Origin of the sequence: Pseudomonas sp. MWU349, assembly GCF_017947325.1 — a bacterium.
GTDB lineage: Bacteria > Pseudomonadota > Gammaproteobacteria > Pseudomonadales > Pseudomonadaceae > Aquipseudomonas > Aquipseudomonas protegens.
The window spans coordinates 620681-735171 of the sequence record NZ_JAFEVP010000004.1 but is presented as its reverse complement, the minus strand read 5'-3'; the positions used below and the strand labels follow the sequence as shown (position 1 = coordinate 735171).

The window sequence follows — 114491 nt, the reverse complement described above, 5'->3', positions numbered from 1 at the left end:
ACCGCCCCCACCGGGATGTTTTTTAGGACATTCGCGGCGTATTGGCTATCCCAAAGATCATCGGTGCTTGCCCAACCGTCTTCCTCGTCCTCATCAAAAACCGACGAACTCTCGGCATCCGAGGCAATCTGCCGCCAAGAAGGCAAGGGGCGTACCCAAACAGGCAATGGCCCTTGCTCGCTGTACTCATTGAGCGCAGCTGCTAGTGCAGTGACTCGGCGATCTATTTCCATTTGCCGCCTCGCATCGGTGTCGAGCTGGTACATGTCTCGCCTCCTTACGAGTTGTGCCAACCGCAGCCCGAGGTTTAGACCGCACCAGGCAAAGCGTGCATCGCTCCCCCAACAGCTGGCAACTTCTTCGAGCGCAACTAAGGAAATCGAGTCGAGGGGATGGGTGATTAGAAGATAGAGCTCCTCGCGGTCATCAGGATGTTCGCTGCCCGACTTAATACGCGCGGCCAATGCACGCGCCACAAAGATCTTCGGGTGCCAAGGAATCACGGATCTGGCAAATATGTCGTCGACCTCCTCACGCATGAGGCAAAAACTCTCTACCGTGGAGTCAGCCCAGGCCCTATGCTCGCCCGCATCGGAAAAGCAAATTACGGCCGCAGCGGTTCCTGCAATTGCTCCTTCGGTGAGCCCGCTGCCGGGCATCAGCGAAATTGATCGTCCTGCCGCAGCCGCTTCAATCAGTTCCACTGCACGCTCGACCACTTCATCCGCCGAAAATCCAGGCTCCCATTGACGCGAGCTGAAGCACTTCTCCACCCACAGCCACAACTCCATCTCGCGCCCCACCTGCGCATGACGCTGTAGAGCCGCTTGCACTTCAGGAGCTGCATGCCGGGGACTACTCATAGAAATCTGGACCGCATCACTGCGGCCGGGAATCGGCTCAGCTTTGTAGTTTTCGCTATGGCCAAGTTCAGACCAAAGCTCCGCCGTACGCTGAAGCTCAGCCACATGCTCGGGGTCCTGCGCTTCTTCCTGAGAGGCGAACTCCAACTTCTTCGGAAAATCGTCTAGTGCCTCACGACATGCATCTCGCAGTGTCACATCACCACCAAGAACGAAGAGCGGCACTAAGTCGCGCAGCTCCAAAGAGCGCGATGGCATCTGCATGTTGTCAGCAACAGCTTGTCGATGCGTTGCATCAACGCTTCCCTTCTCAAAGCCGATCAGTCCGGCACTCTGCAATTGGTGCTCTTGAACCTTGCGCTGCAAGTCGAGCCGACACAGCCGGAGGCTCCTTATCAGCGCCAGCGTAGTAGGCGAAGCTTCCTTGGCTCGCAGAGCGAGGTGCACTGCAATGCCCAGAACGCCAATACTGTTGTGCCCATACAGGATCTGTCGCACCACATCTTCCAGCGGGCGACCGGCATCGAGCTGAGCAATGGCCCAACGCTCCAGCGCCATAAGCGCACACTCCACCACCTGCGGTCCACCATGGCCACGGAACCAAGCGTAATGCTGGTCACTGCCCCAAAACTCGTGCCTTCCCCAAGGAAACTCCAGTACGAGCGGTAAAGGTGTATTACTGCGATGCCAGTGCCTATGCAACTGACTCCATGCCGTGGTGGCGTGGTTAACCAGATCGCGGATCAGCGCGAGCGACACTTCTGGATCGCGCATCAGCAACGAATGAAACGGTTCGCGCAGAGGCGACGCAGGGAAGTAGCCCTGATGATCAGCGCCGATCGATAACCGATCCCAGTCGTGATGGGAGAAAGAGTGCCCTAGGAAGGGACTCGAGATCTCTAGCTCGTCGAATCGAGTCCGTTTCTCTGGTGGAATCGCTTCGACTTCTTTGCGCCGGCGGCTCTGCTGGATCGCTTCGCGGCGCCACCTCTCCAACGTGGCATCGGGCAGCTCCTCCAAAAACCATTGGCAGGCAACTCTCGCTAGCTGTGCCGGGTGTGTTTCTGCCAACACCGGCGCGTAGGTCATGAGCTCGCGGAAAGCACTGTCGGACCAGCGTTCAACTGTCTCAACCCTAGCAAGATAATCGGCCACTACATCCGGGTAGGCCCGTGCAGCGCGCAAGATCAACACCCGCAGCTCAGTCTGTAATTCTCGGGGGGCGCGCGGCGCAGAATTGCTCGTCGGCTTGCTGTACCTGCCCCGGCGCTCCACCTCGTCATCCTCAATCGCATTCAACCAGGCTGCACACTGCGTGACGATGCGCTGCGACACTGCGTTTGGGTAGTCCGCGCAAGCAGTCTGCCAAGTTTCGAACAGTGTGACGAGATCGCTTAAGTATGCATCCGGGATCGAATCGATCTCTTGGATAACCCATATCAACAAGCGACGCCATGCCCCGAAGTCCGATGGCCACCCTAGCGAATCTGCAATACGAATGCGTGCTGCAGCATCAAGATCGCTCCCAAGGACTCCGGACAACACCATTGGATTAGGCGTCGTCTTCTCGGCCTGCATCCACACCAAAAGTTTCCCGAAGAGCTGATGGGTGTTGGCTGCCAATGCCGCAGCAAACATGTCGACGTGCTCGGCGAAGCGTGGACTGAACACAGGCGATACGAGCCAAGCACGCAACCACTGCGGCCTCACCTGAGCCTGCTCGAGCGCGCGGAGTTCGCGCGACCATTGGTCAGGTATCAGATAAGTGGCCTGCGACAGCAGTTCTACCACCCGCGCCAATGCAGGCGGTTCACCAGCCGCGGTCAGGGCATCGATCCAGTCATCTCCCTGATCCAACAACAGGTGGAGAAACGACCATTCGAAGAATATGTCGTGACTGAATTGCGCTGTATGCCCCTTACGCACCTGCTGCACCAAGCCGTCCTCCTCTAACGCCGGAAGTACCTCCTGTGTCGCGGGCGAAAGGTCACGTATGCGGATATTGCGCCCCAAATCCGGCGCGCTGCGCTGTGCTAGCTCAATCAGACCCCGCTGCCTCGCTAGCGCCTGGGGCACATGCGCGTCGTAGCCACCGCGAGTCCACCAAGCATCTACGAGATCCACCTCCGACTGAGGCGCGAATCCTGATGGATAGGCCGCCTGGGAAAACCCTCGTGCCAGAACAGCTGCAAAGAACGGGCGTCGTGCCAGTATGCGTACACGCTCATTTCCACCGATGAGGAGGGGCTGCAACGCCGGTAGCGAATGCGCGAGAGAGCTAGCCTCTTCGTCCGTCAGGTTCTCCACATCCACATAACCTACACCACTTGCCAGCAGCGCAGGAGGAACCCAGTTGCGCAGAGGCTCGATACCAGCATCGCGCGCGGTAGCGACAACGCGCCAATTAGAAAGCGTCGGATTCGTCAGAAGCTGGCCAAACAAGTCGGTCACAATAGACCTCTGCTCCGGCGCAATACGGTCTAGACCATCGATGAGCAGCAAGGCATGACCGGTGGCCGCAACCTCTATGAGCAACGGCTCAATCGAGGTTGTCGTTAAGCCTATCGCGCGAGCATGCTCCGACCAACTGCGGCTAGAAATCCGGTTAGCCGTGAGGAACAAGGTGGTTCCCTCGGCGGCCAGCTCATGCACAAGATCGCGTAACAGAACTGTCTTTCCGGTACCGGGAAGCCCTTTGATCAGCGTCAGGCGGTGGGCCGCAATTTGATTACTGAGCTGGTCGCGTAGCACCTGACGAGTTAGGTGCGTCCCTCCGATGTCATTGGCCTGTTGATCAAGCCAGTGGCGGGTACTCTCTCGCAAAATTTGCATGTCGCCGACAAAAGCGGGAGCTCCTGCGAAACGCCAGCCTGCCAACGCGCGCACCAGCGATGCGCGTGTATGCACGGAGCTGCTACCTGCGCCATCGCGAGCAATCTGGCGCAGCAGATCCCACAAATCATTAGCACGTGCCACTTGCCCAGGGGCAAGCGCACGCTGCAGGCTGGCAATTGCCTCGGCTTCGTGCGTCGATCCGACGTGAAGGAAGTCAAATCGGATCAGTACTAAGTGCGAAAAAAGGCGGTGCAACTGATCGCCAGACAGAGGTTTGCCTGTGCTCACAGCAATCATTCGAACCGCCGCGACTACAGCACGGTGAGCGGCCGAGGCACTCCCGCCCTCTTCAAACCGAGGCATGAAGGACGCAGTTGTATCAGAACCACGTGCCCACTCACAGACGGTCGCGAAAGCCCGGGATGTCTCTTCCGCCACAGCACCCGTTATCACCCCAACGCGATCTATGTGCTCGCGAAAGTCGGGCTTTTGTAACGTTTGCCAACTGTGTTGAATAACATCTCGGAAGTCGGTGTTGGTTTCCGCCCCCGAAATAGTGAGCGAACGCTTAACCTGGAGCGACAAGCGCATGACTGTTCCATCCGCCAAGGACGCCGCATCGACGATCACGTCATCGAGTGGCTCGCCAAAGTCAGCCTGCTGCTGTGCAACGCGCTTCACAACCCTACCATCAAGGGCGGCTGCAGTCGTATCACCGACCATGGCCGCCAGGTACTGCGCCGTAACAGCGTCCTCGTAGGTGAATCCAGCACCACCAGTAAGTTCAGGCGAAGTCATGCTTGTCCGTGCCTCTTATAGTCTCGTCCTAAAAGCGCTCTCAAGCATGACCGCCTTTGGAAGCTCTCAACTTGCTAGGGCCAAAGGAGTAAATTTGAATGAGCAGCGAACAATCTTATACGATCAATGTGAGCTAGATCGAAGCCTTAGCCTTCCCTCTTAATGATCGGTACAATCACGGTACAGTACTCAGCTTGAGCAACCTTCTCAAAATTACGCTCAACATCAGTAACGACGGGGCCTCCAGCTATGCCAACCTACGTTCACTTTCGAATGATTTCTCTAGGTACAGCAGCTCGCCCAGCAACTCATAATCCTTTGGTCCACGGTTCAAGTCCGTGTGGGCCCACCAAACAAGAAAGCCGCGCAATGCGCGGCTTTTATGTGTCTGTTGCTTGAAAAGCAAACCTCATCAAGTCCTGGTCCGATAGCGCTCTTTCAACATGGGGCGAATCTTCAGGCGATCTTCCGGCGCCCACTCCCACACGGTTTCCAGTTCTTCGTTAACGGTTTGCACACTGATTCCCGGGAGCAGGACGACGAAGGTATTCCTTTACAGGCAGTGCAACTCTGCACGGCCAGCGCCTGGTGTATCCCCCGCCCTCTCCTGAAGGCTTTCATAGAAGGCCAGCGCCTCGACCACCGTTTGAAAATGCTCGACCGCATCCTGAAAGCCTGAAAGAGACAGCCTGTAGGTCATGCCGACATCCTTATTCATTCCCACTGTTTCGGAGTCTGGAAAAGGCGGCTTTTTAGCAAAATACCCACAAACAGTATCTAAGACAGTTCTTATTTACAGTCCCCTGCAGTCAACCACAAACGCCCTCCCGGAACATGCCCCGCCCCAAATCGCAGGGGGCTGAAGCCCGTTGCCTGCGCCCATGAAAAAGCCGCGCAATGCGCGGCTTTTTCATGGTGCTGCCAGGCTGCACTTATTTCTTGGGCAGCGCGTAGGCAATCACGTAGTCGCCACGGTCCGTGGACTGACGCGCACCGCCGGCGGTGAGCAGGATGTACTGGCGGCCGGTCTTGGGCGACACGTAGGTCATGGGGCCCGACTGGCTGCCCACGGGCAGGCGCGCCTTCCAGATCTCATTGCCATTGCCGGTATCGAAGGCCCGCAGGTAGAAATCCTGGGTACCGGCGAAGAACAGCAGGCCGGATTGGGTAGCCAGGGACGCGCCCAGGGTCGGCATGCCAATCGGGATCGGCAGGTGCATGCGGATCCCCAGCGGGCCGGTGTCCTGCACGGTACCCACCGGCACTTGCCACACTAGCTTGCGGGTCTTGAGGTCGATGGCCGACATGGTGCCGAACGGCGGCTTCTGGCAGGGAATGCCCGCCGCCGATAGGAAGCGCTGGCGCATGGCGCCGAATGGCGTGCCTTCCTGGGGCACCACACCCATCTCGATGCCGCTGGCACCGGCGGCGATCTGGTCCCGGGGAATCATGTAGTTGGCCAGGCCCAGGCGCATGTCGTTGACGAACATGTAGTTGCTGGTGGGGTCCACCGACACGCTGCCCCAGTTCATGCCGCCCAGGGAGCCCGGAAACTGCAACGCATGATCCAGGCCCGGCGGGGTGTACACACCCTCATGGCGCATGCCCTTGAACTGGATACGGCACATCAGCTGGTCGAAGGGGGTCGCGCCCCACATGTCGGACTCGGTCAGGGTCTGGTTGCCGATCGACGGCATTTCCACCGAGAACGGCTGGGTCGGCGAATACCGCTCGCCCGGCACATTGCCCTGGGGCACGGGGCGCTCTTCCACCCGGGCAATCGGCTTGCCGGTCTCACGGTTGAGCAGGAATATCTCGCCCTGCTTGGTGACCTGGGCCAGCGCCGGCTGCACACCGCCCTTGTCGTCCGGAATGTCGTACAGCAGCGGCTGTGCCGGCAGGTCGAAGTCCCAGAGGTCGTGATGGGTGGTCTGGAAGTGCCAGCGAACCTGGCCCGTCTTCACGTCGATGGCGACGATGGAGGAGTTCCACTTGTCGTCGAACTCGGTGCGCTGGCCGCCGAAGAAATCCGGGGTGGCGTTGCCAGTGGGTAGGTACACCAGGCCCAGCTTGGCGTCATAGGACATTGCCGACCAGACGTTGGGCGTGCCGCGGGTGTAGGTTTCACCCGCCGGCGGGCGCTTGGTGGTGGCCGGGTTGCCCGGGTCCCAGGCCCACATCAGATCGCCGCTGCGCACATCGAAAGCCCGAACCACGCCCGGCGGTTCGCCGGTGGAGAAGTTGTCCGCCACCCGGCCGCCGACGATCACCACGGTGCCCGCCACCAAGGGTGTCGAAGTCTGCTGGTAGTAGCCCGGCTTGATCTCGCCCATGTCGGTTTTCAGATCGACCGTGCCCTGGTTGCCAAAGTCTTCACAGGGCTTGCCGGTTTCAGCGTTGATCGCGATCAGGCGCGCATCACCGGTCGGCAGGAACAGGCGCTTGGCGCAGGCCGCCGGAGCAGCAGGCGCCGAAGCATCGGCTACCGGGGTGGCAGAGGCGTCGAAATAACCCAGGCCGCGGCAGCGCTGCCAGTTTGGCGCGTAGCCCTGAGGATCGAACTTCCAGCGCTCGGCGCCGGTGTCGGCGTCCAGGGCGAACACCTTGCCGTAGGCGGTGCAGGTGTAGACGGTATCGCCGATCTGCAGGGGGGTGTTCTGGTCTTCGGCACCAGCGCCGTTGCTTTCGGGCAGGTCACCGGTGCGGAAGGTCCAGGCCACCTGCAACTGGTCGATGTTGCCCTTGTTGATCTGGTCCAGTGCGGCGAAGCGGTTGCCCGCAGTGGTATTGCCCCAGTGGGCCCAGTCTTTCTGTTCCGTCCCGGGAGCCACCGGCTGGATCGCTGGCACCTTGTCCGCCTTGACCATATGGGTCGGCACGAACATGTAGGCCAGGGTCGCGAGCACACCAATCCCCAACAGCCCAGCCAGGCCATAGGCACCGCGCCCGGCATGGGCTCCGGAGGCACGTACCAGGGTCGGGTAGATCAGCGCCACCACCAGGCCGATCACGGCGAAGGTCAGTACCCGCGAGACCAGCGGCCAGTATTCCAGGCCCGCATCCCAGACCGCCCAGATCGCCGTCAGCACCAGGGCCACCCCATACAGCCAGGCACCACGCGGATTGCGCCGCGCGATCAGCAGCCCGGACACCAGCATCGCCAGGCCCATCAACAGGAAATAGGCACTACCGCCCAGGCTCAGGAGGTAACCCCCGCCTGCGGCCAGGCCCAGCCCGATCAGGGCAATCAGAAGACCCAGCCCCCCGAGCAACCATTTGCTGCCGGCGGCAGCCCCCGTGTTTTTCATCTTAAAAACTCTCCCCTCTTCAAAACCTGACGGCGAGAATGTACTAACCAGTTACTTATGACAATCTGTCGCAGGTCATTTGTTTCAAAAAAATTCCCGACTCGCAGAGCGTAGCTGTCGCTTGCGCCACGTTCTCCGGGAGCAGCAGCGGGTGTCCACGGGAGCCTGTAACATGTGCGCTCCCCCGATAGCCGTGCTGGAGCCCACCTTGTCCGATAGCCGCCCTCCCGTTCTTGACGAAGTCGACCGTCAATTGATCGCAGCCTTGCAGATCAACGCCCGCGAAAGCGTGGCGATGCTGGCCCGGCAGTTGGGTATCGCTCGCACCACCGTGACCTCGCGCCTGGCCCGCCTGGAAAAGACCCGGGTCATTACCGGATATGGCGTGCGCCTGGGGCAGCGGGTGGTCGATGGCGGCTTGCAGGCGTATGTCGGCATCAAGGTCCAGCCGCGCTCTGGCAAGGAAGTGCTGCGACGCCTGAGCGGCATGGCCCAGGTCCAGCAACTGTGTGCGGTCAGCGGCGAATTCGACTATGTGGCCTGGCTGCGCACCGACTCACCGGAACAGCTGGACCAGTTGCTGGACCAGATCGGCAGCGTCGACGGCGTGGAGAAAACCACCACCTCGATCATCCTCAGCAGCAAGATCGATCGCGGGCACGCGCTGTAAGGCGCACCCTGCCAACCAGTCAATCTGACGCACAAATTCGTCATATCGATAAATAACCAAGCATAACGACGACAGTTTGCGTCTTATTTACGTGTTTCACCCTCTCTAGAATGGCTGCCATCTTTTCCTATACTCAGCACTCTGCTGAGCCGCCCGCCAAGGTCAGCCATGAACAAGAACAATCGCCATCCTGCAGACGGTAAAAAGCCGATCACCATTTTCGGCCCGGACTTCCCTTTCGCCTTCGACGACTGGATCGAGCATCCTGCCGGCCTGGGCAGCATTCCCCAGGCACGGCACGGCACCGAAGTGGCGATTGTCGGCGCCGGTATCGCCGGGCTGGTGGCGGCCTACGAGCTGATGAAGCTGGGGCTCAAGCCAGTGGTCTATGAAGCCTCGAAAATGGGCGGCCGCCTGCGCTCCCAGGCCTTTGAGGGAGCCGAAGGGATCATCGCCGAGCTGGGTGGCATGCGCTTTCCGGTGTCGTCCACCGCCTTCTACCATTACGTCGACAAGCTCGGCCTTGAAACCAAGCCCTTTCCCAACCCGCTGACCCCGGCTTCGGGCAGTACCGTCATCGACCTCGAAGGCCAGACTCACTACGCCCAGAAGCTCGCCGACCTGCCGGCGCTGTTCCAGGAAGTCGCCGATGCCTGGGCCGATGCCCTGGAGGACGGTTCGCGCTTCAGCGAAATCCAGCAGGCCATCCGTGACCGCGACGTACCGCGCCTCAAGGAACTGTGGAACACCCTGGTGCCGCTGTGGGACGACCGCACCTTCTACGACTTCGTCGCCACCTCCAAGGCCTTCGCCAAGCTGTCGTTCCATCACCGTGAGGTGTTCGGCCAGGTGGGCTTCGGCACCGGCGGCTGGGATTCGGACTTCCCCAACTCGATGCTGGAAATCTTCCGCGTGGTCATGACCAACTGCGACGACCACCAGCACCTGGTCGTGGGCGGCGTCGAGCAGGTGCCCCTGGGCATCTGGCGCCACGTCCCCGAGGGCTGTGCCCACTGGCCGGCCGGTACCAGCCTCAGCTCGCTGCACCACGGCGCGCCGCGTACCGGGGTCAAGCGCATTGCCCGGGCCGCCGATGGCCGTTTCAGCGTCACCGACAACTGGGGCGATACCCGCGAATACGCCGCGGTACTGACCACCTGCCAGAGCTGGCTGCTGACCACCCAGATCGAATGCGAGGAATCGCTGTTCTCGCAAAAGATGTGGATGGCCCTGGACCGCACCCGCTACATGCAGTCGTCGAAGACCTTCGTCATGGTCGATCGGCCATTCTGGAAGGACAAGGACCCGGAAACCGGTCGCGACCTGATGAGCATGACCCTCACCGACCGCCTGACCCGCGGTACCTACCTGTTCGACAACGGCGACGACAAGCCGGGGGTGATCTGCCTGTCCTACTCGTGGATGAGCGATGCCTTGAAGATGCTCCCGCAGCCGGTGGAAAAGCGCGTGAAGCTGGCCCTGGATGCGCTGAAGAAGATCTACCCCAAGGTGGACATCGCCAGTCGTATCATCGGCGACCCGATCACCGTCTCCTGGGAGGCCGACCCGCATTTCCTCGGCGCCTTCAAGGGCGCGCTGCCGGGCCACTACCGCTACAACCAGCGGATGTACGCGCACTTCATGCAGGACGACATGCCCGCCGAGCAGCGCGGTATCTTCATCGCGGGTGACGATGTCTCCTGGACTCCGGCCTGGGTCGAGGGTGCGGTGCAGACCTCGCTGAACGCGGTGTGGGGGATCATGAAGCACTTCGGTGGCGCTACCCACCCCGAGAACCCGGGCCCGGGGGATGTGTTCCACGAGATCGGGCCGATTGCCCTGGCCGACTGAAACCGGCGGCCGGGCAAGCGCTCGTCCCCGCAGGCTCGCCCTGCGGGGATGTCGTACGAACCTGCGACAGCGGCTACAGTGGCCGGCCTGTCAGTGAGTGGAGTGAAGACCATGCGCGTCGCCCTGTATCAGTGCCCGCCGAGGCCGCTGGATGTGGCCGGCAACCTGCAACGCCTGCATCAGGTGGCCATGGAAGCCACCGACGCCGATCTGTTGGTGCTGCCGGAGATGTTTCTCAGCGGCTACAACATCGGCCTGGAAGCGGTGGGCGCTCTGGCCGAGGCCCAGGACGGCCCTTCGGCCCAACGCATCGCCGCCATCGCCCAGGCCGCCGGCACGGCGATTCTCTATGGCTACCCGGAGCGCAGCGCCGATGGCCAGATCTACAACGCCGTGCAGTTGATCGACGCCCAGGGTCAGCGCCTGTGCAACTACCGCAAGACCCACCTGTTCGGCGACCTCGACCACTCGATGTTCAGCGCCGGCGAAGATGACTTTCCCCTGGTGGAACTGGACGGCTGGAAACTCGGCTTTCTGATCTGCTACGACATCGAGTTCCCGGAGAATGCACGACGCCTGGCCCTGGCAGGCGCGGAGCTGATTCTGGTGCCGACTGCCAACATGATCCCCTACGACTTCGTCGCCGATGTGACGATCCGTGCCCGGGCCTTCGAGAACCAGTGCTACGTGGCCTATGCCAACTACTGTGGCCATGAAGAGCAGATCCGCTATTGCGGCCAGAGTAGCATCGCCGCCCCCGACGGCAGCCGGATTGCCCTGGCCGGGCTCGACGAGGCCCTGATCATCGGCACCCTGGACCGCCAACTGATGGGCGAATCCCGGGCACTCAACCGCTACCTGTCCGATCGCCGCCCCGAGCTTTACGACGACCTGAGCAAGCGCTGATCCGGGGATATCCGCTAGCATGAGCGCTTCTCTGTTCTGGAAGTGCTCATGCCCGCGCCGAATCACCCTCTGCCCCCACGGGAGACCCTGGCCAACGGCCTGCGGGTTTCCCTGCGTCATGCTCCCCATTTGAAACGCTGCGCCGCGACATTGCGGGTCGCCGCCGGCAGCCACGATGTGCCGCTGGCCTGGCCGGGCCTGGCGCACTTCCTGGAACACCTGCTGTTTCTCGGGACCGAGCGCTTTCCTGCCGAACAGGGGCTGATGGCCTATGTACGAGCCCAGGGCGGGCAACTGAACGCGCGAACCTGCGAACGTGCCACCGAGTTCTTTTTCGAGCTGCCGCCCAGCGCCTTTGCCGGTGGCCTGGAGCGTCTGTGCGAGATGCTCGCTCAACCGCGCATGAGCCTGGAGGACCAACACCGGGAGCGGGAAGTCCTGCACGCGGAATTCATCGCCTGGTCCCGGGATACGACAGCGCAGCGCCAGTTCGCGCTGTATGACGGCCTTCATGCCGCGCACCCGCTAAGGGCCTTCCATGCCGGCAACCGCTACAGCCTGAACCTGGCCAATAACGCCTTCCAGCAGGCCTTGCGGCAGTTCCATCGCGAGTATTACCAGGCCGGGCAAATGGTCCTGAGCCTCGCCGGCCCGCAGCCACTGGAGGAGCTCCAAGCCCTGGCGGAATGCTACGGCCGTTGCCTGCCACATGGTCAACACCTTGAGCAGGCAGCGCCTCCCGCCCTAATGGCCACGGGCAACCAGACCTACCAACAACTCAGCGGCCAGCGGCTGGACCTGCTGTTTGCTCTAGAGCGGCTGCCCGCGGGCGCCGCTGCCGCTGTGGATTTTCTCTGCACCTGGCTGCAATCGGCCAAGCCCGGCGGGTTGCTGGCGGAACTCCAGCAGCGTCAACTGGCTCACAGCCTGAAGGCGACGCTTCTGTATGAGTTCGCCGGCCAGGCCCTGCTACACCTGGAGTTCGATCTGACCAGCGAGGCAGCATCGGCCTCGGCTCAGGTACGCGAGCTGCTGACAGAGTGGCTGGGGTTCTTCAGTGCCCAGGCCGACTGGGCACCGTTGCGCGAAGAATATGCCTTGCTGCAACAGCGCCAGATCGAGGTTGCCAGCGCCCTGGAACTGTCCCGGCGCGACAGCCGCCAAGCTGCCGATGGGCTGGATGAGTCGGGGCTGGCCGCCCTCAAGCAGGTGCTCAAACAGCTGCAACCGCAGGCGGTGGAGCACTTCAGCCACGATTGGCGCCTGCCTCCTGCCAACCCCTTTCTGCGCAGCACGATCGAAGCACCACGGGCCGGGTTAATTCGTGGGCAGACCAGCGCTCATCGCGGGCTGCGCACCTTTGCCCAGGATCGCTCCCGGGGCCGCAAGGAGAGCTCGGCCATGAGCTTCAGCCAGGCGCTGCCAGCAGACCCTGCTGGTAGCGCCCTGATTCTGCGCTGGCAACTGGCCTCGCCTGCCCCGATGGGCTTGCATGCCCGGTTGCTGCGCAGCTTGGCGCCCTTGCGCAGCGATTCCCGCCAGGCCGGCGTAGACCTGAACTTCACGTCCTGTGGCACAGACTGGCTGCTGAAACTGCAGGGCTTGCCATCACCCATGCCCGCAGTGCTACTGCAGGCATTGAAAACCCTGGGGCAACCTGCCGAGTCGTTCTGGCAGGAGCAGGCCAGCGTCAAAGCTGAAGCGCCACTGCTGCCGATCCGACAATTGCTCAAGGCATTCAGCGAACAGCCACAGCCCGACAACCCGGCCCGGCCCGACCCAGAGGCCTTGCAAGCACTCTGGGCCAACGCTCGCTGGGACGGACTGGGCCTGGCGCTGCCAGCCGCCATCCAGCAAGCCCTGAGCCGAACCCTGCAACAGATGCCCGGCACAGCGGACGCCGCCCTCTGCCGGCCGGTGCCAGCAGGCGCCGGCCAGCAGTGGCAGAGCCTGCCCGGGAGTGCCGGTGAGCATGCCCTGCTGCTGTTCTATCCCGTGCCCAGCGCCAGCCTTGCCGATGAAGCCGCATGGCGCCTGCTCGGCCAGCTCTGCCAGACTCCTTTCTATCAGCGCCTGCGGGTGGAGCTGCAACTGGGCTATGGCGTCTTCAGCGCCGTTCGCCAGCGTAACGGCCGGACGGGCCTGTTGTTCGGCGTGCAATCCCCCGGCGCGACAGCCACCGAGATACTCCAGCACATCGCACAATTCCTTGAGCACCTGCCCGAACACCTCCAGGCACTCGACGAGCCCAGCTGGAATGATCAGCGACAGGCCCTGGCTCAACAGTTGCAGCCCGCGACCCTGCCTCAGGAACAGGCCATGGAGCTGTTGTGGCAGGCAAAACTGGCCGGCCATTCGTCGGATTACCTGCCGCAGTTGCAAGGCTGCATAGAGGCCCTGACGCCCGCCATCGTGATCCAGGCCGCCCGCCAACTCAGAGAAGCTGCCGGCGGCTGCAGCGCGCTGGCCAACAGGCCGTGCCCGGGTGCGCCCTGGCAAGTGGCAGAATGATCATTACCGGCGCTGCAATGAGCTTTCTTCAGAATTGCGGGCAACCTTCTGCGGGAATTTAGTAAGATAGCCTCCTAAGCATCTGAACATCTCCCGCCGGAGGTGGACTATATGTATAGGCAACACCCGTCCCACCCACCTCAAAGGAGCAATTTTATGACCTGGTCCAAACCTGCTTACACCGACCTGCGTATCGGCTTCGAAGTCACCATGTACTTCGCCAGCCGCTAATTTCTGCCTCTGGCCAGAAACGCAGCGCAACGCCTCGGCCCGTCCGGGGCGTTTTTATTTTCAGTTCTCCGTCCTTTTTTCAGTCTTGAGCCCAGGGAGCGTCCATGTTTGTCCAGATTCTAGGTTCCGCCGCCGGCGGTGGTTTTCCGCAGTGGAACTGCAACTGTGTGAACTGCGCAGGGTTTCGCGACGGCAGCCTGCGGGCCCAGGCGCGCACTCAATCCTCCATCGCGATTTCCGATGACGGGGTGAACTGGGTGCTGTGCAACGCCTCCCCGGATATCCGCGCGCAGTTGCAAAGCTTCGCCCCCATGCAACCGGGCCGCGCACTGCGGGACACCGGCATCGGCGCCATCATCCTCATGGACAGCCAGATCGACCACACCACCGGCCTGCTCAGCCTGCGTGAAGGCTGCCCGCACCAGGTCTGGTGCACCGACATGGTCCATGAAGACCTGAGCACCGGTTTCCCGCTGTTCAAGATGCTCAGCCACTGGAACGGCGGCCTGAGCTGGAACCGCATCGAGCTGGACCAGAGCTTCAGCATCCCCGCCTGCCCCAACCTGCGCTTCACGCCGCTGCCCTTGCGCAGCGCCGCACCGCCCTATTCGCCACACCGTTTCGACCCGCACCCGGGGGACAACATCGGCCTGATCGTCGAAGACCTGCGCAGCGGCGGCAAACTCTTCTACGCGCCGGGCCTGGGCAAGGTCGACGCGCCACTCCTGGAGATCATGGCCGCCAGCGATGTGCTACTGGTGGACGGCACCCTGTGGGAAGACGATGAAATGCAGCGTCGTGGCGTGGGCACCCGTACCGGCCGGGAAATGGGCCACCTGGCGCAGAACGGCCCCGGCGGCATGCTCGAAGTGCTGGAACAGTTGCCCCGCCAGCGCAAGGTGCTGATACATATCAACAACACCAACCCGATCCTCGATGAAGACTCCGCCGAACGTGCCGAACTGGTACGCCGAAAGGTGGAAGTGGCTTACGACGGAATGAGTATTGAGCTCTAGGGCGAATCGCCCACAAGCTCGCCCCACGAGCCTTGGCCCCTTTGCGCAGGAGCGGGCTTGCCCGCGAAAGGGCTGCCCCCCGGAGAACACACATGACCGACACCCCACTGTCCGCCGCCGAATTCGAGCAGGCACTGCGCGCCAAAGGCGCCTACTACCACATCCATCACCCTTATCACGTGGCGATGTATGAAGGCCGGGCAACCCGCGAGCAGATCCAGGGCTGGGTCGCCAACCGCTTCTATTACCAGGTGAACATCCCCATGAAGGACGCGGCGATCCTCGCCAACTGTCCGGACCGGGAGATTCGCCGCGAATGGATCCAGCGCCTGCTGGACCATGACGGCGCCCCGGGCGAGGACGGCGGTATCGAGGCCTGGCTGCGCCTGGGCCAGGCCGTGGGCCTGGACCCGGACCAGTTGCGCTCCCAGGAGCTGGTGCTGCCCGGTGTGCGCTTTGCCGTGGATGCCTATGTCAATTTTGCTCGCCGGGCCAGTTGGCAGGAGGCGGCCAGCAGCTCGCTGACCGAACTGTTCGCGCCGCAAATCCACCAGTCGCGCCTGGACAGCTGGCCCCAGCATTACCCATGGATCGACCCCACTGGCTACGAGTACTTCCGCACCCGCCTGGGCCAGGCCCGCCGCGATGTCGAGCACGGTCTGGCGATCACCCTGCAGCACTACACCACCCGTGCCGGCCAGGAACGCATGCTGGAAATTCTCCAGTTCAAACTGGACATCCTTTGGAGCATGCTCGATGCCATGAGCATGGCCTATGAACTGAACCGCCCGCCCTATCACAGCGTCACCGATCAGCGGGTCTGGCATAAGGGGATCACCCTATGAGTTTCGACCGCAGTAAAACCCCACGCTGGCGCCCCGGCTACCGCTTCCAGTATGAGCCGGCGCAAAAGGGTCACGTCCTGCTGTACCCCGAGGGCATGATCAAGCTCAACGACAGTGCCGCCCTGATTGGCAGCCTGATCGATGGCGAACGTGACGTGGCGGCGATCATCAGCGAGCTGGAAATCCAGTTCCCGGGGGTGGCCGAGCTCGGTGAAGATATCGAGCAGTTCATGGAGGTCGCCCGTGCTCAGCACTGGATCGAACTCGGCTGAACCGGCGGTTCTGCCCGGCAAACCGGAAGTTGGCCTGCCGCTGTGGTTGCTGGCCGAGCTGACCTACCGCTGCCCGCTGCAGTGCCCCTACTGCTCAAACCCCCTGGACTTCGCCGAGCAGGGCAAGGAGCTGAGCACCGAGCAGTGGATCAAGGTATTTCGCGAAGCACGGGAAATGGGCGCGGCGCAGCTGGGTTTCTCCGGCGGCGAGCCGCTGGTGCGCCAGGACCTGGCCGAACTGATCGGCGAGGCGCGCAAGCTGGGCTTCTATACCAACCTGATCACCTCCGGCATCGGCCTCACCGAGCAGAAGATCAGCGACTTCAAGAAGGCCGGCCTGGACCATATCCAGATCAGCTTCCAGGCCAGCGACGAACAGGTGAACAACCTGCTGGCCGGTTCGAAAAAAGCCTTCGCGCAGAAGCTGGAAATGGCCCGTGCGGTCAAGGCCCACGGCTATCCGATGGTGCTGAACTTCGTCACCCACCGGCACAACATCGACAAGATCGACCGCATCATCGAGCTGTGCATCGCCCTGGAAGCCGATTTCGTCGAGCTCGCCACCTGCCAGTTCTACGGCTGGGCCCAGCTCAACCGCGTGGGCCTGCTGCCGACCAAAGAGCAACTGGTGCGTGCCGAGCGCATCACCAACGAATACCGCGCCAAGCTGGAAGCCCAAGGGCATCCCTGCAAGCTGATCTTCGTCACTCCGGACTACTACGAGGAGCGCCCCAAGGCCTGCATGAACGGCTGGGGCAGCATCTTCCTCACCGTGACTCCAGACGGCACCGCACTGCCTTGCCACGGCGCACGACAGATGCCGGTGCAGTTCCCCAATGTGCGCGACCACAGCATGCAGCACATCTGGTACGACTCATTCGGTTTCAACCGCTATCGCGGTTACGACTGGATGCCCGAACCCTGCCGCTCCTGCGACGAGAAGGAAAAGGACTTCGGCGGCTGCCGCTGCCAGGCCTTCATGCTCACCGGGGATGCCAGCAATGCCGATCCGGTGTGCAGCAAATCGCCACACCATGGGATGATCCTCCAGGCCCGTGAAGAATCTGAAACGGCCACCCACACCATCGAGCAACTGGCTTTTCGCAATGAACGAAACTCCCGCCTCATCGCCAAGGGTTGAGCCCTTCAGCGCCAGCCAGGCCACTACGGCCGGGGTCGATTTTGCCGAGCTGCAACTGACGCCCCACGGCCTGTTCTGGAATGAATATCGTCCCGAGGACGGCCGCTGCCAGATCTGGCAATGGCATCAGGGCCAGGCCCACTGCCTGACGCCAACCGGCTTCAGCGTACGCAGCCGGGTCTATGAATACGGTGGTGGCGCCTTCTGCCTCAGCAATGACGCCCTGCTGTTCGTCAACGAGGCGGACCAGCAGCTGTATCGCCAGCCCCTGGCCGGTGGAGCGCCCAGCGCCTTGACTCAAGGCACGTGCCGCTACGGTGACCTGCGATGCCACGCCGACCAGGTACTGGCCGTCGAGGAGTGCGCCAAGCAACACCAACTGGTGAGCATTGACAGCATCACCGGTCAACGTCGGCTGCTGGCTGCCGGGGCCGACTTCTACGCCGCTCCTACCCTCAGCCCCAATGGCCTGCGCCTGGCCTGGATCGAGTGGGACCGCCCCCATCAACCTTGGACCAGCACCCGCCTGATGCTCGCTGAGCGCCAGGGCAATGGGGCCTGGGGGGCTCCCCGTTGCGTGGCCGGCGATGGCGGGCCAGAGTCACTGCAACAGCCGCGCTTCGACCAGCACGATCAGCTGTATTGCCTCAGCGATCGCGGCGGTTTCTGGCAACCCTGGGCCGAATCGGGCGATGGTTTGCGGCCGTTGCCCAGCACCGCCGCGGACCATGCCCCGGCGCCTTGGCAGTTGGGAAGTTGCACCTGGCTGCCCCTGGGCGGCGATGCCTGGTTTGGCAGCTGGACCGAGCAGGGTTTTGGCCGCCTCGGGCTGCGTCAGGACGACGGTTTCCAGCAGGACTTTGGCAGCGACTACAGCCGCTTCCGCAGCCTGGCGCTGGACCAGCACTACCTGTACTGCATCGCGGCGTCGCCTGTCAGCCCCTCGGCCGTTATCGCCATAGACCGCCACACCCGGCAGGTCCAAGTCCTGGCGGGAGGGGTTGCCCCTCTGCCGGCGGAACGCATCAGCCGCCCGCAGACCCTGTGCTACCCCAGCGGCGACGGCCAGGCCCATGGTTTCTTCTACCCGGCCATGAACGGTGTCAACCGGCCGCCCCTGGTGGTGTTCATCCACGGCGGCCCGACTTCGGCCTGTTACCCGATACTCGACCCGCGTATCCAGTTCTGGACCCAGCGCGGCTTTGCCGTGGCCGACCTGAACTACCGCGGCAGCACCGGATATGGCCGAGCCTATCGCCAGGCCCTGCACCTGCGCTGGGGCGAGGTGGACGTGGAAGATGCCTGCGCCGTGGTGGCCCACTTGGATGAACAGGGGCTGATCGATCCGCAACAGGCATTCATCCGCGGCGGCAGCTCGGGGGGCTACACCACCCTCTGCGCCCTGGCCTTCGCCAAGGTCTTCTGCGCCGGGGCCAGCCTCTACGGAGTCAGCGATCCGATCAGCCTGGCCCGCGCCACCCACAAGTTCGAAGGCGACTACCTGGACTGGCTGATCGGCGATCCTGAACGCGACAGCGAACGTTATCTGGCCCGTACTCCCCTGGCCCACGCCAGCAGCATCGGCGTGCCGGTGGTGTTTTTCCAGGGCGAGCAGGATGCGGTGGTGGTGCCCAAGCAGACCCGCGACATGCTCAAGGCGCTACAGGATCAGGGCATCGCCGCCGAGGCCCACTACTATCCCGATGAACGCCACGGCTTTCGCAAGGCCAGCAACCAGGCCCACGCCCTGGAGCAGGAGTGGCGGTTTTACCGCCGAGTGCTGCAGGCACAGCCCTGAGCAGGTACTGCCCGCTCCCATGGAGCGGGTAGCCCATCAGCGTTTGGCGATGATGTACACCGCGTGCACGATCCCTGGAATGTAGCCGCACAGGGTCAGCAGGATGTTCAGCCAGAAAGCGCCGCCAAACCCCACTTGCAGGAAGACCCCCAGGGGCGGCAAGAGAATGGCGAAGATGATGCGGATCAAGTCCATGAGCAGCTCCTGATAACAATCGGCTCGAATGAGCCTTACCTGCAATCGACCTTGCTCGTACGCCAGGGTTCAGAGCGATTCGAGGCCGCGCTGCCGCTCGGGCGCGGATCTGAAAGCCATGTTCCTGCACAACCTTCGACAGCTTGATGGTCATGCCGCCCCCGACCACGAGCCGGTACTTGAAGGAGGTTGCAAAGACAAAGAAGGGGTTTGAAAAAGCTGGAGATAAAAAAACGCCCCGTGCGAAAAATCGAACACGGGGCGATGCGTTATACCGCGAGACGGTTCAGGAAGTCAGTCAACGTAAAGTCGCATGCGGCCCGGAAAGGTAATCCAGCACCCGGAACAGGGTGGGGGCCAGGCCACTGCAATGCGGGATTCCGGCGAGAATCGCCTGTTGATCCTCGACGCTATCGGGCTCGGCGCTGTGTTCAGCGCTCAGCCAACCGTTGGCGCGCGCCTGCAAAAGTGCCTCGATGCTGTGCAAGTCGCTCTGGAGCAGGCATTGCAAGCCGATGGCCCGCTCCTGCCAGATAAAGCCCTGGTGATCGCAGGCCGCCGAGCGATAGAGCGGCAACGCGCCCTTGGGCAGATCGAAGCTTTCGCCATGCCAATGAAAGGCCATCAGGCGTTCCGGCAAGGCCAACCCCAAAGGCGAGTCCTGGGCATTGGGGTACTTTTCCACAGGCCACCAGCCAATCTCCCGCGCTGCACTGGGGCGTACCTGCGCACCCAGCGCCTGCGCCAGGAGCTGGCCACCCAGGCCGATGCCCAGCACGCGCTTGCCAGCAGACAGGGCCTTGCGCAACAGACGCTTTTCCGCGGCCAGCCAAGGAGTCTGGGCCTCGTCGTGCACACTCATGGGCCCACCCAGAGCGATCAGCAGATCGAAACTGTCGAGCCGCGGCAAACGTGCCTGGGCGTACAGATGGCAGATGTGCACGGCGCTCGCCCGCTCCAGCAGCCACTGGTTGATCCGCCCCGGCCCGGAGGCAGGCGAATGTTGCAGGATCAGTACACGCATCAGACGGCCACTCCCTTGCGACAGTGCAATTGCGCCGTGCGCACCCGGGAAAAAGCCCGAGCCAGGCGCAGGAGCATCTCGTCGATATTGCCTTTGCTGACACTCAATGCCGGGGTGAAACGCAGGCAGTCCGGTTGCGGCGCGCTGAGCAGCAAGCCTTCATGCAAGGCGGCCTTGACCACCGCGTCGGCGGACTCATCCGCCAGGCTCATGCCCCAGAACAAACCCTGCCCCCGCACTTGACCCTGGGCATACCGGCTCGCCAGGCGGGTCAGTTCCTGCCCCAGGTACTGGCCGTTGCGGCGCGCCTGCTGGAGAAAGCCATGCTCCTGCAGGCTGTCCAGGACCGCGAGGCCAGCCGAGGTCATCAGCGCATTGCCATGGTGGGTGCCATCCAGCTCGCCCGCCTCGAAACAGCAGGCCTTGCCCCGTGCCAGCAACGCCGCCAGTGGCACGCCACCGCCGAGCCCCTTGCCCAGAGCGATGATGTCGGCACGCACGCCATACAGTTGTTCGGCCAAAAGGGTGCCGCAGCGGCCGATGCCCGTCTGGACCTCATCGAGAATCAGCAGGATGCCCAGTTCACGACACAGGCGCTCGACGCCCTTGAGGTAATGCTCGGTCGCCGGAATGACACCCGCCTCACTCTGGATCGGCTCCAGCATGATCGCCACGGTTTGCGCATCCACCGCCGCGTGCAAGGCCGGCAGATCGTTGAACGGCACCTGGCTGAACCCCGGCAGCCCGGGACCGAAACGATTGCCCGGAACGCCGCTGCCAGCCGCCGACAACGCAGCAAAGCCCCGACCATGGCAGCTCTGGCTGGCAGTGATGATGCCAGCGGCGCCGCCACGATTCAGTTGCCCCCATTTACGCGCCAGCTTGATTGCGGCCTCGCAAGCTTCAGTGCCGCTGCTCAGCAGGTAGGCCTGGTCGCTGCCGGTGCTGCGGCACAGGCGATCGGCCAGCTTGAGCATGCCGCGGTTGTAGAACCCGGAGCCCGGGTTGATCAGCGATTGGGCCTGCTCGGCAAGCGCGGCGACCAGGACCGACGGGCTGTGGCCAAGACTGTTGGCGGCCCCGGCCTGGGTGAAGTCCAGGTAAGTACGGTCTTCACTGTCCCACAGCCAAGAGCCCTGGCCGCGCACGAAGACCGGCTGGGGACGCTGCACACTGGGCATCAGGCAGTTGCTGGAAAGATCTGGGGGCGAAGCGTTTGCATAGGGCTCGGCAACCAGATCTTCCAGGCTCGGCACGGTGCGGCGCAGGTTGAACAGATTCATGCTCGCAGGCCCTCCAGCGGCAGCCCCAGCAAACGCGCGGACCAGTCTTCAACCCGGCCAGTGCGCAGGCGCTTGATGGCGATATCACGCCAGCGCGAGGAAAGTGCCGGGCAATCAATAAGGGTTTTCAAGCCAGCATGCTCCAGAGGCTCCTGGAAAAAACAGCGCAGGGCCCAGGCCACGGTGAGGCCGGGGTAACTGCGCTGAATCAGTTCAAAAGGTTCATCCGCTTGTACGAAACTTGGCTTGAGAACCCGGTAAAACCAGCCGCAACGACCATTGTCCTGGGCCTGTTGCGGCAGATTGGCCAGGCCCCAGCGATGGCTCAGGCGGTAGCAGGGCGAACGCGGCTGGCTGACCTGCAAGAGCGCACCGCCCCAGCGAAACAGATCGCCCAGGCACACCTGTTCTTCGGTGAGGCCATGGGTGGACAGGTTTTCACCGAAGGCCGGCGCGCACCAGGCGAACTGTGGGTAACGTTTACGCCAGTGGTCATAGTGTTCAGCGGGGTAATGATGCAACGCGCGCTCGGGACCGGTGTGAAAGCGCGGATCGCCGTGCTCATCGCTGCCCAGGCCTTGTGGCCACAACCAGAGTCGGTTGGCAACCGGGTGCTTGTCAGTGTCGCTGACCAGTCCCTGGCCGAGATTTTTTGCCTTGCCTATGTAAACACCATCAACGTAAACGGTATTCATCGCCCTTCGTGGCCCTGTAAGCCTTGTGAATAGGCGCTAGACTAGGCCCCTACGGGGCTTCGGGCCATTTCGTTTTTTAAGCTTTTTCGATAAGCATTACTTATGGATTTTAAGCAACTGCGTTATTTCGTCGCGGTGTATGAAGAAGGCCATGTGGGACGTGCCGCCGAACGGCTGTCGATCTCGCAACCGGCACTATCCCAGCAGATCCGCCAGCTGGAACAGAACCTCGACGTCAGCCTGTTCGAGCGCAGCAGTAAACGCCTGTTGCCGACACTGGCGGCGCATACGCTGTACAACCACGCCCTGCCCTTGCTCGATGGCTTGCAACAGGCCCGCGAAGCCTTGCGCAACTTCAAGGGCCAGGCACTGCGTACCTTGGCGATCGGCGTACTGCAAACCGTGCATACCAGCCTGGTGCCGCAGATGCTTGAGCGGGTACGCAAGGCCCAGCCCCATCTTGTGGTGCAGATCTATGAGTTGACCGGCCTGGAGATCGAACGGCGCCTGCTCAACGGCTCGCTGGATATCGGCATCAGCTACTTGCCGCCACGCCAGCCAGGCCTGCATGGAGTACCGCTGTACGAAGATGAACTGACTCTGGTCATCCCGGAGCAGCATCCGCTGCGCGAATTCAAGAAAGTCTCCATGCGCCAGGCAGCAGAGTTGCCGATGCTGTTGTTGGGAGAGGAGTTTCAGATCCGCCAGATCTGGCAGGCTCAACTGGCCAATCTGGGGCGGCGCCCGCAGGTGCAGGCGGAGTTGAACAACATGGCCGGGATTCTCGACAGCCTGCCCCATACGCGGCTGGCCACCGTGCTTCCAGGACGCTCCCAACAGCAGCACGGCAACAAGGAACTGCTGTGGAAACCGCTGAGCGAGCCCAGGGTGCCGCTAAAGGTGGGATTGGTCTGCCGGGATCTGCAGCGTCAGCAGGGGACGCTGGAGCTGCTGCGCAGCTTGTTGGAAGACTCGATGAATGCGCAGGAGCCGCGCCTGGGGGGAACTTCCACCGTGGAGATGCCGGGATAAGCCCGCCAAAATAAAAAACCCGGACAAAAGAAAACCCCGCCGAAGCGGGGCTTTGCAGACTGTTTCCCTGACATCCTTTTCACTCCACCATCCTGGCGGAATCCTACGTGTCCGTGTTGTTGCTTTGCGCTTCCTGCGCTACGTCCATGTGAAGTAGATTAGCTTCAGCTGTCATCTACCGATATGGACGATCAGCATCACGTTATGTAAGAGATGGCTTACAAACGCCCTTGCCAGTTAAAACTGCTCAGCCTGCAACAGAAACAGCGATTCGCTACCGGCCTTGACCGAGGCGCTAAGCGAGTGGATACGCGGCAGCAGGCGGGCGAAGTAGAACCGCGCCGTCCCCAGCTTGCTGGCATAGAAGTCATCTTCCTGCTCCTTGCCCAGCGCAGACTTGGCCATCAGTGCCCACATGTAGGCGTAGGCGGTGTAGCCAAATACCTGCAGGTATTCCACCGACGCTGCCCCGATTTCATTGGGGTTGCTGGCGGCCCGGTCCAATACCCAGGCGGTCAGCTCATCCAGATTGTCCAGCGCCGCGTTCAGCGGGCGGGTGAACTCCCCCCATTGCTTGTCCGCCGTAGCAGTGAAATGGCGGATCTCGTCGGCAAACAGCTTATAGAACGCACCGCCGCTCCCGACGATCTTGCGCCCCACCAGATCCAGAGCCTGGATACCGTTGGTGCCCTCGTAGATCTGGGTAATCCGCACATCTCGCACCAGTTGTTCCTGGCCCCACTCACGGATATAGCCGTGGCCGCCGAAGATCTGCTGGCCATGAACCGTGGTTTCCAGGCCCAGATCGGTCAGGAAAGCCTTGGCCACCGGGGTCAGCAATGCCACCAGGCTTTCCGCGCGCTTGCGGGTATCCGGATCTTCGCTGAACTTGGCGGTATCCAATTGCATCGCCACGTAGGTGGAAAATGCCCGGCCGCCTTCGTTTGCAGCCTTCATGGTCAGCAGCATGCGCCGCACATCCGGGTGCACAATGATCGGGTCGGCTACCTTGTCCTTGGCTTGCGGGCCGGTAGGCGAGCGGCTCTGCAGGCGATCACGGGCATATTCAATAGCGTTCTGGTAGGAACGCTCGCCCGTGGCCAGCCCCTGGATACCTACCCCCAAACGCTCGTAGTTCATCATGGTGAACATGGCCGCCAGGCCCTTGTTCGGTTCACCCACCAGGTAACCGATGGCCTGATCGAAGTTCATTACGCACGTGGCCGAAGCCTGGATGCCCATCTTGTGCTCGATCGAACCACAGGTCACCGGGTTGCGCTCGCCCAGGCTGCCATCGGCATTGACCATGAACTTGGGCACCAGGAACAGGGAAATACCCTTGGGACCGGCCGGCGCATCCGGCAGCTTGGCCAGCACCAGGTGAATGATGTTTTCCGTCAGGTCGTGCTCACCACCGGTAATGAATATCTTGGTTCCGCTGATGGCATAGGAACCGTCGGCCCGAGGCTCGGCCTTGGTGCGGATAATCCCCAGATCGGTACCGGCATGGGGCTCGGTCAGGCACATGGAGCCTGCCCAGACACCGGCATACATGTTTGGCAAGTAGGTGGCTTTCAACTCTTCGCTGGCATGGGCGTTGATCGACAGGCAGGCCCCGGCGGTCAACATCGGGTACAGGCCGAAGGCCAGGCTCGCGGAGTTGACCATTTCCTCGACCTGGGCCGATACCGCCTTGGGCATGCCCATGCCGCCGAACTCGGGATCACCACCCACACCAACCCAGCCACCTTCGGCGTAGGTCTGATAGGCCTGTGGAAAGCCTTCAGGGGTGGTCACCACGGTGTTGTCCCAGTGGCAACCTTCCTCGTCGGCACTGCGACTCAGCGGAGCAATGCTTCTAGCGGTGACTTTGCCCGCCTCCTCCAGAATCGCCTCGACCGTCTCGACATCCACAGTCTCAGCCAGAGCCGGCAACTGGGCCCAGAGTTTGGCGACCTCGAAAACTTCATTGAGGACGAAGCGCATATCGCGCAAGGGCGCTTTGTAGTCAGCCATGGCAAACCTCGCAAGAACTAAAAAGGCGGGCCGAAACGGACCCATTTAGAAAACCAGAGTGTACCCGAACAACTTTTGAGACACATAGGGTCAACTAGTGACCTTTATGTAATTTTTAGTCACAGAAATTCCGAAGCACGAAAAAACCCGCAGCAGCGGGCTTTGTTCGTGTCGCCCTAGCCGTTACAAGGCGAACAACTGCGCGGGAAGCTTCATCAGGCAATCACTGCCGGCCTCGATGGCCGCCCGATGAGCCCCCGTACGTGGCAGCAGGCGCTTGAAATAGAACTCGCAGGTGATCAGCTTGGCGGTGGCGAAGTCCTGGTCGCCCTGCCCGGCGTCCAGTTGCTGCTGTGCGACCAGAGCCATGCGCAACCAGAAATAGGCCAGGACGATGTAGCCGCTGTACATCAGGTAATCCAAGGCCGCGGCCCCCACTTCGTCGGGGTTGTTCATGGCTGCCATGCCGACCTTGGTGGTCAACTCGCCCCACTGACGGTTCAAGACATCGAGTTGCGCGACATAAGCCTTGAGCTGCGGATGCTCGGCATTCGCGCTGCAGAACTTGTGCACAATCCGGGTAAAGCCCAGCAGCAGCTTGCCCTGGCTGCCCAGCACCTTGCGGCCCAGCAGGTCCAGGGCCTGGATGCCATTGGTACCTTCGTAGATCGGAGCAATGCGGCAATCACGTACCAACTGCTCCATGCCCCATTCGCGAATAAACCCATGACCGCCGAACACCTGCATGCCGTGGTTGGTCACTTCCAGCCCGGTCTCGGTCATGAAGGCCTTGCAGATCGGGGTGAGGAACGCCAGGAGGTTCTCGGCGTCCTGGCGCTGGGCTTCATCGCGACTCAGATGCGCCACATCCAGCAACTGAGCCGTGAAGTAGGCCAGGGCCCGGTTGCCCTCGTTGAACGCCTTCATGGTCAGCAGCATGCGCCGCACATCAGGGTGGACGATGATCGGGTCCGCCGCCTTGTCCGGAGACTTGGGGCCGGTCAGCGAACGCATCTGCAAACGATCGTTGGCGTATCTGATCGCCCCCTGGAAGCTGGTTTCACCCAGACACAGGCCCTGCATTCCGGTCCCCAGGCGGGCGTGGTTCATCATGGTGAACATGCAGTTCAGGCCTTTGTTGGCCTGACCAATCAGAAAGCCCCTGGCACCGTCGAAGTTCAGTACACAGGTCGCGGACGCCTTGATCCCCATCTTGTGCTCGATGGAGCCGCAGCTCACGCCATTGCGCTCGCCGGCCTCACCTGCTGCATCCGGCAGGAACTTGGGCACGATGAACAGCGAAATGCCCTTGGTTCCGGCCGGCGCGTCCGGCAGCTTGGCCAACACCAGGTGAACGATGTTCTCGCTCATGTCGTGCTCGCCGGCGGAGATGAAGATCTTGCTCCCCGTCACCGCATAGCTGCCGTCGGCCTGGGGCACTGCACGAGTCTTGATGATGCCAAGATCAGTGCCGCAATGGGCTTCGGTCAGGCACATGGTGCCGGTCCATTGCCCGGCGGTGAGCTTGCCCAGGTACAACTGCTTCTGTTCCGCGCTGCCATGGGCATGAATAGCCGACATGGCACCGTGGGTCAGGCCCGGGTACATGCCCCAGGAGGTGTTGCTGGAGCCCACCATCTCGCTGATCACCAGCCCCAGGGAGTGGGGCAGCCCCTGGCCACCATAGGCCGGATCGGCGGCCAGCCCATGCCAGCCGCCTTCAACGTACTGGGCGAAGGCCTGCTTGAAGCCCTTGGGCGTGGTGACCACGCCGTTATCAAAGTGGCAACCTTCCTCGTCACCGGAGCGGTTCAACGGGGCCAGGACGTTTTCGCAGAATTTCGCGCCTTCCTCGAGGATGGCACTGACCATGTCCGGGCTGGCGTCAGTGGCCCCCAACGCCGCGTAGCTGGCATGAAAGTCGAAGACGTGATCAATCAGAAAGCGCATGTCGCGCAAGGGGGCTTGATACTCGGGCATGGTGGTTTCTCCGGCAGCAGATCAGACCAACCTACTGCCGCCGCCCTCAGCCTGCCAATGACTGTGCAGGCGCTGAATGCGCCATCATCACTCAACCCGCAGCTGTATCCATGCGCACCGCGCCGCGGCGGTTCTGCCCGAATGCAATGACACAGTTACGCCCCGCTCCCTTGGCGCTGTAGAGCGCCTGGTCGGCAGCCTTGAGCACTTCTTCCGGAGTCCGATGCTCTGCCAGCCGCTCGGCGACGCCGATACTGATGGTCACCGAGACACTGGACGCGGCAGCGACACCGCGACGCTGGCGACCCTGCTGGTCGTCCTGAGGGCGGTTGTCCTGGTTACGCAGTTGAATGTTGTAGGTGGCGATGATCTCGCGAATCATCTCCAGATGCGGCATGCATTCATCCATGGTCTTGCCGGCGAACACCACGGCAAACTCCTCGCCTCCGTAACGGTAGGCCCGGCCGCCCCCGGTGACTTTCGAGAGCTTGCTGGCCACCAGGCGCAACACCTGGTCGCCCACATCGTGCCCGTGGGTGTCATTGAATTTCTTGAAGTGATCGACGTCGGTCATCGCCAGCACATAGTTGCGCCCCAGGCGCTGCATGCGCTCGTTAAGCGCGCGGCGCCCCGGCAGGCCGGTCAGCTCGTCGCGGAACGCCATCTGGTACGCCTCGTGGGCGACAGCAGCAGCGATCATCAGCATCACCTGGCTGCACATGATGTTCAGGGTGAACGGCAGGATGAAGGTCTTGGGCAGCATCCAGAACAGCCCCAGGAGCCCCACCAGTTGCGCCGCGTGCAGCGGACGCGGGCTGCGCCAGTACTGGATCGCCAGCAGCAGGAAGGCCGCGAAGAACACGGGATACGACAACTGGATCAAACTCATCCAACTGCCATGCAGGGCCGGCCAGCGGATCTCCGCCAACCAGTTCAGCAGAGCCTGTGGGTAACTCTGCTCGAGCCCCAGAGCCACACTGCCGAAGGCCAGCAACACGGCAAAACGCGCCACCATGTCCTGGAACAAGTGCGTGCGCTCCTGCCAGGCAGCGAACAGGCCGAACAACAGGGGCAGCAACAGGCAGCAGAGATGGAACACCACCGCCGCGTCTTCCCGGACCCTGCCGTTGTCCCGGTAGTAGTCGGTCTGGGTGTCCAGCAGGAAATAGGCGATGTACACGGTGACCATCAAGAACAGTTCGCGCTGGCGCCGATACACCGCGCAATACGCCCCGCCCAGCAACAGCACCAAGGTTGGCAGCACGTTGAACAGCGAGGTGAAGAAGACGTTGAGGTCCTTGACGTAGGCGGCCGCCAGCCCCGCAAGCAGAAGCAGTAAAGACGGTACAAAGTGACTGAAACGTACAGCGAAAGAACGCGGCAAGGGTAAAACTCCGACCCGGCTGATCAATGAATGGCATTGTGCCTTCATTTGTTGAAGTTAAGCACACGCGGTGTGATGGACATCACATTGCCATCTCTTTAACGGCAGGAAATCGCTTCTGCTTAGCGATTTAGTCGGGAATTTTCATGAAGATTCTGCGGGCATAAAAAAACCGCTCGCCCCAAGGGGCGAACGGCTTTTCGAACCACTGCGGTCGGGCTTAGTAAGCCAGGCCGAAGTCTTCTTCCTTCATGTCCATCAGGTTGTTGGCACCCGAAAGCATGGCTGCAACATGAGTGCGGGTACGCGGCAGGATGCGCTGGAAGTAGAAACGCGCGGTCTGCAGCTTGGCGGTGTAGAACGCCTCTTCGGTGGTGCCGGCTGCCAGCTTTTCAGCCGCCAGGCGTGCCATGTCGGCCCAGAAGTAGGCCAGGCAGGCATAACCGGAGTACATCAGGTAGTCCACGGAGGCCGCGCCGACTTCTTCGCGATCTTTCATGGCAGCCATACCGACCTTCATGGTCAGCTCGCCCCATTCTTTGTTCAGTGCAGCCAGGGGTGCGACGAATTCCTTGACGGCTTCGTTGCCTTCGTTGTTCTGGCAGAACTTGTGGACGATCTTGGTAAAGCCTTTCAGAGCCTCGCCTTGAGTCATCAGCACTTTGCGGCCCAGCAGGTCGAGTGCCTGGATACCGGTAGTGCCTTCGTACAGCATCGAGATACGGCTGTCGCGAACGTTCTGCTCCATGCCCCACTCGGCGATGAAGCCGTGGCCGCCATAGATCTGCACACCGTGGTTGGCGGATTCAAAACCAACTTCAGTCATGAACGCCTTGGCGATCGGAGTCATGAACGCCAGCAGTGCGTCGGCTTTCTTCTTCTCTTCTTCATCCACACCGTACTTGACGATATCGACCTGCTTGGCAGTGAAGTAGACCATTGCCCGGTTGCCTTCGGCGAAGGCCTTCATGGTCAGCAGCATGCGGCGCACGTCAGGGTGCACGATGATCGGGTCGGCAGCCTTGTCCGGCGCTTTCGGGCCAGTCAGGGAGCGCATTTGCAGGCGATCGCGAGCGTACTTCAGGCCGCCCTGGAAGCCGATTTCGGCATGGGCCAGGCCTTGCAGAGCGGTACCCAAGCGCGCGGTGTTCATGAAGGTGAACATGCAGTTCAGGCCTTTGTTCGCCGGGCCGATGAGGAAACCGGTGGCCGCGTCGAAGTTCATCACGCAGGTGGCGTTACCGTGGATCCCCATCTTGTGTTCCAGGGAACCACAGCTCACGGCGTTGCGCTGGCCTACGCTGCCATCAGCGTTAGGCAGGAACTTGGGCACGATGAACAGCGAAATACCCTTGGTGCCGGCCGGTGCGTCAGGCAGGCGGGCCAGAACGATGTGGACGATGTTGTCGGCCATATCGTGTTCACCGGCAGAGATGAAGATCTTGGTGCCAGTGACTTTGTAGGATCCATCGGCCTGAGGTTCGGCCTTGGTGCGCAGCATGCCCAGGTCGGTGCCGCAGTGCGGCTCGGTCAGGCACATGGTGCCAGTCCACTCGCCGGACACCAGCTTGGTCAGGTAGGCCTCTTGCTGCTCGGCAGTACCGTGTTCGGAAATGGTGTTCATCGCGCCATGGGACAGGCCAGGGTACATGCCCCACGACCAGTTGGCTTCGCCAACCATTTCGCTGACCGCCAGACCCAGGGATTCAGGCAGGCCCTGACCACCGTGCTCAACGTCGTGAGCCAGGCTTGGCCAGCCGCCTTCGACGAATTGCTTGTAGGCTTCCTTGAAGCCGGTGGGGGTCTTAACGCCGGATTCACTCCAGGTGCAACCTTCCAGGTCGCCCACACGGTTCAGCGGAGCCAGCACTTGCTCACAAAACTTGGCACCTTCCTCGAGAATGGCGTCAACCATGTCCGGAGTGGCGTCCTGGCAAGCCGGGAGGCTCTGATAATGCGCCTCATAGCCGAGCAGCTCGTCACGAACGAAGCGAATATCACGCAAGGGGGCCTTGTAGTCAGGCATAGCGATAAACCTCTGCTGATGTAACCGGGAATGAACAACCGCGTTGAGTTTTTATAGCGGTCAAACAGTTGTTTGAAACATACGTTTACGCCCAAATCTTGTCAAGCGTCGCGCCAGTGCCTTTCGTCATCGAAACAAAATGCATACGCAGGCGAACACCCACGGCACTGCCATGAAGTGTAGGAGCCAGCGCACCGGTAATCAGTCAGGGAAAGGAATCAGCGAGAGCCGCTATAAACAGAAAAGGCATGAAAAAGCCCGGCCTCTGTGGGAGGCCGGGCTTTTTTAGAGGGTAATCAGGCGTAGGTATCGATCAGGGTGCCGAGGACTTGGTCCGAGGCCTTGGCGACATTGACGCCCAGTTCAGCCTGGATCTTGCCCATGGACATCTCCACCATGCTGCTGGCCACATCCGATTCCTGGCTGCGATCTACAGCGCGCAGGCGGTCAAGCTGGACATCCGACGACTGGCTGCCGGCAGAGCGTTCAACTGCAGTGCTGGCAATCTGGCCCGCGGCTTGATCGACGCGATTCTGCCCGGTCTGGATAGCGTTCAGCCCGGCATAGAAAGCGATGTTCCCGGAGATTTGCATGGGAGAACTCGACCTTGAGAATGAGTGACAGGTGTTATTGAAGCAGACCCGTCAAGAAAACACCCGTCAAAAACACTAATGGCAATATGCCTTGCAATAGGCAAAATCTAGTCCAGCAGATCCAGTTGCAGATGCTCGGCCACCGCCTCGGCGCTGGCCGGCTTGAGTTTCGGCACCCTGCCCAGGCATGGGGCCGGCAAGCGTTCGGCCAGGGTTGCGAGGTTTTCCTCCAGACGAGAGGTCTTTGGATCGATGATATTGGCCACCCACCCCGCCAGTTGCAGGCCGTCCTGAGCGATGGCTTCGGCCGTCAGCAATGCATGATTGATGCAGCCCAGACGCACGCCCACCACCAGGATCACCGGCAGCCCCAACGCCATGGCCAGATCCGACAGATTGTCCTGGTCTGCCAGGGGTACCCGCCAACCACCCGCGCCTTCGATCAACGTGAAGTCCGCGCCCTTGGCCAGCAGATGGCGCATGGGCGTCAACAGCGACTGCACGGTCAGCGCCACCCCGGCCTCTCGCGCTGCCAGATGAGGGGCGATGGCCGGCTCGAAGGCAACCGGATTCACTTCTACGTAGGCCAACGGCAACGAAGACTGCGCCTGCAATGCCAGGGCATCGGCGTTGCGCAGGCCCTTGGCCGTCAGCTCGCAACCCGAAGCCACCGGCTTGCCCGCCGCAGTACTCAGGCCAGCCAGACGCGCCGCATGCAGCAAGCCGGCAGCAATGGTGGTTTTCCCCACATCGGTATCGGTACCCGTAATGAAGTAGGCAGGGCTCATAACGGTTTCTCCAGCACGGCATAGACCACTTGATAAGTCGCCGGCAGGCCCTTGGCCTGTCGGAAACCCTCGTAGGCATCGATCAACCCGGCGATCCGTGCCCGTCCGGTCAAGCCGCCCGGGCGTCCGGGATTGAGGTTGTGCGCGCCCAGGGCTTTCAACTCATGGGTCAGGCTGCGCACATCCGGGTAATACAGGACATGGGGCGCCTTTTCCAGACTGCGCACTTGCAAGCCACTGGCTTCACACAACTGTCGATAACGTTCGAACTCACGGAAGCGATTGACGTGAACCTGGCCATCGACCTGCGCCCAACTATCGCGCAGCTCCTGCAAAGTACCCACGCACAGGCTGGCAAAAGCCAGCACGCCGCCCGGCTTGAGCACCCGCATCGCTTCACTGAGCACGGCAGAGAAATCGTCGCACCACTGCACCGCCAGGCTGGAGAAGATCAAGTGGCAACTGTTGCCTTGCAATGGCAGGCGTTCAGCGTCCCCGGCGATGAAATGCTCCGCGCCGCCCAAAGGCCGGGCGTGACTGAGCATGCCCTCGGCAATATCCAGGGCCAGCCCCTGGGCGGCACTGAAACGCTGCCTCAGCACCCGGCTGAAATGCCCGGTGCCGCAGCCCAGGTCCAGCCAGCACCGTGGCTCAAGGCCCGGGGGCAGACGGCTGAGCAATTGTTGCCCGACCGCACGCTGCAGCTCCGCGACACTGTCGTAGCTGGCCGCCGCGCGGGAGAACGAAGCCGCGACCTGGCGCTTGTCAGGCAGGCGGCTGGGAAAGGCAGTCAGAGAAAGATCAGTCATCACCGGACTCATGCAAGAAAGCCTGGATCGCTCCCGCCACTCCATGGGGGTCCTCCAGGAGAAATCCGTGGCTGGCGTGTTCAATCAGGCCAACTTCAATATCCGGCAGCAAGGCCAGCAACTCACCGGCCGCCTCGGCGGGCACCAGAGCATCGAGCCCGGCAAACAAGTGCAACTGCGGCCCGCGAAAGCCTTGCAAGGCTTCGCGGGTATCCAGCTGCGCCAGCAACTCCAGCCCGGCCATCAGCACCGCTGGCGCCGTGGTCGGCGCGCCGCTCAGAAGCAACCGCGACAGGCCTCGCGTGTCCGCGGCGCCCTGGGCACAGAGCAAGGCAAAACGCTTGAGGGTGGTTCGCGGGTCGGCCGCGCAGCCGGCCAGGAAGCCGTCGAAGGTTTCCCCGGCCATGGCACTGGCCCAGTGTTCATGGGCGACAAAACTGGGATTGCTGGCCAGGGTCAGCAGGCCGCAGCAGCGCTCACCACGGCGCGCCGCCAGTTCCGAAGCCAGCATGCCGCCGAGGGACCAGCCACCCAGCCAGGCATTGTCCGGCACGGCGTCATCGAGTTCGTCCAGCCAGTCCTGCGGGTCGCTGGAGGTCAACTCCGGCAAGGGCTCGATTTCTACCCGCAAGTGTTCATCGAGCCCCTGCAAGGCCGCCGCCAGAGGTTCCAGCGGCGACACGCCCAAGCCCCAGCCCGGCAACAGAATCAGTCGATCACGCATGGCTCGGCTCCGCTTGCAGTTCACTGAAACAATCTGCCAACGCGCTTAACAATAGCTGCACCTGGGCCTCGCTGTGGGCCGCGGACAAGGTCACCCGCAGCCGCGCGCTACCGGCCGGCACGGTAGGCGGGCGAATGGCGCTGACCATGATTCCCCGCTCACGCAGCATCTGCGACAGGCGCACGGCCCGAGCACTGTCGCCCACCAGGATCGGCTGGATCGGGGTGAAACTGTCCATCAGCTGCAGGCCGATCTGCTCGGCGCCCTGGCGGAATTGACGGATCAAGGCCGCCAGATGCTCGCGCCGCCAATGCTCGCTGCGCAGCAGCTCCAGGCTTTTCAAGGTGGCGCAGGCCAGGGCTGGCGGCTGGCTGGTGGTGTAGATATAAGGACGGGCAAACTGGATCAGGCTTTCGATCAGATCCTCGCTGCCGGCGACAAAGGCCCCGGCGGTGCCGAAAGCCTTGCCCAGGGTGCCCACCAGTACCGGCACCTCATCCAGCCCCAGGCCGAAATGCTCCACCAGCCCGCCGCCATTGGCCCCCAGCGGCCCGAAACCATGGGCATCATCCACCATCAGCCAGGCGCCACGGGCCTTGGTTTCCCGAGCCAGGGCCGGCAGGTCGGCGACATCGCCGTCCATGCTGAACACCCCATCGGTGACCACCAGGGTATTGCCGGTGGCCTTTTCCAGGCGCTTGGCCAAGCTGTGCGCATCGTTGTGCAGATAGCGGTTGAAGCGCGCGCCGCAAAGCAGCCCGGCATCGAGCAGCGAAGCGTGGTTGAGACGATCCTCCAGCACCGTATCGCCCTGCCCCACCAGCGCCGTGACCGCCCCCAGGTTGGCCATGTAGCCGGTGCTAAACAACAGCGCCCGAGGGCGACCAGTGAGTTCGGCCAACGCCTCTTCCAGGGCGTGATGGGGCGTGCTGTGGCCGATAACCAGATGGGAGGCACCACCACCCACGCCCCAGCGGCTGGCACCGGAACGCCAGGCTTCGATCACTTGCGGATGGTTGGCCAGGCCCAGGTAATCGTTGTTACAAAAGGCCAGCAATGGCTGGCCGTCGACCACCACTTGCGGCCCCTGGGGGCTCTGCAGCAGCGGGCGCTGGCGATAGAGGTGTTCGGCACGGCGGGCAGCAAGGCGCGCGGCGAGATCAAAAGACATGCAGGCCTCGATGTTGGCTTACGGACAGTTCATCGGTAGGAGCCGGCTTGCCGGCGAAGCAGGCGACGCGAAATCCATGAGGCTCGCGAGATTCGCCGGCAAACCGGCTCCTACGGCAGAAGGTCAGACGGCGGCGTTGTAGAACTGCTCGCTGCTTTTCTGCTCCACCAGGGCCTGTTCGATGGCGGCCTGGTGCACCTCGTCGGCGTGTTCTTCGCGGGCTTCGGGCTGGATGCCCAGGCGCGCGAACAACTGCATGTCCTTGTCGGCCTGCGGGTTGGCGGTGGTCAGCAACTTGTCGCCGTAGAAAATCGAGTTGGCGCCGGCGAAGAACGCCAGGGCCTGCATCTGCTCGTTCATCGCCTCACGGCCGGCCGATAACCGCACATGGGATTGCGGCATGAGAATCCGCGCCACCGCGAGCATGCGGATAAAGTCGAAGGGGTCCACTTCCTCGGCATTTTCCAACGGCGTGCCGGCGACTTTCACCAGCATGTTGATCGGCACCGATTCGGGATGCTCCGGCAGGTTGGCCAGCTGGATCAGCAGCCCGGCGCGGTCATCCAGGGATTCGCCCATGCCGAGAATGCCGCCGGAGCAGATCTTCATGCCCGCGTCGCGCACATAGGCCAGGGTCTGCAGGCGCTCACTGTAGGTGCGCGTGGTGATGATGTTGCCGTAGAACTCCGGCGAGGTATCGAGGTTGTGGTTGTAGTAGTCCAGGCCGGCCTTGGCCAGCGCCTCGGTCTGGTCCTGATCGAGACGGCCCAGGGTCATGCAGGTTTCCAGGCCCATGGCCTTCACGCCTTTGACCATTTCCAGCACATAGGGCATGTCCTTGGCCGAAGGGTGCTTCCAGGCCGCGCCCATGCAGAATCGGGTAGAACCGATGGCCTTGGCCCGGGCGGCCTCTTCCAGGACCTTCTGCACTTCAAGGAGCTTTTCCTTTTCCAAGCCGGTGTTGTAGTGACCGGACTGCGGACAATATTTGCAATCTTCCGGGCAGGCGCCGGTCTTGATCGACAGCAGCGTGGAAACCTGGACCCGATTGGCGTCGAAATGCGCGCGGTGCACCGTCTGCGCCTGGAACAGCAAGTCATTGAAGGGCTGGACGAACAAGGCTTTGACTTCAGCCAAAGTCCAGTCATGACGCAGGGTGGCGGTGGTGCTGGCGCTCATGGGCAATTCCTTGATTATGCTTGGCAAGCGGCGCAGGACAGGAAAGCCCACAGCCGCGACACGGATGTTCGGCATATTTAAGGAAGAGCCATGCACTGTCAACCCAGATACAAAGTACCGGTTTACATCTGGTTAAAAAACAATCAGACATGTTTATTGTGTGACGAACCCAGCGATTCGGCCCTGGCCCTGTGTGCTCCCTGCCTGGACGAATTGCCCTGGCTCGGCGCCCAGTGCTCAGTCTGCGCCCTGCCCCTGCCTGCGCCTGGCCTCACCTGTGGCCAGTGCCTGCAAGAACCGCCGGCGTTTCAGCGGGTGATCGCACCCTGGCGCTACGATTTCCCGGTGGACAGCCTGATCAGCCGTTTCAAGCACCATGAAAAATGGCCTTTTGGCCGGCTGATGGCCGAACTTCTCGGCCAGTTCCTCCACTATCGCTTCGATGAAGGCCTGCCACGGCCTGATTGCCTGCTGCCGGTGCCACTGTCCCGCAGGCGGCTGCGCCAGCGCGGCTTCAATCAGGCAGGCATGCTGGCCCAGTGGCTGGGCGCTTCGTTGCAATTGATGGTGCAACCCAAGCTCCTCCTGCGCACCCAAGACACCCCCGCCCAACAGGGCCTGGATGCCCGGGCCCGCCAGCGCAACCTGCGCCAGGCCTTCGCCCTTACAGATCAGGCCCAGGTTGCAGGACGACACCTGGCCCTGGTGGACGATGTCCTGACCACCGGCGCCACCGCCCAGGCCCTGGCCCGTTTGCTGATCAACGCCGGTGCCCGTCGGGTGGATATCTACTGCCTGGCCAGGACCCCAAGCCCCGGCACCGGCGACTGACTTGACTCTTGTCGCCCAAGCCGCAAACTCCCAGCCCACCTCCAGTGTTCAAAGCCCCCCGCCATGTCCTTGCCCACTCTGTTGACCCAGCACATCGCCCGCCGCCCGCAACGCATTGCCTTGCTGCAACACATCGCCGAACAAGGTTCCATCACCCGCGCGGCAAAAAGCGCCGGCCTGAGCTACAAGGCCGCCTGGGATGCCATCGACGAACTGAACAACCTGGCCCAGAGCCCGCTGGTGGAGCGCAGCGTCGGCGGCAAGGGCGGCGGCGGCGCCAAGCTGTCCGCCGAGGGCGAACGGGTGCTGCGTCTTTACCAGCGCCTGCAAGCTCTGCAGGCCCAGGTACTGGAAGCGGCGGAAGACACCAGCGACCTCGACTTGCTCAGCCGCCTGATGCTGCGCACCAGCGCGCGCAATCAGTTGCATGGCAAGGTCCGGGCTATCGAAACCCAGGGCTGCAATGACCTGATCGTTCTGGAGCTGCCCGAAGGCCTGCAACTTCAGGCGCAGATCACCCACGACAGCACCCTGCGTCTGGAACTGCTGCCGGGGACCGAAGTGGTGGCACTGATCAAGGCTGGCTGGCTGGACGTACAAGCCGCTGGCGCCCAAGTAACAACTGGACACAATTGCCTGAGGGGCACCATCGAGCAGATTCTCGACGCCGAGGACGGCCCCTGCGAGGTGCGAATCGCCCTGCCCAATGGTCAGACGTTGTGCGCCCTGGCCGAGCCGTTGCTGCTCAAGACCCTGGAGTTGAAGGAATCCTCGACCATCCAGGTGCAGTTCTCACCGTCCCACGTGCTGATCGGAACCCCGCTCTGACCAAGGCTCCACCGCCATTTCACTGCAACATATTCGTCATGGGGGCTCATTAAGGTGGCTGCAAAAACCTGCAGGGAGCCTGATATGAGCCTGTTACTAGAAGACGACCAACCCACCGACCTGGAACAGATGGTCGGCCTCAGCCGCCGCGGTTTCATCGGTGCCGGCGCCCTGTGCGGTGCAGCGCTGTTCCTGGGCGGCAACCTGTTGAGCCGCAGCGCCCTGGCCGCCAGCGTCAGCGCCGGCACCAGCCAGTTGCTGGGCTTTACCGGCATCCCTGCCGCCACCAGCGACAGCATCACCTTGCCACCTGGCTACAAGTCCTCGGTACTGATCAGTTGGGGCCAGCCCCTGGCCAAGAACGGCCCGGCCTTCGACCCCAGCGGCAATGGCACCGCCCGGGCCCAGGAAGTGCAGTTTGGCGACAACAACGACGGCATGAGCCTGTTCGCCTTCCCGGACGACCGCCACCGCGCGCTGATGGCCATCAACAACGAATACACCAACTACCGCTACCTCTACCCCCATGGCGGCTTGCCGCAATCTGCCGAAGACGTGCGCAAGGCCCAGGCCAGCGAAGGCGTGTCGGTCATTGAAGTGCAACGCAAGAATGGCCAGTGGCAGTTCGTCCAGGGCTCGCGCTACAACCGGCGGATCCACGGCAACACGCCGATCCGCCTGAGTGGCCCCGCCGCCGGTCACGATCTGCTCAAGACCAGCGCAGACCCCAAGGGCAAGAAAGTCCTGGGCACTTTCCAGAACTGTGCCAACGGCAAGACCCCATGGGGCACCTACCTGACCTGCGAAGAGAACTTCACCGACTGCTTCGGCAGCAGCAACGCCGAGCAGAAATTCGACGCCGCGCAGAAGCGCTACGGCGCCGTGGTGGCCAGCAAGGAGATCAACTGGCACCTGCACGATCCGCGGTTCGACCTGGCGAAGAACCCCAACGAACTCAACCGTCACGGCTGGGTGGTGGAGATCGATCCGTTCGACCCGCAATCGACCCCAGTCAAGCGCACCGCCCTGGGTCGCTTCAAGCACGAGAACGCCGCCCTGGCCGAAACCCGCGACGGCCGCGCCGTGGTCTACATGGGCGACGACGAGCGTGGCGAATTCATCTACAAGTTCATCAGCCGCGACAAGATCAACCACCGCAACCCCAAGGCCAACCGCGACCTGCTGGACCACGGCACCCTGTACGTGGCGCGCTTCGATGCCGGCGATGGCAACCCCGACCACCCCAAGGGCCAGGGCCAGTGGATCGAGCTGACCCACGGCAAGAATGGCATCGACGCCAGCAGCGGCTTCGCCGACCAGGCCCAGGTGCTGATCCAGGCTCGCCTGGCCGCCAGCGTGGTCCAGGCCACGCGCATGGACCGCCCGGAATGGATAGTGGTCAGCCCCAAGGACGGTCAGGTCTATTGCACCCTGACCAACAACTCCAAGCGTGGCGAGGACGGCCAGCCGGTGGGCGGCCCCAACCCACGGGAGAAGAACGTCTACGGGCAGATCCTGCGCTGGCGCACCGGTGGCGACGATCATGGCGCCATGAGTTTTTCCTGGGACCTGTTCGTAGTGGCCGGCAACCCGGGCGTGCACGCCGGCCAACCCAAGGGTGGGTCGTCCAACGTCACCCCGCAGAACATGTTCAACAGCCCCGACGGGCTGGGTTTCGACAAGGCCGGGCGCCTGTGGATCCTCACCGACGGCGACTACAGCAACAGCGGCGACTTCGCCGGCATGGGCAACAACCAGATGCTCTGCGCCGACCCGGACAGCGGTGAGATCCGCCGTTTCATGGTCGGGCCGGTGGGTTGTGAAGTCACCGGCATCGCCTTCGCCCCGGACCAGAAGACCCTGTTCGTGGGTATCCAGCACCCTGGGGAAAACGGCGGTTCGACCTTCCCCGAACACCTGCCCAACGGCAAGCCACGCTCCTCGGTCATGGCCATCACCCGGGAAGACGGCGGCGTCATCGGCGCCTGACCCTCGCGCCGTGCCCACCGGCTCCTCCTTGCGTAGGAGCCGGCTCGCCGGCGAGCCCGGCCCGCGGCGAACCACCGGCAAACCCTCCCCCGCTGGCTCCCCGTCTGCGTTACCATGCTTGGCCGGACGCGGCAGCCTGCTGCGCGCAGGAGTAAGCATGTCGCACCCGTTTGAAACACTGACCCCCGATCTGGTCCTGGACGCCGTTGAAAGCATCGGCTTTCTCAGCGACGCCCGCGTGCTGGCGCTCAACAGCTACGAAAATCGCGTCTATCAAGTCGGCATCGACGAAAGTGAGCCACTGATCGCCAAGTTCTACCGGCCCCAGCGCTGGACCAACGAAGCGATCCTGGAAGAACACCGCTTCACCTTCGAACTGGCCGAATGCGACGTGCCGGTGGTGGCGCCGATCATTCACGATGGTGCCAGCCTGTTCGAACACGCGGGCTTTCGATTCGCCCTGTTCCCGCGCCGCGGCGGCCGCGCCCCGGAGCCAGGCAACCTGGACCAGCTCTACCGTCTCGGCCAGTTGCTGGGCCGCCTCCACGCGGTGGGTGCCACCCGCCCGTTCGAACACCGCGAAGCCCTGGGGGTGAAGAACTTCGGTCACGATTCCCTGGCCACCCTGCTGCAGGGCAACTTCATCCCCAAGAGCCTGCTGCCGGCCTACGAGTCGGTGGCCCGAGACCTGCTCAAGCGGGTGGAAGAGGTGTACCAGGCCACGCCACACCAGAACATCCGGATGCACGGCGACTGCCACCCCGGCAACATGATGTGCCGCGACGAGATGTTCCATATCGTCGACCTGGATGACTGTCGCATGGGCCCAGCGGTGCAGGACCTGTGGATGATGCTCGCCGGCGACCGCCAGGAATGCCTGGGCCAGTTGTCCGAGTTGATGGATGGCTACAGCGAGTTCCATGATTTCGACCCGCGGGAGCTGGCCCTGATCGAACCACTGCGAGCCTTGCGCCTGATGCACTACAGCGCCTGGCTGGCACGGCGCTGGGACGACCCGGCGTTCCCCCACAGTTTCCCCTGGTTCGGCAGCGAACGTTATTGGGGCGATCAGGTGCTGGCCTTGCGCGAACAGCTGGCGGCCCTCAACGAAGAACCCCTCAAGCTGTTCTGACCCAACCGTAGAAGCCGGCTTGCCAGCGAAGGGGACCCGAGAAATCGCCTTCGCCGACAAGCCGGTACCCACACAAGGGCGCCAGCCGTAGGAGCTGGCTTGCCAGCGAAAGGGCCCGAGAAACCGCCTTCGCCGGCAGGCCGGTACCCACACAAGGGCGCCAGCCGTAGGAGCTGGCTTGCCAGCGAAAGGGCCCGAGAAACCACCTTCGCCGGCAGGCCGGTACCCACACAAGGGCGCCAGCCGTAGGAGCTGGCTTGCCAGCGAAAGGGCCCGAGAGATTGCCCTCGTCGGCAAGCCGGTGCCCACAGTGGGCGGCGGGGTAAAAGTCAGGACAGGTCTAGACAATTGTCCTTACAATTGCGGCTTTGTTAGCTGCCTAAGCAAGGATTCTGCATGCAAGCCGCCAACCCGCGCCGCGGGTACATCCTGGGTCTGACCGCCTACATCATCTGGGGTCTGTTCCCGCTCTATTTCAAAGCTATCGCCAGCGTTCCCGCGGTCGAGATCATCATCCACCGGGTGCTCTGGTCGGCACTGTTCGGCGCCCTGCTGCTGATGGTGTGGAAGCACCCCGGCTGGTGGCGCGAACTGCGGGACAACCCCAGGCGCCTGGCGATCCTGGCCCTGAGCGGCACCCTGATCGCCGCCAACTGGCTGACCTACGTCTGGTCGGTAAACAACGGGCGCATGCTCGAAGCCAGCCTGGGCTACTACATCAACCCTCTGGTCAACGTGCTGCTGGGCATGCTGATTCTTGGCGAACGCCTGCGGCGCATGCAGTGGCTGGCGGTGATCCTGGCGGCGGTGGGCGTGGCCCAGCAAGTGTGGCAGGTAGGCAGCCTGCCCTGGGTCTCGCTGATGCTGGCGCTGAGCTTCGGCTTCTACGGGCTGATCCGCAAGCAGGCGCCGGTCAAGGCCCTGCCCGGCCTGGTGGTGGAAACCTGGATGCTGGTGCCCATCGCTCTGGGTTGGCTGCTGCTGCACCCCGATGCCAGCAGTGCCCATGCCGAGTTCTGGAGCAGTTCCCAGGCCTGGTGGCTGGTGGCCGCCGGCCCGGTGACCCTGGTGCCTCTGGTGTGCTTCAACGCTGCCGCGCGGGACCTGCCCTACACCACCCTGGGTTTCCTCCAGTACCTGGCTCCCACCCTGGTGCTGCTGCAGGCCGTGCTGCTGTTCGACGAGCACCTGTCCTCCAGCACTCTGCTGGCCTTCATGTTTATCTGGGCCGGCCTGGCGGTATACAGCGTGGATGCCTGGCTCAGCCTGCGCGGGCGTCGCTGATCAATAAACGTACAAAGCCCTGCAGGCCACGTTTTTCGTGGCTTGCAGCGGTTCTTCCCAAGGTTATCCACAACCTGATCCCCGCCCTTTGTGCACAAGCCCTTGAAACTGCTGGTTTTTTGATCAACTGGCGCAACGCCACGCTGGCTCTGGGCCAGGGCCGGGTCTCTACAGGTTATCCACAGGCACATGCACGGTTTACTGGGATAACCCTCACAAGGCTCAGGGCTCGCTGCGCAGGACCAACTCCACCATCAAGTCGTCCGCCAGGGTTTCCAGGCGCGCCTGCAGCACTTCCAGGGACAGGGTCAGGGGCACCGCAAGGATCGCCTCGGCGTGGAACAGCGGTTCGCTGCTCATGGGCGCTGGGCGCACCTCGGTCACCAAGCGCTCCAGGTTGACCCCCTGCTCGGCCAGCAGCCGGGTGATGTCGCGCACGATTCCCGGGCGGTCGTTACCCACCAGTTCCATGGCGATGGGTTTCCAGGTGCAGGACTGCTCTACGCCGCTTTCGGCGATCAACACGCGAATGCCCTGGGCCGACAAGCCTTGCAGGGCATCCACCAGTTCATCGTAGGCTTCGGCGGGCACAGCCACCCGCAGGATCCCGGCGAACTGCCCGGCCATGCGTGACAGGCGGCTTTCCAGCCAGTTGCCGCCATGCTCGGCGATGCACTGGGCAATGCGCTCGACCTGGCCGGCCTTGTCCGGGGCGAATACCGTGAGAACGAGATGGTCCATGGCGCAGCCCTCTTTGAGCAATGAAAGATCCAGTATAGGCAGCCTCATTCCCCGCGCTTTCCAGCCCATGTAGCAGCAGCTTGTGCAGGAGCTGGCTTGCCAGCGAATGCGCCCGCAAGGCCGGCGCAAACCCCGAAGGCCCATTCACCGGCAAGCCGGCTCCTAGGCGGGTGAGCAAGGCAAAACACAAATCGTGTACAACTTTTTGTATTTATATGGAACAATCCACCGGTTTTTTGAGAACATCGCATTCCCCTGCGTGACCGCACTGCACTTTAAAGTCGCGGAACGACGCTTTTAGTCTAATTTTCACAACCGCAGTTCATCATGTAGTATGCCGCAGCGCGCACTACATAACGTTGGAACGATGTCCGCCAAGGCCTGATCGCAACCCCCGCAACAGCCCGTCAGCAAGGCTCCGCCGTTGATTGGAAGGACCCAGCCGCCAGCGATGGCATGTACTGGAGAACAGGGTTGTGCTTTAAATGGCCGCCGGCTTCATTGTTAATTTGAAGAGCTGAAAAGCGAAATAGCTGAGCAGAGTGAGGCAAGCAATGACTGAGCACGTTCAAGTCGGTGGCCTGCAGGTCGCCAGAGTCCTGTTCGACTTCGTGAACAACGAAGCCATTCCCGGTACCGGCCTCACCGCCGACTCGTTCTGGGCCGGTGCAGACAAGGTCATTCACGACCTGGCGCCGAAGAACAAAGCCCTACTCGCCAAACGCGATGACTTCCAGGCACGTATCGATGCCTGGCACCAGTCCCGTGCCGGCCAGGCGCACGACGCTGTGGCTTATAAAGCCTTCTTGCAAGACATCGGTTACCTGCTGCCAGAAGCGGCGGATTTCCAGGCCACGACGCAAAACGTCGATGAAGAGATCGCCCACATGGCCGGCCCGCAGCTGGTGGTGCCGGTAATGAATGCGCGCTTCGCCCTCAACGCTTCCAACGCTCGCTGGGGCTCGCTGTACGACGCCCTGTACGGCACCGATGCCATCAGCGAAGCCGATGGTGCGGAAAAAGGCAAAGGCTACAACAAGGTCCGCGGCGACAAGGTCATCGCCTTCGCCCGCGCCTTCCTCGATGAGTCCGCGCCGCTGACTGCCGGCTCCCACGTGGACTCGGTGAGCTACAAGATCGTCGGCGGCAAGCTGGTAGTCGGCCTCAAGGGCGGCAGCAACAGCGGCCTGCGCGATGACGCGCAACTGATCGGCTACCAGGGCGACGCTGCGGCCCCTACCGCGATCCTGCTCAAGCACAACGGCCTGCACTTCGAGATCCAGATCGACGCCGCCAGCCCGGTCGGCCAGACCGACGCCGCCGGGGTCAAGGACCTGCTGATGGAAGCGGCCCTGACCACCATCATGGACTGCGAAGACTCGGTCGCCGCAGTGGATGCCGACGACAAGGTGGTGATCTACCGCAACTGGCTCGGCCTGATGAAGGGCGACCTGGCGGAAGAAGTTTCCAAGGGCGGCAAGTCCTTCACCCGTACCATGAACGCCGACCGCGAATACACCGGCGTCAACGGCGAGCCGGTGAAACTGCACGGCCGTTCGCTGCTGTTCGTGCGCAACGTCGGCCACCTGATGACCATCGATGCGATCCTCGACAAGGATGGCAACGAAGTGCCGGAAGGCATCCTCGACGGCCTGGTCACCAGCCTCGCGGCGATCCACAACCTCAACGGCAACACCTCGCGCAAGAACAGCCGCACCGGCTCGGTGTACATCGTCAAGCCGAAGATGCACGGCCCTGAAGAAGCGGCTTTCACCAACGAACTGTTCGGCCGCATCGAAGAGGTGCTGAACCTGCCGCGCAACACCCTGAAAGTCGGGATCATGGACGAGGAGCGCCGCACCACGGTCAACCTCAAGGCCTGCATCAAGGCGGCCAGCGAGCGTGTGGTGTTCATCAACACCGGCTTCCTCGACCGTACCGGCGACGAGATCCACACCTCCATGGAAGCCGGCGCCATGGTGCGCAAGGCCGACATGAAGGCCGAGAAATGGATCGGCGCCTACGAGAACTGGAACGTCGACATCGGCCTGTCCACCGGCCTGCAAGGCCGCGCGCAGATCGGCAAAGGCATGTGGGCCATGCCGGACCTGATGGCCGCCATGCTCGAACAGAAAATCGCCCACCCGCTGGCCGGTGCCAACACCGCCTGGGTACCGTCGCCGACCGCCGCCGCGCTGCACGTGCTGCACTACCACAAGGTCGACGTGTTCGCCCGTCAGGCCGAGCTGGCCAAGCGTGCCCGCGCTTCGGTGGATGACATCCTGACCATCCCGCTGGCGGTCAACCCGAGCTGGACGCCGGAGCAGATCAAGAACGAACTGGACAACAACGCCCAGGGCATTCTCGGTTACGTGGTGCGCTGGATCGACCAGGGCGTGGGCTGCTCGAAGGTGCCGGACATAAATGACGTCGGCCTGATGGAAGACCGTGCCACCCTGCGCATCTCCAGCCAGCACATCGCCAACTGGCTGCGCCACGGCGTGGTCACCCAGGAGCAGGTGCTGGAAAGCCTCAAGCGCATGGCGCCAGTGGTGGACCGGCAGAACGCCAGCGACCCGCTGTACCGCCCGCTGGCACCGGACTTCGACAGCAACATCGCCTTCCAGGCCGCTCTGGAACTGGTGATCGAAGGCACCAAGCAGCCAAACGGCTACACCGAGCCGGTCCTGCACCGCCGGCGTCGCGAGTTCAAGGCCAAGAACGGTCTGTAAGCCCGCGCAACCCGCAGTAACGAAAAAGCCCCGGTCGCAAGGCCGGGGCTTTTTTTCGCCTGTGTGGCAAGGGAAGGCTAGAGCACCACGCCCAGCTCATGCTTGACCAGGGCCAGCAGCTGGGTGGTGTCGATGGGCTTGAGCAGGAAATCCACCACGCTCAGGTGCATGGCGGCGATGGCGTCGCGGACATCGGCGTCGCCGGAAATGATGATGATCGGCAGCGCCGCCCGCTCCGACTCACGCACCTGGCGGATCAGGTCCAGGCCATTGCAGGGCGCCATGCGCAGATCGGTGATCAGCAGGCCGATGGACTTATTCGATTCCAGCAACTCAAGTGCAGCCTTGCCACTGGCCGCCGTGATGCAACGGATGCCATCCAGGCCAAGGATCTCCGCAAGCAGCTCCCGTGCATCCTTGTCATCATCGGCGATCAGCACCCGCTGGGGCGGCAGATCCGGTTCCAGCATGACCGCACTCAGGGCCTCGCGCTCGGCGTCACTTAAAATATCGTGGTCGGGCATACATTTCTCTACATGAACAGATCAATCCCCTAGCACAGTGGTCAGACATCGCTAAGCAGGCTTCCAATGTGCACTTCGTCGGAAAAATTGCCAAGAGTCTTGATCAGAGCTTTTTCGCATTGATTGCCGACGCTTCAAAGCCAAATGTCCGGCCCCCAGGGCGCTACCTAGACTTACGTCCAATGGGCACCCCAGACGTTGCAGCCGACCATGCCGTGATCCGACCACAACAAATCCAAAAAGACTGCGGTAATCGTTATGAGTAAAGCGGACGCCTTCACCCAGGCCGGGAAGACCGCGGTGTTGCAGAACATCCAGGGGACCGTGCAGTTCCTGCAGCGGTTCCCGCCGTTCAACCAGATGGAGCAACTGCATCTGGCCTACCTGGTAGAACAATGCCAACTGCGCTTCTACGGCCCCGGCGACAGCATCATCAAGCCGGCCGACGGCCCGGTTGAGCACTTCTATATCGTCAAGCAGGGCCGCGTGGTAGGCGAGCGCACACACGCCGCCAAGGGCAGCACCGAGACCACCTTCGAAATCACTTCCGGCGAGTGTTTCCCCCTGGCCGCGCTGCTGGGCGAGCGCGCGACCCGCACCGAGCATCGCGCCGCCGAAGATACGTTCTGCCTGCAACTGAACAAGGGGGCGTTCATCAAGCTGTTCGCCCTGTCCGCGGAGTTTCGCGACTTCGCCCTGCGTGGCGTCAGCAGCCTGCTGGACCAGGTCAACCAGCAAGTCAAACAGAAAGCCGTGGAAACCCTCGGCACCCAGTATTCCCTGAACACCCGCCTGGGCGAGCTGGCCATGCGTCATCCGGTGGCCTGTTCACCGCAGACGCCGCTGCGCGAAGCCGTGGCGCTGATGCATGAGCAGCAGGTCGGCAGCATCGTGGTGGTGGACGAACGCAAGGCCCCGTTGGGGATCTTCACCCTGCGCGACCTGCGCCAGGTGGTGGCCGACGGCACCCAGGACCTCAACCAGCCCATCGAACAGCACATGACCCAGGCGCCGTTCTTCCTCAGCCCGGACCACAGCGCCTTCGACGCCGCCATCGCCATGACCGAGCGGCATATCGCCCACGTCTGCCTGGTGAAAGAACAGCGTCTGTGCGGCGTGGTTTCCGAGCGGGATCTGTTTTCCCTGCAGCGGGTCGACCTGGTGCACCTGGCACGGACCATCCGCAACGCGCCCCGGGTCGAACACCTGGTGGCGCTGCGGGGCGAGATCGGCCAGTTGGTGGAGCGCATGCTGGCCCACGGCGCCTCCTCGACCCAGATCACCCACATCATCACCCTGCTCAACGATCACACCGTGTGCCGGGTTATCGAACTGACCCTGGCCGACAAGGGCGACCCCGGCGTGCCTTTCAGCTGGCTGTGCTTTGGCAGTGAAGGCCGACGCGAACAGACCCTGCACACCGACCAGGACAACGGCATCCTGTTCGAGGCCCGGGACGCGGCCCACGCGGCAGAAATCCGCGGCAAGCTGCTACCCATCGCCCAGCAGATCAACCAGAGCCTGGCCATGTGCGGTTTCACCCTGTGCAAGGGCAACATCATGGCCGGCAACCCCGAGCTGTGCCTGTCCCGTGCTGAATGGGCCCGGCGCTTCGCAGCCTTCATCCGTGAGGCCACCCCGGAAAACCTGCTGGGTTCGAGCATCTATTTCGATCTGCGGGTGGTCTGGGGCGATGAACAGAGCGCCGAACAACTGCGTCGGGGCATCCTCGACCAGGTGGGGGACAACCGTCTGTTCCAACGCATGATGGCGGAAAACGCCCTGCGCCAGCGCCCGCCCGTGGGGCGTTTTCGCGAGTTCGTCCTGGCCCGCAAGAACGGTGAAAAGGCCACCCTGGACCTCAAGGTCCAGGGCCTCACCCCCTTCGTCGACGGTGCCCGGCTGCTGGCCCTGGCCCACGGCATCGGTGCGATCAATACCCTGGAGCGCCTGCGCCAGCTGGTGTCCAAACAAGTGATCGAGCCCCTGGACGGCGCCGCCTATGAAGAGGCCTATCACTTCATCCAGCAGACCCGCATGCAGCAGCACCAGCGCCAGACCCGGGAGAACCAGCCCTATTCCAACCGGGTCGACCCGGACAGCCTGAACCACCTGGACCGGCGCATCCTGCGTGAATCCCTGCGCCAGGCCCAGCGCCTGCAAAGCAGCCTGGCCTTGCGGTACCAGCTATGAGCCTGTTTGCCTGGTTCCGCCCCGCAGTCAGCGTCCTGACCGCCGAGCAACAACAACGGCGCGACCGCCTGCCCGCCTTTACCGAACTGGGTGACGGCAGCCTGCGCGAACAGCGCTGGGTAGTGGTGGACGTGGAAACCACCGGCCTCAACCTCAACCGCGACCAGGTGCTGTCCATCGGCGCGGTGGTGATCGAGGACGGTGCCATCGACTTCAGCCAGCAGTTCGAGCGCACCCTGCAACGCGAGGGCCACAAGCTCAGCCCCAGCGTGCTGATCCACGGCCTGGGGCCCAGCGCCATCGCCGCCGGCTGTGATCCGGTGGAGGCCCTGCTGGATTTCATGGAGTTCGTCGGCGACAGCCCGCTGCTGGCCTTTCACGCCCCGTTCGACCAGCACATGCTCGGCCGGGCGCTAAAGGACAGCCTGGGTTACCGCCTGCAACACAGCTTCCTCGATGTGGCGGACATGGCGCCGCTGCTGTGCCCCCAGGCCCAGATCCGCGAAGCCGGGCTGGACGACTGGGTGCGCTGGTTCAACCTGCAAGTGGTGGAGCGCCATAACGCGGCGGCCGATGCCCTGGCCACCGCGGAGCTGGCGCTGATCCTGTTCAACCGCGCCCGCCAGCAGCAGATCCACAGCCCGCTGAACCTGCAACAGCGCCTGGGCCAGTGGAAACGCCGGCAGCAGGCCCCTTCGTTCTGATCCACCACACCATGGCGAAGGAGCTTGCTCGCGCTCGGCCGCGCCGCGGCCGTAGAACCTGAGTCCTGGATCTAACAGATACAACGCCTTGGGCGTGCTGCGCACGCCAACGGGAGCCAGTTTCCTCGACGAAACTGGTTCCTTGTCTTGGGCACCCGTCCTCTTCAGCCACAAGGCAGCCGACCAGCGTCAATTGCGCCACTGTTTCGCCTCTGCCACAATCGCGAATAATTCTCGTTAGTTTAAACTTCTCGATTGGTGAGTTCCGTTGTCGTCAGTCCAAAGCCCTCGCAATGAGCTGGTTGGTGCGTTGTATCGCGACCATCGCGGCTGGCTCCTGGCCTGGTTGCGGCGCAACGTGGCCTGCAGCCAGCGGGCCGAGGACCTGAGCCAGGACACCTTCGTGCGCCTGCTGGGCCGCGACGAACTCAAGGCGCCCCGGGAGCCCCGGGCGTTTCTGGTGGCCATCGCCAAGGGCCTGCTGTTCGACTATTTCCGGCGCGCCGCACTGGAACAGGCTTACCTCAGCGAACTGATGCTGATCCCCGAAGGCGAACAACCGTCGCCCGAAGAACAGCAGATGATCCTCGAAGACCTCAAGGCCATCGACCGCCTACTGGGCAAGCTCTCCAGCAAGGCGCGCATGGCCTTCCTCTATAACCGCCTCGACGGCCTGAGCCACGCCGAGATCGCCGAACGCCTGGGGGTCTCGGTGCCAAGGGTGCGCCAGTACCTGGCCCAGGGCATCCGCCAGTGCTACATCGCCCTGTACGGGGAGCCGCTATGACCCCCATGAGTTCCAAGCCGGTATCGGCCCGGGTGCTGGATGCCGCCATCGCCTGGCAACTGTCGCTGGATGGCGGCGCCAGCGCGGTGGAGCGCGAAGAGTTTGCCAAGTGGCACGCCGCCCATGAAGAACACGCCCGCGCCTGGCGCCAGCTGGGCATGCTCGACCAGCGCTTTGGTGTCGCCTCGGGGCCGGCGCGCAACGCCTTGCTGCAATCGCGCGAAGGCTTGCGCCGGCGGGTGCGCAAGCTGGGTCGCGGGGTCGCCAGCATCGTGCTGTTCGGCGCCCTGGCGCTGTTTGCCGGGGAGCGTTACCTGCCGGTGGATTACTGGCTGGCCGACCAGCGCACCGCCACCGGCGAGCAGCGCACCCTGCGCCTGGCCGACGGTACGGTGATCAACCTCAATACCCACAGTGCGCTGGATGTGCGCTTCGACGAGAAGCAGCGGCGGATCGTGCTTCAGGAAGGCGAGATCCTGATCGAGACCGGGCACAACGACAGCCGGCCGTTCATCGTCGAAACCCGTGACGGCCGTATGCGCGCCCTGGGCACGCGGTTCCTGGTCAAGCGCGAGGACCAGGGCACCCGCCTCGGGGTGCTGCAATCGGCGGTGGCGGCGCGGCCGCAAGCCGGTCAGGACGAGCAAGTGTTCAAGGAAGGCCAGCAAGTGCTGATGCGCCGCGATGGCCTCGGCCCGCTGCAGGCCCTGAACCTGGGGGCCGACGCCTGGACCCGGGGCATGCTGGTGGTGGACAACGCCCGGCTCGGCGACCTGATCGCCGAACTGGGTCGTTATCGCCGTGGTCACCTGAGTGTCGCACCGGAACTGGCCGACCTGCGCATTACTGGCAGCTTTCCGCTGCAGGACACCGACCTCGCACTCAATGCCCTGCTGCCGACCCTGCCGGTGCAGATCGAACGGCACACCGACTGGTGGGTGACCGTGACGGCCAAGGCCGACGCCAGGCGCTGAGGTCGGTGTAGCAGCCGTCGCCAGCAAGCTGGCTCCTGCACCGATCCCGTAGGAGCTGGCTTGCCGGCGCATTACCCTCAATCAGTCTGAATCTAAATTATTTTCAATCCGCCCTATCACTTTTCCAATCTCGTCCGGCACCTAGGCAATTGCGAAACATTTCCATTCAGGAGCCGCCGTATGTCCCGCCCGCTAGACACCCTGTTGCGCCCCAGTCTCTTGGCCGTTGCCATCGCCCTCTGCGCCCCCTTGGCCAGCCCGGCGCTGATGGCTGCCGAACAGTCCACCAGCGTGCGCGCCTATAACCTGCCGGCCGCACCGCTGGCCAGCACCCTGAACCAGATCGCCAGCCAGGCCGGCCTGGCCCTGAGCCTGAATCCGTCCCTGGCGGCGGGCAAGACCTCGGCCCCGGTCAAGGGCCAGTTCGATGCACCGGGCGCCCTGCGTGAGGCCCTGCGTGGCACCGGCCTGCAACTGGAGCACAGCAGCGCCGGCACCTACAGCCTGGTGGCGACACCGGAAGGCGTGGTGGCCTTGCCGCAAACCAATATCACCGGCCAGCAAGCTGGCGAGAGCGCCTGGGGCCCGGTCGACGGTTACCTCGCCACACGTACCGCCGCCGGCACCAAGACCGATACCTCGCTGGTTGAAGCTCCGCGCTCGATTTCCGTCGCTACCCGCCAACAGATGGAAGACCGCAACGTTCAGAATCTGGACGATGCCGTGCGCTACATGCCCGGGATTGTTTCTGCCAGCTATGGCAGCGACACCCGCTATGACTGGATGCGTGTACGCGGCTTTGAACCCACACAATTTCTCGACGGGCTGCCCCTGCCACGCGGCGTATATGCCAACCCGAAAGCGGAAACCTGGAACCTCGACCGCCTGGCCCTGCTACGTGGCCCGGCGTCCTCGGTGTATGGCCAGACCCCGCCGGGCGGCCTGCTGGATATGGTCAGCCGGCGCCCAAGCGCTGACACCAGCCATGCTGTCCAGATTCAGTACGGCAGTGACAACTACCGCCAGATCAACTTCGCCAGCACCGGCAAGATCGACGATGAAGGCCAGTTCCTCTATGGGCTCAGTGGCGTCGTGCGCGATGCCGGCACCCAGGTCGACCACATCGACAACAAGCGTTACAACATCGCCCCCAGTCTGACCTGGAACATCGATACCGATACCAAGCTGACCCTGCTCACGCAGTTCACCCGTGACGATACGGGTGCCACCAGCCAGTTCATGCCGATCCAGGGCACCAAGATCAAGTCGCCACTGGGCGACGTTTCCCATCACAAGAACCTGGGTGACCCGGACTACGAGTTCTACGACCGCACCTACTACGCCCTGGGCTACGCCTTCGAGCACCGTTTCAACGATGTCTGGCAGTTTCGCCAGAACCTGCGCTACACCAAGTCGGAGTTGTCCTTCCAACAGTTGACTGTGGGTTCCTACGCCTACTCCCCGGCGGATGCCGCGGGCAACATCAGCCGTACCTCGACCAACGTCGACGAAGACATCGGCCAGTTCGCGGTCGACAACAACTTCCAGGCCAACTTCGCCACCGGTGACATCGACCACACGGTGCTCATCGGCCTGGATCACCAGCGCACCAGCACTTCATACCTGTCGATCTATGGCGATGGGGGCAAAACCAACATCTTCAATCCGGTCTATGACCAGCCGATCGTACGCCCGGCGCGCGCCGGGGCTTATTACGACTACGACCAGAAAACCATCCAGACCGGCCTCTACGTCCAGGACCAGATGGCCCTGGACAACTGGCGCCTGACCCTGGGTGGCCGTGAGGACTGGGTGCACCAAGGCACCACCTACCTCAACAAGAAAGACGTGACCAACACTGATCGCAGCAAGAACTTCAGTGGCAATGCGGCGCTGAGCTATGTGTTCGACTCGGGTGTTGTGCCGTACATCTCCTACGCCGAATCGTTCCAGCCAGCGAGCAACGCCAGCGTTTCACCGACCGAATCGTATAAACCCACGGAAGGCAAACAATGGGAGCTGGGGGTCAAATATCAGCCACCAGGTTCGAACACGCTGCTGAGTGCGGCGGTCTACGACCTGACACAGAAAAATGTCCTGGTGACCAGCATCGGCGCCGGTGGCGAATCGATCACCAACCAGACCGGCGAAGTGAAGGTCAAAGGCCTGGAACTGGAGGCGGTGTCTGACGTAACCGACAACCTCAAGGTCATCGCCGCGTACACCCTGGCCAAGTCCGAGGTGCAAAAAGGCATCTACAAGGGCAACCGCTTGCAACTGATGCCAAACCAGCAAGCCTCCCTGTGGACCGACTACACCTGGCATTCCGGTGTACTCGATGGTTTCGGCATCGGTGCGGGCGCCCGCTACACCGGCAATACCTATGGCGACCAAGCCAACACCTGGCTGGGCAAGGCCGACGCCTACACGGTGTTCGATGCCGCCGTGCATTACGACCTCGGCCGCCTGGACAACAGCCTCAAAGGGGCGTCGCTGAAACTCAACGCCACCAACCTGTTCGACAAGGATTACCTGTCCACCTGCGATGGCTCCTACTGCTATTTCGGCGATCAACGCAGCGTGGTCGCCAGCGCCACCTATCAATGGTAATCGGTTGAGTTAACCACCCGGCCGTCCGCCAAGGACGGCCGGGCCGTGTCTGAAGGCTAAGCAATGAAAAGCACGACCATCCGCCGCTGGTCCTTTATCCACACCTGGAGCAGCCTGATCTGCACGGTGTTTCTGCTGATGCTGGCGCTCACCGGCCTGCCGCTGATCTTCCACCACGAGATCGACCACCTGCTGGGGGATGCACCCGAACTGCGGGAGATGCCCGCCGACACCCCGCACCTGGACCTGCAACAGCTGGTCAAGGCCGCCGAGGCCCATCGCCCCGGTGAGGTCATGCAGTACTTCGGCTGGGACGAGGACGAACCCAACGGTGTGATGGCGATCATGGCCAAGACCGCCGGCACCGAACCCAACGCCTCCCACACCTTCATGCTCGACGCCCGCACCGGCGAGGCCGTGGCCATGCCCTCGGCCAATGGCGGGTTGATGATGGTCATGCTGCGCCTGCACGTGGACCTGTTCGCCGGGCTGCCGGGCAAGCTGCTGCTGGCCTTCATGGGCCTGCTGTTTGTGCTGGCGATCGTCTCCGGCACGGTGCTCTACCTGCCGTTCATGCGCCGCCTGAAGTTCGCCACGGTGCGCCAGGACAAGTCCAGCCGCCTGCGCTGGCTCGACCTGCACAACCTGATTGGCGTGGTCACCCTGACCTGGGCCCTGGTGGTGGGGGTGACCGGGGTCATCAGCGCCTGCGCCGACCTGATCATCGCCGCCTGGCGCAACGACAGCCTCAGCGCCATGGTCGCGCCCTACCGCGACGCCCCGCCGCTGACCTCGCTGGCTCCCGCCAGCCGCCTGCTGGAGATCGCCCGGGAAGCCGCCCCGGGCATGCAACCGGACTTCATCGCCTTCCCCGGCACGCGCTTTTCCAGCGAGCACCACTACGCGGTGTTCCTCAAGGGCGGCAGCCACCTGACCTCGCACCTGCTGACCCCGGTGCTGATCGACGCCAGCAGCCTGCAGGTCACCGCCGTCGGCGAACGGCCCTGGTACATGGACGCTATGGGCATGTCCCAGCCGCTGCATTTCGGTGACTACGGCGGTCTGCCGATGAAGCTGCTGTGGGCGGCGCTGGATGTGCTGACCATGATTGTCCTGGGCAGTGGCCTGTACCTGTGGACCGTCCGCCGCCGGGCCGGCAAGCCGACCCGGGAGGGACGCCGATGAAGCCGCGGCAAGCGAGTTTCTGGAAGGTCTTCGGCGCGCCCCTGGCGCTTGGCCTGCTCTGCGCCGCCGGGTTGTTCGCCGCGCTGCTGGGGGACGGCGTCTGGGACAGCCTGAGCTGGCTGGGCCTGGGCCTACCGACGCTGATCGCCCTGCGCGGCCTGTTGCGGCGCCAGCCGCCGGCCTGAGCCCGGCGCCGGAAAGCCGCGCCACAGGTACATCGAAAGCCCGAGGCCGATCAGCATCACCAGGATAAACAGGCGATTTTCCAGCAGCGCCTCGATGGCCACCAGCACGCTGAACAAGGCCAGCCCCAGCAACGGCACATAGCTGGCCGCCAGGCTCCAGCGCCACAGCTGGGTCACCGGGTCGGGCCCGCGCCAGGCCAGCAGTGCGCAGCCCAGGCCCGGCAGGGCCAGTGCCGGCAGGGCCCAGTACCAGGCCATGTAGGCGAACGCCATGACCAGCTCCGGCTCCCCTTCACCCTTGCGGCGGAACTCGTATTGCAAGGCCAGATACACCGCCAGCGCGCCCAACAGGGTCAGGGCCAGGCTGTACAACCCGTGTAGAAGATAGGACCTGCGCACTCATCACTCCTTGTCTGTACCGCCAACCGCCCCTGTGGCCAATGCCGCAGGCTGCGCTAAGATCCCCGGGTTGCGAGACTTCCACCCGCGAGGAATATTCATGTCCACCCCAAGCATGACGCTGTTCCACAACCCGGCATCACCTTACGTACGCAAAGTCATGGTGCTGCTGCATGAAACCGGGCAATTGAACCGGGTCGCCCTGCACGGCTGCCAACTGACCCCGGTCAGCCCGGACGCCGCGCTGAACCAGGACAACCCCCTGGGCAAGATCCCCGCCCTGCGCCTGGCCGACGGCCAGGTGCTGTACGACAGCCGGGTGATCCTCGATTACCTGGACCAGCAACACGTCGGCAACCCGCTGATCCCCCGCGACGGCTCGGCCCGCTGGCGGCGCCTGACCCTCGCGGCCCTGGCCGACGGGATCATGGACGCCTCGGTACTGGTGCGCTACGAGCTGGCCCTGCGCGCCCCGGAAAAACACTGGGAACAGTGGCTCGACGGCCAGCGCGACAAGATCCGCCGCGCCCTGGCGGTGCTGGAAGCCGAGGCGATTGCCGAACTGGCGAGCCACTTCGATGTGGCCGCCATCAGCGTCGCCTGCGCCCTGGGTTACCTGGACTTCCGCCACCCCGACCTGGAATGGCGCCAGGACCATCCCCAGCTGGCCGTCTGGTACTTGGAGGTCAGCCAGCGGCCATCGATGCTGGCGACCCGGCCGCCGGTCTAATCGGTCAGGCGCTCCGGCCTGTTCGCCGGCAAGCCGGCTCCTGCCGCACGGGGAGCGGCCTGCTGGCGCACCCGCCACCACGCCTGCGGTGGAAACAACTGGCCAATCCACTGCGTCAGGCGCTCGCGCTGATGCTGGTCCTCGCGCAAGCCCAGTGACTTACTCATGGACGGCCTCCAGGTCGAACTCCAGGGGCGCCGGTTGCTTGCGCTGGCCCAGGCCATACCAGTCCAGCTTGCGGGTCAACACCATGAACACGCCCAACAGCCCGAACAGCAACAGCGAGCCCATCAGCAGCGCGTAGTCCTCGGCGCTGAGCAGGCCATAAAGCAAGCCGTACAAGGCCGCCAGCGAGAGCGCGAACACTGCGCCGTTACGCCAGCTGTGCAGCACATGGCTGACATAGAAACCGATCAAGCCGACACAGGCCGTCGCCGATACGCCATAGGCCAGCTCGAACCCCAGGTGTTCCGACAGCGACAGCAGCAACAGGTAGAAGAACGCCAGCGCCACGCCCACCAGGCCGTACTGGATCGGGTGCACCGACAGGCTCTTGAGCACCTCGAAGAGAAAGAAGCCGGCAAAGGTCAGGCCGATGAACAGCAGGGCGTATTTGATCGCCCGGTCGCTCTTGAGGTACTGGTCCACCGGGTCGATGAAACTCACGCCGAAGCTGCGGCCGTTGAAGTCCTGACATTGCGTGCCGAATGCGCAACGCTCCATGGCCTGTTCCAGGTTGGTGGAGAAGAACGAGGTCTGCCAGATGGCTGAAAAGCCCTGCTCGGTCACTTCACGCTGCACCGGCAGGTAGTTGCCGACAAAGCTCGGATGAGGCCAGTTGGCCGTCAGCAGGATCTTGCTGGTCTTGCCCACCGGCAGCACCTGCAACTGGCCGGTGCCCTGCAGGCGCAGGTCGAAGGCGAAATCCAGGCGGGTGTTCTTTTTCAGGTCCAGGGGCGGCAGCAGTACATGCACGCCTTCGTCCAGCCAGCTGACGAAGGTGCCCGGGGCGAAGTCCAGGGTCTGGCCGTTGAGTTGCAGTTGCAGTGCGTTCTCGATGCCGCGGATATCGCTGATGCCCACCGCCAGGAAGGGCTGGTCGAACTGGTAGTCGGCAAAATCTTCCTTGATCCCGTATTGCTCGGGCACGGCGAAATGGCCGCTGATGTGGTTGTCGGCGTGGAACAGCCGTGCCTCGTAGATGCCCCGGGCACGGAGCTCGGTCTGGGCCTTGCCGTCCAGCTCGAAATGTTCCGGCAGGAAGAACATGCGCCCTTGCTCCTCGCCGATTTCCTGATAGCGCTTCTTGGTCTTGTCGTCGGTCTTCCAAGTGCGCACGGTCTTGCGGTAATCCACCACCAGCACCGGGCCGCGGATCTGCTGCTGGGTGCTGGAGCTACGGGCAATATCGTCGAGCACGCCGTCGCGCAGGCTCTGGCGCTCGCTGATCAGGCCGCTGATCATCAGCAGCGGTATCAGCAACAGCAGGATCAACAGGCCAATGGCCCCGAGTTTGAAGGTCAGGTTACGGTTCATGAAGCTCTCCCGGTTGGAATGGGAGAGAGTCTGGAACGCGGCCATGGGGGTTTTATGGAGGCAATGTGGAGAGTCTGTGGAGAATCCCCGCTCAGGGCAGGCGCAAGGTCACCTGCACCCCGCCCGGAACGTTGTCGATACGCATCCGGCCGCCATGCAACTGCACCACTTCCTCGACGAAATTAAGCCCCAACCCCGTACTCTTGCGCCCGCTGTCCGGGCGCGGCAGCGAGTAGAAACGCTCACACAGGCGCGGCAGGGCATAGTCCGGAATCGGCTCGCCCTGGTTGAACAGCACCAGTTCCACGCCCTCCTCCACAGGTTGCGCGCTGCAACGTAACAGGCCGCCCACCGGGCTGAAGTCCAGGGCGTTGGTCAGCAGGTTGCCCAGGGCCTGGCGCAGCAGGAACGGCTCGCCGGACCAGGCCAGGTCCGCCGGCACCCGCAGTTCCACCCGCAGTTGCTTGCCTTCGATACGCCCGTGCTGGCTGTTCAGCAGCTCCTTGCACAATGGCGCCAAGGGCACATTCACCCGCTCTTCCAGGCCCTGGCGCTGCTCCACCTGCGCCAGGTTCAACAGGCGCTCGATCAACTGCTGCATGCGCGCGCTTTCGCTGTCGATATTGCCGACAAAGCGCTGGCGCTGCTCCAGGGGCATCTCGCCCTGCAGCAGCTCCGCCGCCCCACGAATGGCCGCCAGGGGGCTTTTCAGTTCGTGGGTCAGGGTATGCACGTAGCGCTCGACGTAGGCCTTGCCTTCGAGCTGGGTGCGCATGTGTTCCACCGCCGTGGCCAACTGCTCCATTTCCCCGCCGCGATAGTGCGGCAACTCGGCCCGACGCCCTTCGCTGACCGCCAGGGCATAGGCGGTCATGCGTCGCAGCGCCGCGCTCAGCCACCAGGAGAGCAAGGCGCCAAACAGCAGGCCCATGGCGATCAACCCAGCGCCGTACCACAGCAGGCGCCGCTCAGTGCGGTCGACATAGGGCTGCAGGGAACTGTTGGGCTTGGCCACGGTGACCACGCCGATGATCTGCCCGTTGTCGCGGATCGGCGCGCCTACGTGCATCACCGAGGAATTGGGATCGTCGGCCAGCGAGCGCGACGAACGCGCGCCATATTGGCCACGCAGGGTCAGGTATACGTCATTCCAGCGCGAATAATCCTGGCCCACCGCCAGGCCGCTGGAGTCCAGGACCACGATGCCCTTGGCGTCGGTCACGTAGATGCGGTGGTTGACCTGATTCTTCGGCAAGCCCCAGATGGTCGCCGCCGGTTGCCGCTCGCCATAGGCGCGCAGCAGTTGCGGCCAACGGTTCTCGCTGAGGGTGCCGGCCTTGAAATCGTCCCGCAGGATCTCCGCCAGCAGGTTGGCGGTGTCCACCAGGGTTTCCTCGGTGGACTGGCGCACGCCAGGGCGGATCTCCTTCATCACCGTGCTCAGCACGAAATAGCCGGTCAGGCTGATGAACAGCAAATAGACCAGGAAGATCCGCAGCCCCAAGGTCATCAGGCGTGGCTCGGGCTGTAGCTGTAGCCCAGGCCGCGATGGGTCTGGATCGGCTCGGCCTCGGCCGCCACCAGGCGCAGCTTGGCCCGCAGGCTTTTGATGTGGCTGTCGATATTGCGCTCGTAGCCCACATCCGCCACTACCCCCAGGGCGTCCAGCAACTGCTCGCGGCTGAACACCCGCTCGGGCTGCTCCAGCAGGCATTGCAACAGGCGGAATTCGTGGCGGGTCAGGCTCAGGGGCTGGGCCCGGTAGCTGATCTGCACCCGCTCCGGGTCAATCACGAACAGCGCCGCGACCGCCTCGGGCGCGCTGCGGGGGGTCATGCGTTTGAGGATCGCCTTGACCCGCGCCGCCACCTCCCGGGGGCTGAAGGGCTTGACCACATAATCGTCGGCGCCGATCTCCAGGCCCACCACTCGATCGATCTCGCCGTCCCGGGCACTGAGGAACATTACCGGCACGTCGCTGAAGCGCCGCAGCTGCTTGCAGGTTTCAAAGCCGCTGATATCCGGCAGGCCGATATCGAGGATGATCAGATCCGCCGGGCTCGCCTGTTGATGCTCCAGGGCCGCACGGCCCAGGCTCAACCAGGTGGTGGTGAAACCTTCGCCTTGCAGGGCGAAGATCAGGGTGTCGGCAATCGCCGCTTCGTCTTCGACAATCAGGATATGGGGCATGGCATCCAAGCGCACAAATTCAGTGGGCGAACGGTGCCGGATGCCTGGTAAGTCGTCAATCAGCAGTCGGGTTTATCGGCGGTATAGCGCCGCGCCGGGTTCACCGCCGCGCCGAATTCGCGCAGCGCCTTGGCGCCGATCAGCAGCGGATAGTTGAAGCTGCTGCGGTCGGTGAGGTTGACCTCCACGGTGCGCTTGACGTTGCCCAGGCACATTTCCAGCTCCACCACCGGGCGCTTGGCCGACTGCGGTTCTTCAACCTCATCGCCCTCCTCGGAACGGCTTTTGATCTTGCTGATGCGCGCCACCTTGTGTTCGTAGACCTTGCCACCAGCATCCTTGGTGGCCAGGCGGAAACGCACCCAGTCTTCGCCATCGCGGGTGAAGGTCTGGATATCCTTGGCCGACAGCGAAGCAGTCAGGGCCCCGGTGTCCATCTTGGCTTGCAGGGTTTCGCCGATTTCCGGCAGGCGGATGTATTCGTAACGGCCATACAGGGTCGGCTCGGCAGCCATCACCGGCAGCGCCAACAGAGACACAAGAGCAAGGACAGATTTCACGACGGTGGATTCCTTGAAAAAAGGGGGCAGCGGGATTTTAGACCGCAGTCAACGAATTGGTTCTACCGCTGACCCGTAGGAACCGGCTTGCCGGCCAAAGGGCCACGATAGACACCCCAGCAAATTGCCACCCACCCTACCCGCCCCCAAGTGAAACATTCGTCAGCACACTAGAATTTGGCCTGCCCGCCGAAGCTGCTTATCATGGCGCGCCCAAAAGATTGCCAAGAGTGCCTTATGCGCCGCCTGCTCACCGGCTGTTTCGTCACCCTGCTCCTGCTGCTCAACACCCTGGTGCTGTTCGGCCCGTTGATGGTGTTCGCCCTGCTCAAGCTGGTCCTGCCCGGGCGCCTGCGCGATTACGCCTCGGCCGCGGTGATGTGGATCGCCGAGACCTGGGCCGAGATCGACAAGCTGATCTTCGCCCTGTGCATCCCCACCCGCTGGGACATACGCGGCGGCGAGGGCCTGCGGGTAGACACCTCCTACCTGGTGGTGAGCAACCACCAGTCCTGGGTCGACATCCCGGCCCTGATCCAGACCCTCAACCGGCGCACGCCGTTCTTCAAGTTCTTCCTCAAGAAGGAACTGATCTGGGTGCCCTTCCTGGGGCTGGCCTGGTGGGCCCTGGACTACCCCTTCATGAAGCGCTACAGCAAGGCCTTCCTGGCCAAGCACCCGGAACTGCAAGGCAAGGACCTGGAAATCACCAAGGCCGCCTGCGAGCTGTTCAAGCGCCAGCCGGTGACCGTGGTCAACTACCTGGAAGGCACCCGCTTCACCCCGGCCAAGCGCCAGCAACAGAACTCCCCCTTCCAACACCTGCTCAAGCCCAAGGCTGGCGGCGTGGCCTTTGTCCTCGCGGCCATGGGCGAGCAGCTGGACGCCATGCTGGATGTCACGGTGGTCTATCCCCAGGAGCGCATTCCCGGCTTCTGGGACCTGATCAGCGGCAATGTGCCCAAGGTGATCATCGACATCCGCACCCGCGAACTGGACCCCGCGCTGTGGCAGGGCGATTACGAAAACGACCCGGCGTTCCGCCAGCAGGTGCAGGAGTGGGTCAACCGACTGTGGACCGACAAGGACCAGCGCATCAGCGAGTTGCTGAGCGAAAGCCGCTGATCAATCGCTGATCACGTGGGGCAGGAAGCGGCTGCTGTCCTTGGTGATCGGCGAGTTGTCCTCACGAATGCCGATGCCCGCCGGCTGATCGCCAATCACCCAACTGCCAATCACCGTGTGGTTGCCGGCAAACACCGGCAAGGGGTGGAACTGCTGGCGAATGCACGGCCCACCGCCGTAGGGCCCGGCCTCGATCAGGCGCTCACCGCCCTCGGTGCAGATTTCCACATTGGCGCCCTCTCGGGAAAAGAACGGCTTGCGCACCCAACCCGGGCCCAGGCTGGCGGAGGGATCGTCGTCGATAAACGCCGGCAGCAGGTTCGGGTGCCCCGCATGCCGTTCCCAGAGCAGGGCCAGCGCGCCCTTGTTGGAGAGAATGGCTTTCCACGGGGGCTCGACAAACTGCGTGCGGCTGCCGGCAATGGCCGGGCCAAAGGTTTCGTTGAACAGGTGCTCCCAGGGGTAAAGCTTGAACAGGCTGTCGATGGGCATCTCCAGCAGGTCGACAAAACGCCCAGCGGCATTGAGGCCGATGTCCTCGATGGCGATCAGGCGCGTGCCCAGGCCGGCCTGACGGGCAATGTCGCGCAGGTATTCGACGGTGCCACGGTCCTCCAGCGAATCCCTGACCGAGGCAAAGTGCATCGGCGACTTGAAGCCGCCCTGGACGAAGGCCTGCAGTAGTTTGTCCTCGATGCTGTTGAACTGATCGCAGCCGGCCGGCAATTGCCCCCGCTGCATCTGCTGCTCCAGCCAGACGTACTGGAAGAAGCTCGCCTCGTACAGCGAGGTCGGCGTGTCGTAGTTGGTCTCCAGCAGCTTGGCCGGGCCCGTGCCGTCGTAGCACAGGTCCATGCGCCCATAGAGATGCGGATCGCCCTGCTTCCATGACTGGCGGATCAACTCGTGAAAGGCCCGGGGAATGGCCAGGCGTTGCAGCAAGGCTTCGCTGTCCACCACCTCGGCCACCAGGGCCATGCACAGCTCGTGCAGTTCCTGGGTCGGGTCTTCCAGGTCGTCTTCGATCTGCCGCAGGCTGAAGCGGTAATAGGCCGACTCGTCCCAGTACGGCTCGCCGTCGAAGGTGTGGAAGGCGAAGCCCAACTGCTGCGCCGTGGCTTGCCAGTCCGCACGCGGGGTGCTGGGGATGCGCTTCAAGAACCGAAGCTCCAACTGCTGCGGCTGGAGGAACCGAAGCCGCTGCGGCTGACCACTTCATGGGCGCCGGCCAGCGGGTTGCCGGCGCTGGTGAAGTGTTCCGGGCTGGATATCCCGAAGCGCCCGCCACTGGCGCCGGAGAAGGTCTTGCCGGCCTCCACCTGTTGGCTGAGGGTGCTCAGCTGGGTACCGCCACGACCATCGCGCTGCTTGTACAGGGCCTCGCTGAAATAGCGCGGTTCAGGGGTCGAATCCAGGCCGATCCAGCGCCAGAAGCGCGAGCCACCACCACCACCACCACCACCACCACCACCACCACCACTGGAGCTGGTCTGTTGTTCTTCTTCGGGCTTGTCCGGCACCGTGCGCTGGGAGGTCAGGGCAAAACCGCTGGAAATCGGTACATAGGCTCGGTTATCGCGCGAGACCATGCAGTTGGCGGTGACGAAATCCTCCTCGCAACGTTGCAGGTCCAGGTAACGGGGGGCCACACGCTCCCCACGTTCGCGGGCGTCATCGCGGGCGGCCTGGCAAATGGCGGACGGAATCTGTGCCCGTTCGCATTCGCTGACGCTGCTGAAATTCTGGGTCTGGCGCACTTCCCGGGTCGCCTGGGGCTGGCCGTCACAGGCGGCCAGGGCGAACGGCACGCTGCCCAGCAGCACCAGGCGCACGCTCTTGCTGCGTTTCATGGCCGCGCCCTCAGACCGAAGGGGTCATGCAGGCCGCGTTCAGCAGGCCGACACCGACAGAAACCGATGCCACCAGGATCGCCGCCGCGTACTCCTGGCTGGCAATGCGCTGGGACAGGCCCTTGAGGGTCAGGCTGACCACAAAGAACGCCAGCAGCTGCACCACCGCGGCGATGCCGGCCCAGAGCAGGAAGTCGATGATCGAGATTGAATGGGAAATGGCGCTGGCCACCGGAATGGCAAAGCCCAGCAAGGCACCGGACAGGGCGATGGAAGCCGCGCTGTTGCCCCCGCGGATCAGGGCGAATTCGTTATAGGGGGTCAGGCGCGTATAGATGAACGCATAGAGGGCAAAGACCAGGGCCGCGCCCAGCATGTAGAGCATGAAACCGAGCACCGCATCGGCGGGCAGAGACATCTTCAGTGCATCCATGAACATCGCGTTCAAGCTTCCTTGGAAAACGGGGCGCGAGATATAGCACAGGCCGGATTGGGCGAAAACTCCGGGAAAGGTAAAGGCGAGTGTTTCAACCTTCAGGAAAAGCCCCGACGCGCCCGGCGCCGGGGCTGCAGGGCGTTACTTGGCCACGCCCCAGATGCCGCTCAGGCTTTGCAGCAGGGAGCCGCCAACGCCCTGCTGGCCCAGGTACTGCAGGATCACCGGCGCAAACTGGCCGATCATGCCGCTGTCCATGCCCAGGGCGCTGAAGGCGTTGTTCAGGTCATTGGTGTCCTTGACGTCGCCCAGGGCGCTGTCCAGGCCCTTGGTCTGCCCGGACGACTGGCCCAGCAGGCCGCTCAGGGCACCCAGGCTGCCCAGGGCGTTGCTGCCCGAGAGTTTGTCCAGGCCGGGGACACTTTTGCTCAACTGGGAATAGTCGGTGCTGCTCAACTGGTTCTTCGCCAGGCCCAGCATGGCTCCCGTACCGCCGATGGCTTGCTGGGGAGTGACATTCAGTTGCGAACCCAGGGCTCCGAGCAGGCCGGCGGTCTGGGAAGTGGGGGCCGCGACGGCAGCCTTGTCGCCTCCCTGCATGCCAGAAATGGCATTGGCCGCGTCGTTCAGGCTGAAACCGCCGGCCAGGGCCGAACCGGCTGCCAGGGTCATCAGGGTAGCCAAGGCGAAACCGCGTGGAATATTCATCGAAACAACCTCATGGGGCAGGAAACCACCCGCGTTCGGATGGCTGGAAAACAGCCTTTTGACTGAAGCATCGGGTGAATGTTCCGAAAGTGGCGCAGCGGCACCCGCACCCTGTGGATTCTAGTCGAGAATCACGCATCCACGGCTCGACGCTCTGCGTATAAGCAGCAACGACGACCGGCGCAGGAACATCGGCACCGGCCATAGCAGGAGGTCGCACCCCGTGAATGGAACAACCGCCCACCCTGGACTACCCTCTGGCTGGATCGACCGTTGCCAGCCGTGGTCCATTCATTTGCCAGCTGCCTGGAGAACCGCCATTTCTGCTCTCGACCCCGATCAACTGCGGCACCTGCTGGCCCAGTGCTCACTGGGCGATCGCCGCGCCTTTGAGACCCTGTACCGCAGCGTTGCCCCGTGCCTGAATGGGGTGGCCCTGCGTTTCATGGGCCGCCGCGACCTGGCCGAGGAGGTGCTGCAGGAAAGCTTCGTGCGCATCTGGAACAACGCCGCGCGCTACCAGCCGCACCTGTCCGCGCCCCTGACCTGGATGGTCAACATCACCCGTAACCAGGCCATCGACCAGTTGCGCAAACACCGCGAACGGCCCCTGGGCGAGCTCGAAGAACAACAGCTGGAGGATCAAACCCCTTCGGCCCACGACCAGCTGGACAGCGCCCGCTCCGCCCGGGCCCTGAACCGCTGCCTGGACAGCCTCGACGGCATGCAGCGCCAATCCATCACCGTGGCCTACTTCCAGGGCCTGTCCTGCTCGGAGCTGGCCGAACACCTGGCCGCGCCCCTGGGCTCGGTCAAATCCTGGATCCGCCGTGGCATGGAACGCCTGCGCAGGTGCCTTGAATCATGAATTATCGAACCCCCGAACGGCGCCGCGCCCTCGCCGCCGACTACGCCATCGGCCTGATGCAGGGCGCCGCGCGCCGGCGCTTCGACATGCTCCTGCTGGACGACCCGGCCCTGCGCGAGGAACTGGCGCAGTGGCAGGAGAGCCTCGCCAGCCTGACCGCAGGCCTGCCCGAGGAGGAAGTGCCAGAGCATGTGTGGCAAGGCATCCAGGCGCGTATCCAGCCCCAGGTCCTGCACCTGCCGCAGAAAAACCCGCTGTGGATGCGCCTGCGCCTGGCGATCGCCGCCTGCGCCGTGTTGGCGACCCTGTACATCGGCTTTATCCGGCAGGACGACCAGGTGCGCTACAGCGCCACCCTGCTCAGCGCCGACCAGCAACCGGCCTTGCAGATCAAGGCCCACGCCCAGTACCTGCAGGTCGAACCCCTGACCCTGGCTGCGATTGGCCTGGACCGCAGCCTGGAACTCTGGGCGATTCCTGCCGATGGCAAGCCTATTTCCCTGGGCGTGGTGCCGGTGGGCGGCAAGGGCCGGATCAACCTGAGCCAGGCCCAGCGCGACCTGCTGGGTACCCCGATCGCCCTGGCGGTGAGCCTGGAACCCCACGGCGGCTCGCCCACCGGCCAGCCCACCGGGCCGGTGTTGTACCAGGGGCAATTGGCCGCGCTCTGACGGCCACCTTCGCCGGCAAGCCGGCTCCTACAAGGCCCGACTTGTGTAGGAGCTGGCTTGCCAGCGAAGCTGCCAGCGCTAAACTCCTCTGCCCCCACACCTTTCGGCGCCTGCTGTGAAACCATCCCCCCTCAGAGCGGCCCTCTACGGCTGCATCGCCCTGGCCCTGAGCATCCCCCTCATTATCTGGACCCTGGGCCGCCCCATCGACAGCAGCCGCTGCTCGGACACGGCCCCAGGCCCCCTGAGCGAGTTCATCAGCCAGTACTTCCGTGAGACAAACGGCGCCGACTGGCAAGAGGAAATCAACTCACTGATCATTCTCGGAATCCCGGAAGCCCAGGCCCTGGCGCGCCAGTCCCCGGCCCACTACTGCGACGCCCTGAACCTGCTGGAAAACCCGCAACGCGCGCCCACGGAAAAATTTCATACCGCGGTGCTGATGCTCTCGCTGCCCATCGACTACTACCTGGACTTCATGGACCGCAGCCACCAGCTGTATCAGCGCGGGCTCATCGACCGATCCGTCCTGAGCATGGTGCTTTTCCCAAGAGGCACGGCGCTCAACTACTGGTGGCTGCCCCAGTGGCGCTCGCGTTTCCAGCGGGATGCGCCAGGCGTGTTTAGCGAGGCCGCCGCGCAGTACATCCTCAGTGGAGAACACTGGGTCGACTACCCGGGCAAGGGTTTCTGACTCAACACCGACGCAGGATCGCCAAGCAAGGTCCTGCGGACCTTTGCGCAGCCTCGCAAGCTCGGCAGCGGCTACAGGGGAGTGTTTTTAGCCACAGGAGAAGTGCTCGCGGCAGTCTCGGGCTTATGCCAGAACGCAAAAGGGCGCCCCGTGGGTCGCCCTTTTGCTTCTATCGCCTCAAGTCTCAGGCAGCACTGAACAGCTTGTGCGGGTCGATGACGAATTTCTTCGGTACGCCGGCATCGAACTCGCCGTAGCCGCGCGGGGCATCGTCGAGGCTGATGACTTGCACGCCCACCACTTCGGCGATGTTGATGCGGTCCCACATGATGGCCTGCATCAGTTGGCGGTTGTATTTCATCACCGGGGTCTGGCCGGTGTGGAAGCTGTGGGACTTGGCCCAGCCCAGGCCGAAGCGGATGCTCAGGCTGCCCATCTTCGCCGCGGCGTCCACCGCGCCCGGGTCTTCGGTGACGTAGAGGCCGGGAATACCGATCTTGCCCGCCACCCGCACCACGCCCATCAGGGAGTTGAGCACCGTGGCCGGGGCTTCGTGCTGGGCACCGGCATGGCCGTGGCCACGGGCTTCGAAGCCCACGGCGTCCACCGCGCAGTCCACTTCCGGCTCGCCCAGCAGGGCGGCGATCTGTTCGTGCAACGGGGTGTCCTTGGACAGGTCGGCAATTTCAAAACCCTGGGCCTTGGCGTGGGCCAGGCGTACCGGGTTGACGTCACCGACGATCACCACCGCGGCCCCCAGCAGGCGCGCGGAAGCGGCGGCCGCCAGGCCCACCGGACCGGCACCGGCGATGTAGACGCTGCTGCCCGGGCCAACGCCGGCGGTGACGGCGCCGTGATAACCGGTGGGCAGGATGTCGGAGAGGCAGGTCAGGTCGCGGATCTTCTCCATGGCCTTGTCGCGATCCGGCAGTTTCAGCAGGTTGAAGTCGGCGTAAGGCACCAGCACGTACTCGGCCTGGCCACCGGTCCAGTCGCCCATGTCGACGTAGCCGTAGGCGCCACCGGCACGGGCCGGGTTGACGGTCAGGCAGACTCCGGTGTGCTGTTCCTTGCACGAGCGGCAGCGCCCGCACGCCACGTTGAAGGGTACCGACACCAGGTCACCGATCTTCAGGTTCTCGACGTCGCTGCCCTTCTCGATCACTTCGCCAGTGATTTCATGGCCCAGGACCAGGCCGACCTGGGCGGTGGTACGGCCACGGACCATGTGTTGGTCCGAACCGCAGATGTTGGTGGAGACCACGCGCAGGATGACGCCATGCTCGATCTTCCTGCCGCGCGGGTCCTGCATTTTTGGATAGTCGATTTTCTGTACCTCGACCTTGCCGCTGCCCAGATACACGACACCACGATTACCAGACATGCTTTCACCTCGCTGTTGTTGTTATGGAACCGCGTAACCCAAAGGGGGAAACACGTGGATTGCTCGGGTACGGATGCTGTTTCGTTTTCAAAATCGCTTTCGCGCGAACAGGCGCAACGCCTATAGGAGCGAGCTTGCTCGCGAAGGGCTGCGCAGCAGCCCCAAGAATCATCAGAGCACCACCGTCCGGTTGCCGTTCAGGAACACCCGCCGTTCGATGTGGTAGCCCACCGCCCGGGCCAGAGTCAGGCCCTCGATGTCCCGGCCCTTGGCGATCAGGTCTTCGGGGTAGTAACTGTGATCCACCACCTCCACGCCCTGGGCGATGATCGGGCCTTCGTCCAGGTCGTTGTTGATGTAGTGCGCCGTGGCGCCCACCAGTTTCACGCCCTTGTTGTAGGCCTGGTGATAAGGCTTGGCGCCCTTGAAGCCCGGCAGCAGCGAGTGGTGGATGTTGATGGCCTTGCCATCGAGCTTGCGGCACAGCTCCGGCGACAGTACCTGCATGTAGCGGGCAAGGATCACCAGTTCGGCGCCGGAGTCCTCGATCACCTGCCACACCTGACGCTCCTGGGACGGCTTGTCGTTGGGGTCGAGGGGGAAGTGGTGATAGGGAATCTGGTGCCAGTCGGCCAGGGGCTTGAGGTCCGGATGGTTGGACACCACCGCCACCACGTCCATGGGCAACTGGCCGATGCGCTGGCGGTAGAGCAGGTCGTTGAGGCAGTGATCGGCCTTGGAAACCATGATCACCACCTTCGGCCGGTAGTTGGGCGCGGTCAGCTCGAAGTTCATCGCGAAGGCTTTGGCGCGCTCGGCCAGCCCCTGACGGAAACCCTGTTCGTCGAGGCCGTCGGGCTGGCGGAACTCCACACGGATGAAGAAGCGCCCCGAGAGCCGGTCATCGAAGGAATGGTGCTCGGTGACGTAGCAGCCCTGCTCGAACAGAAAGCGGGTCACCGCGTCCACCGTGCCGAGCACGCTGGGGCAGTCGGCGGTGAGAATCCAGGTATCGGGGGCGCGGCTCATGCGGGATAACTCCTGTTCGTTAGGGCAACCGCAGCGCGGTCGATTCTCTGTAGGAGCGAGCTTGCTCGCGAAAAATCCAAGGGCGCTGTGGTCTTCCGGGAATCCATTCTTCGCGAGTTCGCGAGCAAGCTCGCTCCTACCAGGCCAGGCAGGGTTCAGGCCTGGACACTCAGGCCATATTCGGCCGCGGCATCCTGCAGCCACATCCACCAGTAATCGGAGAAGCTACGACGCACCAGTAGCTCCCAGGTGTCTTCGCCGGTACGGCGGATCACCAGTTGCGACTTGGCGAACACCGTGCCCACCGCCTTGCCCACCGGGAAGTTGTTGGGGTGCACGTCGTAGCTGGTGGACTTCATCAGCACTTGGCGCACGTTGGGGCCGGACAGTTCAAGAATCTGCTGGCCGCCGCTGACGTTGACGATCTGGATATGCAGGTCGCCCAGGGCGGCGCGCAGGTTCTGCTCGGCGGCGAACTCTTCGCCGCTGGGCACGATCAGCAGCCACTCATCCGGGCCCAGCCATTGCAGGCTGGTTTCACCCTTGACCACCACGCTCAGGGCACCCGGCAACTCGATGCCCAGGGCTTTGTGCACGCCGGCGGCAAAGGCCGGGTCGTGGCCGTCGCCACGGATCGTCAGATGGCCGAGGAGCTTTTTCTCGCGCAGGATCACCCCGGCGTTCTTGCGGCCCTTGCCCACCAGGCTCGGCAGGTCGGCGTGATGCAGGGGCGACTCGGCCTTGGCCCCGGTGGTGGGGCGCTGTTGGTAAACGTTGACTGCGGTCATAGAGCACCTGTCCTGAATTCTGTTGATAACGCCCTGTAGGAGCCGGCTTGCCGGCGAAGAGGCCCTTGGGCCTTGTGGCAGCCTTGCGGCCGCCTTCGCTGGCAAGCCAGCTCCTACATGAGCGTGTTGTGCCTTAGATGTTCTGGCGGTCGCCCTTGGGGTCGAAGAACACCGAGGAAACGATTTCCGCCTCGATCACCCGGCCATCGGCCAACGGCGCGAAGACCCGCTCGCCCAGGCGCTGGAGGCCGCCCTTGACCACGCCCAGGGCAAAGGAATAACCCAGGGAGTTGTGGGCATAGCTGGAGGTCACGTGACCGACCATGCTCATCGGGATCGCCTGCTTGGGGTTGAACACCAGTTGCGCGCCTTCCGGCAGCCACTGGGTCGGGTCGATCGGCTTGAGGCCCACCAGTTGCTTGCGCTGCTCGCGCACGCAGTCTTCACGGTTCATGCCGCGCCAGCCGATCCACGAGAACGGCTTGGTCCGGCCCACGCACCAGCCCATGTTCAGGTCGTCCGGGGTCATCGAGCCGTCGGTGTCCTGGCCGACGATGATGAAGCCCTTCTCGGCCCGCAGCACGTGCATGGTTTCGGTGCCGTAGGGGGTCAGGTTGTACTTCTTGCCGGCCTCGACGATCTGCTCCAGCACGCCCATGGCGTAGTCGGCCTGGACGTTGACCTCGTAGGACAGCTCGCCGGTGAACGAGATGCGGAACACCCGCGCCGGCACGCCGCCCACCAGGCCTTCCTTCCAGGTCATGAACGGGAAGCCGTCCTTGTCCAGGTCGATGTCGGTGACTTCGCTCAGCAGCTTGCGGCTGTTGGGCCCGGACAGGGTCATGGTGGCCCAGTGGTCGGTGACCGAGGTGAAGTACACCTTGAGGTCCGGCCATTCGGTCTGCTGGTAGATCTCCAGCCACTGCAGCACGCGAGCCGCGCCGCCGGTGGTGGTGGTCATCAGGAAGTGGTTGTCGGCCAGACAGGCGGTGACGCCGTCGTCGAAGACCATGCCGTCTTCCTTGCACATCAGGCCGTAGCGGGCCTTGCCCACGTCGAGCTTGGTCCAGGCGTTGGTGTAGATGCGGTTGAGGAACTCGCGGGCGTCCGGGCCCTGGATGTCGATCTTGCCCAGGGTCGAGGCGTCCAGCAGGCCGACGCTTTCACGCACCGCCAGGCATTCACGCTTGACCGCGGCATGCATATCTTCGCCGTTTTTCGGGAAGTACCAGGGGCGCTTCCACTGGCCGACGTCCTCGAACTCGGCGCCATTCTTCACATGCCAGGCATGCAGCGCGGTGAAGCGCACCGGCTCGAAGATGTGCCCGCAGTGCCGGCCGGCCACGGCGCCGAAGGTGATCGGCGTGTAGTTCGGGCGGAACATGGTGGTGCCCATCTGCGGGATGCTGACGTTCAGCGAACGGGCGGCGATGGCCAGGCCGTTGACGTTGCCCAGCTTGCCCTGATCGGTGCCGAAGCCCAGGGCGGTGTAGCGCTTGACGTGTTCCACCGACTCGAAGCCCTCGCGGGTCGCCAGTTCGATGGCGGCCGCAGTGACGTCGTTCTGCAGGTCGACGAATTGCTTCGGCGCCCGTGCGGTGCCTTTTTCGTGGGGCACCTGGAACAGCGCCAGGGTCGGTTCTTCAAGACGGGCCAGGGCCTTGGGCAGAACGCCCTCCACGGCCTGGAAACCGGCTTCGCTGGCGGCGCGCACACCGCCTTCGAAACCGTCGGCCAGGGTATCGCCGAGGCTGTAGACGCCATTGATACCACCGACACACACACGTTTCTGCGGCGCTTCACCGGGCACGAAACCGAGAATGTCTTCACGCCACACCGGCTTGCCGCCCAGGTGCGAGGCCAGGTGCACCACCGGGCTGTAGCCACCGGAGCTGGCGATCAGGTCGCAGTCGAGCCATTCGCCGGGGCTGGTGACCTTGTGTGCCTTGACGTCGATGGCCGCTACGCGGGCGCCGGTCACGTGCTTGCTGCCACGGGCCTCGATCACCGCGCTGGAGGTGAGGATGCGAATGCCCTTGGCCCGGGCTTCCTCCACCAAGGCGCCGCGGGGGTTGTGCCGCGCATCGGCGATGGCCACCACTTGCAGGCTGGCGTCGAGCCAGTCCAGCGCCACGCGGTAGGCGTGGTCGTTGTTGGTGGACAGCACCAGCTTCTTGCCCGGGGCCACGCCGTAGCGGCGCACGTAGGTGGAGACGGCACCGGCCAGCATGTTGCCCGGCACGTCGTTGTTGCCGTAGACCAGCGGCCGCTCGTGGGCGCCGGTGGCCAGCACCACGCGCTTGGCACGGACCCGGTGGATACGCTGGCGTACCTGGCCGATGGGCGCGCGGTCGCCGAGGTGATCGGTGAGGCGCTCGTGAATGGTCAGGAAGTTATGGTCGTGGTAGCCGTTGACCGTGGCCCGTGGCAGCAGCAACACGTCCGGCAGCGACTTGAGCTCGGCGACCACACTGGCCACCCACTCCACCGCCGGCTTGCCGTCCAGGCTTTCGCGGCTGTCCAGCAGGCTGCCGCCGAACTCTTCCTGCTCATCGGCCAGGATCACCCGGGCGCCACTGCGGGCAGCGGCCAGCGCAGCCGCAAGACCGGCGGGGCCGGCGCCGACGATCAGCACGTCGCAGTGCTGGTTCATGTTGTCGTAAGTGTCCGGATCGTTCTCGGTGGGCGAACGGCCCAGGCCCGCGGCCTTGCGGATGTACTTCTCGTAGGTCATCCAGAACGACTGCGGGTACATGAAGGTCTTGTAGTAGAAACCCGGCGGCATCAGCTTGCCGCCGACCTTGCCGAGAATCCCCATCATGTCGTTGTTGACGCTGGGCCAGCCGTTGGTGCTGGTGGCCACCAGGCCCTGGTACAGCGCCTGTTGGGTGGCGCGCACGTTGGGGATCTGGGTGGCTTCGGTGGCGCCGATCTGCAGCACCGCGTTGGGCTCCTCGCAGCCTGCGGCGAAGATGCCCCGAGGCCGGGAGTACTTGAAGCTGCGACCGATGATGTCCACGCCGTTGGCCAGCAGCGCCGAGGCCAGGGTGTCGCCCTCAAACCCCTTGTAGCTCTGGCCGTTGAAGGTGAAGGTCAGGACCTTGTTGCGGTCGATGCGTCCGCCGTTGGACAGGCGATTGGTCTGGCTCATACCTTCTCTCCAGCAGCCTTGGCGGTGAATTGCGGCTTGGTGCCGATCTTGTAGGTCTCAAGGATTTCGTAGGTGACGGTGTCGCGGGTGGCGTTGAAGTACTGGCGGCAACCGGCGGCGTGGATCCACAACTCGTGGTGCAGGCCGCGAGGGTTATCGCGAAAGAACATGTAGTCGCCCCACTCCTCGTCGGTGCAGGCGTTGGGGTCCAGGGGCCGTGGAATATGGGCCTGGCCGGACGAATGGAATTCCTCTTCGGAGCGCAGCTCGCCGCAGTGAGGACAGAAGATATGCAACATAGGGAGTTGTCCTTTTAGTGGGCGACCGCAGCAGCGCCGTGTTCGTCGATCAGCGCGCCGTTGTGGAAACGGTCGATGGAGAAAGGGGCGGCCAATGGATGCATCTCGCCCTTGGCCAGGCTCGCGGCAAACACGTTGCCCGAGCCCGGGGTGGCCTTGAAGCCGCCGGTGCCCCAACCGCAGTTGAAGAACATGTTCGGCACCGGGGTCTTGGAAATGATCGGGCAGGCGTCCGGGCTGGTGTCGACGATGCCGCCCCACTGGCGGTTCATGCGCACCCGGGAAAGGATCGGGAACATCTCGACGATGGCCTGGATGGTGTGCTCGATCACCGGGTAGGAGCCGCGCTGGCCGTAGCCGACCCAGCCGTCGATACCGGCACCGATCACCAGGTCGCCCTTGTCCGACTGGCTGATGTAGCCGTGCACCGCGTTGGACATGATCACGCTGTCGATGATCGGTTTGATCGGTTCCGACACCAGCGCTTGCAGCGGGTGGGATTCGATCGGCAGGCGGAAGCCCGCGAGCTTGGCCATGTGCCCGGAGTTACCGGCGGTGACCACGCCGACGCGCTTGGCGCCGATAAAGCCCTTGTTGGTTTCGACGCCCATGCACACGCCATTTTCCTTGCGAAAACCGATGACTTCGGTCTGCTGGATCAGGTCCACGCCCAGGGCGTCGGCGGCGCGAGCAAAGCCCCAGGCCACGGCGTCGTGACGGGCCACGCCGCCACGGCGCTGGACCGTGGCGCCGAGCACCGGGTAGCGAGTGTTTTTCGAGCAATCCAGGTAGGGAATCTCGTCCGCCACCTGCTGGGTGTTGAGCAATTCGCCGTCGATGCCGTTGAGGCGGTTGGCGCTGACCCGGCGCTCGGAATCACGGATGTCCTGCAGGGTGTGGCACAGGTTGTAGACCCCGCGCTGGGAAAACATCACGTTGTAGTTGAGGTCCTGGGACAGGCCTTCCCACAGCTTCATGGCGTGTTCGTAGAGCTGCGCCGACTCGTCCCACAGGTAGTTGGAACGCACGATGGTGGTGTTGCGCGCGGTGTTGCCGCCGCCCAGCCAGCCCTTTTCCACCACCGCGACATTGGTGATGCCGTGTTCCTTGGCCAGGTAGTAGGCGGTGGCCAGGCCATGCCCGCCACCGCCGACGATGACCACGTCGTAGACCTTCTTCGGGGTCGGCGTGCGCCACATGCGCTGCCAGTTTTCATGGTGGCTGAGAGAGTGCTTGAAGAGGCCGAAGCCCGAATAGCGTTGCATAGTCATTGCTCCAGTTGCGGCTCTCAGCGGTAAACCGGGAAATCAGCGCACAGGGCTGCCACCTGGCGCGCGACATTGGCCTCGACGTCGGCATCGCCGAGGTGGTCGAGGATGTCGCAGATCCAACCGGCCAGTTCAGTGCACTGGGTGACCTTGAATCCGCGAGTGGTGACCGCCGGTGTGCCGATGCGCAGGCCGGAGGTGACAAACGGCGACTGCGGGTCGTTGGGCACGGCGTTCTTGTTCACGGTGATGTGGGCGCGGCCCAGGGCGGCGTCGGCATCCTTGCCGGTCAGGCCCTGGCGAATCAGGCTGACCAGGAACAGGTGGTTGTCGGTGCCGCCGGACACTACATCGTAGCCGCGTTTGATAAATACGCCGGCCATGGCCTGGGCGTTGTCGATCACCTGTTGCTGGTAAGCCTTGAAGCCAGGTTCCAGCGCTTCCTTGAAGCACACCGCCTTGGCCGCGATCACGTGCATCAGCGGACCGCCCTGGGCGCCGGGGAATACCGCGGCGTTGAGTTTCTTCTCGATCTCTTCGTTGGCCTTGGCCAGGATCAGGCCGCCACGGGGACCGCGCAGGGTCTTATGGGTGGTGGTGGTGACCACGTCGGCATAGGGCAGCGGGTTGGGATACAGCCCGGCGGCCACCAGCCCGGCGACGTGGGCCATGTCGACGAACAGCAGCGCCCCGACCTTGTCGGCGATCTGCCGGAAGCGCGGGAAGTCCAGGGTCTTGGAGTAGGCCGAGAAGCCGGCGACGATCATCTTCGGCTTGTGTTCCACGGCCAGGCGCTCGACTTCGTCGTAGTCGATCAGCCCGGTGCGGGTGTCGATGCCGTATTGCACCGCGTTGTACAGCTTGCCCGAGGACGACACCTTGGCGCCGTGGGTCAAGTGACCGCCATGGGCCAGGCTCATGCCGAGGATGGTATCGCCGGCCTGCAGCAGGGCCAGGTACACCGCGCTGTTGGCCGAAGAACCGGAGTGCGGCTGGACGTTGGCGTAGTCGGCGCCGAACAGCTGCTTGGCACGCTCGATGGCCAGGGCCTCGACCTTGTCCACGTGCTCGCAGCCACCGTAGTAGCGCTTGCCCGGATAGCCTTCGGCGTACTTGTTGGTCAGCCCACTGCCTTGCGCCTGCATCACCCGCTTGCTGGTGTAGTTTTCCGACGCGATCAGCTCGATGTGATCTTCCTGGCGTTGTTCCTCGGCATTGATGGCCGCCAGCAGTGCATCGTCGTAACCCTGGATCTGGTCTTGCTTGCTGAACATCACGTCTCTCCCAGCGGCGGCGGTGCGCCTTTCGTCTCGGTGAGGCGAGCCTTACAGCTACGCCCTTTGGATGCGATGGTATGACCGGGAAGGGGAACTCAAATGCCTATGGACGCCACGCAAAGGTGCGTTTACGACATGCCCTGGCGCGCGAAGATAAATGCCTGCCCGCACCACCCGCCAACGGCTCTGGGTCGGGCCTGTCCCTCCCCCGCAACGCAACGCCCTCTACCGTAGGAGCTGGCTTGCCAGCGACGAGGCCCGCAAGCCAGGCGCAAATCCTCACGGGCGCCTTCGCCGGCAAGCCGGCTCCTACAGGGCTGCGCGCAGGGCCAGCAGCAGGAGAAAGTGCGCCGGGTACAGCAGGTAGGCCCAGCGGCGCATGGCCGGCACCGACCTGCCACGCAACCCCCGCAGCAGCATCAGCCCCAGCCACGGCGCCAGCAGACAAGCGGCAATACCGCAGGTCGCCACCTGATTGCCCAGGCGCGCCGCCGGGAACAAGGTTTCCCATTGATTGGCCGCCAGGCACAGCGCCCCAGGCAGCAGGCTGAAATACCAGGGCCGGCGCAGCACCAGTACCAGGGCCAGCGGCAGCAACACCCCGAAGGCGCCGAACATCAGCCGCTCGCTGAAAACCACCGCCAGCAGCAAGGCCAGCAGGCCAAGCCCCAGGTCCAGGCCCCTGCGCCGTTGCCAGCCGCGAGCCACCAGCAGGCCCAGGGCCAGGGTGGGCAGCACATTCAAGGTATCGGGGTCGGGAATGAACAGGCGATAGGGAATCTCGCTCAGCAGGCTGAACAGCAGCAGCCAGCCCAGGTAGCGCCATGGGCCGGGCCGGCGGTCGATTCGATCCCTGGCCCGGGTCAGGTTCACCGCCATGGCCAGGCAGAACCAGGGAAACGCCAGGCGCCCGGGTACGTAAAGCCAGTCCAGGCTCAGGCCCACATAACGCAGGTGATCGAGGACCATGCTCAGCAGCGCCAGCCATTTCAGCGCATCCAGCGCCCCGTCGCGCCGGGCAGTGTCGGGTTTCAGCATCGCGTCACGCATAAATCCTTATGGGCCATGCATTATTCCGGCATAAACAGAGCGTGTGCTGGGCCATTATTCTTGGTTAAAGTGCGCACCATCATCGACCACGGAGCCGGCCATGACCGACAAGAGCCAACAATTCGCCAGCGACAACTACTCCGGCATCTGCCCCGAAGCCTGGGCCGCCATGGAGCAGGCCAACCACGGCCACGAGCGCGCTTACGGCGACGACCAGTGGACCGCTCGCGCCTCGGATCATTTCCGCAAACTGTTCGAAACCGACTGCGAAGTGTTCTTCGCCTTCAACGGCACCGCCGCCAACTCCCTGGCCCTGTCGTCGCTGTGCCAGAGTTACCACAGCGTAATCTGCTCGGAAACCGCCCACGTCGAAACCGACGAGTGCGGCGCCCCGGAATTCTTCTCCAACGGCTCCAAGCTGCTGATCGCCGGCACCCAGAACGGCAAGCTGACCCCGGAATCGATCCGCGAGATCGCCCTCAAGCGCCAGGACATCCACTATCCCAAGCCGCGGGTGGTCACCCTGACCCAGGCCACCGAAGTGGGCAGTGTCTACACCCCGGAAGAAGTGCGCGCCATCAGCGCCACCTGCAAGGAACTGGGGCTGAACCTGCACATGGACGGCGCGCGCTTCTCCAATGCCTGCGCCTTCCTCGGCTGCACCCCGGCGGAACTGACCTGGAAGGCCGGCGTGGACGTGCTGTGCTTTGGCGGCACGAAAAACGGCATGGCGGTGGGTGAAGCGATCCTGTTCTTCAACCACAAGCTGGCGGAAGACTTCGACTACCGCTGCAAGCAGGCTGGCCAACTGGCTTCGAAAATGCGCTTTCTCTCCGCGCCCTGGGTCGGCCTCCTGGAAAACGACGCCTGGCTCAAGCACGCCCGCCACGCCAACCACTGCGCGCAGCTGCTGGCCCAACTGGTGGCCGATATCCCTGGCGTGGAATTGATGTTCCCGGTGCAGGCCAACGGCGTGTTCCTGCAACTCTCGGAACCGGCCATTGCCGCGCTGACGGCCAAGGGCTGGCGCTTCTACACCTTCATCGGCAAGGGTGGCGCGCGCTTCATGTGCTCCTGGGACACCGAGGAAGACCGCGTGCGCGAACTGGCGGCGGACATCCGCACCGTGATGAGCGCCTGACCCCCACCCCGCCTGTAGGAGCTGGCTTGCCAGCGAAGAGGCCCGCAACCCAAGCGCCGCTCCCGCCGCCTTCGCCGGCAAGCCGGCTCCTACAACGGCCAGCGCACTTCCCGCTCCGTAGGAGCTGGCTTGCCAGCGAAGAGGCCCGCAACCCGGGCGCCGCGCTCACCGACGCCTTCGCCGGCAGCCGGCTCCTACAATGGCCAGCGCACCTACCGCTCCGTAGGAGCTGGCTTGCCAGCGAAGAGGCCCGTCAAGCACACACCCTCCATCAGTTCACAAATTCCTGAACTGATTATTTGCCCCTGCTGATTCAACATCCGCCGCCTTTATCCGAGACTCCGGGGTCGACCTATAAAAACAAAGGCTCCACCCATGACGACTCAGTCTTGCGTCACCGAAAAGGCCCAGTCTCCTGGCCTGAAGATCGAAACCCGCTCCATCGACTACGTGCCCCGCGATGAACGCCACGGCAAGGTCTGGCACCAGGGCCCCTTCTGGTTCACCGGCAACTTCGTGCTCACCACCATGGTCACCGGTTTCACCGGCGCAGCCCTGGGCCTCGCTCTGCAATACGCCATCCTGGCGATCGTCATCGGCGTCTGCCTGGGCACCTTCTGCATGGCCTTCCACGCCAACCAGGGCCCGCGCATGGGGCTGCCGCAGATGATCCAGTCCCGCGCCCAGTTCGGCCTGCGCGGCGCCATCGTGCCGTTCACCGCCGTGGTGTTCGTCTACATCGGCTTCAACGTGTTCAACGTGATTCTCGCCACCGATGCCATCAACACCGTGATTCCCGGCGCACGGGCGCCCTGGTACACCCTGATGATCGCCGTGGCGGTGCTGATCGCGGTGGTCGGCCATGACCTGCTGCACACCGTGCAGCGCTGGCTGACCTACGTAATGATCAGCGTGTTCGCGGTGCTCACCGTCAGTGCCCTGCTGACCCTGCAGGCCGACTCGGCCCTGGCCGCCCCGCAGTTCTCCTGGTCGGCGTTCCTGATCCAGCTGTCAGCCGCCGCCGGCTACCAGATCAGCTATTCGGTGTACGTCTCCGACTACTCGCGCTACCTGCCGCACAAGACGCCGTCGCGCCAGGTGATCTTCTGGACCTACCTGGGCGCCGCCGGTTCGGCCCTGTGGCTGATGTCCCTGGGGGCATTCCTGGCCTCGGCCCTGCCCTCCCCCGATGCCATCGCCAGCGTGCGCGAAGTGGGCAACCGGGTGATCCCAGGCTTCGGCACCTTCACCGTACTGATCGCAGTGCCGGCGCTGGTGGGCATCATGGCGGTCAACTGCTACGGCGCCATGCTCACCGGCATCAGCGCCATCGACGGCTTCAAGTCGATCCAGCCCACGCTCAAGAGTCGGGTGACCGGCATCCTGCTGGTGGCGGTGGTGATCTTCCTGATCGCCATGAACATCCCCGAGAGCTACCTGGGCAGCTTCAACACCTTTGTCCTGCTGATGCTGTATTTCCTGGTGCCCTGGACCGCGGTCAACCTGGCGGACTTCTACCTGGTGCGCAAAGGCCACTACGCCATCAGCCACATCTTCAATCCCGCCGGGATCTATGGCCGCTGGTCCAGCGCCGGGCTGCTGGCGTATTTCCTCGGCCTGCTGGCGATGGTGCCGTTCATGTCCCTGAGTTTCTTCCAGGGCCCGCTGTCCCAGGCCCTGGGCGGTGCCGACATTGCCTTCGTGGTTGGCCTTGCCGTGGCTGCGCTGGTCTATTGGGCGCTGACCCGCAACCTGGACCTGGACGCGGAGCGCCTGGCCATCCAGGCCAGCGAGCAGCAACTGGAAGGAGGCGCGCAATGATTCCTCAGGCATCCCTCAAGGTGGCCTGCCAGCAAGTGGCCCCGCGCATCGGCGACCTTAAGTACAACCTCGCCCTGGGCGCCGAGGCGATACGCCAGGCCGCCGCCCGCGGCGCCCAGGTGGTGGTGCTGCCGGAACTGGTGCAGAGCGGCTACGTGTTCAGCGACCGCAATGAAGCCCTGGCACTCTCGGAAAGCCTCGACGGGCCGACCCTGAGCCTGTGGAAAACCCTGGCCGAGGAGCTGCAGGTGGTGATCGTCGGCGGCTTCTGCGAGCGCCTGGACCAGGAGCGTGTGGCCAACAGCGCGGCGCTGGTCGAACCCGAAGGCAGGCTGACGCTGTACCGCAAGGCCCATCTGTGGGATCGGGAAAACCTGATCTTCACCCCCGGCGACGAACCGCCGCCGGTGGTAGCGACCCGCTTCGGGCCGATCGCCATGATGATCTGCTACGACCTGGAGTTTCCCGAGTGGGTGCGCCTGCCGGCCCTGGCCGGCGCGGCCCTGCTGTGCGCCCCGGTGAACTGGCCGGACGGCCCGCGCCCGCTCGGCGAACGGCCGGCGGAGATGGTCCGGGTACAGGCCAATGCGGCGGTCAATCGGATGTTCATCGCCGCCTGCGACCGCTGCGGCGAGGAACGCGGGGTGAACTGGGTCGGCGGCTCGACCCTTGTCGATGCCGACGGTTATCCGCTGGCGGGCAAGGATCGGGAACGCACCGAGCAGTTGCTGCTGGCGGAGCTGGACCTGACCCAGGCCTGGCACAAGTCCATCAGTGAACATAACCATGTGCACCTGGATCGGCGCCCGGCGTTGTATCAGTAAACGGTGGATCAGGTTGCAGCTGCTCGCTGGCAAGCCAGCTCCTACAGCACGGATGTAGGAGCCGGCTTGCCGGCGATCAGAACTCCACCCGCACGTCGCCCTTGGGCACGCTGCAGCAGGACAGGATGTAGCCTTCGGCTTCGTCTTCCTCGGTGATCCCGCCGTTGTGTTCCATCACCACTTCGCCCCCCAGCTTGAGTACCTTGCAGGTGCCGCAGATGCCCATGCCGCAGGCCTTGGGAATCATCAGGCCAAGCTTGGCCGCCGCCGCGTGCACGGTTTCCCCGGGGGCCACGCGGATGCTCTTGCCCGAAGCGGTGAACTCCACCTGATGCAGATCCGCCAGGTCCGGCTCCGGCGCCTCGGCCGCCTGTTCGGCGTGTTCCACGGCGTCGGCCCGGGCTTCGGGCGGGGTCGCGCCGAAGGATTCCTCGTGGTAGCGCGCCATGTCGAAACCGGCGGCCTCCAGCAGGCGCTTGACCGCGTTCATGTAGGGCGTCGGCCCGCAGCAGAACACTTCCCGTTCGAGAAAGTCCGGGGCCATCAGCTCCAGCATCTTGTGGTTCAGGTAACCGCGATAGCCGGCCCAGGGCTCGCCCAGGCCGTGTTTCTCGCAGATCAGGTGCAGGCTGAAGTTGTCGATCCGCGAGGCCATGTGCTCCAGCTCGCGGTGGTAAATGATGTCCTTGGGGGAACGGGCGCTGTGGATGAACACCATGTCGACGTTGGCGTTGGTGTCGTAGAACCAGCGCGCCATGGACATCACCGGGGTAATGCCGACCCCGCCGCTGAGGTAGAGGATCTTCGGCGCCGGAAAGTCGATGGCGTTGAACAGCCCCACCGGCCCGTGCACCGCCAGTTCCTGGCCTTCGTGCAGGGTGTCGTGCAGCCAGTTGGAGACCTTGCCGCCGGGCACGCGCTTGATGGTCACCGAGAAGCTGTAGGGCACCGAGGGCGAGCTGGAGATGGTGTAGGAACGCATCACCGGCTGGCCCTCGATCTCCAGCTCCAGGGTGACGAACTGCCCCGGTTTGAAGAAGAACATGATCGGCTGGTCGGCCATGAAGCAGAAGGTCCGCACGTCCCAGGTTTCCTGGATGACTTTGACGCAACGGACGATGTGACGGCCATTGGCCCAGGTCTGGGTGGTTACCGGGTTGAGGAAGGTGTTGGACATGCTGTTCTCCACGGCCGACGGTCGGCGTCTTGTCAGCGATTCTGCGTAAGGCTTCTCGCGCCCATTTACCTATCTGCGACATTCACATGCTTATCGCGACCAGCCCCCAGCTGCCGGGGCTGGCGCGTCGGGAACAGATTGGGCCATGTCGCCCATGGATAAGGTTCTTGGCGTCTGCGGACCCACACTCGCCTCAACGACAACAGCCGTTTTTTTCGTGACTTGCGTAGCACCCACCGTAGCCACTAATTAATTCGCCGGCCGCACTGAACGGCCATGAGGACTTGAACGATGGACGTCACCGCAACCCTGAGCTTGGGCGATCCGCTGGAACCTGCACGCAAGGCCACTGCACAGATGCTGCAGGAACGTGAGCGGACCTTTTCCCTGCCGCAGCCGTTCTACTGCGATGAAAGGCTGTTCGATATCGACATGCAGGAGATCTTCCAGAAGGAATGGCTGATCGCCGGCATGACCTGCGAGATCCCCACCAAGGGCAACTACATCACCCTGCAGATCGGCAAGAACCCGATCATCGTCATCCGCGGCGCCGACGGCGTGGTCCACGCCTTCCACAACGTCTGCCGCCACCGCGGCTCGCGGCTGTGCACCAGCGACAAGGGCAAGGTGGCCAAGCTGGTCTGTCATTACCACCAGTGGACCTACGAACTGGACGGGCGCCTGCTGTTCGCCGGCACCGAAATGGGCGCCGACTTCGACATGAAGCAATACGGCCTGAAACCGGTGAACGTGAAGACCGCCGGCGGCTACATCTTCATCTCCCTGGCGGAGAACCCGCCGGCCATCGACGACTTCCTGGCGACCCTGGCCCATTACATGGAGCCCTACGACATGGAGAACACCAAGGTGGCGGTGCAGACCACCTTGCATGAAAAGGCCAACTGGAAGCTGGTGCTGGAGAACAACCGCGAGTGCTACCACTGCGGCGGCTCGCACCCCGAATTGCTGAAAACCCTGCTGGAATGGGACGACGTCACCGACCCGCGGGCCGACCAGGCGTTCAAGGACCACGTGGCCGCTTCCGCCGCCGCCTGGGAAGCCGAGAAGATCCCTTACGCCCATGCCAGCTTCGGCCTGCGCAACCGCATCGTGCGCATGCCGTTGCTCAAGGGCACCGTGTCCATGACCATGGACGGCAAGCAGGGCTGCGCCAAACTCATGGGCCGGATCAAGAACCCGGACCTGGGCTCGATGCGCATCCTGCACCTGCCCCACTCGTGGAACCACTGCATGGGCGACCACATCATCGTGTTCACCGTGTGGCCCATCAGCGCCCAGGAAACCATCGTCACCACCAAGTGGATCGTGCACAAGGACGCCGTGGAAGGCGTGGACTACGACGTCGAGCGCATGCGCCAGGTGTGGGACGCCACCAACGCCCAGGACCGGCGCCTGGCGGAAGAGAACCAGCGCGGTATCAACTCCACCGCCTACCAGCCCGGCCCGTACTCCAAGACCTACGAGTTCGGCGTGGTCAACTTCGTCGACTGGTACAGCGAGCGCATGCTGAGCAACCTGGGGGCGGAACCGGCGCCTTACCTCAAGGGTGTTCCGGTCACCGGCTGATACTGCAAGCACCGCAGCGGCTACAAGGCTTGTGTAGCCGCTGCCCCAGGCTGCCAACGGTTTGGGCGGCATTCCGACGCAGCAGGCGCAGCGATCTTGAGCGCGCCTGAGGTCCGGCGGAAAACCTCAAGCAAGGTCCTGCGGACCTTATCGCAGCCTCTCGGGCTCGGCAGCGGCTACAAAGGCCAACTGACCGCGCCGTTCTCGCCGATGACGGTCACGTTGATCGGCGGCTTGTAGAAACGCGCCTTCTGCTTGAGAAAGTCCGCGGACTTCTGGTTGGCCTGGAGCTTGGCCAGGGAAACACAAACTGTGGAAAAAGTGCCAACCGGCGGCAGCCCGGGGGTGCAGCTATAGGCGGGCGCGCGGGTTGGTGGCGCGGCGGCGGTTGCGTCGAGGGAGAGAGGCGCGGGTCCCAGAAGCCTGTGATAAACGACAGTCCATTGCCTGAGCTCCCGGAAACCGGATGTGGATAAGTCACTGCCAGGTCCTTGTGGCATCAGTGAAGACAGGCCACTTGCCAGTGTGAAGGCAGCCATTAGAACTGTATGAAATTTGATCTATTGCCGTGCAAGCCATGGATTACAAGGGGTGCAGCCTTCGACGAACATCTTATCCACACCTTGGCCCACAGCAACTGTGGGCAAGTTCTTCTGGCTTGGGGATATTTCGCCGGGCAATGGCAATAAAATCCGTGACTTATGTAGAAAGTGCTGTTTTACAAGACATTGATCATTTTTTGAACACAGCCATCAAAGCCACGTATTCATAGGGCTCCAGAGGAAGGCGAACACCTTATCCACAGAACGGCCAACAGACTTTGGGGGCAACTCGGGTGCACGAGTCATGCACTGTGGAAAACCGCCAAAAGCCGCGCATTATCGGGGGTACGCCAGGATATTCAGCGGAAAAACCCGCATTTGGTCATTTTTTGAACAAAAGCTTGAAAGCCCCGTTCTGCAAGGGATACAGCGCTAAGCGAACATCTTATCCACAGAAGCGCCAACAGACTTTGGGGGCAACTGCTGTGCAAAAGTCTGCCTGAGCATTTTCCCATCATAGAAAAAACGCCATAAAAAACGCCGACTTAGCCTGATCAAAAATCGTACAGGCGGCGCCAGGGCCTGCTGCACAAGGGCTGGAGCGAGGCGCGAACACCTTATCCACAGGTCCGCACACAGGGATTGTGAGTAACCCCAGCCCCTGTCGCGAAAGATGGCCGGAAATTGTGCAAAACCGTGCTGGCCTCTTCGCCGGCAAGCCGGCTCCTACAAGGCATGGGTGTATTTCCCCTTGGGGGCACTGGCTGACCAGCGCACGGCGATACCCGGGACTTGTGCAAAACCGCGCTGGCCTCTTCGCCGGCAAGCCGGCTCCTACAGGGCATGGGTGTATTTCCCCTTGGGGGCACTGGCTGACCAGCGCACGGCGATACCCGGGATTTGTGCAAAACCGCGCTGGCCTCTTCGCCGGCAAGCCGGCTCCTACAAGGCATGGGTGCATTTCCCCGTAGGAGCTGGCTTGCCAGCGAACAGCGGTGCCAGGGGTTGTGTATAACCCTGAGGTCAGCGCACTACGCCTTCTTCGATGAGCAATTTGAGGATGGCTTCGGCACCCGCCTCAGGGCTGACGCCCTTGAGTACCTGGCCGGTGCCACCGCTGGCCTTGGCGGTAGCGGCTTTCATGCGGTCGGCGCCGCTCTTGGCCTTGATCACTTTCAGGCGCTTGGGTCGCGGCTTGGCCGGTTGCAGGCTGGAGCCTGTGAACAACTCGTCCTCCACCACCACGACCTGATCGGCCTGCAGCACACCACGACGCGCCGGGCCGTAGGCGCTCTGGCGCGGCTTGGGTGCGGCGTTATCCACAGTGGCGAGGAAGGGCAGGCGCACCTTGAGCCGGCGTCGCTGGCCGCGGGGCAAGGCTTGCAGGACATGGGCCACGCCATCGGCCAGGGACTCGATCTGGGCCAGCCCCACCACCAGCGGCCAGCCGAGGTTTTCCGCCAGCAAAAACGGCAGCATGCCGGAGCCTTCGCCGGTTTCCGCCTGGCTGCCAGTGAGCACCACTTGGACGCCCGCGTCGCGCAGGTACTGGGTCAGGATCGGCAGGGCATCGGCGCCCGCCGGTTGCTCCAGCACGTGCAGCTGTTCCAGGCCCATGCCCAGGTAAGCGCGCAGCGCCGGTTCGGCGACGTCGCCGGCATGCAGCACCTGCAATTTGTCCCCCGCCAGTTGCAGGCCCAGTTCCACCGCGCGGGCGTCCTGTTCGGCGCGCCGTGGGCGGCCGGAAGTCGGGTGCGCGCCTATCGATACCAGGCTGATCACATTGCTGTTCATAACGTCCCCTTAAGCCGCATCGCGCTTGGCGTCGTTGCGGTAGGCCGCTACCGCCGCGATCAAGGCCTTGAGAATCTCCGCGCTGTCGCCGATCACCGACAGGTCGGCACGCTTGATCATGTCGCAACCCGGGTCGAGGTTGATCGCCACCACCTTGTCGCAGGCGCCGATGCCCTGCAGGTGCTGGATCGCCCCGGAAATGCCCACCGCCACATAGACCCGCGCGGTGACCCAGATACCACTGGCCCCCACTTGCCGGTCGCGGGCCATGAAACCGTCGTCCACCGCCACCCGCGAGGCGCCTTCGGTAGCGCCCAGGGCGGCGGCGGTCTGGTGAAACAGTGGCCAGTCCTTGACCCCGTTGCCCCCGGAAAAGATGAATTCGGCCTCGGCCATGGGAATCGCCGCCGGGTCCACCGCCACCGCGCCCAGATCCTCGATCCGCGCCAGGCTGCGGGCCACGCTTGTGGATAACTCCACCGGCAAGGCTTCGTGGCGGGTTTCGCTGACCGGCTCCGCGCATTCGGCGGCGGCCAGGATCAAGCGCGCGACCGGCCGCGCCAGGTCCTGCAGGCCCGCGCCGGCACGGCCGATGCACTGCCCGTCCTTGACCTGCCAGACCCGGGTCGCCGGACGTTCCCCCAGGGCCGCTGCAAAGCGCCGGCCCAGCTCGCCACCGCCGGTGCGGCTATCGGGCAGCAGCCAGTGGCGCGGGCTGAACTGGTTATCCACAGCCCGCAGGCCCTGCACCCGTTGCTCCGGTGCATAACCTTCGAATTCACTGCCTTGCAGCACCAGCAGGCGGTCGACACCCGCGGTGGCGAAGGCCGATTCCTTGTGCTCGCCGAACACCACCGCCAGCACCGCGCCGTCCTGGCCCGCCAGCTGCCGGGCCAGGCCCAGCAGGTCGCGGTCGTGGCTGCTCAGGCGGCCGCCGACCATGTCCGGCACCACGCTGATGTAGAACGCCGGCTGCGCCACTTGATGCAGCGGCAACTGCACCTCGGCCGCCGCCGTGCGCTTGGCGCTGCCGCCCTGCTGGGCGCCACTGCGGTCGATGCGCTTGAGGCCGTTGGGGCCGATGAAACCGATGCCGTGGGGGTTCTTGCGGATCAGGCCATTGGGGCCCATCCAGCTGTGTTGCGCCGGCTGCATGGCCGCGTGCAGCGGGTGCAGGCGGTTGCGGGCGATCCACTCGGCGCGGGGATCGCGGCGGATAATGTCGCTCATCAGTGCACCTCCGCAGGTTCAGGTTTCACCGACGCCGGCGCTTTGCTCGGGGCGGCGTCTTCGAGCAAGGCATCGGCTACCAGTTCGGCGATGTCCTTGATCATCGGCCGCGGCTCCACCACCCCTTCGAGCATCGCCGTGCACTGTGGACAACCCACGGCCACCAGCTCGGCGCCGGTTTCGCGGATGTCCTGCATGCGCATGTCGGGAATCCGTTGCTTGCCCGGAATGTCGGTGATCGGCGCGCCGCCGCCACCGCCGCAGCAACGGGAACGGAAGCCCGAGCGCTGCATTTCCTTGATCTCGATGCCCAGGGCACGCAGTACGTCCCGAGGGGCTTCGTACTCACCGTTGTAACGACCCAGGTAGCAAGGATCGTGATAGGTCACGCTGCTGCCCTTGTGCTGGCCCAGGTTCAGCGCACCGGCGCCGATCAGCTCGGCCAGGTAGGTGCTGTGGTGCTGCACCAGGTAGTTGCCATCGAAGGCGCCGTACTCGTTCTTCAGCACATGGAAACTGTGGGGGTCGCAGGTGACGATGCGCTTGAAGCGGTACTTGGCCAGGGTCTGGATGTTGCGCTTGGCCAGCAGCTGGAAAGTCGCTTCGTCGCCCAGGCGCCGGGCCACGTCACCGCTGTCGCGCTCTTCCAGGCCGAGCACGGCGAAGTCCACCTTGGCCGCCTTGAGCACTTTGACAAAGGCCCGCAGGGTGCGCTGGTTGCGCATGTCGAAGGCGCCGTCGCCGACCCAGAACAGCACGTCGGTGCTTTGCTTTTCACTGAGCAGGGACAGGTTCAGGTCCGCCGCCCAGTTCATCCGCCCGCCCGGGTTGAAGCCGCCGGGGTTGTCGGTGGCAATGAGGTTTTCCAGGACCTCGGCGCCCTTGTTCGGCGTGGCGCCCTTCTCCAGGGTCAGATGGCGACGCATGTCGACGATGGCATCGACGTGTTCGATCATCATCGGGCATTCCTCGACGCAGGCCCGGCAGGTGGTGCAGGACCACAGGGTCTCGGCGTCCACCAGGCCGTTGACGATGGGCTGGTGCGGGTTGCCGCCGTGTTCGCCGATGGCCTTGCCAGGGTACGGGCTGCCAGCGAACTGCGCGTCGGTGCCACCGGCCAGGCCTACCACCATGTCCTGGATCAGCTTCTTCGGGTTCAGCGGCTGGCCAGCGGCGAAGGCCGGGCATGCCGCCTCGCACTTGCCGCACTGCACGCAGGCGTCGAACCCCAGCAACTGGTTCCAGGTGAAGTCCTTGGGCTTTTCCACCCCTAAAGGCGCGCTTGGGTCTTCCAGGTCCAACGGCTTGAGGCCGGTGGAGCGGCCGCCGCCGAAGCGCTCGGCGCGCCGGTGCCAGGCCAGGTGCAGGGCGCCAGCAAAGGCGTGCTTCATCGGCCCGCCCCAGGTCATGCCGAAGAACAGCTCGGACACGCCCCATAGCACACCGACCGCCAGGATCGCCGCCAGCAGCCAGCCACCGAAGTGTTCCGGCAGGATCCCGGCCACCGGCAGGGTCACCACAAAGAAACTCACGGAAAACGCCAGCAGGCTTTTCGGCAGGCGCATCCACGGCCCCTTGGACAGGCGTGCCGGTGGGTTGCGCCGACGTTTGGCGACAAACAGCGCGCCGACGAACATCAGCGTGGTGGCCAACAGCAAGGCGTAGCCGAGGATGCGGTTATGCAGGCCCAAACCATGCACCAGGATCGCCAGTACGGCAGCCAGGACAAAGCCCCCCGCCGTGGCCACGTGGGTGTTGGCCATGTATTTGTCCCGGGCCACCACATGGTGCAGATCCACCATGTAGCGCTTGGGCATGGCCAGCAGGCCGCCGATCAGATCGACCTTGGAGGCTCGCCCCTGGCGCCACATGGCCACGCGCCGCAGCGCGCCGAGGACCGCAAGGCCGACGGCGGCGAACAACAGAATGGGAAGAAGGGTGTTCAACATGGTGAAGCTCCCAAAGACCTGGGGCCTTGCAGAAGCTGGCTTGCCAGCGATCAGGCAGCTCGCGGTATCTCGCCAGTGCCGATCGCCGGCAAGCCGGCTCCTACAGGAAGTGGCTTAGAAATCCTTGCACAGGCGCAGTGCGTCGTAGATCGCAGCATGGGTGTTGCGCTGGGACACGCAGTCGCCGATGCGGAACAACAGGTAGCCCTCCCCCGTTTCGCTCAGGCACGGCTGCGGCTTGATCGCGAACAGCGCCTCGACGTCGATCTGGCCCTTGTTGCGCGATCCTTCCTTGAGCCCGTAGTAGAGTTCTTCGTCGGGACGCACGCCGTTCTCCACCACCACCTGGTCTACCACCCGTTCTTCGCGGGCACCGGTGTATTCGTTCTCCAGCACCGCCACCAGCTTGTCGCCCTCGCGGTAGACCTTCTCCAGGGTCAGGTCCCCGGTCATGATCACTTCCTTGGGGTACAGGCTGCGGTAGTAGGTGGGGAACGAGGTACCGCCAATGGCGATGCCCGGCTTGATGTCGTCGGTGACGATCTCCACTTGCGAGCCCTTGTCGGCGATGAAGTCGGTGACCGACATGCCGGTGAACTCGCAGATGGTGTCGTAGACCAGCACGTTCTTGCCCGGCGCCACCTTGCCGTCGAGGATGTCCCAGCTGCTGACCACCAACCCTTCGGCGGCGCCCCAGTGCTCGTTCTGCTCGATGAACGGATGGCCGCCCACCGCCAGCACCACCACGTCGGGGCGCAGGTCGAGGATGGTCGCGGTGTCCGCCGCGGTGCCCAGGCGCAGGTCGACCTTCAGCCGCGCCAGTTCCAGCTGATACCAACGGGTGATGCCGGCGATCTGATCCCGTTGCGGGGCCTTGGAGGCGGTGGTGATCTGCCCGCCAATGGCGTCTTTTTTCTCGAACAGGGTCACGTCATGGCCACGTTCGGCGGCGACGCGGGCAGCCTCCATGCCAGCAGGGCCGGCGCCGACCACCACCACCTTGCGCTTGACGCCGGTGGTTTTCTCGATGATGTGCGGCACGCCCATGTACTCACGGGAGGTGGCGGCGTTCTGGATGCACAGCACGTCCAGGCCCTGGTACTGGCGGTCGATGCAGTAGTTGGCGCCGACGCACTGCTTGATCTGGTCGATCTGGCCCATCTTGATCTTGGCGATCAGGTGCGGGTCGGCCATGTGGGCGCGGGTCATGCCGACCATGTCGACGTAACCGCCTTCGAGAATCCGCGTGGCCTGGTTCGGGTCCTTGATGTTCTGTGCGTGCAGCACCGGGACCTTGACCACTTCCTTGATGCCCGCCGCCAGGTGTAGGAACGGCTCCGGCGGGAAGCTCATGTTGGGGATCACGTTGGCCAGGGTGTTGTGGGTGTCGCAGCCCGAGCCGACCACGCCGATGAAGTCCAGCATGCCGGTGTCGTCGTAGTACTTGGCGATCTGCTTCATGTCCTCGTGGGACAGGCCGTCCGGGTGGAATTCGTCGCCGCACAGGCGCATGCCCACGCAGAAATCGTCGCCCACTTCAGCGCGTACCGCCTTGAGCACTTCCAGGCCGAAACGCATGCGCTTCTCGAAGGTGCCGCCCCATTCGTCGGTGCGCTTGTTGACCCGCGGGCTCCAGAACTGGTCGATCATGTGCTGGTGCACCGCCGACAGTTCCACCCCGTCAAGGCCGCCGGCCTTGGCCCGGCGCGCGGCCTGGGCGTAGTTGCCGATCACCCGCCAGATCTCTTCCGGCTCGATGGTCTTGCAGGTGGCGCGGTGCACGGGCTCGCGCACCCCGGACGGCGACATCAGGGTCGGCCAGTTGAAACCGTCCCAGCGCGAGCGCCGGCCCATGTGGGTAATCTGGATCATGATCTTGGCGCCATGCTTGTGCATGGCGTCGGCCAGGTTCTGGAAATGCGGGATGATGCGGTCGGTGGACAGGTTCACCGAGCTCCACCACTCCTGGGGGCTGTCAATGGCCACCACCGAGGAACCGCCACAGATCGCCAGGCCGATGCCGCCCTTGGCCTTTTCCTCGTAGTACTTCACATACCGTTCAGTCGTCATGCCGCCGTCGGTGGCGTAGACCTCGGCGTGCGCGGTGCTCAGCACACGGTTGCGGATGGTCAGTTTGCCGATCTGGATCGGCTGGAACATCGCTTCGAAAGCCATTTTTCTTAACTCCGCTTACAACGGTTTGACGACGAACAGGCCATCGTCGTGGCCTTCTTCGGAACCACCGTAAACCTGCTCTGCCACGGTGCGGATCTTGCTGCCACGGGCGGCCAGGATCTGGTCCATGGCACCGGCGAACCAGCCGGTGAACATGTAGTCCACCTTGCGCCCGACCTTGCCGTACACGTAGACGAACGCCGAGTGTTCGAGCTTGACGCTGGCGGTGCCTTTATCCAGGTCGATGTCCTGGATCTTGAACAGGCCCCAGCCGCGCTGGGACAGGCGCTTCATGTAGTGCTCGAACACCGCCACCCCTTCCAGGCCGTGGCATTCGGCTTCTTTTTCGCACCAGTGCCAGGCGGACTTGTAGCCGGCCTTGTAGAGAATCTCGGCATAGGCCTCGGCCCCCAGGACCTCTTCGATGCCCATGTGGTTGTTGACGAAAAAATGCCGTGGCACATACAGCATCGGCAGGGCATCGGAGGTCCAGACACCGGTTTCGCTGTCGACTTCGATGGGCAGTTGCGGGGCGATCTTGGCCATGTTTCAAAACTCCGGAATTCTGTGGATAAGTACGTCTGTAGCCGCTGCCGCAGGCTGCGAAAAGGCTCGAAGAGCCTTCCGAGGGCCGCAAGAGCGCGTCTCCTTCGGAGCTGTTCGCAGCCTGCGGCAGCGGCTACAGGAATGTGCTGTGGGGGGTGGCCTTATTCGCCCCAGACGTCCTTGAGGACGTTGACCCAGTTCTCGCCCATGATCTTGCGCACCACGCGCTCGCTGTGGCCGCGCTTGAGTAGGGTCTCGGTGAGGTTGGGGAACTCGCCCACGGTGCGGATGCCCAGGGGGTTGATGATCTTGCCGAAGTTGGTCAGGCGCCGGGCGTAGCCCTTGTCGTGGGTCAGGTATTCGAAGAAGTCCTGGCCATGGCCCTGGGTGAAGTCGGTGCCGATGCCGATGGAGTCTTCACCGACGATATTCATGGTGTATTCGATGGCTTCGGCGTAGTCGTCGATGGTCGAATCGATGCCCTTGGCCAAAAACGGCGCGAACATGGTCACGCCGACGAAACCGCCGTGGTCGGCGATGAATTTCAGTTCGGCATCGGACTTGTTGCGCGGGTGTTCCTTGAGCCCGGACGGCAGGCAGTGGGAGTAGCAGACCGGCTTCTTGGATTCGAGGATCACTTCCTCGCTGGTCTTGGAGCCGACGTGGGACAGGTCGCACATGACCCCGACGCGGTTCATCTCGGCGACGATTTCGCGGCCGAACCCGGAGAGCCCGCCATCACGCTCGTAGCAGCCGGTGCCCACCAGGTTCTGGGTGTTGTAGCACATCTGCACGATGCCCACGCCCAGCTGCTTGAACACCTCGACGTAGCCGATCTGGTCTTCGAAGGCATGGGCGTTCTGGAAGCCGAAGAGGATGCCGGTCTTGCCCAGCTCCTTGGCCTTGCGAATGTCCGCGGTGGTGCGCACGGGCATCACCAGGTCGCTGTTTTCGCGTATCAGCTTCTGGCTGGCGGCAATGTTGTTGACCGTGGCCTGGAAACCTTCCCAAACCGACACGGTGCAGTTGGCCGCGGTCAGGCCGCCCTTGCGCATGTCCTCGAACAGCTCGCGGTTCCACTTGGCAATGATCAGCCCGTCGATAACGATGCTGTCGGCGTGTAATTCGGCTGGGCTCATCAGGCTGTCCCCTTGTTGGCGATTCATGCGCCGAATCGTCTGCCGGCGCTTTGGGGTCAGCATATGCTTGAGGGCCGGGGCGCCAGGGTGCAAAAACGACAGGGGAATTGCCGAAAGCGTCAAGCGCCGACAAAGGGCCGGACGGAGGGCATGGGTGGCCTCTGTTCTTTGCCCGGGGCTTGCGCCAGAATTCGCCGCTTCAACGAAAGCGTCACTGGATGAGGGCAGCGCTGCAATGAAACCGATCTTCCTGGCCTTGTTACTGATAACGACCGGCGTACAGGCGGCCGAGGAGGCCGACAACACGCCCTGCGACGGCGTGGAAAACGACGTGCAGACCCTGGAGTGCGCGACCTACAACAGGACCACCGCCGAACAGTTGCTGGGCGACAACGTGCAGAGCCTGCTGGAACGCCTGGGCACTCTCTATGGCAGCGACAAAGGACAACTGGCCGACATCAGCGCCAAGGTCAAAAATGCCCAGCAACTGTGGCAGAAGCAGCGCGACGCCGACTGCGCGATGGAGTCCTTTCCGGCCAAGCCCGGCACCAAGGCCTACACCATCGCCACCAATGACTGCCTGGCGCGCATGAGCGACGAACGCTCGGAGTTCATCGAGTCCATCGCCCAGGAATGACCCGCCACCGCGGGTAGGAGCGGGCTTGCCCGCGAAGCATGTCCGGCCCGAACCGATGTCGCGGCTGGAAGAGCTTCGCGAGCAAGCTCGCTCCTACAGGTCAGCGCCGGGTCAGGCGCCGCGAAAGCATGAGACGCCCCAGGCCGTCAGCTTGAACGGCAGGTGGTAGTGCTGGTGCGGGTCGTCCAGGCCAAAGCGATACACCAGCACATCGAGAAACGGCACGTGCGGCGAGGCGTGGCCCTGGGCTCGATAGAACGCCGCCACGTCCAACTCCACCTCGTAGACGCCCCGTTCGAAGCGGTCCGCCAACTCGCTCAGCGGGGCCAGCAGGCCGTTGTCGGCAATCTGCCCTGCGCAGAGCAGCTCGCCGCCCAGGCGGCGCACCCGCACCGCCATGCCTTCGGCCACCTTGCCGCTGGCGACATCCACCACATGGATGGACACTCCGCCGTTCATTTCCAGAACCCCACATGGGCCTGGGCTGCTTCGTGTTCCAGCATCGGCCCGAACACCGGGATCTGCCGCTGCCCACGGGCGAACACTTCGCGGCACGGCAGGGAAAAGGTCGGGTTTTCCGGGTGGTCGCCGGTCAACTCCAGCAGCTCATGTTCGGACAAGGCGTAGACCACCCGACCAATGCCGGTCCAGTAGATGGCCCCGGCGCACATGCAGCAGGGCTCGGCGCTGGTGTACAGGGTGCACTCGGCCAGGGCCTGGGGGCTGAGGCGCTTGGCCGCCAGCGCCGCTGCCGCCAGTTCGGCGTGCTGGGTCGGGTCGCCTTCGGGGGGCATCGAGTTGTTGCCGGCGCTGGCGATGACCTTGCCGTCGCGATCGGCCACCAGGGCGGCGAACGGATGACGGCCACGGGCCTTGGCCTCTTCGGCGAGCTGGATGCTCTGGCGCAGCAGGTGCAGGTCCAGTTCGGTAACGCCGGCAGGGATGGAAGAAAGAATCTGGGTCATCTTGACCTCCTTTTCATGGGCAGGAGCCACCACAGCAAGGGCGGCGAGAAAAACGTCAGTCATTGAGCTCGACATGGGCTGCCAGCACCTGGGTGGCGGCCTCCCGGGGGTTGAGCAGCAGGTTGAGAACGATGGCGGTGATGGCGCCAAGGAAGATGCCGCTTTCCAGCACCAGCCTGAGGGGACCGTGCAGATGGGCAAACAGCGCCGGGAAGGACATCGGCAGCACCCCGACGCTGACCGACACCGCCACCACGATGGCGTTGCGCGTACCTTCGAACGGCACCCTCGACAGTTCCTGGATGCCGGCCACTGTAGTCATGCCGAACATCACGATGGCGCAACCGCCAAGCACCGGGGTCGGCACCGCGGCCATCAGGGCGCCCAGCTTGGGAAACAGCCCCATGAGCACCATGATTGCCCCGGCCGCGGCCACCACGAAGCGGCTCTTGACCCTGGACAGCGCGATCAGCCCGGTGTTCTGGGTAAAGGCGTTGTAGGGAAAGCTGTTGAACAGGCCGCCGAGCAGGGTCGACAGGCCATCGGCGCGGAACGCATCGCCCAAGGTGCGCTGGGTGGTCGGCTTGCCGGTGAGCTTGCCGATGGCCAGGCAGTTGCCGGTGGTCTCGGCCATGATCACCAGCATCGCCAGGGTCATGATCAGGATCGGCACCAGGGAAAACTGTGGAGCCCCAAACGCCATGGGTCGGCTCAGTTCGAACCAGGCCGCCTGGCTCACCTGGGCAAAGTCGGTCATGCCGAACGCCGCGGCGATCAGGCTGCCCACCAGCAAGCCGATGAGCACGCTGAGGTTGCCGATAAAGCCCGAGAACTTGCCGTAGATCACCAGGGTCACCGCTACCGTGGCCAGCCCCAGCAGCAGGTTGGCCGGCGCGCCGAAATCGTCCGCCGCGGGGTTGCCGCCGCCAAGCCAGATCGCCGCTGCCGGCATCAGGGAAATACCGATGATGGTGATCAGGCTGCCGATCACTACAGGCGGGAAGAACCGCAGCAGACGGCTGAACAGCGGCGCCAGGGCAATGGTGATGACGCCCGCGGCGATCACCGCGCCGAACACCTCGGTCAGGCCGAACTGCTTGCCGATCATGATCATCGGTGCCAGGGCGATGAACGAACAGCCCTGGATCAACGGCAGCCGAGCGCCAAAACGCCAGAACCCCAGGGTCTGGACCAGGGTGGCGATGCCCGAGGTCAGCAGGTTGGCGTTGATCAACAGCACCACCTGCGCCGGGGTCAGGCCCAGGGCATTGCCTAGAATCAACGGCACCGCCACCGCACCGGCATACATCACCAGCACATGCTGCAGGCCGAAGGTGAACAGCTGGCGGACGGGCAGGACCTCGTCCACGGGATGCACGCGGGAAATTGTCATGTCGCAGGTCTCCTGAAGGTGCAGCTTTTGCTTTTGTTTTGGCAGGCATCCGGGGCAAGCGCCGCCGGCAGGAAGTACGGACGTCGAGGGCCATGATCTGTGCTTGAATACGATGAAACAAATGAGCAGCCATCGCTTTTAACGATGGATCAGACAGCCCTCTTCCAGGGTCGGGAGCCGCGATGCGCTTTTCGCTGGATCAACTGCAGATGTTCGTACAGGCCGCGCAAAGCGGCTCGTTCTCGGCCGCCGCACGCAAGCTGGGCAAGACCCAGTCCACGGTCAGCGTGGCCATCGGCAACCTGGAGGCGGATCTGGGGGTCGAGCTGTTCGACCGCAGCGCTCGCAGCCCGGTGCTGACGGCCACCGGGCAGAAGATGCTGCTGCAGGCCGAGGCGGTGCTGGAGCGCTGCCTGACCCTGCAGGCCAACGCCGACTGCCTGTCGCAGGTGGTGGAGCCACACCTGTCGATCGTCATCGAAACCCCCTATGGCCCGCTGATGCCGGCCCTGCGGGAATTCGAACAGGCCTTTCCCTATGTCGACCTGCTGATCCGCCACCCGCTGTCCGGGGACGCCAGCGAACTGGTGGCCCGGGGAGAGGCGGTGCTGGGCATCGCCTTCTCGCAACCGGGCTACCCCCAGGAGCTGGAGTTCCAGCAATTGGGCAAGCTGATCATGTTGCACGTCTGCCACCCGGACCACCCGCTGGCGCAGCTCGACAGCGTGACCTTCGACGACCTGCATGTGCACCGGCGCCTGGCCTTCAGCGCCCACGCCAACAAGCTGCCCAGCAGCGAATACCTGCGCTCCACCCAGCTGTGGCAGGCGGAAAACTACCTGGCGCTGCTGGAAATGGTCCGCGCCGGCTTGGGCTGGGCCACCCTGCCGCGGCAACTGATCCAGCGTGAACTGGCCAAGGGCGAGCTGGTGGAACTGCAACTGGGGGCCTACCCCCATACCGACTGGCTGATCGGCGTCGACCTGCTCTGGGCCCGGCAGCGAGTGATGGGCAAGGCCGAGCGCTGGCTCAAGGAGCGGCTGCTGCGCCAGAAGGTGTACGAGGTGGACCGGCGCGGGCAGTCCACGACCTGGTAACGCTGGCGCGGGCAACAAAGGGACAAGGTTCTGCACTCGGCCGGGCAGGAAATATAAGCAAGGTTTCGCATTCCTTATAAAAGACTTATATAGTCCGCCATGAACGAGATCCTCTGGAGTAGAAAAGCGGTCAAGCAGTTGATGCGACTGCACCACGAGCATCAGGTCCAGGTTCGCAATGCGATTGCCCTGCAGGCCGACATGCCCGCCAGTGGCTACGTCAAAGCCCTGTCCGGCCACACTTATGCCTATCGTCTTCGGGTCGGGCAGTACCGGGTCCTGTTCGACTGGGACGGAGCCATACACATCGTCAGTGTTCAAGAGGTCAAGAAACGTGATGAACGTACCTACTGACATCCAGATCATCCACGGCCCGGACGGCAGCCCGGCATTCGTGGTGATTCCCTACGCGCAGTACATGGCGCAGTACAAGGAAGCCGATCTGATACCCCATGACGTGGTCAGCCGCATGGTCGACGGCGCCACGCCGATCCGCGCCTGGCGCGAGCACCTGCACCTCACCCAGGACGAAGTCGCCAGGCGCCTGGGGATCTCCCAGCCGGCCTTTGCCCAGCAGGAAAGCGTCGCCCGGCCGCGCCGGGCCACCCGGGAAAAGATCGCCGCCGCCTTCGGCATACGCGCCGACCAGCTGGAGCTGTAAGCTGCGCCTCACTCACTGATTGAAAGGGTTCCCCATGAGCATCTGCGGTATCGAGATCAAAGGCAGCGAAGCCATCTTCGCCCTCGCCACCCTGCAAGACGGCGCGGTGCAACACCAGCCGCTGGCCACCAAGAAAATCGCCCTGGAAGACGATGACGAGGCCGCCAACGTCAAGGCCTTCGCCAGCCAGGTCGGGGCCTTCGTGCGCGAACACGGGATCACCCGCATCGCCATCAAGAAGCGCAGCAAGAAAGGCGAGTTCGCCGGCGGCCCCACCACCTTCAAGATCGAAGGCGTGTTTCAGTTGCTGGAGAATTGCGAGGTGACCCTGCTGTCGCCCCAGACCATCAACGCCCAGTACAAGAAGCACGGCTTCGCTCTGGCCGCGAGCCTCAACAAATACCAGCACGAAGCCTACAAGGCCGCCTGCGCCGCCCTGCTGAAAAAATAACCGTAGGAGCCGGCTGGCCGGCGCTACCGAGCCCGAGTCAAGCCAGCTCGCGGCCACCGCCCGACTGGCGCCGGTCTTCCCGCGGGCACCGCACGAAACGCGCGCGGTAACTGCGGGTGAAGTAGGACGGCGATTCAAACCCGCAGGCAATGCTCACCTCCAGCACGCTCATGTCTGTCTGGCGCAGCAGTTTGCGGGCTTTCTCCAGGCGCAGGCCCAGGTAGAAATTGCTCGGGGTGTCGTTGAGGTGCAGGCGGAACAGGCGCTCCAGCTGGCGCCGGGTGACCTTGATCGACTCGGCCAGGGCCAGGGTGCTCAGGGGCGGTTCGCTGTGCTGTTCCATTTCGCCGATCACCTGCACCAGCTTCTTGTTGCTGATGCCGTAGCGGCTGGCGACTTCCATGCGCTGGTGATCCTTGCGCGGGCGGATGCGCCCCAGCACGAACTGCTCGCTGACCTGGACCGCCAGTTGCGGGCCATGGGCCTGGGCGATCAGGTCGAGCATCATGTCGATGGACGCCGTGCCACCGGCACAGGTGATGCGCCGTCGATCGATCTCGAACAGCTCCTGGGTCACGCTCAGTTGCGGGTAGGACTCCTTGAACGCCTCGATGGCCTCCCAGTGCAAGGTCACCCGGTGCCCCTCCAGCAAACCGCTCTCGGCGAGGATCACGCTACCGGTGTCGATCCCGCCCAGGGTCACGCCCTCCACCTCCAGCCGCCGCAACCAGTGCTCCAGGGCCGGAGTGAGGAACTTCAGCGGCTCGAAACCGGCCACCACCCACAAGGTTGCGCCTTTCTTCAGCGGCTCCAGGGCCGCATCCACATTCACCGACATGCCATTGCTGGCCAGCACCGCGCCGCCGTCGGCGCTCAGCACATGCCAGCGGTACAGCTCGCCACGAAAGCGGTTGGCCACCCGTAGCGGCTCGATGGCCGAGATGAAACCGATGGCGGAGAACCCCGGCATCAGCAGGAAATAGAAGTCCTGGGACATGCAACGCACTCCGGTGACGGCCAGCGTGGGCCCTTGTGATACGCCAAATGCCCCCGCGCCACAAGGGGGCAGGTCGCTGCAGTGCAAGAGTCGGTCGCCGCTGTGCGCTTGCCACCGGCGGCGCCTGCGTAACTTGGCAACACCTGCGCACAAAGACGCCGGGACCGACAATAACGACCTGCCGAGGAAAGCATCATGAAACGACTGATCAGCAGCTGTGTGCTTGCGCTTAGTGGTAGTGTTTTTCTGAGCAGCGGGGCCCTGGCCGCCGATGCCGCCAGTTGCCAGAACGTGCGCCTGGGCGTGGTCAACTGGACCGACGTGATCGCCACCAGCGCCCTGACCCAGGTTCTGCTCGACGGCCTCGGCTACAAGACCAAGCAGACCAGTGCCTCCCAGCAAATCATTTTCGCCGGCATCCGTGACCAGCGCCTGGACCTGTTCCTGGGCTACTGGAACCCGCTGATGACCCAGACCATCACCCCCTTCGTCGACGCCAACCAGGTCAAGGTCCTGGCCGAACCGAGCCTCAAGGACGCCCGCGCCACCTTGGCCGTACCCTCTTACCTGGCGGACAAGGGTCTGAAGACCTTTGCCGACATCGCCAGGTTCCAGAAGGAACTGGGGGGCAAGATCTACGGCATCGAACCGGGTTCGGGAGCCAATACCCAGATCAAGGAAATGATCGCCAAGAACCAGTTCGGCCTGGGCAAGTTCCAGTTGGTGGAGTCCAGCGAGGCGGGCATGTTGTCGGCGGTGGCCCGGGCGGTGAAACGCAACGAAGCCATCGTGTTCTTCGGCTGGGCGCCGCACCCGATGAACGTCAACTTCAAGATGACCTACCTCAGCGGCAGCGAAAACGCCCTGGGGCCCAATGAAGGCCAGGCCACCGTGTGGACCGTTACCGCGCCTGACTACGCCGAGCAGTGCCCGAACGTGCACCGGCTGTTGACCAACCTGACCTTCAGCGCCGAAGACGAGAGCCGCATGATGCAGCCGCTGCTGGATCACAAGGATGCCCTGGAATCCGCGCGGCAATGGCTCAAGGACCACCCGCAGGACCAGCAGCGCTGGCTGGAAGGGGTCACCACCTTCGATGGCAAGCCGGCCGCCGAACACCTGCAACTGACCAGCAAATAAACCACCGCCACTACCGCCCCGCAGCCCGCCCCGGGCTGCGCACGGCCACCTCACGCCCTCAGCAAACACGCCTGTAAGGAACCGCACCATGAACCACGACGTCATCATCACCTGCGCACTCACCGGTGCTGGCGACACGACCGCCAAGAGCCCGCACGTACCGGTCACCCCGAAACAGATCGCTGCGGCCGCCGTAGAAGCCGCCAAGGCCGGCGCCACCGTGGTGCACTGCCATGTGCGCGACCCCGCCACCGGCAAGTTCAGCCGCGATGTGGCGCTGTATCGCGAAGTGATGGAGCGGATCCGCGAGGCCGACATCGACATCATCGTCAACCTCACCGCCGGCATGGGTGGCGACCTGGAGATCGGCGGCGGCGAAAACCCCATGGAGTTCGGCCCCAACACCGACCTGGTCGGCCCCTTGACCCGCCTGGCCCACGTCAAGGAACTGCTGCCGGAGATCTGCACCCTGGACTGCGGCACCCTGAACTTCGGCGACGGCGACACCATCTACGTCTCCACCCCGGCCCAGCTGCGGGCCGGCGCCAAGCGTATCCAGGAGCTGGGAGTGAAGGCCGAACTGGAAATCTTCGACACCGGGCACCTGTGGTTCGCCAAGCAGATGATCAAGGAAGGCCTGCTGGACAACCCGCTGTTCCAGCTGTGCCTGGGCATTCCCTGGGGCGCCCCGGCGGACACCACCACCATGAAGGCCATGGTCGACAACCTGCCGGCGGGTGCGGTCTGGGCCGGCTTCGGCATCGGCCGCATGCAGATGCCCATGGCCGCGCAGGCGGTGCTGCTGGGGGGCAACGTGCGGGTCGGCCTGGAAGACAACCTGTGGCTGGATCGCGGCGTGCTCGCCACCAACGGCCAACTGGTGGAGCGGGCCACGGAAATCCTCAGCCGCCTTGGCGCCCGGGTCCTGACCCCGGCCGAAGGCCGGCAGAAGATGGGCCTGAAGCAACGCGGCTAACCCCAAACCACCTCTCCCCCCCGTAGGAGCGAGCTTGCTCGCGAAGAGGCCGCCAACGACTTCGCTGGCAAGCCAGCTCCTACGGACTCTTTTTTAGGAAGAAGCGATGACTTTTATCACCAACATCAAAACCTTCGCCGCCCTGGGCAGCGGCGTGATCGGCAGCGGCTGGGTGGCCCGTGCCCTGGCCCACGGCCTCGACGTAGTGGCCTGGGACCCGGCGCCCGGCGCCGAAGCGGCCCTGCGCAAGCGCGTCGCCAACGCCTGGGGCGCGCTGGAAAAACAAGGGCTGGCCCCCGGAGCATCACAACAGCGCCTGCGCTTCGTCGACACCATCGAGGAATGCGTGAAGGATGCCGACTTCATCCAGGAAAGCGCCCCCGAACGCCTGGAGCTCAAGCTGGAACTGCACAGCAAAATCAGCGCCGCGGCCAAGCCTGACGCGCTGATCGGCTCCAGCACCTCGGGCCTTTTGCCCAGCGAATTCTACGAGGGCTCGACCCACCCGGAACGCTGCGTGGTGGGCCACCCGTTCAACCCGGTGTACCTGCTGCCGCTGGTGGAGGTGGTGGGCGGCAAGCGCACCGCGCCCGAAGCGGTCCAGGCCGCGATCAAGGTCTATGAATCCCTGGGGATGCGCGCCCTTCACGTGCGCAAGGAGGTGCCCGGGTTCATCGCCGACCGCCTCCTTGAAGCGCTGTGGCGCGAGGCCCTGCACCTGGTCAACGACGGCGTGGCGACCACCGGGGAAATCGACGATGCGATCCGCTTTGGCGCCGGCCTGCGCTGGTCCTTCATGGGTACCTTCCTCACTTACACCCTGGCAGGCGGCGACGCCGGCATGCGCCACTTCATGGCCCAGTTCGGCCCGGCGCTGCAGCTGCCCTGGACCTACCTGCCGGCCCCGGAACTGACCGACAAGCTGATCGACGACGTGGTCGAAGGCACCGCCGAACAGTTGGGCACCCACAGCATCGCGGCCCTGGAGCGCTATCGTGATGACTGCCTGCTGGCGGTGCTGGAGGCGGTGAAAACCACCAAGGCCAAGCACGGCATGCACTTTCACGACTAACCCAACCCCGTAGGAGCAGGCTTGCCAGCGAACGGGCCGCCAAGCCAGGCGCAAACCCAACGGACGCCTTCGCCGGCAAGCCGGCTCCTACCGTTATCCGGTGACCTTATGCCTGCCCTGACCACCTACAGCACCCGCATCATCAGCGACTGGGTCGATTACAACGGCCATCTGCGCGATGCCTTCTACCTGCTGATCTTCAGCTATGCCACTGACGCCTTGATGGATCGCCTGGGGCTCGACAGCGACAACCGTGAAGCCAGCGGCCACTCGCTGTTCACCCTGGAACTGCACCTGAACTACCTGCATGAGGTGAAGCTCGACACCGAGGTCGAAGTACGCACCCAGATCATCGGCCACGATCGCAAGCGTCTGCACCTCTACCACAGCCTGCACAGACTCGATGATCCCCAGGAGCTGGCCGGCAACGAGCAGATGCTGCTCCACGTCGACCTGGCCGGGCCGCGCTCGGCGCCGTTCAGCGAGCCTGTGCTGCAACGCCTGCAAACCCTGGCCGCCGAGCAGGCGGACCTGCCGCGCCCGGCCTGCCTCGGCCGGGTGATCGCCCTGCCCGCGGCAAAATAGCCCTCAGAAGAAAAGGAGAACGCCGTGAACACCGCCGCCCTTGCCGACTACCGCAGTTATCCGTTGATCAGCGCACTGGCCACTGTCCAGGTCCTGCCGGACCGGCTCCAGGTGCACTGGGCCGACGGCCGTCTCAGCCCTTTTCACCATCAATGGCTGCGCGACAACTGCCCTTGCCCGCAATGCGTCTACAGCGTGACCCGCGAACAGGTGCTGGAAATCGTCGATGTTGCCGAAGACCTCGAATGCAACGCCGCACGCATTGATGCCGACGGCTGCCTGAACCTCGACTGGGCGGACGGCCACCGCAGCCGCTTCGACCCCGGCTGGCTGCGGGCCCATGCCTATGATCGACAGTCGCGCGAAGAACGGCAGGCCGCCAAGGCCCGGCACTCGCTGTGGGACGCCAGCCTGCAACTGCCGGTGTTCCAGTACCAGGCGCTGATGGAGGACACCCAGGTGCTGCTGCAATGGCTGCTGGCCCTGCGCGATACCGGCCTGACCCAAGTCCGTGGCGCGCCCACCGAACCCGGCTCCCTGGCCCTGATTGCGCGGCGTATTTCGTTTATCCGCGAAAGCAATTTCGGCGTGCTGTTCAACGTGCAGTCCAAGGCCGATGCCGACAGCAACGCCTACACCGCCTTCAACCTGCCGCTGCACAGCGACCTGCCGACCCGCGAGCTGCAACCGGGGCTGCAATTCCTGCATTGCCTGGTGAATGACGCGGTAGGCGGCGAAAGCATTTTCGTCGACGGCTTCGCCATTGCCGACGCCTTGCGCCGGGAAGACCCCGAAGCGTTCCGCGCCCTGTGCGAAATTCCCGTGGAGTTTCGCAACAAGGACCGCCACAGCGACTACCGCTGCCTGGCGCCAGTCATCGCCCTGGATGCCCGGGGCCAGGTCGCGGAAATCCGCATGGCCAATTTCCTGCGTGGCCCCTTCGACACCACGGAAGAACAGATGCCCCGGCTGTACCGCGCCTACCGGCGCTTTATCGCCCTGACCCGCGAAGCCCGGTTCCGGGTCATCCGCCGCCTGGACCCGGGGCAGCTCTGGTGCTTCGACAACCGCCGCACCCTGCACGCGCGCAACGCCTTCGACCCGGCCAGCGGCGCCCGGCACTTCCAGGGCTGCTACATCGACCGCGACGAACTGCTCTCCAGAATCCTGGTGCTGCAACGCTGATCCTCACCCCTCCCGCCCCCGGCTCCCCTGTAGGAGCCGGCTTGCCGGCGAAACTTGCCGGAGCGCTTTCCACAGGCAAAAAAAAGCCCCGATCAAGCCGTGACAGGATCGAGGCAGGGACTACTTCTGAGGAGCTGCGGTGAGAAGGTGACCAAACCGACACGACGCGAGCTGGTTTCAGTCTGCCCACTCTGCCTTCCCGCGAGTTAGCCGAGAGCGACCTGCTCATAGGTAATAGGGCCACTGCCACGCCTTCAGATGTCCTCGGTATACAGCACCACCGTCACATGGAAATAGCCGATCTTGTGCCAATCCTGGCGCTGGTTGTAGGGCGTCTCTTCAGAGCCCATGCCAATCTGGTAATTACGCCCGGTCTTTTTATCCCTATAGGAAATGAAACCCTTCGTTTCCCAGCCGCAGCAGACAAACCTGAGCCCCTCCTGAACCCCCAACTCCCGCTGCAGATAGCGCTCTACCTCATGGGCATCCTTGCCTTTGACCCGGTAACTGGCAGTCAGCGGGGCGCCCTGATCCTGAGGCTTCGACTCACAACGGAAAAACTCCAGGGACTTCGGTGGATCGGTCATGGCCTTCAGAAAATCGCCACACTCGGGAGCGGCCAGAGCAGCGCTGGAAACCATCAACAACAAACAGGCAAACCCCACTCTGAACATCACTTTCATCCACTCCAGCTCCATGATTTGCCACTTGGCGGCCATCCTACCGAACACCCGGCGCTTGCACAGAGAGTCTTTGCGCGGCAGGAGCCCTCATTACCCCACCCTTCAGGCAAGCCCGAGGCCTCACAAGCAAGCGCCGCAAGACTTGATTGCGCCGCCTTTTCCCAACGCCGTGGCAACCGGCCATGGCCATCGACTTAGCCGAAAACGACCTGTTCATAGGTAAACGGGCCATCGCGACAATCTGCCCTTGCCGCCACCCGGATGCCCTACCAGAATCGGCTCACGACCACGCCCCCTGAACAAGGATAAGAGTCATGATGCACGCGGATCTGATTGACCAGGACGACCTGCTGGGACAACTCCGGGCCCTGGGTTTCGAAATGCCCGCGGGCGCCAGCGCCGAGCAGGCCTGCGAATGTGCGGTAAGGGGCTTGAGCGATGCGCGGGCCAAGGCGCTCAAGGGCATGGTCGAGCAGATGCTCACCGGCAATGCGACCATCCTGCCTGCCGTACGCCAAGCCATCGACCGCCAACTACTGCCGGCCCTGGCCGAGTACCAGCAGCAAAAACGCGCGTGAACGCCCCCGGGGCCCGGACGGGTTGCTAAAGTGGGTTTCCTCCACAAACCACAGGCCCGCTCATGATCCCCATTGAACCAGGCTCATCCGCCAACGCTGGCCGGTGGCTGCAATTGCGCCAGGGCCTGTGGCCCGATTGCCCGCAGGATGAACACCGGGCGGAAATCCAGCAGATCCTGGCCGAGCCCCAGCGCTACAGCTGCTGGCTGGCCTGCACCGAGAACGGTGAGGCCGTGGGCCTGGCCGAGGCTGCGTTGCGCCACGACTACGTCAACGGCACCGACAGCTCCCCCGTGGTCTTTCTCGAAGGCATCTATGTAACCCCCGGGCATCGTCGCCAGGGCATTGCCCAGCGCCTGATCGAGCAGGTCGCCTATTGGGGGCAACAAGAGGGATGCGTGGAAATGGCCTCGGACACCAGCCTCGACAACCTGGCCAGCCAGGATCTGCACCACGCGCTGGGTTTCGAGGAAACCGAGCGCGTGGTGTATTTCAAGAAACGCCTGTGACTACAGGCGCACGCTGGCGAAGGTCGATTCGTTGCGTGCCTGGCTCAGGGCCGACAATGGCCCGGACAGCGGCGCCAAAACCATGGCTTGCGGCAATGGCATCATCGCCACCTGCTGGGTGGTGTTGGAACCGATGCGCTCGTCACGCGGCGGAATGCCGAAGTACTCGCGGTAGCACTTGGAGAAGTGCGGCGTGGAGACAAAACCACAGACCGACGCCACTTCGATGATCGACATGGGAGTCTGCTTGAGCAGTTGCCGGGCACGGATCAACCGCAGCTTGAGGTAGTAGCGCGACGGCGAGCAATGCAGGTACTTCTGGAACAGCCGCTCCAGCTGTCGCCGGGACACGGCGACATACACCGCCAGTTCGTCGAGGTCGATCGGCTCTTCGAGGTTGGCTTCCATCAGGGCGACGATTTCCTGCAGCTTGGGCTGGTTGGTGCCCAGCATGTGCTTGAGGGGTACGCGCTGATGATCCTGCTCGTTGCGGATGCGCTCGTAGACGAACATTTCCGAGATCGCGGCCGACAGCTCGCGGCCATGGTCGCGGCTGATCAGGTGCAGCATCATGTCCAGCGGCGCGGTGCCGCCGGAGCTGGTGAAGCGGTTGCGGTCGAGGGTGAACAGGCGGGTGCTCATGGCCACCCGGGGAAAGGCTTCCTGCATCGACGCCAGGCATTCCCAGTGCACGCTGCAATCGAAGCCGTCCAGCAGGCCGGCGCAGGCCAGGGCCCAGCTGCCGGTACACACCGCGCCCAGACGACGCGACTGGCGGGCCTGGCTCTGCAGCCAGGACACATGTTCGCGGGTGACGGTGCGCTGGATGCCGATACCGCCGCAGACAATCACGGTATCGAGGCTGGGGGCTTTGTGCATCGCGGCATCGGGGGTGATCTGCAGACCGTCACTGGCCCAGACCTGGCCACCATCGACGCTGAGGGTGGTCCAGCGATACAGCTCGCGACCGGACAGTTGGTTGGCCATGCGCAGGGGTTCGACTGCGGAGGCCAGGGAAATCAGCGTGAAATTGTCCAGCAGCAGAAAGCCGATGGATTGAGGCGCACGGTTCTGGGGTTGGGCCCCGGAGTTGAACGACGTCATCGCGATATCTCCTCACACAAAGCGGGTGATGGCCTCAGGCGGAGGCTCTTTTTATGTGCCCTGTTCCTCAAGGGAGACGGGCTTGAGATTCACAGAGCAATTGCCATGCCTAAAGTTGAATGGGCATTCAATAACTCCTGAAAACGACGTCGCGACGTGTCTACATAGCCCTTGTCAATGTGCGGATAAGAAGCGCCGCCGTCGGCGTGCGGCGGCCAGGCCCAGAGAGCGGTGAGCAGTTAGGTAGCACTTGCGCGGCGGGCACTTCGCACAGGGGCGGGCGAGTGTCACTCAAAGCACAACCGGGCCACGGGCACGGGGGCTGCCCGGCCCGGTTGGCGACTTGTCTATTCACGACGCGCTAAAAGGTGGCGCGCCCCCGGCTATGTGAGCGATTTGTGCGCGCCGGCAATCAGCACTCCACGGCGCTGACCGCCAGGCCGCCACGGGAGGTTTCCTTGTATTTGTCGTGCATGTCGGCACCGGTATCACGCATGGTGCGAATCACCCGGTCCAGGGAAATGAAATGCTGGCCATCGCCGCGCAAGGCCATTTGCGCGGCATTGATCGCTTTGACTGCGGCAATCGCGTTGCGCTCGATGCACGGCACCTGCACCAGCCCGCCCACCGGATCACAGGTCAGGCCGAGGTTGTGCTCCAGGCCGATTTCCGCGGCGTTGCACAACTGCTCCGGGGTCGCCCCGAGAATTTCCGCCAGCCCGGCCGCCGCCATGGCGCAGGCCGAACCCACTTCACCCTGGCAGCCGACTTCGGCACCGGAAATCGATGCGTTCTTTTTGCACAGGATGCCGATGGCCGCCGCGCCGAGAAAGAAATCCACCACGTTGGCGTCGGTGACGTCTTCGCTGAACTTCATGAAGTAATGCAGCACCGCTGGAATGATCCCCGCCGCGCCGTTGGTGGGGGCGGTGACCATGCGCCCACCGGCGGCGTTCTCTTCGTTCACCGCCAGGGCAAACAGGTTGACCCACTCCATGGCGCTGAGGGTGGAGCCGATCACATTGGGCTTGTTCAGTTCCTGCAAGCTACGGTGCAACTTGGCCGCGCGGCGACGCACATTGAGCCCGCCAGGCAGGATGCCCTCGTGCTTGAGCCCCTGTTCCACGCAGTCCTGCATGGCACGCCAGAGCGCCATCAGGCCGCTGCGGATTTCCTCTTCCGAACGCCAGACCTTCTCGTTGGCCAGCATCAGTTCGGCGACCCGCAGGTTGTGCTTCTGGCACAGGCCCAGCAGTTCCACCGCACTGGAAAAATCGTAAGGCAGCTCGCTGCGGTCCAGGTCCGCCACACCGCTGTCGGCCTGGGCCTGGTCGACGACAAAACCGCCGCCCACCGAATAGTAGGTATCGCGGTGCAGCTCACCCTCTTCGCCCGCGGCCACCAGGGTCATGGCGTTGGGGTGGAACGGCAGGTTGCGGTCCACCAGTTGCATGTCCCGGGCCCAGATGAAAGGCACTGGCAGCCGCCCGTCCAGCAACAGGGTGTCGGTTTCCCGCAGCAGTTCGATGCGCGTGCCGATCAGCGACGGATCGATCGCATCCGGCCACTCCCCCATCAGGCCCATGATCACCGCGTTGTCGCTGCCATGGCCGATGCCGGTGGCGGACAACGAACCGAAGAGCTGCACCTCGACCCGGCGTACCTGCTCCAGCAGTTGCCTTTCCTTTAATACCTGGACGAACAAAGCCGCTGCACGCATGGGCCCGACCGTGTGAGAACTGGAGGGGCCGATGCCGATCTTGAACAGGTCGAAAACACTGATAGCCATTGCTGCGTAACTCCTGGTTGAGCACTGTCCGGGCGCCGGAAACGCCCTCTGACGGAGCTGCTACGCTCAAGCTGCAATCCGCCGAGAAGGGCGCATCATCAGGCTTTTGCCGAGGCCCGCGACGTCTGACACCGACTCACTCATGCCCACTAACGCCGCCAGGCGCAACGCAGGGGTTTTGGCCGTTTTTTGCGGCTCAGAGGCAGGAAAAATCGCCCGAAAACACTGTAAGCGACCTCACCGACACTGGATGCGACCCTCCCTGTACTGGATACGACGCACCCTGTAGGCGACAGATTTTCACTGGTACATGATCAGTCTCGACTCGATTGCAAGGCACGGTGGTAGAGCTGTTCCCGACACACCAACCGCCACACTTATAAGCGCGGTCCAAACGCCGCCAAAAAAACATCCAGGAGTCCCCCCTATGAAAGGTTCCCCGTCGTTGTTGTTGGCCGCCATGCTGAGTCTGCCGCTTCTGGCACAAGCCGCAGAACCGGCACAATGCAGCACCGTAAACTTCTCCGATGTCGGCTGGACCGATATCACCGTGACCACCGCCACCACCAGCGTCGTGCTCAACGCACTGGGCTACAAGACCAAGACCACCATGATTTCCGTGCCCGTGACCTACAAGTCCCTGGCCGACGGCAAGAACATGGACGTGTTCCTCGGCAACTGGATGCCGACCATGGAAAACGACATCAAGCCCTACCGCGACGCCGGGACCGTGGCCACCGTGCGGGCCAACCTGGAGAACGCCAAGTACACGCTGGCGGTGCCCGAATCGCTGTATGACAAGGGCCTGAAGGACTTCGCCGACATCGTCAAGTTCAAGAAGGAACTGGACGGCAAGATCTATGGCATCGAGCCGGGCAACGACGGCAACCGCACCATCCAGACCATGATCGACAAGAACGCCTTCGGCCTGAAGGACGCCGGCTTCAAGGTGGTGGAATCCAGCGAGGCAGGCATGCTGTCCCAGGTCGAGCGCGCGCAGCGCCGTGACACCGCGGTGGTGTTCCTGGGCTGGGAACCACACCCGATGAACAACCGATTCAAGATGAAGTACCTGACTGGCGGCGACGAGTTCTTCGGCCCCAACTTCGGCCAGGCCACCATCTATACCAACACCCGCAAGGGCTACGCCGAAGAGTGCAGCAACGTCGGCCAGTTGCTGAAGAACCTGTCGTTCACCCTGAACATGGAAAGCACCCTGATGGGCAACGTGCTGGACGACAAGATGAAGCCTGAGGCGGCCGCCAAGGCCTGGCTGAAGCAGAACCCTCAGGTGCTCGATACCTGGCTCGCCGGCGTGACCACCATTGACGGTAAACCTGGCCTGGAGGCCGTGAAAGCCAAGCTTGCACAAGCTTCAAATTAAGTAGTGCGCTTACGCCGGGCGGGCTCGCCCGCCCGGGCTGTTTTTCCCTTGCATGCGGACGTTCAATACCATGCTCACTGATCAGAAAATCCCCCTGGGCCAGTACATCGCGGCTTTCGTCGAATGGTTGACGAAGCACGGCGCCAGCACCTTCGACGCGATCGCTACCACCCTGGAAACCATGATCCACGGCGTGACGTTCGCGCTGACCTGGTTCAACCCCCTGGCCCTGATCGGCCTGATTGCCCTGCTGGCGCACCTGATCCAGCGCAAATGGGGCCTGACCGCCTTTGTCGTGCTGTCCTTCCTGCTGATCCTCAACCTGGGGTACTGGCAGGAAACCATGGAAACCCTGGCCCAGGTGCTGTTCGCCACCCTGGTCTGCGTGCTCATCGGCGTACCGCTGGGTATCGTCGCGGCGCACAAGCCGCTGTTCTACACCATGATGCGCCCGGTGCTGGACCTGATGCAGACCGTGCCCACCTTCGTCTACCTGATCCCGACCCTGACCCTGTTCGGCCTGGGGGTGGTGCCCGGGTTGATTTCCACGGTGGTGTTCGCCATCGCCGCGCCGATCCGCCTGACCTACCTGGGCATTCGCGATGTTCCACAAGAGTTGATGGACGCCGGCAAGGCCTTTGGCTGCTCGCGCCGTCAGTTGTTGTCGCGCATTGAACTGCCCCACGCCATGCCGAGCATCGCCGCCGGCATTACCCAATGCATCATGCTGTCGCTGTCGATGGTGGTGATCGCCGCCCTGGTGGGCGCCGATGGCCTGGGCAAGCCGGTGGTCAACGCCCTCAACACCGCAGACATCGCCCTGGGCTTCGAAGCCGGCCTGGCCATCGTGCTGCTGGCGATCATGCTCGACCGTATCTGCAAACAACCTGAAGCCAAAGTAGGGGGTGACGCATGAGCATAATCCGCTTCGACAACGTAGACGTTATCTTCTCCAAGGACCCGCGCGAGGCGCTCAAGCTGCTGGACCAGGGCATGACCCGCAACGAGATCCTGAAAAAGACCGGGCAGATCGTCGGCGTGGAAAAAGCCAGCCTGGACATCGAGAAAGGCGAGATCTGCGTGCTGATGGGCCTCTCCGGTTCCGGCAAGTCGAGCCTGCTGCGCTGCATCAACGGCCTGAACACCGTGAGCCGCGGCAAGCTGTTCGTCGAGCATGAAGGCAAGCAGATCGACATCGCTTCCTGCAGCCCCGCCGAACTGAAGATGATGCGCACCAAGCGCATCGCCATGGTGTTCCAGAAGTTCGCCCTGATGCCCTGGCTGACCGTGCGCGAAAACATCAGCTTCGGCCTGGAGATGCAAGGCCGCCCGGAAAAGGAACGGCGCAAGCTGGTGGACGATAAGCTTGAGCTGGTGGGGCTGACCCAATGGCGCAACAAGAAGCCCGACGAACTCTCCGGCGGCATGCAACAGCGCGTGGGCCTGGCCCGTGCCCTGGCCATGGACGCCGATATCCTGCTGATGGACGAACCCTTCTCGGCCCTCGACCCGCTGATCCGCCAGGGCCTGCAGGACGAGTTGCTGGAGCTGCAACGCAAGCTGAGCAAGACCATCGTCTTCGTCAGCCACGACCTGGATGAGGCCCTGAAGCTGGGCAGCCGCATCGCCATCATGAAAGACGGACGGATCATCCAGTACAGCAACCCGGAAGAGATCGTGCTCAACCCGGCGGACGACTATGTACGGACTTTCGTTGCCCACACCAACCCGCTTAACGTGCTGTGCGGGCGCAGCCTGATGCGCAGCCTGGACAACTGCAAGCGGGTCAACGGCTCGGTATGCCTGGACCCGGGCGGCGACTCCTGGCTCGACCTGGCCGAAGGCAACACCATCAAGGGCGCACGCCGCAACGGCTCGCAGTTGGACCTGCAGAACTGGGTTCCGGGGCAAGCCGTGGAAGAACTGGGCCGGCGTCCGACCCTGGTGGACTCCAACATCGGCATGCGCGATGCCCTGCAGATCCGCTACCAGACCGGCAACAAACTGGTGCTCCACGACAACCAGAAAGTGGTGGGCATCCTTGGCGACAGCGAGCTCTACCACGCGCTGCTCGGCAAGAACCTGGGTTAAGCAGCAGACACAAAAACGCCGCGAGCAATCGCGGCGTTTTGCTTTAACCACCCACCCCCTTCTGTAGGAGCCGGCTTGCCAGCGAACAGGCCCTGAAGCCTTGCAGCGCCCTTGAGGACGCCTTCGCCGGCAAGCCGGCTCCTACAAGGATGGGGCCGTTTTCACTCAGCTATAGACACGGCCAAGGAGCTGCCGATGGCTTTCGAACTGATCGAGCACATCCCGGGTGATCTGCTCCTGGGTGAAGCCCATCAAGTCATATTCCTGGCTGCCGTTGTGCAGATACACCTCGGCGCGATAGAAACGGCTGCGCACTTCGCTGTCGGCCCCTTCCGGCTGGGTCGATTCGCTCGGCGTCGCCAGGTAGCCGTCCAGGCTCACTTCATAGACGAAGGGATTGCCTTCATCCATTTCCACGCGCAGGCCCAGCAGGCTCTTGGACTTGCCCAGGTTGGTCTGCACTTCCAGGCTCAGGTTGCGCAACTGCGCCGCCGCTTCCTGCAAGGCCGGGCTGACGTGCTTGTCCATGTAGCGCTGGACCACCGACTGGGTCGGCTGCAGGTCCAGCTGGGTCAGGCGCTCGCTGAAACCGCGGCGGCCACGCTCGGCCAGCTGCGCCTGTTCCTGCTCGATCTGCACGTCCTGGCGCATGGCCTTGTGCAAGCCGAACATGAAGCAGATCAGTACCACCGAGAACGGCAGGCCGGCCAGCACCACCATGGTCTGCATGGCTTCGAAGTTGCCGGCGAACAACAGGCCGATGGTCACCAGGGTGATCACCACCGACCAGAAGATCCGCAGCCAGTGCGGGGCGTCTTCATCGACGTTGCCGCCCTTGCACGAAAGGTTGGCCATCATCACCGCCCCGGAGTCGGCGGGGGTCAGGAACAGCACGAAGCCAACGAAGATCGACACGCCGATGACAATCTTCGAGGCCGGGTAGTGTTCAAGCAGTTGGTAGATCGCCATGGACGGCTGTTCCAACGCCGTCTTGCCCAGCTCCACGGCTCCCTGGTTGACCACCAGGTCCAGGGCCGAGTTACCGAAGATCGACAGCCAGGCCAGGGTGAAGCCCAGGGGAATCAGCAGCACGCCGGCCACCAGTTCACGCACGGTGCGACCACGGGAAATACGCGCGATGAACATGCCTACAAATGGCGCCCAGGAAATCCACCAGGCCCAGTAGAACAGGGTCCACAGGCCCAGCCAGCGATCGGACTTGGCGCTATCGCCCTCATACACATAGAGGTCGAAGGTCTTGAGCACCACGCCGTTCAGGTAGTCGCCGATGTTCTGCACGAAGCCATTGAGCAGGTGCAGAGTCGGGCCGAACAGCAGGACGAAGATCAGCAGGCCGCTGAACAGCATGATGTTCAGGTTGGACAGGCGGCGGATGCCGTTTTCCACACCGGACACCGCGGCGATGGTGGCCACCGTGCTCATGACGATGATCACGATCAGCAGGTTGGTGTTGCTGTGCTCCATGCCGAACAGGTTTTCCAGGCCGGAAGACACCTGCATCGAGCCGATGCCCAGGTTGGTCACCAGGCCCAGCAGGGTCACGAACATGCCGAAACCGTCCACCGCATGGCCGGCCGCGCCCTTGACCCAACGCTCGCCCACCAGGGGGTACAGCGCCGAGCGCAACGCCAGCGGCTGGTTATGCCGATAGGCGAAGTACGCCACCGCCAGGCCCACCAGGGCATAGATGGCCCAGCCGTGCAGACCCCAGTGCAGGAAGGTCAGTTGCAATGCCTGGCGCGCGGCCAGGTTGCTGCCGGGGACGCCTTCGGGCGGGTTGAAGTAGTGGTCCAGGGGCTCGGAAGCACCGAAGTACAACAGCGAGATGCCGATGCCGGAGGAGAACAGCATCCCCGCCCAGGCGCCGTAGCTGAAGTCCGGGGTGTCCTGCTTGGTCCCCAGCTTGAGCTTGCCGTAGGAGGAGAACGCCAGGCCCACCACGAACACCAGGTAAGCGGCGATCACCACCATGTAGTACCAGCCGAAGCTGCGGGACAACCAGGCCTGGGCAATGCCCAGCAATCTGCCGGCCTCTTGCGGGGCGATGATCAGAATGGCGGTCAACAACAGGATCAGCGCGGTGGAGGTGTAGAACACCCAACCGTTGACCCGCACCTTCTCCGGTGGGGTCTTTATAAGAGAGGCAGAACTCATTGCGCAGATGCTCCGGGCAGTGCGAGAGAAGGACACAAGGCAACACGGCACCCGACCAATCGGTTAGTTGGCAGCCGATCGTCGGGTGTTATAAAGACACCCCGAAAACACCCGAAACCGCAAAAGCCGCGTTGCGCAACCGCATCCGGGGCCGGTGACGAACCTGCAGTTCGTCGCCTGGAACCCGGAGCGTCCTGCCCCTTCAACACGTGTGTTCTCTTACCGGTCCACGCTATGCCGCGTGTAAGTTTCGGGCATTTTCGGAGGTCGTTTTTCCGCCATCTGCGAGCAGGAGAAACTCCTCAGGCAGCGACGATTTGTCGCAGATCTTATTCTTTGTTGATTGAACGTTCAATCAAAACAAAATAGACTGGCCCACAAGTCGACGGGCGTCATACGCCAATCGACAGGCCTAAGGAGAGGTATCAGATGCCCAAG

At 63.5% G+C, this 114491-nt stretch carries 102 protein-coding genes (2 of these 102 running past the window's edge); 49 read left to right on the top strand and 53 right to left on the bottom strand.

Annotation, left to right across the window (positions count from 1 at the left end):
- The 3 genes from KCG88_RS19730 to KCG88_RS19720 all read right to left on the bottom strand — a co-directional run.
- On the bottom strand, positions 1 to 4496 hold the 5' portion of the coding sequence (locus KCG88_RS19730; protein ID WP_210712935.1) for an NACHT domain-containing protein. The gene continues 871 nt to the left of window position 1, outside the view; 4496 of the gene's 5367 nt are visible here — the first part of the coding sequence; its start codon is at positions 4494 to 4496; its stop codon lies beyond the left edge, outside the window.
- 553 nt (positions 4497 to 5049) lie between these two features.
- Positions 5050 to 5196: a hypothetical protein gene (locus KCG88_RS19725; protein ID WP_210712934.1), complete on the bottom strand. Its 147-nt coding sequence runs from the start codon at positions 5194 to 5196 to the stop codon at positions 5050 to 5052.
- Positions 5197 to 5428: 232 nt separating this feature from the next.
- On the bottom strand, positions 5429 to 7804 hold the full coding sequence (locus KCG88_RS19720; RefSeq protein WP_210712933.1) for a glucose/quinate/shikimate family membrane-bound PQQ-dependent dehydrogenase: 2376 nt from the start codon (positions 7802 to 7804) through the stop codon (positions 5429 to 5431).
- A gap of 208 nt (positions 7805 to 8012) precedes the next feature.
- On the opposite strand from KCG88_RS19720, the gene KCG88_RS19715 reads away from it, so the two are divergent.
- From KCG88_RS19715 to KCG88_RS19670, 10 genes are all read left to right on the top strand, one after another.
- Positions 8013 to 8474, top strand: a complete 462-nt coding sequence (locus KCG88_RS19715) for an Lrp/AsnC family transcriptional regulator (RefSeq protein ID WP_011063845.1) — start codon at positions 8013 to 8015, stop codon at positions 8472 to 8474.
- Between the two features lie 168 nt (positions 8475 to 8642).
- Complete coding sequence (locus KCG88_RS19710) at positions 8643 to 10325, top strand: NAD(P)/FAD-dependent oxidoreductase (protein WP_210712932.1); 1683 nt, start codon at positions 8643 to 8645, stop codon at positions 10323 to 10325.
- Positions 10326 to 10436: 111 nt separating this feature from the next.
- The gene (locus KCG88_RS19705) at positions 10437 to 11231 is read left to right on the top strand and encodes a carbon-nitrogen hydrolase family protein (protein WP_019094519.1); all 795 of its coding nucleotides are present in this window, start codon (positions 10437 to 10439) and stop codon (positions 11229 to 11231) included.
- Positions 11232 to 11279: 48 nt separating this feature from the next.
- Complete coding sequence (gene pqqF / locus KCG88_RS19700) at positions 11280 to 13742, top strand: pyrroloquinoline quinone biosynthesis protein PqqF (protein ID WP_210712931.1); 2463 nt, start codon at positions 11280 to 11282, stop codon at positions 13740 to 13742.
- Positions 13743 to 13898: 156 nt separating this feature from the next.
- Positions 13899 to 13973 (top strand): pyrroloquinoline quinone precursor peptide PqqA, encoded by a 75-nt coding sequence (gene pqqA / locus KCG88_RS19695; RefSeq protein WP_003194766.1) that lies wholly within the window; start codon positions 13899 to 13901, stop codon positions 13971 to 13973.
- A gap of 104 nt (positions 13974 to 14077) precedes the next feature.
- Entirely contained in the window at positions 14078 to 14989 is a 912-nt protein-coding gene (pqqB, locus tag KCG88_RS19690) for a pyrroloquinoline quinone biosynthesis protein PqqB (protein WP_011063849.1), read from the top strand.
- A gap of 92 nt (positions 14990 to 15081) precedes the next feature.
- Positions 15082 to 15834 (top strand): pyrroloquinoline-quinone synthase PqqC, encoded by a 753-nt coding sequence (pqqC, locus tag KCG88_RS19685; RefSeq protein WP_011063850.1) that lies wholly within the window; start codon positions 15082 to 15084, stop codon positions 15832 to 15834.
- Positions 15831 to 16106, top strand: a complete 276-nt coding sequence (gene pqqD / locus KCG88_RS19680; RefSeq protein ID WP_047337970.1) for a pyrroloquinoline quinone biosynthesis peptide chaperone PqqD — start codon at positions 15831 to 15833, stop codon at positions 16104 to 16106. Before pqqC ends, pqqD begins: the two co-directional genes overlap by 4 nt.
- Positions 16078 to 17247 carry a pyrroloquinoline quinone biosynthesis protein PqqE gene (gene pqqE / locus KCG88_RS19675; RefSeq protein WP_047289595.1) on the top strand — a complete coding sequence of 390 codons (1170 nt, stop codon included), beginning with the start codon at positions 16078 to 16080 and terminating at the stop codon, positions 17245 to 17247. Before pqqD ends, pqqE begins: the two co-directional genes overlap by 29 nt.
- The gene (locus tag KCG88_RS19670) at positions 17213 to 19045 is read left to right on the top strand and encodes a S9 family peptidase (RefSeq protein WP_210712930.1); all 1833 of its coding nucleotides are present in this window, start codon (positions 17213 to 17215) and stop codon (positions 19043 to 19045) included. Before pqqE ends, KCG88_RS19670 begins: the two co-directional genes overlap by 35 nt.
- Before the next feature lie 36 nt (positions 19046 to 19081).
- On the opposite strand, the gene KCG88_RS19665 is transcribed toward KCG88_RS19670, so the two are convergent.
- The 4 genes from KCG88_RS19665 to KCG88_RS19650 all read right to left on the bottom strand — a co-directional run bounded on the left by KCG88_RS19665 (position 19082) and on the right by KCG88_RS19650 (position 22242).
- Complete coding sequence (locus KCG88_RS19665) at positions 19082 to 19240, bottom strand: YqaE/Pmp3 family membrane protein (RefSeq protein ID WP_011063854.1); 159 nt, start codon at positions 19238 to 19240, stop codon at positions 19082 to 19084.
- A 298-nt stretch (positions 19241 to 19538) separates the two neighbouring features.
- Complete coding sequence (locus tag KCG88_RS19660; protein WP_210712929.1) at positions 19539 to 20264, bottom strand: type 1 glutamine amidotransferase; 726 nt, start codon at positions 20262 to 20264, stop codon at positions 19539 to 19541.
- A complete protein-coding gene (locus tag KCG88_RS19655; RefSeq protein ID WP_210712928.1) occupies positions 20264 to 21547 on the bottom strand; it encodes an aminotransferase class III-fold pyridoxal phosphate-dependent enzyme in 1284 nt (427 codons plus the stop codon). The genes KCG88_RS19660 and KCG88_RS19655 overlap by 1 nt, the downstream gene beginning before the upstream one ends.
- Positions 21544 to 22242 (bottom strand): MOSC domain-containing protein, encoded by a 699-nt coding sequence (locus KCG88_RS19650; protein WP_210712927.1) that lies wholly within the window; start codon positions 22240 to 22242, stop codon positions 21544 to 21546. The genes KCG88_RS19655 and KCG88_RS19650 overlap by 4 nt, the downstream gene beginning before the upstream one ends.
- A gap of 102 nt (positions 22243 to 22344) precedes the next feature.
- On the opposite strand from KCG88_RS19650, the gene KCG88_RS19645 reads away from it, so the two are divergent.
- A complete protein-coding gene (locus tag KCG88_RS19645; protein ID WP_210712926.1) occupies positions 22345 to 23274 on the top strand; it encodes a LysR family transcriptional regulator in 930 nt (309 codons plus the stop codon).
- A gap of 237 nt (positions 23275 to 23511) precedes the next feature.
- Here the strand turns inward: KCG88_RS19645 and KCG88_RS19640 are convergent, their stop codons facing one another.
- From KCG88_RS19640 to bioB, 10 genes are all read right to left on the bottom strand, one after another.
- Positions 23512 to 25290, bottom strand: coding sequence for an acyl-CoA dehydrogenase C-terminal domain-containing protein (locus KCG88_RS19640; protein ID WP_210712925.1), 1779 nt, complete (start codon positions 25288 to 25290; stop codon positions 23512 to 23514).
- Positions 25291 to 25473: 183 nt separating this feature from the next.
- A complete protein-coding gene (locus KCG88_RS19635) occupies positions 25474 to 27270 on the bottom strand; it encodes an acyl-CoA dehydrogenase C-terminal domain-containing protein (protein WP_210712924.1) in 1797 nt (598 codons plus the stop codon).
- A gap of 91 nt (positions 27271 to 27361) precedes the next feature.
- Positions 27362 to 28654, bottom strand: a complete 1293-nt coding sequence (locus KCG88_RS19630) for a GGDEF domain-containing protein (RefSeq protein ID WP_011063861.1) — start codon at positions 28652 to 28654, stop codon at positions 27362 to 27364.
- A gap of 220 nt (positions 28655 to 28874) precedes the next feature.
- Positions 28875 to 30680 carry a phenylacyl-CoA dehydrogenase gene (locus KCG88_RS19625; RefSeq protein WP_047289602.1) on the bottom strand — a complete coding sequence of 602 codons (1806 nt, stop codon included), beginning with the start codon at positions 30678 to 30680 and terminating at the stop codon, positions 28875 to 28877.
- Positions 30681 to 30976: 296 nt separating this feature from the next.
- Positions 30977 to 31273, bottom strand: a complete 297-nt coding sequence (locus KCG88_RS19620; RefSeq protein ID WP_210712923.1) for a pyrroloquinoline quinone biosynthesis protein PqqE — start codon at positions 31271 to 31273, stop codon at positions 30977 to 30979.
- A 107-nt stretch (positions 31274 to 31380) separates the two neighbouring features.
- Entirely contained in the window at positions 31381 to 32061 is a 681-nt protein-coding gene (bioD, locus tag KCG88_RS19615) for a dethiobiotin synthase (protein WP_047337977.1), read from the bottom strand.
- A complete protein-coding gene (bioC, locus tag KCG88_RS19610; protein ID WP_210712922.1) occupies positions 32058 to 32870 on the bottom strand; it encodes a malonyl-ACP O-methyltransferase BioC in 813 nt (270 codons plus the stop codon). The genes bioD and bioC overlap by 4 nt, the downstream gene beginning before the upstream one ends.
- Entirely contained in the window at positions 32863 to 33594 is a 732-nt protein-coding gene (locus KCG88_RS19605; RefSeq protein WP_047289605.1) for an alpha/beta fold hydrolase, read from the bottom strand. The genes bioC and KCG88_RS19605 overlap by 8 nt, the downstream gene beginning before the upstream one ends.
- Positions 33587 to 34765 carry an 8-amino-7-oxononanoate synthase gene (bioF, locus tag KCG88_RS19600; protein WP_210712921.1) on the bottom strand — a complete coding sequence of 393 codons (1179 nt, stop codon included), beginning with the start codon at positions 34763 to 34765 and terminating at the stop codon, positions 33587 to 33589. Before bioF ends, KCG88_RS19605 begins: the two co-directional genes overlap by 8 nt.
- A gap of 123 nt (positions 34766 to 34888) precedes the next feature.
- A complete protein-coding gene (gene bioB / locus KCG88_RS19595; protein ID WP_011063868.1) occupies positions 34889 to 35944 on the bottom strand; it encodes a biotin synthase BioB in 1056 nt (351 codons plus the stop codon).
- Between the two features lie 90 nt (positions 35945 to 36034).
- Here bioB and KCG88_RS19590 point away from each other — a divergent pair, with 90 nt between their 5' ends.
- The 5 genes from KCG88_RS19590 to rarD all read left to right on the top strand — a co-directional run bounded on the left by KCG88_RS19590 (position 36035) and on the right by rarD (position 42008).
- A complete protein-coding gene (locus KCG88_RS19590) occupies positions 36035 to 36775 on the top strand; it encodes a ComF family protein (protein WP_210712920.1) in 741 nt (246 codons plus the stop codon).
- Between the two features lie 63 nt (positions 36776 to 36838).
- The gene (locus KCG88_RS19585; RefSeq protein WP_210712919.1) at positions 36839 to 37603 is read left to right on the top strand and encodes a TOBE domain-containing protein; all 765 of its coding nucleotides are present in this window, start codon (positions 36839 to 36841) and stop codon (positions 37601 to 37603) included.
- Positions 37604 to 37687: 84 nt separating this feature from the next.
- Positions 37688 to 39592 (top strand): PhoX family phosphatase, encoded by a 1905-nt coding sequence (locus KCG88_RS19580; protein ID WP_210712918.1) that lies wholly within the window; start codon positions 37688 to 37690, stop codon positions 39590 to 39592.
- Between the two features lie 157 nt (positions 39593 to 39749).
- Positions 39750 to 40724: a serine/threonine protein kinase gene (locus tag KCG88_RS19575; RefSeq protein WP_011063872.1), complete on the top strand. Its 975-nt coding sequence runs from the start codon at positions 39750 to 39752 to the stop codon at positions 40722 to 40724.
- Between the two features lie 396 nt (positions 40725 to 41120).
- Positions 41121 to 42008 (top strand): EamA family transporter RarD, encoded by an 888-nt coding sequence (rarD, locus tag KCG88_RS19570; protein WP_011063873.1) that lies wholly within the window; start codon positions 41121 to 41123, stop codon positions 42006 to 42008.
- Between the two features lie 222 nt (positions 42009 to 42230).
- Here rarD and KCG88_RS19565 read toward each other — a convergent pair whose 3' ends face one another.
- Positions 42231 to 42749: a glycine cleavage system protein R gene (locus KCG88_RS19565; protein ID WP_011063874.1), complete on the bottom strand. Its 519-nt coding sequence runs from the start codon at positions 42747 to 42749 to the stop codon at positions 42231 to 42233.
- A 554-nt stretch (positions 42750 to 43303) separates the two neighbouring features.
- Between KCG88_RS19565 and KCG88_RS19560 the strand changes: the two genes are divergently transcribed.
- The gene (locus KCG88_RS19560) at positions 43304 to 45481 is read left to right on the top strand and encodes a malate synthase G (RefSeq protein ID WP_047289610.1); all 2178 of its coding nucleotides are present in this window, start codon (positions 43304 to 43306) and stop codon (positions 45479 to 45481) included.
- 77 nt (positions 45482 to 45558) lie between these two features.
- Here KCG88_RS19560 and KCG88_RS19555 read toward each other — a convergent pair whose 3' ends face one another.
- Entirely contained in the window at positions 45559 to 46005 is a 447-nt protein-coding gene (locus KCG88_RS19555; RefSeq protein WP_047289611.1) for a response regulator, read from the bottom strand.
- 258 nt (positions 46006 to 46263) lie between these two features.
- Between KCG88_RS19555 and KCG88_RS19550 the strand changes: the two genes are divergently transcribed.
- The 7 genes from KCG88_RS19550 (at position 46264) to KCG88_RS19520 (ending at position 54643) form a co-directional block, all read left to right on the top strand.
- On the top strand, positions 46264 to 48198 hold the full coding sequence (locus KCG88_RS19550; protein ID WP_246882743.1) for a putative nucleotidyltransferase substrate binding domain-containing protein: 1935 nt from the start codon (positions 46264 to 46266) through the stop codon (positions 48196 to 48198).
- A complete protein-coding gene (locus KCG88_RS19545) occupies positions 48195 to 48902 on the top strand; it encodes a 3'-5' exonuclease (protein WP_047289613.1) in 708 nt (235 codons plus the stop codon). The genes KCG88_RS19550 and KCG88_RS19545 overlap by 4 nt, the downstream gene beginning before the upstream one ends.
- 268 nt (positions 48903 to 49170) lie before the next feature.
- Positions 49171 to 49689, top strand: a complete 519-nt coding sequence (locus tag KCG88_RS19540) for an RNA polymerase sigma factor (protein WP_047337986.1) — start codon at positions 49171 to 49173, stop codon at positions 49687 to 49689.
- Positions 49686 to 50663 carry a FecR family protein gene (locus KCG88_RS19535; protein ID WP_210712917.1) on the top strand — a complete coding sequence of 326 codons (978 nt, stop codon included), beginning with the start codon at positions 49686 to 49688 and terminating at the stop codon, positions 50661 to 50663. Before KCG88_RS19540 ends, KCG88_RS19535 begins: the two co-directional genes overlap by 4 nt.
- Positions 50664 to 50843: 180 nt before the next feature.
- A complete protein-coding gene (locus tag KCG88_RS19530; RefSeq protein ID WP_210712916.1) occupies positions 50844 to 53273 on the top strand; it encodes a TonB-dependent siderophore receptor in 2430 nt (809 codons plus the stop codon).
- A 63-nt stretch (positions 53274 to 53336) separates the two neighbouring features.
- Positions 53337 to 54458: a PepSY-associated TM helix domain-containing protein gene (locus tag KCG88_RS19525; RefSeq protein ID WP_210712915.1), complete on the top strand. Its 1122-nt coding sequence runs from the start codon at positions 53337 to 53339 to the stop codon at positions 54456 to 54458.
- Positions 54455 to 54643, top strand: a complete 189-nt coding sequence (locus tag KCG88_RS19520; RefSeq protein WP_047306394.1) for a hypothetical protein — start codon at positions 54455 to 54457, stop codon at positions 54641 to 54643. Before KCG88_RS19525 ends, KCG88_RS19520 begins: the two co-directional genes overlap by 4 nt.
- Here the strand turns inward: KCG88_RS19520 and KCG88_RS19515 are convergent.
- On the bottom strand, positions 54590 to 55042 hold the full coding sequence (locus KCG88_RS19515; RefSeq protein WP_047289619.1) for a hypothetical protein: 453 nt from the start codon (positions 55040 to 55042) through the stop codon (positions 54590 to 54592). The two genes, KCG88_RS19520 and KCG88_RS19515, sit on opposite strands and share 54 nt — an antisense overlap.
- Before the next feature lie 100 nt (positions 55043 to 55142).
- Between KCG88_RS19515 and KCG88_RS19510 the strand changes: the two genes are divergently transcribed.
- Complete coding sequence (locus KCG88_RS19510) at positions 55143 to 55772, top strand: glutathione S-transferase (protein ID WP_047337989.1); 630 nt, start codon at positions 55143 to 55145, stop codon at positions 55770 to 55772.
- Here the strand turns inward: KCG88_RS19510 and KCG88_RS19505 are convergent.
- The 5 genes from KCG88_RS19505 to KCG88_RS19485 all read right to left on the bottom strand — a co-directional run bounded on the left by KCG88_RS19505 (position 55769) and on the right by KCG88_RS19485 (position 60058).
- Positions 55769 to 55939, bottom strand: coding sequence for a hypothetical protein (locus KCG88_RS19505; protein WP_210712977.1), 171 nt, complete (start codon positions 55937 to 55939; stop codon positions 55769 to 55771). The genes KCG88_RS19510 and KCG88_RS19505 overlap by 4 nt on opposite strands.
- Positions 55932 to 57308, bottom strand: a complete 1377-nt coding sequence (gene creD, locus KCG88_RS19500) for a cell envelope integrity protein CreD (protein WP_246882742.1) — start codon at positions 57306 to 57308, stop codon at positions 55932 to 55934. The genes KCG88_RS19505 and creD overlap by 8 nt, the downstream gene beginning before the upstream one ends.
- 91 nt (positions 57309 to 57399) lie before the next feature.
- Positions 57400 to 58818: a two-component system sensor histidine kinase CreC gene (creC, locus tag KCG88_RS19495; RefSeq protein WP_210712913.1), complete on the bottom strand. Its 1419-nt coding sequence runs from the start codon at positions 58816 to 58818 to the stop codon at positions 57400 to 57402.
- Positions 58818 to 59498, bottom strand: a complete 681-nt coding sequence (gene creB / locus KCG88_RS19490; RefSeq protein WP_210712912.1) for a two-component system response regulator CreB — start codon at positions 59496 to 59498, stop codon at positions 58818 to 58820. Before creB ends, creC begins: the two co-directional genes overlap by 1 nt.
- Before the next feature lie 59 nt (positions 59499 to 59557).
- The gene (locus KCG88_RS19485; RefSeq protein WP_047289623.1) at positions 59558 to 60058 is read right to left on the bottom strand and encodes an ATP-dependent zinc protease; all 501 of its coding nucleotides are present in this window, start codon (positions 60056 to 60058) and stop codon (positions 59558 to 59560) included.
- Positions 60059 to 60295: 237 nt separating this feature from the next.
- Here KCG88_RS19485 and KCG88_RS19480 point away from each other — a divergent pair, with 237 nt between their 5' ends.
- Positions 60296 to 61183: an acyltransferase gene (locus tag KCG88_RS19480; protein ID WP_210712911.1), complete on the top strand. Its 888-nt coding sequence runs from the start codon at positions 60296 to 60298 to the stop codon at positions 61181 to 61183.
- Here KCG88_RS19480 and KCG88_RS19475 read toward each other — a convergent pair whose 3' ends face one another.
- The 4 genes from KCG88_RS19475 to KCG88_RS19460 all read right to left on the bottom strand — a co-directional run bounded on the left by KCG88_RS19475 (position 61184) and on the right by KCG88_RS19460 (position 64177).
- Positions 61184 to 62341, bottom strand: coding sequence for a glutathionylspermidine synthase family protein (locus KCG88_RS19475; RefSeq protein ID WP_047289625.1), 1158 nt, complete (start codon positions 62339 to 62341; stop codon positions 61184 to 61186).
- Entirely contained in the window at positions 62338 to 63033 is a 696-nt protein-coding gene (locus KCG88_RS19470; protein WP_210712910.1) for a DUF1190 domain-containing protein, read from the bottom strand. The genes KCG88_RS19475 and KCG88_RS19470 overlap by 4 nt, the downstream gene beginning before the upstream one ends.
- 10 nt (positions 63034 to 63043) lie before the next feature.
- Positions 63044 to 63472 carry a DUF350 domain-containing protein gene (locus KCG88_RS19465; protein ID WP_047289627.1) on the bottom strand — a complete coding sequence of 143 codons (429 nt, stop codon included), beginning with the start codon at positions 63470 to 63472 and terminating at the stop codon, positions 63044 to 63046.
- Between the two features lie 138 nt (positions 63473 to 63610).
- Entirely contained in the window at positions 63611 to 64177 is a 567-nt protein-coding gene (locus KCG88_RS19460) for a DUF2780 domain-containing protein (protein ID WP_210712909.1), read from the bottom strand.
- A 265-nt stretch (positions 64178 to 64442) separates the two neighbouring features.
- Between KCG88_RS19460 and KCG88_RS19455 the strand changes: the two genes are divergently transcribed.
- From KCG88_RS19455 to KCG88_RS19445, 3 genes are all read left to right on the top strand, one after another.
- On the top strand, positions 64443 to 65045 hold the full coding sequence (locus KCG88_RS19455; protein WP_241774777.1) for a sigma-70 family RNA polymerase sigma factor: 603 nt from the start codon (positions 64443 to 64445) through the stop codon (positions 65043 to 65045).
- Positions 65042 to 65716: an anti-sigma factor gene (locus tag KCG88_RS19450; RefSeq protein WP_210712908.1), complete on the top strand. Its 675-nt coding sequence runs from the start codon at positions 65042 to 65044 to the stop codon at positions 65714 to 65716. Before KCG88_RS19455 ends, KCG88_RS19450 begins: the two co-directional genes overlap by 4 nt.
- A 115-nt stretch (positions 65717 to 65831) precedes the next feature.
- Positions 65832 to 66410, top strand: a complete 579-nt coding sequence (locus tag KCG88_RS19445) for a hypothetical protein (RefSeq protein WP_047337995.1) — start codon at positions 65832 to 65834, stop codon at positions 66408 to 66410.
- A gap of 184 nt (positions 66411 to 66594) precedes the next feature.
- On the opposite strand, the gene fdhA is transcribed toward KCG88_RS19445, so the two are convergent.
- From fdhA to KCG88_RS19405, 8 genes are all read right to left on the bottom strand, one after another.
- Complete coding sequence (gene fdhA, locus KCG88_RS19440; protein ID WP_047289632.1) at positions 66595 to 67794, bottom strand: formaldehyde dehydrogenase, glutathione-independent; 1200 nt, start codon at positions 67792 to 67794, stop codon at positions 66595 to 66597.
- A gap of 171 nt (positions 67795 to 67965) precedes the next feature.
- Positions 67966 to 68823 (bottom strand): formyltetrahydrofolate deformylase, encoded by an 858-nt coding sequence (purU, locus tag KCG88_RS19435; protein WP_047289633.1) that lies wholly within the window; start codon positions 68821 to 68823, stop codon positions 67966 to 67968.
- 155 nt (positions 68824 to 68978) lie between these two features.
- Entirely contained in the window at positions 68979 to 69611 is a 633-nt protein-coding gene (gene soxG, locus KCG88_RS19430; protein WP_047289634.1) for a sarcosine oxidase subunit gamma family protein, read from the bottom strand.
- 133 nt (positions 69612 to 69744) lie between these two features.
- A complete protein-coding gene (locus KCG88_RS19425; protein WP_210712907.1) occupies positions 69745 to 72762 on the bottom strand; it encodes a sarcosine oxidase subunit alpha in 3018 nt (1005 codons plus the stop codon).
- Positions 72759 to 73061 carry a sarcosine oxidase subunit delta gene (locus tag KCG88_RS19420; RefSeq protein WP_011063902.1) on the bottom strand — a complete coding sequence of 101 codons (303 nt, stop codon included), beginning with the start codon at positions 73059 to 73061 and terminating at the stop codon, positions 72759 to 72761. Before KCG88_RS19420 ends, KCG88_RS19425 begins: the two co-directional genes overlap by 4 nt.
- 14 nt (positions 73062 to 73075) lie before the next feature.
- Positions 73076 to 74326 carry a sarcosine oxidase subunit beta family protein gene (locus tag KCG88_RS19415; RefSeq protein WP_210712906.1) on the bottom strand — a complete coding sequence of 417 codons (1251 nt, stop codon included), beginning with the start codon at positions 74324 to 74326 and terminating at the stop codon, positions 73076 to 73078.
- Between the two features lie 23 nt (positions 74327 to 74349).
- Entirely contained in the window at positions 74350 to 75603 is a 1254-nt protein-coding gene (locus tag KCG88_RS19410; RefSeq protein ID WP_047289636.1) for a serine hydroxymethyltransferase, read from the bottom strand.
- A 312-nt stretch (positions 75604 to 75915) separates the two neighbouring features.
- Entirely contained in the window at positions 75916 to 76656 is a 741-nt protein-coding gene (locus tag KCG88_RS19405) for a TraX family protein (protein WP_047289637.1), read from the bottom strand.
- 100 nt (positions 76657 to 76756) lie between these two features.
- On the opposite strand from KCG88_RS19405, the gene KCG88_RS19400 reads away from it, so the two are divergent.
- The 3 genes from KCG88_RS19400 (at position 76757) to KCG88_RS19390 (ending at position 80442) form a co-directional block, all read left to right on the top strand.
- On the top strand, positions 76757 to 77797 hold the full coding sequence (locus KCG88_RS19400; protein WP_011063906.1) for a low specificity L-threonine aldolase: 1041 nt from the start codon (positions 76757 to 76759) through the stop codon (positions 77795 to 77797).
- A 375-nt stretch (positions 77798 to 78172) separates the two neighbouring features.
- Positions 78173 to 79618, top strand: coding sequence for a cytosine permease (locus KCG88_RS19395; protein WP_210712905.1), 1446 nt, complete (start codon positions 78173 to 78175; stop codon positions 79616 to 79618).
- A complete protein-coding gene (locus tag KCG88_RS19390) occupies positions 79615 to 80442 on the top strand; it encodes a nitrilase-related carbon-nitrogen hydrolase (RefSeq protein ID WP_210712904.1) in 828 nt (275 codons plus the stop codon). The genes KCG88_RS19395 and KCG88_RS19390 overlap by 4 nt, the downstream gene beginning before the upstream one ends.
- 76 nt (positions 80443 to 80518) lie before the next feature.
- Here KCG88_RS19390 and gbcB read toward each other — a convergent pair whose 3' ends face one another.
- Positions 80519 to 81619: a glycine-betaine demethylase subunit GbcB gene (gene gbcB, locus KCG88_RS19385; RefSeq protein ID WP_047289641.1), complete on the bottom strand. Its 1101-nt coding sequence runs from the start codon at positions 81617 to 81619 to the stop codon at positions 80519 to 80521.
- Between the two features lie 291 nt (positions 81620 to 81910).
- Here gbcB and gbcA point away from each other — a divergent pair, with 291 nt between their 5' ends.
- Positions 81911 to 83206 (top strand): glycine-betaine demethylase subunit GbcA, encoded by a 1296-nt coding sequence (gene gbcA / locus KCG88_RS19380; RefSeq protein ID WP_047289642.1) that lies wholly within the window; start codon positions 81911 to 81913, stop codon positions 83204 to 83206.
- A gap of 176 nt (positions 83207 to 83382) precedes the next feature.
- On the opposite strand, the gene KCG88_RS19375 is transcribed toward gbcA, so the two are convergent.
- The 7 genes from KCG88_RS19375 to KCG88_RS19345 all read right to left on the bottom strand — a co-directional run bounded on the left by KCG88_RS19375 (position 83383) and on the right by KCG88_RS19345 (position 92581).
- Positions 83383 to 83745, bottom strand: a complete 363-nt coding sequence (locus KCG88_RS19375; RefSeq protein ID WP_210712903.1) for a hypothetical protein — start codon at positions 83743 to 83745, stop codon at positions 83383 to 83385.
- Positions 83746 to 84771: 1026 nt separating this feature from the next.
- Positions 84772 to 85542: an electron transfer flavoprotein subunit beta gene (locus KCG88_RS19370; protein WP_210712902.1), complete on the bottom strand. Its 771-nt coding sequence runs from the start codon at positions 85540 to 85542 to the stop codon at positions 84772 to 84774.
- Between the two features lie 9 nt (positions 85543 to 85551).
- A complete protein-coding gene (locus KCG88_RS19365; RefSeq protein WP_210712901.1) occupies positions 85552 to 86772 on the bottom strand; it encodes an electron transfer flavoprotein subunit alpha/FixB family protein in 1221 nt (406 codons plus the stop codon).
- Positions 86772 to 88721 (bottom strand): dimethylglycine demethylation protein DgcB, encoded by a 1950-nt coding sequence (dgcB, locus tag KCG88_RS19360; protein WP_210712900.1) that lies wholly within the window; start codon positions 88719 to 88721, stop codon positions 86772 to 86774. The genes KCG88_RS19365 and dgcB overlap by 1 nt, the downstream gene beginning before the upstream one ends.
- Before the next feature lie 114 nt (positions 88722 to 88835).
- Entirely contained in the window at positions 88836 to 90896 is a 2061-nt protein-coding gene (gene dgcA / locus KCG88_RS19355; RefSeq protein ID WP_210712899.1) for a dimethylglycine demethylation protein DgcA, read from the bottom strand.
- A gap of 15 nt (positions 90897 to 90911) precedes the next feature.
- A complete protein-coding gene (locus tag KCG88_RS19350; RefSeq protein WP_016962810.1) occupies positions 90912 to 91442 on the bottom strand; it encodes a 4-vinyl reductase in 531 nt (176 codons plus the stop codon).
- 161 nt (positions 91443 to 91603) lie between these two features.
- Complete coding sequence (locus KCG88_RS19345; protein ID WP_047289695.1) at positions 91604 to 92581, bottom strand: dipeptidase; 978 nt, start codon at positions 92579 to 92581, stop codon at positions 91604 to 91606.
- Positions 92582 to 92816: 235 nt separating this feature from the next.
- On the opposite strand from KCG88_RS19345, the gene KCG88_RS19340 reads away from it, so the two are divergent.
- On the top strand, positions 92817 to 93218 hold the full coding sequence (locus KCG88_RS19340) for a lysozyme inhibitor LprI family protein (RefSeq protein ID WP_019095253.1): 402 nt from the start codon (positions 92817 to 92819) through the stop codon (positions 93216 to 93218).
- Positions 93219 to 93329: 111 nt separating this feature from the next.
- Here KCG88_RS19340 and KCG88_RS19335 read toward each other — a convergent pair whose 3' ends face one another.
- Genes KCG88_RS19335 through KCG88_RS19325 form a run of 3 tightly spaced genes read right to left on the bottom strand, consistent with a single transcriptional unit; the run spans position 93330 to position 95576 of the window.
- Positions 93330 to 93665 carry a hydroxyisourate hydrolase gene (locus KCG88_RS19335; protein ID WP_210712898.1) on the bottom strand — a complete coding sequence of 112 codons (336 nt, stop codon included), beginning with the start codon at positions 93663 to 93665 and terminating at the stop codon, positions 93330 to 93332.
- Positions 93666 to 93673: 8 nt separating this feature from the next.
- A complete protein-coding gene (locus KCG88_RS19330) occupies positions 93674 to 94183 on the bottom strand; it encodes a nucleoside deaminase (RefSeq protein ID WP_047289648.1) in 510 nt (169 codons plus the stop codon).
- 55 nt (positions 94184 to 94238) lie between these two features.
- On the bottom strand, positions 94239 to 95576 hold the full coding sequence (locus tag KCG88_RS19325) for a nucleobase:cation symporter-2 family protein (RefSeq protein WP_210712897.1): 1338 nt from the start codon (positions 95574 to 95576) through the stop codon (positions 94239 to 94241).
- Positions 95577 to 95758: 182 nt separating this feature from the next.
- Between KCG88_RS19325 and KCG88_RS19320 the strand changes: the two genes are divergently transcribed.
- The 4 genes from KCG88_RS19320 to KCG88_RS19305 all read left to right on the top strand — a co-directional run bounded on the left by KCG88_RS19320 (position 95759) and on the right by KCG88_RS19305 (position 97785).
- Positions 95759 to 96673 (top strand): LysR family transcriptional regulator, encoded by a 915-nt coding sequence (locus KCG88_RS19320; protein ID WP_011063922.1) that lies wholly within the window; start codon positions 95759 to 95761, stop codon positions 96671 to 96673.
- A gap of 99 nt (positions 96674 to 96772) precedes the next feature.
- A complete protein-coding gene (locus KCG88_RS19315; RefSeq protein WP_210712896.1) occupies positions 96773 to 97027 on the top strand; it encodes a type II toxin-antitoxin system RelE/ParE family toxin in 255 nt (84 codons plus the stop codon).
- Positions 97011 to 97334: a helix-turn-helix transcriptional regulator gene (locus KCG88_RS19310; RefSeq protein ID WP_015637312.1), complete on the top strand. Its 324-nt coding sequence runs from the start codon at positions 97011 to 97013 to the stop codon at positions 97332 to 97334. Before KCG88_RS19315 ends, KCG88_RS19310 begins: the two co-directional genes overlap by 17 nt.
- Positions 97335 to 97368: 34 nt before the next feature.
- Complete coding sequence (locus KCG88_RS19305; protein ID WP_011063925.1) at positions 97369 to 97785, top strand: DUF3010 family protein; 417 nt, start codon at positions 97369 to 97371, stop codon at positions 97783 to 97785.
- 37 nt (positions 97786 to 97822) lie between these two features.
- Here KCG88_RS19305 and KCG88_RS19300 read toward each other — a convergent pair whose 3' ends face one another.
- Positions 97823 to 98782, bottom strand: a complete 960-nt coding sequence (locus tag KCG88_RS19300) for a GlxA family transcriptional regulator (protein WP_047338012.1) — start codon at positions 98780 to 98782, stop codon at positions 97823 to 97825.
- Positions 98783 to 98977: 195 nt separating this feature from the next.
- On the opposite strand from KCG88_RS19300, the gene KCG88_RS19295 reads away from it, so the two are divergent.
- The 5 genes from KCG88_RS19295 (at position 98978) to KCG88_RS19275 (ending at position 103740) form a co-directional block, all read left to right on the top strand.
- The gene (locus tag KCG88_RS19295) at positions 98978 to 99922 is read left to right on the top strand and encodes a choline ABC transporter substrate-binding protein (protein WP_047289652.1); all 945 of its coding nucleotides are present in this window, start codon (positions 98978 to 98980) and stop codon (positions 99920 to 99922) included.
- Between the two features lie 88 nt (positions 99923 to 100010).
- Positions 100011 to 100898: a 3-keto-5-aminohexanoate cleavage protein gene (locus KCG88_RS19290; RefSeq protein ID WP_210712895.1), complete on the top strand. Its 888-nt coding sequence runs from the start codon at positions 100011 to 100013 to the stop codon at positions 100896 to 100898.
- Positions 100899 to 101004: 106 nt separating this feature from the next.
- Positions 101005 to 101970 (top strand): L-carnitine dehydrogenase, encoded by a 966-nt coding sequence (locus KCG88_RS19285; RefSeq protein ID WP_047289653.1) that lies wholly within the window; start codon positions 101005 to 101007, stop codon positions 101968 to 101970.
- A gap of 108 nt (positions 101971 to 102078) precedes the next feature.
- A complete protein-coding gene (locus KCG88_RS19280; RefSeq protein ID WP_047289654.1) occupies positions 102079 to 102555 on the top strand; it encodes a thioesterase family protein in 477 nt (158 codons plus the stop codon).
- Positions 102556 to 102579: 24 nt separating this feature from the next.
- Positions 102580 to 103740 carry a gamma-butyrobetaine dioxygenase gene (locus tag KCG88_RS19275; RefSeq protein ID WP_210712894.1) on the top strand — a complete coding sequence of 387 codons (1161 nt, stop codon included), beginning with the start codon at positions 102580 to 102582 and terminating at the stop codon, positions 103738 to 103740.
- A 254-nt stretch (positions 103741 to 103994) separates the two neighbouring features.
- Here KCG88_RS19275 and KCG88_RS19270 read toward each other — a convergent pair whose 3' ends face one another.
- Positions 103995 to 104459: a DUF4952 domain-containing protein gene (locus KCG88_RS19270; protein WP_246882741.1), complete on the bottom strand. Its 465-nt coding sequence runs from the start codon at positions 104457 to 104459 to the stop codon at positions 103995 to 103997.
- 278 nt (positions 104460 to 104737) lie between these two features.
- Between KCG88_RS19270 and KCG88_RS19265 the strand changes: the two genes are divergently transcribed.
- Positions 104738 to 105001 (top strand): hypothetical protein, encoded by a 264-nt coding sequence (locus KCG88_RS19265; RefSeq protein WP_015637320.1) that lies wholly within the window; start codon positions 104738 to 104740, stop codon positions 104999 to 105001.
- Positions 105002 to 105063: 62 nt separating this feature from the next.
- A complete protein-coding gene (gene aac(6'), locus KCG88_RS19260; protein ID WP_210712893.1) occupies positions 105064 to 105510 on the top strand; it encodes an aminoglycoside 6'-N-acetyltransferase in 447 nt (148 codons plus the stop codon).
- Here aac(6') and KCG88_RS19255 read toward each other — a convergent pair whose 3' ends face one another.
- Positions 105511 to 106614, bottom strand: a complete 1104-nt coding sequence (locus KCG88_RS19255; RefSeq protein ID WP_011063935.1) for a GlxA family transcriptional regulator — start codon at positions 106612 to 106614, stop codon at positions 105511 to 105513.
- Positions 106615 to 107026: 412 nt separating this feature from the next.
- Entirely contained in the window at positions 107027 to 108403 is a 1377-nt protein-coding gene (locus tag KCG88_RS19250; RefSeq protein ID WP_011063936.1) for an L-serine ammonia-lyase, read from the bottom strand.
- A gap of 427 nt (positions 108404 to 108830) precedes the next feature.
- On the opposite strand from KCG88_RS19250, the gene KCG88_RS19245 reads away from it, so the two are divergent.
- From KCG88_RS19245 to choV, 3 genes are all read left to right on the top strand, one after another.
- Entirely contained in the window at positions 108831 to 109787 is a 957-nt protein-coding gene (locus tag KCG88_RS19245) for a choline ABC transporter substrate-binding protein (protein WP_047289657.1), read from the top strand.
- Positions 109788 to 109857: 70 nt separating this feature from the next.
- Complete coding sequence (gene choW, locus KCG88_RS19240) at positions 109858 to 110703, top strand: choline ABC transporter permease subunit (protein WP_019095263.1); 846 nt, start codon at positions 109858 to 109860, stop codon at positions 110701 to 110703.
- Positions 110700 to 111878, top strand: a complete 1179-nt coding sequence (choV, locus tag KCG88_RS19235) for a choline ABC transporter ATP-binding protein (protein ID WP_047289658.1) — start codon at positions 110700 to 110702, stop codon at positions 111876 to 111878. The genes choW and choV overlap by 4 nt, the downstream gene beginning before the upstream one ends.
- A 165-nt stretch (positions 111879 to 112043) precedes the next feature.
- Here the strand turns inward: choV and KCG88_RS19230 are convergent, their stop codons facing one another.
- Positions 112044 to 113996, bottom strand: a complete 1953-nt coding sequence (locus tag KCG88_RS19230) for a BCCT family transporter (RefSeq protein WP_241774778.1) — start codon at positions 113994 to 113996, stop codon at positions 112044 to 112046.
- Positions 113997 to 114482: 486 nt separating this feature from the next.
- Between KCG88_RS19230 and betI the strand changes: the two genes are divergently transcribed.
- Positions 114483 to 114491, top strand: partial view of a transcriptional regulator BetI gene (gene betI / locus KCG88_RS19225; RefSeq protein ID WP_025131144.1) — the start only. It continues 585 nt past the right edge of the window; 9 of the gene's 594 nt are visible here — the first part of the coding sequence; it begins with the start codon at positions 114483 to 114485; its stop codon lies beyond the right edge, outside the window.

Excerpts from the sequence above, each read along its gene's own strand:
- choV (WP_047289658.1), top strand. The coding sequence starts at position 110,700 with ATGAGCATAATCCGCTTCGACAACGTAGACGTTATCTTCTCCAAGGAC.
- KCG88_RS19465 (WP_047289627.1), bottom strand. The coding sequence starts at position 63,472 with ATGTTCATGGATGCACTGAAGATGTCTCTGCCCGCCGATGCGGTGCTC.
- KCG88_RS19650 (WP_210712927.1), bottom strand. The coding sequence starts at position 22,242 with ATGAATACCGTTTACGTTGATGGTGTTTACATAGGCAAGGCAAAAAAT.
- KCG88_RS19510 (WP_047337989.1), top strand. The coding sequence starts at position 55,143 with ATGTCCACCCCAAGCATGACGCTGTTCCACAACCCGGCATCACCTTAC.
- KCG88_RS19725 (WP_210712934.1), bottom strand. The coding sequence starts at position 5,196 with ATGACCTACAGGCTGTCTCTTTCAGGCTTTCAGGATGCGGTCGAGCAT.
- pqqC (WP_011063850.1), top strand. The coding sequence starts at position 15,082 with ATGACCGACACCCCACTGTCCGCCGCCGAATTCGAGCAGGCACTGCGC.
- KCG88_RS19415 (WP_210712906.1), bottom strand. The coding sequence starts at position 74,326 with ATGCAACGCTATTCGGGCTTCGGCCTCTTCAAGCACTCTCTCAGCCAC.
- gbcB (WP_047289641.1), bottom strand. The coding sequence starts at position 81,619 with ATGTCCAACACCTTCCTCAACCCGGTAACCACCCAGACCTGGGCCAAT.
- KCG88_RS19545 (WP_047289613.1), top strand. The coding sequence starts at position 48,195 with ATGAGCCTGTTTGCCTGGTTCCGCCCCGCAGTCAGCGTCCTGACCGCC.
- KCG88_RS19535 (WP_210712917.1), top strand. The coding sequence starts at position 49,686 with ATGACCCCCATGAGTTCCAAGCCGGTATCGGCCCGGGTGCTGGATGCC.
- KCG88_RS19295 (WP_047289652.1), top strand. The coding sequence starts at position 98,978 with ATGAAACGACTGATCAGCAGCTGTGTGCTTGCGCTTAGTGGTAGTGTT.
- KCG88_RS19505 (WP_210712977.1), bottom strand. The coding sequence starts at position 55,939 with ATGAGTAAGTCACTGGGCTTGCGCGAGGACCAGCATCAGCGCGAGCGC.
- KCG88_RS19560 (WP_047289610.1), top strand. The coding sequence starts at position 43,304 with ATGACTGAGCACGTTCAAGTCGGTGGCCTGCAGGTCGCCAGAGTCCTG.
- KCG88_RS19660 (WP_210712929.1), bottom strand. The coding sequence starts at position 20,264 with ATGCGTGTACTGATCCTGCAACATTCGCCTGCCTCCGGGCCGGGGCGG.
- KCG88_RS19315 (WP_210712896.1), top strand. The coding sequence starts at position 96,773 with ATGAACGAGATCCTCTGGAGTAGAAAAGCGGTCAAGCAGTTGATGCGA.
- KCG88_RS19400 (WP_011063906.1), top strand. The coding sequence starts at position 76,757 with ATGACCGACAAGAGCCAACAATTCGCCAGCGACAACTACTCCGGCATC.
- fdhA (WP_047289632.1), bottom strand. The coding sequence starts at position 67,794 with ATGTCTGGTAATCGTGGTGTCGTGTATCTGGGCAGCGGCAAGGTCGAG.
- KCG88_RS19575 (WP_011063872.1), top strand. The coding sequence starts at position 39,750 with ATGTCGCACCCGTTTGAAACACTGACCCCCGATCTGGTCCTGGACGCC.
- KCG88_RS19320 (WP_011063922.1), top strand. The coding sequence starts at position 95,759 with ATGCGCTTTTCGCTGGATCAACTGCAGATGTTCGTACAGGCCGCGCAA.
- KCG88_RS19410 (WP_047289636.1), bottom strand. The coding sequence starts at position 75,603 with ATGTTCAGCAAGCAAGACCAGATCCAGGGTTACGACGATGCACTGCTG.
- KCG88_RS19330 (WP_047289648.1), bottom strand. The coding sequence starts at position 94,183 with ATGACCCAGATTCTTTCTTCCATCCCTGCCGGCGTTACCGAACTGGAC.
- KCG88_RS19635 (WP_210712924.1), bottom strand. The coding sequence starts at position 27,270 with ATGCCCGAGTATCAAGCCCCCTTGCGCGACATGCGCTTTCTGATTGAT.
- KCG88_RS19280 (WP_047289654.1), top strand. The coding sequence starts at position 102,079 with ATGCCTGCCCTGACCACCTACAGCACCCGCATCATCAGCGACTGGGTC.
- KCG88_RS19340 (WP_019095253.1), top strand. The coding sequence starts at position 92,817 with ATGAAACCGATCTTCCTGGCCTTGTTACTGATAACGACCGGCGTACAG.
- KCG88_RS19350 (WP_016962810.1), bottom strand. The coding sequence starts at position 91,442 with ATGGCCAAGATCGCCCCGCAACTGCCCATCGAAGTCGACAGCGAAACC.
- KCG88_RS19605 (WP_047289605.1), bottom strand. The coding sequence starts at position 33,594 with ATGCGTGATCGACTGATTCTGTTGCCGGGCTGGGGCTTGGGCGTGTCG.
- KCG88_RS19265 (WP_015637320.1), top strand. The coding sequence starts at position 104,738 with ATGATGCACGCGGATCTGATTGACCAGGACGACCTGCTGGGACAACTC.
- KCG88_RS19590 (WP_210712920.1), top strand. The coding sequence starts at position 36,035 with ATGCACTGTCAACCCAGATACAAAGTACCGGTTTACATCTGGTTAAAA.
- bioD (WP_047337977.1), bottom strand. The coding sequence starts at position 32,061 with ATGAGCCCTGCCTACTTCATTACGGGTACCGATACCGATGTGGGGAAA.
- KCG88_RS19395 (WP_210712905.1), top strand. The coding sequence starts at position 78,173 with ATGACGACTCAGTCTTGCGTCACCGAAAAGGCCCAGTCTCCTGGCCTG.
- KCG88_RS19720 (WP_210712933.1), bottom strand. The coding sequence starts at position 7,804 with ATGAAAAACACGGGGGCTGCCGCCGGCAGCAAATGGTTGCTCGGGGGG.
- KCG88_RS19325 (WP_210712897.1), bottom strand. The coding sequence starts at position 95,576 with ATGACAATTTCCCGCGTGCATCCCGTGGACGAGGTCCTGCCCGTCCGC.
- pqqD (WP_047337970.1), top strand. The coding sequence starts at position 15,831 with ATGAGTTTCGACCGCAGTAAAACCCCACGCTGGCGCCCCGGCTACCGC.
- KCG88_RS19620 (WP_210712923.1), bottom strand. The coding sequence starts at position 31,273 with ATGCAAATCTCCGGGAACATCGCTTTCTATGCCGGGCTGAACGCTATC.
- KCG88_RS19250 (WP_011063936.1), bottom strand. The coding sequence starts at position 108,403 with ATGGCTATCAGTGTTTTCGACCTGTTCAAGATCGGCATCGGCCCCTCC.
- creB (WP_210712912.1), bottom strand. The coding sequence starts at position 59,498 with ATGCCCCATATCCTGATTGTCGAAGACGAAGCGGCGATTGCCGACACC.
- KCG88_RS19520 (WP_047306394.1), top strand. The coding sequence starts at position 54,455 with ATGAAGCCGCGGCAAGCGAGTTTCTGGAAGGTCTTCGGCGCGCCCCTG.
- KCG88_RS19370 (WP_210712902.1), bottom strand. The coding sequence starts at position 85,542 with ATGAACAGCAATGTGATCAGCCTGGTATCGATAGGCGCGCACCCGACT.
- KCG88_RS19305 (WP_011063925.1), top strand. The coding sequence starts at position 97,369 with ATGAGCATCTGCGGTATCGAGATCAAAGGCAGCGAAGCCATCTTCGCC.
- pqqB (WP_011063849.1), top strand. The coding sequence starts at position 14,078 with ATGTTTGTCCAGATTCTAGGTTCCGCCGCCGGCGGTGGTTTTCCGCAG.
- KCG88_RS19365 (WP_210712901.1), bottom strand. The coding sequence starts at position 86,772 with ATGAGCGACATTATCCGCCGCGATCCCCGCGCCGAGTGGATCGCCCGC.
- KCG88_RS19585 (WP_210712919.1), top strand. The coding sequence starts at position 36,839 with ATGTCCTTGCCCACTCTGTTGACCCAGCACATCGCCCGCCGCCCGCAA.
- choW (WP_019095263.1), top strand. The coding sequence starts at position 109,858 with ATGCTCACTGATCAGAAAATCCCCCTGGGCCAGTACATCGCGGCTTTC.
- pqqF (WP_210712931.1), top strand. The coding sequence starts at position 11,280 with ATGCCCGCGCCGAATCACCCTCTGCCCCCACGGGAGACCCTGGCCAAC.
- dgcA (WP_210712899.1), bottom strand. The coding sequence starts at position 90,896 with ATGGCTTTCGAAGCGATGTTCCAGCCGATCCAGATCGGCAAACTGACC.
- KCG88_RS19480 (WP_210712911.1), top strand. The coding sequence starts at position 60,296 with ATGCGCCGCCTGCTCACCGGCTGTTTCGTCACCCTGCTCCTGCTGCTC.
- gbcA (WP_047289642.1), top strand. The coding sequence starts at position 81,911 with ATGGACGTCACCGCAACCCTGAGCTTGGGCGATCCGCTGGAACCTGCA.
- bioB (WP_011063868.1), bottom strand. The coding sequence starts at position 35,944 with ATGAGCGCCAGCACCACCGCCACCCTGCGTCATGACTGGACTTTGGCT.
- KCG88_RS19310 (WP_015637312.1), top strand. The coding sequence starts at position 97,011 with ATGAACGTACCTACTGACATCCAGATCATCCACGGCCCGGACGGCAGC.
- KCG88_RS19460 (WP_210712909.1), bottom strand. The coding sequence starts at position 64,177 with ATGAATATTCCACGCGGTTTCGCCTTGGCTACCCTGATGACCCTGGCA.
- KCG88_RS19285 (WP_047289653.1), top strand. The coding sequence starts at position 101,005 with ATGACTTTTATCACCAACATCAAAACCTTCGCCGCCCTGGGCAGCGGC.
- KCG88_RS19375 (WP_210712903.1), bottom strand. The coding sequence starts at position 83,745 with ATGGCTGCCTTCACACTGGCAAGTGGCCTGTCTTCACTGATGCCACAA.
- dgcB (WP_210712900.1), bottom strand. The coding sequence starts at position 88,721 with ATGTTGAACACCCTTCTTCCCATTCTGTTGTTCGCCGCCGTCGGCCTT.
- bioF (WP_210712921.1), bottom strand. The coding sequence starts at position 34,765 with ATGTCTTTTGATCTCGCCGCGCGCCTTGCTGCCCGCCGTGCCGAACAC.
- KCG88_RS19665 (WP_011063854.1), bottom strand. The coding sequence starts at position 19,240 with ATGGACTTGATCCGCATCATCTTCGCCATTCTCTTGCCGCCCCTGGGG.
- soxG (WP_047289634.1), bottom strand. The coding sequence starts at position 69,611 with ATGACCGCAGTCAACGTTTACCAACAGCGCCCCACCACCGGGGCCAAG.
- creC (WP_210712913.1), bottom strand. The coding sequence starts at position 58,818 with ATGACCTTGGGGCTGCGGATCTTCCTGGTCTATTTGCTGTTCATCAGC.
- KCG88_RS19705 (WP_019094519.1), top strand. The coding sequence starts at position 10,437 with ATGCGCGTCGCCCTGTATCAGTGCCCGCCGAGGCCGCTGGATGTGGCC.
- KCG88_RS19245 (WP_047289657.1), top strand. The coding sequence starts at position 108,831 with ATGAAAGGTTCCCCGTCGTTGTTGTTGGCCGCCATGCTGAGTCTGCCG.
- KCG88_RS19425 (WP_210712907.1), bottom strand. The coding sequence starts at position 72,762 with ATGAGCCAGACCAATCGCCTGTCCAACGGCGGACGCATCGACCGCAAC.
- KCG88_RS19625 (WP_047289602.1), bottom strand. The coding sequence starts at position 30,680 with ATGCCTGACTACAAGGCCCCCTTGCGTGATATTCGCTTCGTTCGTGAC.
- KCG88_RS19550 (WP_246882743.1), top strand. The coding sequence starts at position 46,264 with ATGAGTAAAGCGGACGCCTTCACCCAGGCCGGGAAGACCGCGGTGTTG.
- KCG88_RS19420 (WP_011063902.1), bottom strand. The coding sequence starts at position 73,061 with ATGTTGCATATCTTCTGTCCTCACTGCGGCGAGCTGCGCTCCGAAGAG.
- KCG88_RS19565 (WP_011063874.1), bottom strand. The coding sequence starts at position 42,749 with ATGGACCATCTCGTTCTCACGGTATTCGCCCCGGACAAGGCCGGCCAG.
- KCG88_RS19270 (WP_246882741.1), bottom strand. The coding sequence starts at position 104,459 with ATGGCCGCCAAGTGGCAAATCATGGAGCTGGAGTGGATGAAAGTGATG.
- rarD (WP_011063873.1), top strand. The coding sequence starts at position 41,121 with ATGCAAGCCGCCAACCCGCGCCGCGGGTACATCCTGGGTCTGACCGCC.
- KCG88_RS19640 (WP_210712925.1), bottom strand. The coding sequence starts at position 25,290 with ATGGCTGACTACAAAGCGCCCTTGCGCGATATGCGCTTCGTCCTCAAT.
- KCG88_RS19530 (WP_210712916.1), top strand. The coding sequence starts at position 50,844 with ATGTCCCGCCCGCTAGACACCCTGTTGCGCCCCAGTCTCTTGGCCGTT.
- KCG88_RS19710 (WP_210712932.1), top strand. The coding sequence starts at position 8,643 with ATGAACAAGAACAATCGCCATCCTGCAGACGGTAAAAAGCCGATCACC.
- KCG88_RS19345 (WP_047289695.1), bottom strand. The coding sequence starts at position 92,581 with ATGAGCCCAGCCGAATTACACGCCGACAGCATCGTTATCGACGGGCTG.
- KCG88_RS19470 (WP_210712910.1), bottom strand. The coding sequence starts at position 63,033 with ATGAAACGCAGCAAGAGCGTGCGCCTGGTGCTGCTGGGCAGCGTGCCG.
- purU (WP_047289633.1), bottom strand. The coding sequence starts at position 68,823 with ATGAGCCGCGCCCCCGATACCTGGATTCTCACCGCCGACTGCCCCAGC.
- KCG88_RS19405 (WP_047289637.1), bottom strand. The coding sequence starts at position 76,656 with ATGCGTGACGCGATGCTGAAACCCGACACTGCCCGGCGCGACGGGGCG.
- KCG88_RS19255 (WP_011063935.1), bottom strand. The coding sequence starts at position 106,614 with ATGACGTCGTTCAACTCCGGGGCCCAACCCCAGAACCGTGCGCCTCAA.
- KCG88_RS19525 (WP_210712915.1), top strand. The coding sequence starts at position 53,337 with ATGAAAAGCACGACCATCCGCCGCTGGTCCTTTATCCACACCTGGAGC.
- KCG88_RS19450 (WP_210712908.1), top strand. The coding sequence starts at position 65,042 with ATGAATTATCGAACCCCCGAACGGCGCCGCGCCCTCGCCGCCGACTAC.
- bioC (WP_210712922.1), bottom strand. The coding sequence starts at position 32,870 with ATGACTGATCTTTCTCTGACTGCCTTTCCCAGCCGCCTGCCTGACAAG.
- KCG88_RS19580 (WP_210712918.1), top strand. The coding sequence starts at position 37,688 with ATGAGCCTGTTACTAGAAGACGACCAACCCACCGACCTGGAACAGATG.
- KCG88_RS19290 (WP_210712895.1), top strand. The coding sequence starts at position 100,011 with ATGAACCACGACGTCATCATCACCTGCGCACTCACCGGTGCTGGCGAC.
- KCG88_RS19300 (WP_047338012.1), bottom strand. The coding sequence starts at position 98,782 with ATGTCCCAGGACTTCTATTTCCTGCTGATGCCGGGGTTCTCCGCCATC.
- creD (WP_246882742.1), bottom strand. The coding sequence starts at position 57,308 with ATGAACCGTAACCTGACCTTCAAACTCGGGGCCATTGGCCTGTTGATC.
- KCG88_RS19670 (WP_210712930.1), top strand. The coding sequence starts at position 17,213 with ATGAACGAAACTCCCGCCTCATCGCCAAGGGTTGAGCCCTTCAGCGCC.
- KCG88_RS19390 (WP_210712904.1), top strand. The coding sequence starts at position 79,615 with ATGATTCCTCAGGCATCCCTCAAGGTGGCCTGCCAGCAAGTGGCCCCG.
- KCG88_RS19555 (WP_047289611.1), bottom strand. The coding sequence starts at position 46,005 with ATGCCCGACCACGATATTTTAAGTGACGCCGAGCGCGAGGCCCTGAGT.
- KCG88_RS19655 (WP_210712928.1), bottom strand. The coding sequence starts at position 21,547 with ATGAATCTGTTCAACCTGCGCCGCACCGTGCCGAGCCTGGAAGATCTG.
- KCG88_RS19645 (WP_210712926.1), top strand. The coding sequence starts at position 22,345 with ATGGATTTTAAGCAACTGCGTTATTTCGTCGCGGTGTATGAAGAAGGC.